Annotated in this window: 107 protein-coding genes, 7 tRNA genes and 1 pseudogene (2 of these 115 running past the window's edge); 86 read left to right on the top strand and 29 right to left on the bottom strand. The window is 72.3% G+C overall.

Going from position 1 to position 114284, the window contains the following annotated elements:
* The 3 genes from pheT to ACFZP7_RS07490 form a co-directional block, all read left to right on the top strand.
* Positions 1–123 carry the 3' portion of a phenylalanine--tRNA ligase subunit beta gene (gene pheT, locus ACFZP7_RS07500; protein ID WP_019325180.1) on the top strand. Its footprint begins 2391 nt before the window's first position, so only the last 123 of its 2514 coding nucleotides appear in the window; its start codon lies off the left edge, out of view; its stop codon occupies positions 121–123.
* Positions 124–504: 381 nt separating this feature from the next.
* The gene (locus ACFZP7_RS07495) at positions 505–1845 is read left to right on the top strand and encodes a hypothetical protein (protein WP_019325179.1); all 1341 of its coding nucleotides are present in this window, start codon (positions 505–507) and stop codon (positions 1843–1845) included.
* A 117-nt stretch (positions 1846–1962) separates the two neighbouring features.
* Positions 1963–2502: an NUDIX domain-containing protein gene (locus ACFZP7_RS07490; protein WP_030973306.1), complete on the top strand. Its 540-nt coding sequence runs from the start codon at positions 1963–1965 to the stop codon at positions 2500–2502.
* Here the strand turns inward: ACFZP7_RS07490 and ACFZP7_RS07485 are convergent.
* Both ACFZP7_RS07485 and ACFZP7_RS07480 read right to left on the bottom strand, forming a co-directional pair.
* A complete protein-coding gene (locus ACFZP7_RS07485; protein ID WP_019325177.1) occupies positions 2499–2756 on the bottom strand; it encodes a hypothetical protein in 258 nt (85 codons plus the stop codon). The genes ACFZP7_RS07490 and ACFZP7_RS07485 overlap by 4 nt on opposite strands.
* 199 nt (positions 2757–2955) lie before the next feature.
* Positions 2956–3828, bottom strand: coding sequence for a 3-hydroxybutyryl-CoA dehydrogenase (locus ACFZP7_RS07480; protein WP_029393181.1), 873 nt, complete (start codon positions 3826–3828; stop codon positions 2956–2958).
* A gap of 177 nt (positions 3829–4005) precedes the next feature.
* On the opposite strand from ACFZP7_RS07480, the gene ACFZP7_RS07475 reads away from it, so the two are divergent.
* On the top strand, positions 4006–5289 hold the full coding sequence (locus ACFZP7_RS07475; RefSeq protein WP_385634109.1) for a glycoside hydrolase family 10 protein: 1284 nt from the start codon (positions 4006–4008) through the stop codon (positions 5287–5289).
* Between the two features lie 9 nt (positions 5290–5298).
* On the opposite strand, the gene ACFZP7_RS07470 is transcribed toward ACFZP7_RS07475, so the two are convergent.
* Positions 5299–5493, bottom strand: coding sequence for a DUF1918 domain-containing protein (locus tag ACFZP7_RS07470; RefSeq protein ID WP_385634108.1), 195 nt, complete (start codon positions 5491–5493; stop codon positions 5299–5301).
* A gap of 41 nt (positions 5494–5534) precedes the next feature.
* Positions 5535–6461, bottom strand: a complete 927-nt coding sequence (locus ACFZP7_RS07465; RefSeq protein WP_216880977.1) for a DMT family transporter — start codon at positions 6459–6461, stop codon at positions 5535–5537.
* Here ACFZP7_RS07465 and ACFZP7_RS07460 point away from each other — a divergent pair.
* The 3 genes and pseudogenes from ACFZP7_RS07460 to ACFZP7_RS07450 form a co-directional block, all read left to right on the top strand.
* A complete protein-coding gene (locus tag ACFZP7_RS07460) occupies positions 6460–7905 on the top strand; it encodes a PLP-dependent aminotransferase family protein (RefSeq protein WP_385634107.1) in 1446 nt (481 codons plus the stop codon). The two genes, ACFZP7_RS07465 and ACFZP7_RS07460, sit on opposite strands and share 2 nt — an antisense overlap.
* 44 nt (positions 7906–7949) lie before the next feature.
* Positions 7950–8390, top strand: coding sequence for a GNAT family N-acetyltransferase (locus ACFZP7_RS07455; protein WP_019325171.1), 441 nt, complete (start codon positions 7950–7952; stop codon positions 8388–8390).
* A gap of 10 nt (positions 8391–8400) precedes the next feature.
* Positions 8401–8865, top strand: a pseudogene (locus tag ACFZP7_RS07450) (histidine phosphatase family protein); the annotation flags it as partial.
* 15 nt (positions 8866–8880) lie between these two features.
* Here the strand turns inward: ACFZP7_RS07450 and ACFZP7_RS07445 are convergent.
* A complete protein-coding gene (locus ACFZP7_RS07445) occupies positions 8881–9327 on the bottom strand; it encodes a DUF6314 family protein (protein ID WP_031016586.1) in 447 nt (148 codons plus the stop codon).
* Between the two features lie 136 nt (positions 9328–9463).
* Here ACFZP7_RS07445 and ACFZP7_RS07440 point away from each other — a divergent pair, with 136 nt between their 5' ends.
* The 6 genes from ACFZP7_RS07440 (at position 9464) to ACFZP7_RS07415 (ending at position 16969) form a co-directional block, all read left to right on the top strand.
* Positions 9464–11950 (top strand): alpha-L-arabinofuranosidase C-terminal domain-containing protein, encoded by a 2487-nt coding sequence (locus ACFZP7_RS07440; RefSeq protein WP_385634106.1) that lies wholly within the window; start codon positions 9464–9466, stop codon positions 11948–11950.
* 149 nt (positions 11951–12099) lie between these two features.
* Entirely contained in the window at positions 12100–13128 is a 1029-nt protein-coding gene (gene argC, locus ACFZP7_RS07435; RefSeq protein WP_385634105.1) for an N-acetyl-gamma-glutamyl-phosphate reductase, read from the top strand.
* On the top strand, positions 13125–14276 hold the full coding sequence (gene argJ, locus ACFZP7_RS07430) for a bifunctional glutamate N-acetyltransferase/amino-acid acetyltransferase ArgJ (protein WP_385634104.1): 1152 nt from the start codon (positions 13125–13127) through the stop codon (positions 14274–14276). Before argC ends, argJ begins: the two co-directional genes overlap by 4 nt.
* The gene (gene argB, locus ACFZP7_RS07425; protein WP_019325165.1) at positions 14273–15181 is read left to right on the top strand and encodes an acetylglutamate kinase; all 909 of its coding nucleotides are present in this window, start codon (positions 14273–14275) and stop codon (positions 15179–15181) included. The genes argJ and argB overlap by 4 nt, the downstream gene beginning before the upstream one ends.
* A 32-nt stretch (positions 15182–15213) precedes the next feature.
* The gene (locus tag ACFZP7_RS07420; protein ID WP_109203284.1) at positions 15214–16422 is read left to right on the top strand and encodes an acetylornithine transaminase; all 1209 of its coding nucleotides are present in this window, start codon (positions 15214–15216) and stop codon (positions 16420–16422) included.
* Between the two features lie 7 nt (positions 16423–16429).
* Positions 16430–16969 carry an arginine repressor gene (locus tag ACFZP7_RS07415; RefSeq protein ID WP_019325163.1) on the top strand — a complete coding sequence of 180 codons (540 nt, stop codon included), beginning with the start codon at positions 16430–16432 and terminating at the stop codon, positions 16967–16969.
* Between the two features lie 255 nt (positions 16970–17224).
* On the opposite strand, the gene ACFZP7_RS07410 is transcribed toward ACFZP7_RS07415, so the two are convergent.
* The 5 genes from ACFZP7_RS07410 to ACFZP7_RS07390 all read right to left on the bottom strand — a co-directional run bounded on the left by ACFZP7_RS07410 (position 17225) and on the right by ACFZP7_RS07390 (position 21311).
* Positions 17225–17962 (bottom strand): FAD:protein FMN transferase, encoded by a 738-nt coding sequence (locus tag ACFZP7_RS07410; protein ID WP_385638371.1) that lies wholly within the window; start codon positions 17960–17962, stop codon positions 17225–17227.
* Between the two features lie 55 nt (positions 17963–18017).
* A complete protein-coding gene (locus ACFZP7_RS07405) occupies positions 18018–18476 on the bottom strand; it encodes an FMN-binding protein (RefSeq protein ID WP_046251109.1) in 459 nt (152 codons plus the stop codon).
* Between the two features lie 27 nt (positions 18477–18503).
* Positions 18504–19886: a ferric reductase-like transmembrane domain-containing protein gene (locus ACFZP7_RS07400; RefSeq protein WP_385634103.1), complete on the bottom strand. Its 1383-nt coding sequence runs from the start codon at positions 19884–19886 to the stop codon at positions 18504–18506.
* A 123-nt stretch (positions 19887–20009) separates the two neighbouring features.
* Positions 20010–20720, bottom strand: a complete 711-nt coding sequence (locus tag ACFZP7_RS07395; RefSeq protein WP_385634102.1) for a L,D-transpeptidase — start codon at positions 20718–20720, stop codon at positions 20010–20012.
* 3 nt (positions 20721–20723) lie between these two features.
* Positions 20724–21311 (bottom strand): pyridoxamine 5'-phosphate oxidase family protein, encoded by a 588-nt coding sequence (locus ACFZP7_RS07390; RefSeq protein ID WP_385634101.1) that lies wholly within the window; start codon positions 21309–21311, stop codon positions 20724–20726.
* A 217-nt stretch (positions 21312–21528) separates the two neighbouring features.
* On the opposite strand from ACFZP7_RS07390, the gene argH reads away from it, so the two are divergent.
* The 4 genes from argH (at position 21529) to ACFZP7_RS07370 (ending at position 26284) form a co-directional block, all read left to right on the top strand.
* A complete protein-coding gene (gene argH / locus ACFZP7_RS07385; protein WP_385634100.1) occupies positions 21529–22956 on the top strand; it encodes an argininosuccinate lyase in 1428 nt (475 codons plus the stop codon).
* A 100-nt stretch (positions 22957–23056) separates the two neighbouring features.
* Entirely contained in the window at positions 23057–24028 is a 972-nt protein-coding gene (locus tag ACFZP7_RS07380) for an aldo/keto reductase (RefSeq protein WP_307948563.1), read from the top strand.
* Positions 24029–24202: 174 nt separating this feature from the next.
* A complete protein-coding gene (locus ACFZP7_RS07375; RefSeq protein ID WP_019325155.1) occupies positions 24203–24748 on the top strand; it encodes a TetR/AcrR family transcriptional regulator in 546 nt (181 codons plus the stop codon).
* 3 nt (positions 24749–24751) lie between these two features.
* The gene (locus ACFZP7_RS07370) at positions 24752–26284 is read left to right on the top strand and encodes an MFS transporter (protein ID WP_019325154.1); all 1533 of its coding nucleotides are present in this window, start codon (positions 24752–24754) and stop codon (positions 26282–26284) included.
* A gap of 163 nt (positions 26285–26447) precedes the next feature.
* Here ACFZP7_RS07370 and ACFZP7_RS07365 read toward each other — a convergent pair whose 3' ends face one another.
* Positions 26448–27119: a 1-acyl-sn-glycerol-3-phosphate acyltransferase gene (locus ACFZP7_RS07365; protein ID WP_019325153.1), complete on the bottom strand. Its 672-nt coding sequence runs from the start codon at positions 27117–27119 to the stop codon at positions 26448–26450.
* Positions 27120–27475: 356 nt separating this feature from the next.
* On the opposite strand from ACFZP7_RS07365, the gene ACFZP7_RS07360 reads away from it, so the two are divergent.
* The 3 genes from ACFZP7_RS07360 to ACFZP7_RS07350 all read left to right on the top strand — a co-directional run bounded on the left by ACFZP7_RS07360 (position 27476) and on the right by ACFZP7_RS07350 (position 29790).
* Positions 27476–28651, top strand: a complete 1176-nt coding sequence (locus tag ACFZP7_RS07360) for a glycerophosphodiester phosphodiesterase (RefSeq protein WP_385634099.1) — start codon at positions 27476–27478, stop codon at positions 28649–28651.
* Between the two features lie 89 nt (positions 28652–28740).
* Positions 28741–29235, top strand: a complete 495-nt coding sequence (locus ACFZP7_RS07355; protein WP_270890484.1) for a sigma-70 family RNA polymerase sigma factor — start codon at positions 28741–28743, stop codon at positions 29233–29235.
* A 57-nt stretch (positions 29236–29292) separates the two neighbouring features.
* Complete coding sequence (locus ACFZP7_RS07350; RefSeq protein WP_019325150.1) at positions 29293–29790, top strand: GNAT family N-acetyltransferase; 498 nt, start codon at positions 29293–29295, stop codon at positions 29788–29790.
* 11 nt (positions 29791–29801) lie between these two features.
* Here ACFZP7_RS07350 and ACFZP7_RS07345 read toward each other — a convergent pair whose 3' ends face one another.
* Complete coding sequence (locus tag ACFZP7_RS07345) at positions 29802–30218, bottom strand: hypothetical protein (RefSeq protein WP_019325149.1); 417 nt, start codon at positions 30216–30218, stop codon at positions 29802–29804.
* 1 nt (position 30219) lies between these two features.
* Positions 30220–30579, bottom strand: a complete 360-nt coding sequence (locus ACFZP7_RS07340) for a hypothetical protein (RefSeq protein WP_019325148.1) — start codon at positions 30577–30579, stop codon at positions 30220–30222.
* Positions 30580–31189: 610 nt separating this feature from the next.
* Between ACFZP7_RS07340 and ACFZP7_RS07335 the strand changes: the two genes are divergently transcribed.
* The 8 genes from ACFZP7_RS07335 to ACFZP7_RS07300 all read left to right on the top strand — a co-directional run bounded on the left by ACFZP7_RS07335 (position 31190) and on the right by ACFZP7_RS07300 (position 42788).
* On the top strand, positions 31190–32242 hold the full coding sequence (locus tag ACFZP7_RS07335) for a methionine ABC transporter ATP-binding protein (RefSeq protein ID WP_019325147.1): 1053 nt from the start codon (positions 31190–31192) through the stop codon (positions 32240–32242).
* Complete coding sequence (locus ACFZP7_RS07330) at positions 32239–32976, top strand: methionine ABC transporter permease (RefSeq protein WP_030973262.1); 738 nt, start codon at positions 32239–32241, stop codon at positions 32974–32976. The genes ACFZP7_RS07335 and ACFZP7_RS07330 overlap by 4 nt, the downstream gene beginning before the upstream one ends.
* A 76-nt stretch (positions 32977–33052) precedes the next feature.
* The gene (locus ACFZP7_RS07325) at positions 33053–33880 is read left to right on the top strand and encodes a MetQ/NlpA family ABC transporter substrate-binding protein (RefSeq protein ID WP_385634098.1); all 828 of its coding nucleotides are present in this window, start codon (positions 33053–33055) and stop codon (positions 33878–33880) included.
* A gap of 126 nt (positions 33881–34006) precedes the next feature.
* On the top strand, positions 34007–34645 hold the full coding sequence (locus ACFZP7_RS07320) for a GNAT family N-acetyltransferase (RefSeq protein WP_385634097.1): 639 nt from the start codon (positions 34007–34009) through the stop codon (positions 34643–34645).
* 116 nt (positions 34646–34761) lie between these two features.
* Positions 34762–35982, top strand: coding sequence for a precorrin-6y C5,15-methyltransferase (decarboxylating) subunit CbiE (cbiE, locus tag ACFZP7_RS07315; RefSeq protein ID WP_031016559.1), 1221 nt, complete (start codon positions 34762–34764; stop codon positions 35980–35982).
* A 347-nt stretch (positions 35983–36329) separates the two neighbouring features.
* On the top strand, positions 36330–40517 hold the full coding sequence (cobT, locus tag ACFZP7_RS07310; RefSeq protein ID WP_385634096.1) for a nicotinate-nucleotide--dimethylbenzimidazole phosphoribosyltransferase: 4188 nt from the start codon (positions 36330–36332) through the stop codon (positions 40515–40517).
* Between the two features lie 218 nt (positions 40518–40735).
* The gene (gene cobA, locus ACFZP7_RS07305; protein ID WP_385634095.1) at positions 40736–41968 is read left to right on the top strand and encodes a uroporphyrinogen-III C-methyltransferase; all 1233 of its coding nucleotides are present in this window, start codon (positions 40736–40738) and stop codon (positions 41966–41968) included.
* Between the two features lies 1 nt (position 41969).
* On the top strand, positions 41970–42788 hold the full coding sequence (locus ACFZP7_RS07300) for a TrmH family RNA methyltransferase (protein ID WP_385634094.1): 819 nt from the start codon (positions 41970–41972) through the stop codon (positions 42786–42788).
* 450 nt (positions 42789–43238) lie between these two features.
* On the opposite strand, the gene ACFZP7_RS07295 is transcribed toward ACFZP7_RS07300, so the two are convergent.
* Positions 43239–44690 carry a protein kinase domain-containing protein gene (locus ACFZP7_RS07295; RefSeq protein ID WP_385638368.1) on the bottom strand — a complete coding sequence of 484 codons (1452 nt, stop codon included), beginning with the start codon at positions 44688–44690 and terminating at the stop codon, positions 43239–43241.
* A gap of 589 nt (positions 44691–45279) precedes the next feature.
* Between ACFZP7_RS07295 and ACFZP7_RS07290 the strand changes: the two genes are divergently transcribed.
* The 3 genes from ACFZP7_RS07290 (at position 45280) to ACFZP7_RS07280 (ending at position 47031) form a co-directional block, all read left to right on the top strand.
* Positions 45280–45462: a hypothetical protein gene (locus ACFZP7_RS07290; protein ID WP_019325138.1), complete on the top strand. Its 183-nt coding sequence runs from the start codon at positions 45280–45282 to the stop codon at positions 45460–45462.
* A gap of 238 nt (positions 45463–45700) precedes the next feature.
* Positions 45701–46645: a phosphotransferase family protein gene (locus tag ACFZP7_RS07285; protein ID WP_385634093.1), complete on the top strand. Its 945-nt coding sequence runs from the start codon at positions 45701–45703 to the stop codon at positions 46643–46645.
* Positions 46646–46746: 101 nt separating this feature from the next.
* Positions 46747–47031, top strand: coding sequence for a zf-TFIIB domain-containing protein (locus ACFZP7_RS07280; RefSeq protein WP_078494819.1), 285 nt, complete (start codon positions 46747–46749; stop codon positions 47029–47031).
* Positions 47032–47094: 63 nt separating this feature from the next.
* On the opposite strand, the gene ACFZP7_RS07275 is transcribed toward ACFZP7_RS07280, so the two are convergent.
* The 5 genes from ACFZP7_RS07275 to ACFZP7_RS07255 form a co-directional block, all read right to left on the bottom strand.
* Positions 47095–47166 (bottom strand) — tRNA-Val (locus ACFZP7_RS07275).
* 25 nt (positions 47167–47191) lie between these two features.
* Positions 47192–47263: transfer RNA gene (locus tag ACFZP7_RS07270), tRNA-Val, on the bottom strand.
* A 36-nt stretch (positions 47264–47299) separates the two neighbouring features.
* A tRNA-Val gene (locus tag ACFZP7_RS07265) sits at positions 47300–47371 on the bottom strand.
* Between the two features lies 1 nt (position 47372).
* Positions 47373–47446: transfer RNA gene (locus ACFZP7_RS07260), tRNA-Cys, on the bottom strand.
* A gap of 38 nt (positions 47447–47484) precedes the next feature.
* Positions 47485–47557: transfer RNA gene (locus tag ACFZP7_RS07255), tRNA-Gly, on the bottom strand.
* Between the two features lie 177 nt (positions 47558–47734).
* Between ACFZP7_RS07255 and ACFZP7_RS07250 the strand changes: the two genes are divergently transcribed.
* The 3 genes from ACFZP7_RS07250 to ACFZP7_RS07240 all read left to right on the top strand — a co-directional run bounded on the left by ACFZP7_RS07250 (position 47735) and on the right by ACFZP7_RS07240 (position 50496).
* Complete coding sequence (locus tag ACFZP7_RS07250) at positions 47735–48781, top strand: chorismate-binding protein (protein ID WP_019325135.1); 1047 nt, start codon at positions 47735–47737, stop codon at positions 48779–48781.
* The gene (locus tag ACFZP7_RS07245) at positions 48778–49599 is read left to right on the top strand and encodes an aminotransferase class IV (RefSeq protein WP_019325134.1); all 822 of its coding nucleotides are present in this window, start codon (positions 48778–48780) and stop codon (positions 49597–49599) included. The genes ACFZP7_RS07250 and ACFZP7_RS07245 overlap by 4 nt, the downstream gene beginning before the upstream one ends.
* 72 nt (positions 49600–49671) lie before the next feature.
* Positions 49672–50496, top strand: a complete 825-nt coding sequence (locus tag ACFZP7_RS07240; RefSeq protein WP_385634092.1) for a GNAT family N-acetyltransferase — start codon at positions 49672–49674, stop codon at positions 50494–50496.
* Positions 50497–50574: 78 nt separating this feature from the next.
* Here ACFZP7_RS07240 and ACFZP7_RS07235 read toward each other — a convergent pair whose 3' ends face one another.
* Positions 50575–51099, bottom strand: a complete 525-nt coding sequence (locus tag ACFZP7_RS07235; RefSeq protein WP_086877791.1) for a DsbA family protein — start codon at positions 51097–51099, stop codon at positions 50575–50577.
* 173 nt (positions 51100–51272) lie between these two features.
* On the opposite strand from ACFZP7_RS07235, the gene ACFZP7_RS07230 reads away from it, so the two are divergent.
* Complete coding sequence (locus tag ACFZP7_RS07230) at positions 51273–51752, top strand: hypothetical protein (RefSeq protein ID WP_019325131.1); 480 nt, start codon at positions 51273–51275, stop codon at positions 51750–51752.
* Between the two features lie 175 nt (positions 51753–51927).
* Entirely contained in the window at positions 51928–52107 is a 180-nt protein-coding gene (locus ACFZP7_RS07225) for a hypothetical protein (RefSeq protein WP_019325130.1), read from the top strand.
* Positions 52108–52186: 79 nt separating this feature from the next.
* Here ACFZP7_RS07225 and ACFZP7_RS07220 read toward each other — a convergent pair whose 3' ends face one another.
* Both ACFZP7_RS07220 and ACFZP7_RS07215 read right to left on the bottom strand, forming a co-directional pair.
* Entirely contained in the window at positions 52187–52747 is a 561-nt protein-coding gene (locus tag ACFZP7_RS07220) for a CGNR zinc finger domain-containing protein (RefSeq protein ID WP_019325129.1), read from the bottom strand.
* A gap of 348 nt (positions 52748–53095) precedes the next feature.
* Entirely contained in the window at positions 53096–53509 is a 414-nt protein-coding gene (locus ACFZP7_RS07215) for an SsgA family sporulation/cell division regulator (protein WP_004002642.1), read from the bottom strand.
* Positions 53510–53700: 191 nt separating this feature from the next.
* Between ACFZP7_RS07215 and ACFZP7_RS07210 the strand changes: the two genes are divergently transcribed.
* From ACFZP7_RS07210 to ACFZP7_RS07170, 9 genes are all read left to right on the top strand, one after another.
* Positions 53701–54156 (top strand): TIGR02611 family protein, encoded by a 456-nt coding sequence (locus tag ACFZP7_RS07210; protein WP_019325128.1) that lies wholly within the window; start codon positions 53701–53703, stop codon positions 54154–54156.
* Positions 54157–54234: 78 nt separating this feature from the next.
* Positions 54235–54306: transfer RNA gene (locus ACFZP7_RS07205), tRNA-Val, on the top strand.
* A gap of 354 nt (positions 54307–54660) precedes the next feature.
* Complete coding sequence (locus ACFZP7_RS07200) at positions 54661–55950, top strand: ABC transporter substrate-binding protein (RefSeq protein WP_030973238.1); 1290 nt, start codon at positions 54661–54663, stop codon at positions 55948–55950.
* A complete protein-coding gene (locus ACFZP7_RS07195; RefSeq protein WP_019325125.1) occupies positions 55950–56951 on the top strand; it encodes a carbohydrate ABC transporter permease in 1002 nt (333 codons plus the stop codon). The genes ACFZP7_RS07200 and ACFZP7_RS07195 overlap by 1 nt, the downstream gene beginning before the upstream one ends.
* Positions 56948–57838 (top strand): carbohydrate ABC transporter permease, encoded by an 891-nt coding sequence (locus ACFZP7_RS07190; RefSeq protein WP_030973234.1) that lies wholly within the window; start codon positions 56948–56950, stop codon positions 57836–57838. The genes ACFZP7_RS07195 and ACFZP7_RS07190 overlap by 4 nt, the downstream gene beginning before the upstream one ends.
* 12 nt (positions 57839–57850) lie before the next feature.
* Positions 57851–58462: a hypothetical protein gene (locus tag ACFZP7_RS07185; protein WP_385634091.1), complete on the top strand. Its 612-nt coding sequence runs from the start codon at positions 57851–57853 to the stop codon at positions 58460–58462.
* A 113-nt stretch (positions 58463–58575) separates the two neighbouring features.
* Complete coding sequence (locus ACFZP7_RS07180; RefSeq protein ID WP_385634090.1) at positions 58576–61311, top strand: Tat pathway signal sequence domain protein; 2736 nt, start codon at positions 58576–58578, stop codon at positions 61309–61311.
* Between the two features lie 39 nt (positions 61312–61350).
* Entirely contained in the window at positions 61351–61809 is a 459-nt protein-coding gene (locus ACFZP7_RS07175) for an SRPBCC family protein (protein ID WP_019325121.1), read from the top strand.
* Between the two features lie 39 nt (positions 61810–61848).
* Positions 61849–61920, top strand: a tRNA-Val gene (locus tag ACFZP7_RS07170).
* A gap of 141 nt (positions 61921–62061) precedes the next feature.
* Here ACFZP7_RS07170 and ACFZP7_RS07165 read toward each other — a convergent pair.
* Complete coding sequence (locus ACFZP7_RS07165; RefSeq protein ID WP_019325120.1) at positions 62062–62787, bottom strand: 3'-5' exonuclease; 726 nt, start codon at positions 62785–62787, stop codon at positions 62062–62064.
* Positions 62788–62957: 170 nt separating this feature from the next.
* Here ACFZP7_RS07165 and ACFZP7_RS07160 point away from each other — a divergent pair, with 170 nt between their 5' ends.
* The 4 genes from ACFZP7_RS07160 to ACFZP7_RS07145 all read left to right on the top strand — a co-directional run bounded on the left by ACFZP7_RS07160 (position 62958) and on the right by ACFZP7_RS07145 (position 67550).
* On the top strand, positions 62958–63581 hold the full coding sequence (locus tag ACFZP7_RS07160; protein WP_030973227.1) for a DUF4365 domain-containing protein: 624 nt from the start codon (positions 62958–62960) through the stop codon (positions 63579–63581).
* Positions 63578–64852, top strand: a complete 1275-nt coding sequence (locus tag ACFZP7_RS07155) for a hypothetical protein (RefSeq protein ID WP_030973225.1) — start codon at positions 63578–63580, stop codon at positions 64850–64852. The genes ACFZP7_RS07160 and ACFZP7_RS07155 overlap by 4 nt, the downstream gene beginning before the upstream one ends.
* Positions 64853–64944: 92 nt before the next feature.
* Positions 64945–66924: a threonine--tRNA ligase gene (gene thrS / locus ACFZP7_RS07150; RefSeq protein ID WP_127443000.1), complete on the top strand. Its 1980-nt coding sequence runs from the start codon at positions 64945–64947 to the stop codon at positions 66922–66924.
* Between the two features lie 77 nt (positions 66925–67001).
* Positions 67002–67550 (top strand): HIT domain-containing protein, encoded by a 549-nt coding sequence (locus tag ACFZP7_RS07145; protein ID WP_029393167.1) that lies wholly within the window; start codon positions 67002–67004, stop codon positions 67548–67550.
* Positions 67551–67692: 142 nt separating this feature from the next.
* Here the strand turns inward: ACFZP7_RS07145 and ACFZP7_RS07140 are convergent, their stop codons facing one another.
* Positions 67693–69354 (bottom strand): hypothetical protein, encoded by a 1662-nt coding sequence (locus ACFZP7_RS07140; RefSeq protein WP_019325115.1) that lies wholly within the window; start codon positions 69352–69354, stop codon positions 67693–67695.
* A gap of 251 nt (positions 69355–69605) precedes the next feature.
* A complete protein-coding gene (locus ACFZP7_RS07135; RefSeq protein ID WP_385634089.1) occupies positions 69606–71804 on the bottom strand; it encodes an elongation factor G-like protein EF-G2 in 2199 nt (732 codons plus the stop codon).
* Between the two features lie 206 nt (positions 71805–72010).
* On the opposite strand from ACFZP7_RS07135, the gene pgsA reads away from it, so the two are divergent.
* The 15 genes from pgsA to relA all read left to right on the top strand — a co-directional run bounded on the left by pgsA (position 72011) and on the right by relA (position 87301).
* Positions 72011–72736 carry a phosphatidylinositol phosphate synthase gene (pgsA, locus tag ACFZP7_RS07130; protein WP_019325113.1) on the top strand — a complete coding sequence of 242 codons (726 nt, stop codon included), beginning with the start codon at positions 72011–72013 and terminating at the stop codon, positions 72734–72736.
* Positions 72733–73662, top strand: a complete 930-nt coding sequence (locus ACFZP7_RS07125) for a phosphatidylinositol mannoside acyltransferase (protein ID WP_192342274.1) — start codon at positions 72733–72735, stop codon at positions 73660–73662. The genes pgsA and ACFZP7_RS07125 overlap by 4 nt, the downstream gene beginning before the upstream one ends.
* The gene (locus tag ACFZP7_RS07120; RefSeq protein ID WP_031016533.1) at positions 73659–74822 is read left to right on the top strand and encodes a glycosyltransferase family 4 protein; all 1164 of its coding nucleotides are present in this window, start codon (positions 73659–73661) and stop codon (positions 74820–74822) included. Before ACFZP7_RS07125 ends, ACFZP7_RS07120 begins: the two co-directional genes overlap by 4 nt.
* Before the next feature lie 64 nt (positions 74823–74886).
* On the top strand, positions 74887–75429 hold the full coding sequence (locus ACFZP7_RS07115) for a membrane protein (RefSeq protein ID WP_031016531.1): 543 nt from the start codon (positions 74887–74889) through the stop codon (positions 75427–75429).
* A gap of 159 nt (positions 75430–75588) precedes the next feature.
* Positions 75589–76500: a pyridoxal 5'-phosphate synthase lyase subunit PdxS gene (gene pdxS, locus ACFZP7_RS07110; RefSeq protein ID WP_019325109.1), complete on the top strand. Its 912-nt coding sequence runs from the start codon at positions 75589–75591 to the stop codon at positions 76498–76500.
* Positions 76501–76512: 12 nt separating this feature from the next.
* Positions 76513–77121, top strand: a complete 609-nt coding sequence (gene pdxT, locus ACFZP7_RS07105; RefSeq protein ID WP_019325108.1) for a pyridoxal 5'-phosphate synthase glutaminase subunit PdxT — start codon at positions 76513–76515, stop codon at positions 77119–77121.
* Between the two features lie 47 nt (positions 77122–77168).
* A complete protein-coding gene (locus ACFZP7_RS07100) occupies positions 77169–77921 on the top strand; it encodes a YebC/PmpR family DNA-binding transcriptional regulator (RefSeq protein WP_019325107.1) in 753 nt (250 codons plus the stop codon).
* A gap of 104 nt (positions 77922–78025) precedes the next feature.
* Positions 78026–78583 (top strand): crossover junction endodeoxyribonuclease RuvC, encoded by a 558-nt coding sequence (gene ruvC, locus ACFZP7_RS07095; protein WP_029393164.1) that lies wholly within the window; start codon positions 78026–78028, stop codon positions 78581–78583.
* Positions 78580–79185, top strand: coding sequence for a Holliday junction branch migration protein RuvA (ruvA, locus tag ACFZP7_RS07090; RefSeq protein WP_031016528.1), 606 nt, complete (start codon positions 78580–78582; stop codon positions 79183–79185). Before ruvC ends, ruvA begins: the two co-directional genes overlap by 4 nt.
* Positions 79186–79206: 21 nt before the next feature.
* A complete protein-coding gene (gene ruvB / locus ACFZP7_RS07085; RefSeq protein ID WP_019325104.1) occupies positions 79207–80280 on the top strand; it encodes a Holliday junction branch migration DNA helicase RuvB in 1074 nt (357 codons plus the stop codon).
* Between the two features lie 176 nt (positions 80281–80456).
* Positions 80457–80969, top strand: a complete 513-nt coding sequence (gene yajC / locus ACFZP7_RS07080; protein ID WP_019325103.1) for a preprotein translocase subunit YajC — start codon at positions 80457–80459, stop codon at positions 80967–80969.
* Between the two features lie 133 nt (positions 80970–81102).
* Entirely contained in the window at positions 81103–82908 is a 1806-nt protein-coding gene (gene secD, locus ACFZP7_RS07075) for a protein translocase subunit SecD (protein WP_162602071.1), read from the top strand.
* A 1-nt stretch (position 82909) separates the two neighbouring features.
* Positions 82910–84040, top strand: coding sequence for a protein translocase subunit SecF (gene secF, locus ACFZP7_RS07070; protein WP_019325101.1), 1131 nt, complete (start codon positions 82910–82912; stop codon positions 84038–84040).
* The gene (locus ACFZP7_RS07065; RefSeq protein ID WP_030973201.1) at positions 84037–84585 is read left to right on the top strand and encodes an adenine phosphoribosyltransferase; all 549 of its coding nucleotides are present in this window, start codon (positions 84037–84039) and stop codon (positions 84583–84585) included. The genes secF and ACFZP7_RS07065 overlap by 4 nt, the downstream gene beginning before the upstream one ends.
* 172 nt (positions 84586–84757) lie before the next feature.
* The gene (relA, locus tag ACFZP7_RS07060; RefSeq protein ID WP_030973200.1) at positions 84758–87301 is read left to right on the top strand and encodes a GTP pyrophosphokinase; all 2544 of its coding nucleotides are present in this window, start codon (positions 84758–84760) and stop codon (positions 87299–87301) included.
* Between the two features lie 66 nt (positions 87302–87367).
* Here the strand turns inward: relA and ACFZP7_RS07055 are convergent, their stop codons facing one another.
* Together ACFZP7_RS07055 and ACFZP7_RS07050 are read right to left on the bottom strand one after the other, a co-directional pair.
* Positions 87368–88597, bottom strand: coding sequence for a DUF349 domain-containing protein (locus tag ACFZP7_RS07055; protein ID WP_019325096.1), 1230 nt, complete (start codon positions 88595–88597; stop codon positions 87368–87370).
* A gap of 135 nt (positions 88598–88732) precedes the next feature.
* Positions 88733–89557: a peptidylprolyl isomerase gene (locus ACFZP7_RS07050; RefSeq protein WP_385634088.1), complete on the bottom strand. Its 825-nt coding sequence runs from the start codon at positions 89555–89557 to the stop codon at positions 88733–88735.
* A gap of 183 nt (positions 89558–89740) precedes the next feature.
* On the opposite strand from ACFZP7_RS07050, the gene ACFZP7_RS07045 reads away from it, so the two are divergent.
* The 5 genes from ACFZP7_RS07045 (at position 89741) to rpsD (ending at position 94897) form a co-directional block, all read left to right on the top strand.
* Positions 89741–90448: an MBL fold metallo-hydrolase gene (locus ACFZP7_RS07045; protein WP_029393163.1), complete on the top strand. Its 708-nt coding sequence runs from the start codon at positions 89741–89743 to the stop codon at positions 90446–90448.
* A gap of 13 nt (positions 90449–90461) precedes the next feature.
* The gene (hisS, locus tag ACFZP7_RS07040; RefSeq protein WP_019325093.1) at positions 90462–91724 is read left to right on the top strand and encodes a histidine--tRNA ligase; all 1263 of its coding nucleotides are present in this window, start codon (positions 90462–90464) and stop codon (positions 91722–91724) included.
* 194 nt (positions 91725–91918) lie between these two features.
* A complete protein-coding gene (locus ACFZP7_RS07035; protein WP_062138359.1) occupies positions 91919–92581 on the top strand; it encodes a vitamin K epoxide reductase family protein in 663 nt (220 codons plus the stop codon).
* A gap of 56 nt (positions 92582–92637) precedes the next feature.
* Positions 92638–93993 carry a replication-associated recombination protein A gene (locus ACFZP7_RS07030; protein ID WP_030973192.1) on the top strand — a complete coding sequence of 452 codons (1356 nt, stop codon included), beginning with the start codon at positions 92638–92640 and terminating at the stop codon, positions 93991–93993.
* Positions 93994–94282: 289 nt separating this feature from the next.
* Positions 94283–94897: a 30S ribosomal protein S4 gene (rpsD, locus tag ACFZP7_RS07025; RefSeq protein WP_030973190.1), complete on the top strand. Its 615-nt coding sequence runs from the start codon at positions 94283–94285 to the stop codon at positions 94895–94897.
* A gap of 31 nt (positions 94898–94928) precedes the next feature.
* On the opposite strand, the gene ACFZP7_RS07020 is transcribed toward rpsD, so the two are convergent.
* Positions 94929–97112: an ATP-binding protein gene (locus ACFZP7_RS07020; RefSeq protein ID WP_385634087.1), complete on the bottom strand. Its 2184-nt coding sequence runs from the start codon at positions 97110–97112 to the stop codon at positions 94929–94931.
* A gap of 172 nt (positions 97113–97284) precedes the next feature.
* Between ACFZP7_RS07020 and ACFZP7_RS07015 the strand changes: the two genes are divergently transcribed.
* From ACFZP7_RS07015 to nusB, 13 genes are all read left to right on the top strand, one after another.
* Positions 97285–97728 carry a DUF948 domain-containing protein gene (locus tag ACFZP7_RS07015; RefSeq protein WP_019325088.1) on the top strand — a complete coding sequence of 148 codons (444 nt, stop codon included), beginning with the start codon at positions 97285–97287 and terminating at the stop codon, positions 97726–97728.
* Positions 97729–97735: 7 nt separating this feature from the next.
* Positions 97736–98092: a hypothetical protein gene (locus ACFZP7_RS07010; RefSeq protein ID WP_019325087.1), complete on the top strand. Its 357-nt coding sequence runs from the start codon at positions 97736–97738 to the stop codon at positions 98090–98092.
* A complete protein-coding gene (alaS, locus tag ACFZP7_RS07005) occupies positions 98092–100764 on the top strand; it encodes an alanine--tRNA ligase (RefSeq protein ID WP_385634086.1) in 2673 nt (890 codons plus the stop codon). The genes ACFZP7_RS07010 and alaS overlap by 1 nt, the downstream gene beginning before the upstream one ends.
* Positions 100761–101255, top strand: a complete 495-nt coding sequence (gene ruvX / locus ACFZP7_RS07000; RefSeq protein ID WP_385634085.1) for a Holliday junction resolvase RuvX — start codon at positions 100761–100763, stop codon at positions 101253–101255. Before alaS ends, ruvX begins: the two co-directional genes overlap by 4 nt.
* 127 nt (positions 101256–101382) lie before the next feature.
* Entirely contained in the window at positions 101383–103065 is a 1683-nt protein-coding gene (mltG, locus tag ACFZP7_RS06995) for an endolytic transglycosylase MltG (protein ID WP_046248062.1), read from the top strand.
* Complete coding sequence (locus tag ACFZP7_RS06990; protein ID WP_030973184.1) at positions 103046–103882, top strand: shikimate dehydrogenase; 837 nt, start codon at positions 103046–103048, stop codon at positions 103880–103882. The genes mltG and ACFZP7_RS06990 overlap by 20 nt, the downstream gene beginning before the upstream one ends.
* A 212-nt stretch (positions 103883–104094) precedes the next feature.
* Positions 104095–105279: a chorismate synthase gene (gene aroC, locus ACFZP7_RS06985; RefSeq protein WP_030973182.1), complete on the top strand. Its 1185-nt coding sequence runs from the start codon at positions 104095–104097 to the stop codon at positions 105277–105279.
* Positions 105276–105836, top strand: coding sequence for a shikimate kinase (locus tag ACFZP7_RS06980; RefSeq protein ID WP_030973180.1), 561 nt, complete (start codon positions 105276–105278; stop codon positions 105834–105836). Before aroC ends, ACFZP7_RS06980 begins: the two co-directional genes overlap by 4 nt.
* Positions 105833–106921, top strand: coding sequence for a 3-dehydroquinate synthase (aroB, locus tag ACFZP7_RS06975; protein ID WP_019325080.1), 1089 nt, complete (start codon positions 105833–105835; stop codon positions 106919–106921). The genes ACFZP7_RS06980 and aroB overlap by 4 nt, the downstream gene beginning before the upstream one ends.
* Positions 106922–107088: 167 nt before the next feature.
* Complete coding sequence (locus tag ACFZP7_RS06970) at positions 107089–108015, top strand: Pro-rich N-terminal domain-containing protein (protein WP_385634084.1); 927 nt, start codon at positions 107089–107091, stop codon at positions 108013–108015.
* A 164-nt stretch (positions 108016–108179) separates the two neighbouring features.
* Positions 108180–109286 carry an aminopeptidase P family protein gene (locus tag ACFZP7_RS06965; protein ID WP_019325078.1) on the top strand — a complete coding sequence of 369 codons (1107 nt, stop codon included), beginning with the start codon at positions 108180–108182 and terminating at the stop codon, positions 109284–109286.
* Between the two features lie 68 nt (positions 109287–109354).
* Positions 109355–109921, top strand: coding sequence for an elongation factor P (gene efp, locus ACFZP7_RS06960; RefSeq protein WP_019325077.1), 567 nt, complete (start codon positions 109355–109357; stop codon positions 109919–109921).
* A 2-nt stretch (positions 109922–109923) separates the two neighbouring features.
* On the top strand, positions 109924–110352 hold the full coding sequence (gene nusB / locus ACFZP7_RS06955) for a transcription antitermination factor NusB (protein ID WP_019325076.1): 429 nt from the start codon (positions 109924–109926) through the stop codon (positions 110350–110352).
* 110 nt (positions 110353–110462) lie between these two features.
* Here nusB and bldD read toward each other — a convergent pair whose 3' ends face one another.
* The gene (gene bldD / locus ACFZP7_RS06950; protein ID WP_019325075.1) at positions 110463–110966 is read right to left on the bottom strand and encodes a transcriptional regulator BldD; all 504 of its coding nucleotides are present in this window, start codon (positions 110964–110966) and stop codon (positions 110463–110465) included.
* Positions 110967–111263: 297 nt separating this feature from the next.
* Between bldD and pyrR the strand changes: the two genes are divergently transcribed.
* The 4 genes from pyrR to ACFZP7_RS06930 form a co-directional block, all read left to right on the top strand.
* On the top strand, positions 111264–111857 hold the full coding sequence (gene pyrR, locus ACFZP7_RS06945) for a bifunctional pyr operon transcriptional regulator/uracil phosphoribosyltransferase PyrR (protein ID WP_019325074.1): 594 nt from the start codon (positions 111264–111266) through the stop codon (positions 111855–111857).
* Positions 111858–111972: 115 nt separating this feature from the next.
* On the top strand, positions 111973–112953 hold the full coding sequence (locus tag ACFZP7_RS06940; protein ID WP_385634083.1) for an aspartate carbamoyltransferase catalytic subunit: 981 nt from the start codon (positions 111973–111975) through the stop codon (positions 112951–112953).
* A 4-nt stretch (positions 112954–112957) separates the two neighbouring features.
* Positions 112958–114244, top strand: a complete 1287-nt coding sequence (locus ACFZP7_RS06935; RefSeq protein ID WP_046248874.1) for a dihydroorotase — start codon at positions 112958–112960, stop codon at positions 114242–114244.
* Positions 114241–114284, top strand: partial view of a hypothetical protein gene (locus ACFZP7_RS06930; RefSeq protein WP_031016507.1) — the beginning only. 532 nt of this gene lie beyond the right edge of the window; 44 of the gene's 576 nt are visible here — the first part of the coding sequence; it begins with the start codon at positions 114241–114243; its stop codon lies off the right edge, out of view. Before ACFZP7_RS06935 ends, ACFZP7_RS06930 begins: the two co-directional genes overlap by 4 nt.

The following is a 114284-nucleotide window of genomic DNA, read 5'->3' as shown; positions in this document are numbered from 1 at the left end:
CTCGCGTACGCGCTGCGCTTCCGCGCGGGCGACCGGACGCTGACGGTCGACGAGGCGTCGGCGGCGCGGGACGCGGCGGTCGCCCTCGCGGGCGAGCGGGTCGGAGCGGTGCTGCGTAGTTAGGGGTTCGCGTTCGCCCGAGGGGCGGGGGGCTTCTGCCGATCGGCGACTGCGGGTGGTCGGTGGCCGGTCGCGCAGTTCCCCGCGCCCCTTGTCGGCGTCAGGGTGACGTCCCTCCAGGGGCGCGAGCAACCACGACCGGCAAAGCCGTCCGCCCCGCCACGGAGTGTCGGGCAGGCAGCCGGGCGGACGGCGTGAGAACGGGCCGCCGCACTGTACGAGGGGGAGCCGGCGGCCCGGCCGGCCTCTTTCGAGGCCCTTCAGTCAACCGGTCCGGAACTCTGCGCGACAGCGCGCACACGTTGCGGATGCGCGTACTCCGTTCACACCCCGTGTGAAGGCCGACGCACTACGCTGTCGGCACCCGAGTCACCGGGGGCACCCATGCAGCCCAACACCCTGCTCGACGCGATCCTCGACGAGGCCGGGATCTCGCACGCGGGACTGGCCGCGCACGTCAACCAGGCGGGCCGGGCCCGCGGGCTGGCACTGAGATACGAACACACCGCCGTCGCGCGGTGGTTGAGGGGGCAGCGCCCGCGGGGCCAGGTGCCCGACCTGATCTGCGAGGTGCTGGCGGCCCGGCTGCACCGGCCGGTCACCCTCGACGACATCGGCCTCGGTGTGCCCGGCGAACCGGCCGCTGTGCACACCGGCTCGCTGTCCGGGTTCGTGGAGCGGGCGACCGCGCTGTGGCGCTCCGACCAGCAGCAGCGCCCGCACATCCTGGGCGCCCCGGCCCTCACCGGGACGCCCGCCGTGATGCCGGTGTGGGAGTGGGAGAACCCGCCCGAGGACGTCGACGTCTCGCGCGGCGGCCGGCACCCGGTCACGCCCGCCGACCTGGAGATGCTGCGCTGCGCCCGCGCCCACTACGAGCAGATGTACCGCAAGGCCGGCGGCATGGCGACCCGCGCCCGCATCGTCGGATTCCTCAACGCCGAGGCGGCGCCGCTGCTGCGCGGCAGCTACACCGACGCCACCGGCCGCCAGCTCCACCGGGCCACCGGCGGTCTCGTCGCGGTCGCCGGCATCTGCGCGTACGACTCCGACGCGCACGGACTGGCCCAGCGCTACTTCCACCAGGCCCTGCGGCTCGCGAAGGCGAGCGGGGACCGGGGTCTGGGCGCCTACGTGATCGCGCTGCTGGTCAACCAGGCGCTGTTCATGCGGGAGCACCGGCAGGCCGTCGCCTTCGCCGAGGCCGCCCTGCGCACCGCCGGCCGGCACATCACGCCCGCGCTCGCCTCCGACCTGTACGCGATGCAGGCGAAGGCGTACGCCCACCTCGGCGACGGCACGAGCGCCCTGTCCTGCATCCGGCGGGCCGAGCAGGCCGCCGAACGCATCCGCCGGGGGTACGAGCCCGACGAGACCGGCTATGTGCAGCCCGGCCTGGTCAACGTCCAGGTGGCGGAGGCGCTGCTGAGTCTCGGTCAGCTGACGGCGGCGGCCGAGCACGCGGCGGCCGCGGTCGACAACCCGGCGCACGACCGCGGCCGGGTGCACCGGCTGGCGATGCTCAGCACCATCGAACTGCGCCAGGGCAACGCCGACAAGGCGGTGGCCACCGCGGTGCAGATGGCCGAGCAGGCCCGGGGCATGGAGTCGCAGCGCCTGCGTGACAGACTGCGCGCGGTGCGCGAGCACCTGGTGCGCAGCGGCTGCGCGGGCACGACCGAGGCCGCCGCACTCATCGACGGGGCGCTGCGCGTCCCCCTCTGACGCTCCGCTGCCGGGGCCCGCCGCGCCACCGCCGCGGCCCGCGCCGTCACCGTGCGCCTGCTGCCGGGCCGCTCCTGCTGCGATATTGCCACCTACTCCAGGAAAGGTGGCAGAACCGTGCAGTGGACGAAACAAAACGAAAAGACTGTGTACTCAAATCGCTGGTTCAGCGTCAACCTGGCCGATGTCGGGCTACCGGACGGCCGACACCTCGACCACTTCCTCATACGCATGCGGCCCGTGGCCGTGGCCACGGTCGTCAACGAGGCCGACGAGGTCCTGCTGCTGTGGCGGCACCGCTTCATCACCGACAGCTGGGGCTGGGAACTGGCGGCCGGCGTCGTCGAGGACGGCGAGGACGTCGCGGCGGCCGCGGCCAGGGAACTGGAGGAGGAGACCGGCTGGCGGCCGGGACCGCTGCGCCACCTCATGAGCGTGGAGCCGTCCAACGGGCTCACCGACGCCCGGCACCACATCTACTGGGCCGACGACGGCACCTACGTCGGACACCCCGTGGACGACTTCGAGTCGGACCGCCGGGAGTGGATTCCGCTGAAGGTCGTGCCCGACCTGGTCGCCCGAGGGGAGGTCCCGGCCGCCAACATGGCGGCCGCGTTACTCCTGCTGCACCACCTCAGGACCCAGGACCGGGGCTAGTGTCCGAGGGCCTGCCACACGGCCACGGCCAGCGCGCCCAGTGCCGTGAGGACCGCGACCGAGGGCAGTGGCCAGCGGGCGTGTTCCAGGGCGGTCAGCCGGGTGCTCAGGTCCTCCAGCTCCTTGGCGCCCTCCTCGGTGCGGTGCGCGAGCAGGGCCAGTCCGCCCTCCACGCGGGCGTGGGCCACATCGAGCCGGCGCCGTAACTCTGCGAGTTCTCCCAGATGGGCGGAACGCTCGGGATCGGCGGTCACGAAACCGCTCCTTTCCGTTGTCGTCTCACGTCCCTTGCATGTGCATGGTGAGTCAACCCGCCTGGTGGGCGCATGGGGAGAGTGTGCGATAGGCATATGCGAGCCCGGCATTCACACGCCGTGCGAACGCCGCGGGCCCGGCACCCCGAAAGGTGCCGGGCCCGCAGGACGGTCACTGTGCGTGTCGACCGCGGCCGGGTCAGCCGTAGGTGTAGAAGCCCGACCCGGTCTTGCGGCCCAGCCGGCCCGCGTCGACCATGCGCTGGAGCAGCGGGGGAGCGGCGTACAGCGGCTCCTTGTACTCCTCGTACATCGAGTAGGCGACCGAGGCGACCGTGTCCAGGCCGATCAGGTCGGACAGCTTCAGCGGGCCCATCGGGTGGGCGCAGCCCATCTCCATGCCGTTGTCGATGTCCTCGCGGCTGGCGATGCCCGACTCGAACATCCGGATCGCCGAGAGGAGGTAGGGGATCAGCAGCGCGTTGACCACGAAGCCGGAACGGTCCTGGGCGCGGATGGAGTGCTTGCCCAGCACCTTCTCGGTGAACAGCTGCGCGCGGCTGAGCGTGCCCTCGGAGGTGGTGAGCGCCGGGATCAGCTCGACCAGCTGCTGCACCGGGGCCGGGTTGAAGAAGTGGATGCCGATGACGTGGTCGGGCCGCGAGGTGGCGACGGCCAGCTTCACCAGCGGGATCGAGGAGGTGTTGGAGGCCAGGATGGCGTCCGGCCGGGTCACGACCTGGTCCAGCACCTGGAAGATCTCCGTCTTGACCTGCTCGTTCTCGACGACGGCCTCGATCACCAGATCACGGTCGGCGAACTCGCCGAGGTCGGTGGTGAAGCTCAGGCGCGCCTGCGTCGCGTCCCGCTCCTCCTCGGTGATCTTCCCGCGCTCGGCGGCCTTGTCGAGCGAGTTGTACAGCCGGGTCCGGCCGATCTCCAGGGCTTCGCCGGTGGTCTCGGCGACCATCACCTCCAGACCGGAGCGGGCGCACACCTCGGCGATGCCCGCTCCCATCTGACCGCAGCCCACCACGCCGACGCGTGCGATATCTCCAGAGATGCCGGTCACATCGTCCCTTTCGCTGACTTCACGGCTGTGGCAGCAGGCACGCGGGGTCCCCGGTGTCTGCTCCGATCGAGCACGTTACCCCCGAATGGTCACGGATCAGTCTCCCGGGTCGGGCATGCTGAGGCCCCGTACACGATCCGTGACCGCGCGGATCCACAGCGTTCAGGAGGTTCCCCCATGGGCGGTGTCTCGCGTCGCGCCTTCGCGGTGGCGGCGTTGTCGGCGTTCACGACGGCGCCCCGGGCGTCGGCGGCGCCGGGCCCCTCGGCCGCGCCCGCTCCGCCGGCCGCCCCGGCCCCCGCCGCCGGGCCCCGCGCGGGCGGTGCCGCCACCGCCGGGATGCGCGGCATGTGGCTGGCCACCGTGACGGGCCGCGACTGGCCCAGCCGCGCGGGGCTGCGCGCCGCGGAGCAGCGCGCCGAACTGATCGGACACCTCGACACGGCGGTCCGGCACGGCCTCAACACGGTGATCTTCCAGGTGCGGCCCACCGCCGACGCGCTGTGGCCCTCGCCCCACGAGCCGTGGTCGGAGTACCTGACCGGCAGCCAGGGGCGGGACCCCGGCTGGGACCCGCTGGGCACGGCCGTCGAAGAGGCGCACGCCCGCGGCCTGGAGCTGCACGCCTGGTTCAACCCGTACCGCGTCGCCACGCACGACGTCCCCAGCCGCCTGGTGCCGTCCCACCCCGCGCGCCGGCACCCCGAGTGGGTGGTGCCGTACGGCGGGAAGCTCTACTACGACCCGGGGCTGCCCGAGGTCCGGGCCTTCGTGCAGGACGCGATGATGGACGCGGTGGAGAAGTACGCGGTGGACGGCGTCCACTTCGACGACTACTTCTACCCCTATCCGGTGGCGGGCCGGAGCTTCGACGACGCCGGGACGTACGGCACGTACGGCGGCGGCTTCGCGGCCAAGGCCGCCTGGCGGCGGAACAACATCGACCTGCTGGTGCGCGAGACCGCGGAGCGGGTCAAGAAGATCCGCCCGGCCGCCCGCTTCGGCATCAGCCCCTTCGGGGTCTGGCGCAACGCGGCCACCGACGCCGAGGGCTCGGACACGAAGGCCGGCGTGCAGACCTACGACGACCTGCACGCGGACACCCGCAAGTGGGTGCGCGAGGGCTGGATCGACTACATCGTCCCGCAGCTCTACTGGAACATCGGCCTGCCCGCCGCCGACTACGCCAAGCTCCTGCCCTGGTGGGCGGAGGTGGCCGAGGGGAGCCGGACCGAGCTGTACGTCGGCGAGGCCCTGTACAAGGCCGGTGACCCGGCGCAGGGCGACGCCTGGCAGGACCCGGCGGAACTGTCCCGGCACCTCACGCTCGCCCGGGAGCACCCCGAGGTGCGCGGGCACGTCTACTTCTCGGCGAAGGACGTGGCCGAGGACCGGATCGGCGCGATGGCACGCGTGAGCGCCGACCACTACGCGCGGCCGGCCCGCGCCTCGCGCCGCTGAGCGCTCCGGCTACAGCTGGATCTCCCTGTGCCGGATCTCCGAGTCGGGGCCGGGCGAGCACACCGCCTCGTGCCCGTCCTCGAACCGGACCCGGTACGGGGGAGCGCCCTCCTTGCCCATGACTTCGAGGATCTCCGCGACCTTGTCGTGCTCACCGACGACCCGGCCGTGCTGGATCAACTGGTCGCCCTTGGTTGCGCGCATCTGTGAGGCCTCCTCACGCGTGTGCCGCACATGTCCGCCGCTCACCCCCGGGCCCGCTGGGTGACCGCGATGCACACCAGTACCGCCGCGGCCGTCAGCGGAGCGGCCACCGTCAGGTGCTCGCCCAGGAGAAGTACCGACCACACCAGTGTGAGCAGCGGCTGGGCCAGCTGCAACTGGCTCGCCTTCGGGATGCCGATCGCCGCCATGCCCCGGTACCAGACCACCAGCCCGAGGAACTGCGAGCCCACCGCCACCCACAGCAGCCCGGCCACCCCGTGCGCCGTCAGGCGCACCGGCTCGAACGACAGGGCCACGGCCGCCATCGGCACCGTCACCGGCAGGCACAGCACCAGCGCCCAGCCGATGACCTGCCAGCCCGGCATCACCCGGGCCAGCCGACCGCCCTCGGTGTAACCGGCCGCGCACACCAGCAGCGCCCCGAAGAGATAGGCGTCGGCGGAGGTCAGTGCGCCGCCGCTCTGCTGCACCGTGAACGCGATGACGGCGGCCGCGCCCGCCAGTGCCGCCGCCCAGAAGGTGCGCGACGGGCGGGTGCCGATGCGCAGGGCGGACAGCAGCGCGGTGGTCAGCGGGAGCAGCCCGACCACGACGGCGGCGTGCGCGGTGGTCGAGGTCTGCAGGGCGAGCGTGGTCAGCAGCGGGAAGCCGAGGACGACGCCCGCGCCCACCACCGCCAGCCCGAACCGGTGGCGCCGCTCGGGGACCGGCACCCGCAGGGCCAGCAGACAGCCCCCGGCGATCACCGCGGCGAGGATGGAGCGCACGGCGATCAGGGACCAGGGGCCGAAACCCTCGAGCCCCCAGGCCGTCGCGGGAAAGGTGAGGGAGAAGGCGACGACGCCCAGGGCCGCCTGGAGGGTGCCGAGGGAGCGGGCGCCGGACGCGGTGTCCGGACCGTCCACTGCTATCGCCGTAGGGCGGGTAGCGCTACTCTGTGCTCTCATGCAAGAGCGTAGCAGTGTCGCTGACCTGGCGAACCAGCTGAGGAGTGAGCTCGACCGCTACTCTCCTGGCGGAAAGCTCCCGTCCAGCCGCGCCCTCGTCGACCGCTTCCGGGTGAGCCCGGTGACCGTCTCCCGTGCCCTGGCGCAACTGGCCGCCGAGGGACTGGTGGTCACCCGGCCCGGCGCCGGCGCCTTCCGGGCCCGGCCCCGCCCCTCCGCGAGGTCCGGCGGCGACACGTCCTGGCAGGAGGTCGCGCTCAGCGCCGACGGCGCCGCCGACCTCGTGCCGCGCTCGGTGGACGCCTCCGGGGTGCTGGTCTCGCTGGCCGCTCCGCCGCCCGGCGTCATCGAGTTCAACGGCGGCTATCTGCACCCCTCGCTGCAGCCGGAACGCGCGATGGCGGCGGCCCTGTCCCGGGCCGGGCGCCGGCCCGGCGCCTGGGGCCGTCCGCCGATGGAAGGGCTGCCGGAACTGCGGGAGTGGTTCGCCCGCGGCATCGGCGGCGCCATCACGGCGGCGGAGGTGCTGATCACCTCGGGCGGCCAGTCCGCGCTGACCACCGCCCTGCGCGCGCTCGCCCCGCCCGGCACGCCCGTCCTCGTCGAGTCCCCGACGTACCCCGGGATGCTGGCCATCGCCCGGGCGGCCGGTCTGCGCCCGGTGCCGGTCCCGGTGGACGCGGACGGCGTGCGGCCCGCCCTGCTCGCCGACGCCTTCCGGGCGACCGGCGCCCGCGTCTTCGTCTGCCAGCCCCTGTTCCAGAATCCGACCGGCGCCGTGCTCGCGCCCGAGCGGCGCGGCGAGGTGCTGCGCATCGCCCGGGCGGCCGGCGCCTTCGTCGTCGAGGACGACTTCGTACGGCGCCTGGTGCACGAGGACGCGGGGCCGCTGCCCGCCCCGCTCGCCGCCGACGACCCGGACGGCGTCGTCGTGCACGTCGGCTCGCTCACCAAGGCCACCTCGCCCAGCTTCCGGGTGAGCGCCCTGGCCGCCCGCGGGCCGGTGCTGGAGCGGCTGCGGGCCATCCAGGTCGTCGACACCTTCTTCGTGCCCCGGCCCCTCCAGGAGGCGGCCCTGGAACTGGTGGGTTCGCCCGCCTGGCCGCGCCATCTGCGTGCCGTCTCGGCGGAGCTGAGGGCCCGCCGGGACGCCATGACGTCCGCCCTGCGCCTGCACCTCCCCGAGATCTCCCTGCCCCGCATCCCCTCCGGCGGCTACCACCTGTGGCCCCGGCTGCCCGAGGGCACGGACGAGACCGCCCTGACCGCGGCGGCCCTGCGCGCGGGCGTCGCGGTCACCCCGGGCCGCCCGTACTTCAGCGCCGAGCCGCCGGCTCCCCACCTGCGGCTGAGCTTCGCGGCGGTGGCGGGAACCGGGGAGATCGCGGAGGGGGTACGCCGCCTGCGCACGGCCTGCGCGGAAGCAGGGGGACGGCGCCGGTGAACCCGCCCTCGACGCGGCCGCACCGCCCCTGCGACCATCCCCGCATGACCGCCACACCGAGCCTGCCCGAGGGCTACGAGATCTCCACCGACCCGCAGCGGATCGACGCCCGACGCGTGCACCACTGGCTCTCCACCGATGCCTACTGGGCACTCGGACGCTCCCGGGAGAAGCAGGACCGGGCGATCGAGGGCTCGCTCAACTTCGGCGTGCACGACGCGCTGTCGGGGGAGCAGGTGGCGTACGCCAGGGTGATCACCGACCGGGCCACCTTCGCCTGGCTGTGCGATGTGTACGTCGACACCTCGGTGCGCGGCAAGGGCATCGGCACGGCGCTGGTCGCGGCGGTGCGCGAGCACCTGAGGGCGTACGGGCTGCGGCGGATCCTGCTGGCCACCCACGACGCGCACGGGGTCTACGAGAAGCTCGGCTTCACGGCACTGGACCGGCCGGACCAGTGGATGGCGCACACGTTCGACCGGTGAACCCGGGCACGAGGTGACGCGCGCCGCGGACGACCTGCTGCCGCTCGCCGCGGCCGAGTCGCGCTACTGCTCGCCCACGCCCCGCGGCCGGACCACCGGCGACGCCATCGGCGTCGCGCCGCCGGCCCAACTCGCGCTCAGGGAGTGCGACATGGGCCGCCGGTGCGGGCTGACCCTCGGTGAGGCCATGGCCCGCGAGCCGGCCGCCGTGGACGCCCGGCTCGCCGATCCGCGCACGGCACCGCACGGCGGGGAGTCGCTGCCGGCCTTCGTCGTCCGGGTCGGCGGCCGGCTCGACACCCGCCCCGGCGGGGACGGCGACCGCAGCGTCGCCGTGGCCGAGCCGTCCGTGATCCGGGCCGCGCCGGTCCACGTCCTGAAGGCGCCGCCGTCGACGCACTGGAACCTCGACGTCCGTCCCTTGTCGACCACGACCGTCACCGGCCGCGCGGGCCGCTGGAACCTCCGCTTCTAGGGGGCGCCGGCCTGATCACGCCCCCTCCCGGGAGTAGTCCGTGATCAACAGCAGGTCCTTCGCGGGGCCGCCCACCCGCCACACGGTCCGCCAGTGGTCCGCGTCCCGGACGGTGAACTCGCCGCGGTACAGGTCGGCCGCGCAGGGATGGTCGGCCACATGGCGTCCCGACGCCAGGTCCAGGGAGTGGAAGGGCCGGCCGTCGGCGAAGCGCACGTCGGCGGTGCCGGGCCCGGCCCCCGGTTCGTAGCGCAGCGTCCGCTCGGCGGGGCGGGTCACACCCTGCCAGGTGAAGGCCCCGGCCTCCCGGCTCAGCAGCCCGCCGCCCGTGAGGGCCTCGAACGCCGTCGCTCCCTCGAAGCGGCCCTCCGCGCCGCTCGCCAGGTCCCGCACCGTCCGCTCGGTGCGCCACCGGCCCGCGAGATACGCCAGCACGTCCGGCACCGGCCACAACTCGCCCATTTCCACCCGCTTTCCGCCTCCGGCCCCCGGGTTGCCGCGCGACCCATTGACGCGCCCCCACCCCCTCCCTATCTTGCCGTTCGAAGTGCTGACCAATGTCCGATATTTCGAACGACGTGAGAGCCGCGGAGTATCCATGTCATCCCTGTCACGCACCACCCGCTGGAGACTCGGTCTGGGCGCGACCGCCCTCCTGACGGCGTCCGCCCTGCTGCCGTCCCCGGCGCACGCGGAGGCCGCCGCCGACTACACGATCACCGTCGACCCGTCCGCCCGGGGCGCCGCGATCGGCGACACGATGTACGGCGTCTTCTACGAGGACATCAACCGGGCCGCCGACGGCGGTCTGTACGCCGAGCTGGTGCAGAACCGGTCCTTCGAGTACTCGACCGCCGACCACGCCTCGTACACGCCGCTCACCTCCTGGACCGCGGACGGCGCCGCCGAGGTGCGCGACGACGCCGGCCGGCTCAACGAGCTCAACCGCAACTACCTCTGGCTAGGCGCCGGTTCCTCCGTCACCAACGCCGGCTACAACACCGGCGTCCACGTGGAGAAGGGCAAGAAGTACGACTTCTCCGTGTGGGCCCGCGCCGAGCGCGGCACCACCCTCACCGTCACGCTCAAGGACGCGGCGGGTCCGCTCGCGAAGGTGCGCGAGGTCGCCGCCGAGGGCGCGTGGCGCAAGTACACCGCCACCTTCACCGCCACCCGCACCAGCAACCGAGGCCGCCTCGCCGTCGCCACCACCGCGCCGGCCGCCCTCGACATGGTGTCCCTCTTCCCCCGCGACACCTACAAGGGGCAGTCCAACGGCCTGCGCAAGGACCTCGCCGAGAAGATCGAGGCCCTCAGCCCCGGCTTCCTGCGCTTCCCCGGCGGCTGCCTGGTCAACACCGGCTCCATGGAGGACTACAGCGAGGCGAGCGGCTGGCAGCGCGAGCGCAGCTACCAGTGGAAGGACACCATCGGCCCCGTCGAGGAGCGCGCCACCAACGCCAACTTCTGGGGCTACAACCAGAGCTACGGCCTCGGCTACTACGAGTACTTCCGCTTCGCCGAGGACATCGGCGCCATGCCGCTGCCCGTCGTCCCCGCCCTGGTCACCGGCTGCGGCCAGAACAAGGTCACCGACGACGACGCGCTGCTGAAGCGGCACATCCAGGACACCCTGGACCTCATCGAGTTCGCCAACGGCCCGCGCACCAGCGAGTGGGGCGCCAAGCGCGCCGAGATGGGCCACCCCAAGCCCTTCGGCCTCACCCACATCGGCGTCGGCAACGAGGAGAACCTGCCCCGGGAGTTCATGGCCCGCTTCAAGGAGTTCCGCGCCGCCATCGAGGCCGAGTACCCGGACATCACCGTCGTCTCCAACTCCGGCCCGGACGACTCCGGAGCCACCTTCGACACCGCCTGGCAGCTCAACCGCGAGGCCGGCGTCGACATGGTCGACGAGCACTACTACAACAGCCCGCAGTGGTTCCTGCAGAACAACGACCGCTACGACTCCTACGACAGGAACGGCCCGAAGGTCTTCCTGGGCGAGTACGCCTCCCAGGGCAACGCCTGGAAGAACGCCCTCTCCGAGGCGGCCTTCATGACCGGCCTGGAGCGCAACGCCGACGTCGTCCAGCTGGCCTCCTACGCCCCGCTGCTCGCCAACGAGGACTACGTGCAGTGGAGCCCGGACATGATCTGGTTCAACAACCACGCGTCCTGGGGCTCGGCCAACTACGAGGTCCAGAAGCTCTTCATGAACAACACCGGCGACCGGGTCGTCCCGTCCACGGCGACCGGCACCCCGGCCGTCAGCGGCCCCATCACCGGCGCGGTCGGCCTGTCGACGTGGGCGACCAGCGCGGCCTACGACGACGTGCGGGTGACGTCGGCGGACGGTGAGATCCTGCTGTCCGACGACTTCTCCGGCGACGCCTCGCGGTGGACCCACACCGGCACCGGGGCCTGGAGCGTCCAGGACGGCGCGTACGTCCAGACCGACACCGCCGCCGAGAACACCATGGTCACGGCGGGCGACCCGTCCTGGAAGGACTACGACCTGCATGTCGAGGCCACCAAGAAGTCCGGCAAGGAGGGCTTCCTGGTCGCCTTCGGCGTCAAGGACACCGGCAACTACTACTGGTGGAACCTGGGCGGCTGGAACAACACCCAGTCCGCGGTCGAACAGGCTTCGGAGGGCGGCAAGTCGACGCTCCTGACGAAGGCGGGCTCGATCGAGACGGGCCGCGCCTACGACATCGACATCAAGGTGCGGGGCCGCCAAGTCACCCTCTACCTCGACGGCGAGGAGTGGGGAAGCTTCACCGACGACAAGCCGGCCGAGCCGTTCCGTCAGATCGTCACCGAGGACGAGCGCACCGGCGAGCTGATCGTCAAGGTCGTCAACGCCCAGGACACGCCGGCCCGCACCGCCGTCGACCTCGGCGGCGCGAAGGTGGCCTCCAAGGCCCGCGTCACCACGCTCGCCGCCGACCAGGACGCGGTCAACACGGAGACGGACACCCCGGTCACCCCGGTGCGGTCCACCTTCTCGGGAGTGGCCGGCGAGTTCACGTACACCTTCCCGGCGAACTCGGTGACCTTCCTGCGGATCAGGCAGCGGTAGCCGACCGGGCGGGCCGGGGGTGGCCGCACCCGTAGGCGCGGTCGCCCCGGGCCCGAACCCCGGCGTACTCCGGCGGGTCGTCCCCCTCACCCGGATTGCATAAACGTGCAGCGAAACGTATAGTCATGCCATCGAGGATGGAGGATGTCATGGCGGTACGTGCGGCGGTGGCCGGAGCGAGTGGGTACGCGGGCGGTGAGCTGCTGCGTCTGCTGCTCGCGCACCCCGGCGTCGAGATCGGTGCCCTGACCGGCAACTCCAACGCGGGACAGAAGCTCGGCGCGCTGCAGCCGCACCTGCTGCCGCTGGCCGACCGGGTGCTGGAGCCGACCACGCCCGAGGTGCTCGACGGGCACGACGTCGTGTTCCTCGCGCTGCCGCACGGGCAGTCCGCCGCCGTCGCCGAGCGGCTCGGCCCGGACGTGCTGGTCGTGGACATGGGCGCCGACTTCCGGCTGAAGGACGCCGGTGACTGGGAGCGGTTCTACGGCTCCCCGCACGCCGGCACCTGGCCCTACGGACTCCCCGAACTGCCGGGTGCCCGCGCCGCGCTGGAGGGGTCCAAGCGCGTCGCGGTGCCCGGTTGCTACCCGACCGCCGTCTCCCTGGCGCTCTTCCCGGCGTACGCCGCCGCGCTCGCCGAGCCCGAGGCCGTGATCGTCGCCGCCTCCGGCACCTCCGGCGCGGGCAAGGCGGCCAAGCCGCACCTGCTGGGCAGCGAGGTCATGGGCTCCATGTCGCCGTACGGCGTCGGGGGCCTGCACCGGCACACCCCCGAGATGATGCAGAACCTCGGCGCGGTGGCGGGGGAGCCGGTCAGCGTCTCCTTCACGCCGACCCTCGCGCCGATGCCCCGCGGCATCCTCGCCACCTGCACTGCCAAGGCGAAGCCCGGCGTCACCGCCGAGGCCGTCCGCGCCGCCTACGAGAAGGCCTTCGCCGACGAGCCCTTCGTGCACCTGCTGCCCGAGGGACAGTGGCCCGCGACCGCGTCCGTCTACGGTTCCAATGCCGTTCAGGTGCAGGTCGCGTACGACGCCGCCGCCGGTCGCATCATCGCGATCAGCGCCATCGACAACCTGGCCAAGGGCACCGCGGGCGGTGCCGTCCAGAGCATGAACCTCGCCCTCGGTCTCGACGAGACCACCGGACTGACGACGATCGGAGTCGCGCCGTGAGTGTGACGGCAGCAAAGGGATTCACGGCGGCGGGCATCGCCGCCGGGATCAAGGACAGCGGGAACCCCGACCTGGCCCTCGTGGTCAACAACGGCCCCCGACGCGCCGCCGCCGGTGTCTTCACCTCCAACCGCGTCAAGGCCGCGCCGGTCCTCTGGTCCGAGCAGGTGCTCAAGAGCGGGCAGCTGTCCGCGGTCGTCCTCAACTCCGGTGGCGCCAACGCCTGCACCGGACCCAAGGGCTTCCAGGACACCCACGCGACCGCCGAGAAGGCCGCCGAGGTGCTGGGGACGGGCGCGGGCGAGGTCGCGGTCTGCTCGACGGGGCTGATCGGCGTCCTGCTGCCGATGGACAAGCTGCTGCCGGGGATCGAGACCGCCGCCGCCCAGCTCTCCGAGCACGGCGGCGAGAAGGCCGCCATCGCCATCAAGACCACCGACACCGTGCACAAGACGTCCGTCGTCACGAAGGACGGCTGGACCGTCGGCGGCATGGCCAAGGGCGCCGGCATGCTCGCGCCGGGCCTCGCCACCATGCTCGTCGTCCTGACCACCGACGCCGACCTCGAGGCCGAGGTGCTCGACCGCGCCCTGCGGGACGCCACCCGGGTCACCTTCGACCGCGTCGACTCCGACGGCTGCATGTCCACCAACGACACCGTGCTGCTGCTCGCCTCCGGCGCCGCCGACGTCACCCCGGAGTACGCCGACTTCGCCGAGGCCGTCCGCACCGTCTGCGACGACCTCGGACAGCAGCTCATCCGGGACGCCGAGGGCGCCAGCAAGGACATCAAGGTCGAGGTCGTGAACGCCGCGACCGAGGACGACGCCGTCCAGGTGGGCCGCACCATCGCCCGCAACAACCTGCTCAAGTGCGCCATCCACGGCGAGGACCCCAACTGGGGCCGCGTCCTGTCCGCGATCGGCACCACCGACGCCGCCTTCGAGCCCGACCGCCTCAACGTCGCCATCAACGGCGTCTGGGTCTGCAAGAACGGCGGCGTCGGCGAGGACCGCGAGCTGGTCGACATGCGCTACCGCGAGGTCCACATCGTCGCCGACCTCGCCGCCGGCGACGCCACGGCCACGATCTGGACCAACGACCTCACCGCCGACTACGTCCACGAGAACAGCGCGTACTCGTCATGAGCAACGGACCCACGCGGAAGCACACCGCGCTCCCCAAGGCCCAGATCCTCATCGAGGCGCTGCCCTGGCTGACCCGGCACCACGGCAAGACCGTCGTCATCAAGTTCGGCGGCAACGCCATGATCGACGAGGACCTGAAGGCCGCCTTCGCCCAGGACGTGGTCTTCCTGCGCCACGCCGGCCTCAAGCCCGTCGTCGTGCACGGCGGCGGCCCGCAGATCAGCGCCGCCCTGGACAAGGCCGGCATCGTCAGCGAGTTCAAGGCCGGCCTTCGGGTCACCACCGAGGACGCCATGGACGTCGTACGGATGGTGCTGGCCGGGCAGGTGCAGCGCGAGCTGGTCGGGCTGCTCAACCAGCACGGACCGCTCGCCGTCGGCCTCACCGGCGAGGACGCGCACACCATCACCGCCACCAAGCACCGGCCCGAGATCGACGGGGAGTCCGTCGACATCGGCCGGGTCGGCGAGATCACCGAGATCGACACCGGCGCCATCGAGGCGCTGCTGGCCGACGGCCGCATCCCGGTCGTCTCCTCGATCGCCCGTTCCCAGGACGACGGACATGTCTACAACGTCAATGCTGATACGGCGGCTGCGGCACTCGCTGCGGCGCTCGGCGCCGAGACTCTCATGGTCCTCACCGACGTCGAGGGCCTGTACGAGGACTGGCCGAACTCCGACGAGGTGATCAGCCGCCTCACCGCCACCCAGCTGGAGAAGCTGCTGCCCGAGCTGTCCAGCGGCATGGTGCCGAAGATGGAGGGCTGCCTGCACGCCGTACGCAACGGCGTCACCACGGCCCGCGTCATCGACGGCCGGGTCCAGCACTCGATCCTGCTGGAGATCTTCACCGACGAGGGCATCGGCACGATGGTCGTGCCGGACGGACAGGGGGAGTCGTGAGCAACGCCGGGGGACCGGACACAGGGGGAGCCGTGAGCAACGAGGAACTGACCGGGCGCTGGCAGGGCGCGCTCATGAACAACTACGGCACGCCGCGGCTGCCGCTGGTGCGGGGCGAGGGCTCCCGGCTGTGGGACGCCGACGGCAAGGAGTACCTGGACTTCGTCGGCGGCATCGCGGTCAACGCGCTCGGCCACGCCCACCCGGCCGTGGTCGAGGCGGTGAGCCGGCAGATCGCCTCCCTCGGTCACGTCTCCAACCTCTTCATCGCCGAGCCGCCCGTCGCGCTCGCCGAACGGCTGCTCCAGCGCTTCGGCCGCGACGGCAAGGTCTTCTTCTGCAACTCCGGCGCCGAGGCCAACGAGGGCGCCTTCAAGATCGGCCGGCTGACCGGGCGGCCGCACATGGTCGCCACCGACGGCGGCTTCCACGGCCGGACCATGGGCGCCCTCGCCCTCACCGGCCAGCCCGGCAAGCAGGCGCCCTTCCTGCCGCTGCCCGGTGACGTCACGCACGTCCCGTACGGCGACCCGCAGGCCCTCGCCGCCGCGGTCACCGAGGAGACGGCCCTGGTGATCATCGAGCCGATCCAGGGCGAGAACGGCGTCGTCGTCCCGCCTCCCGGCTATCTGAAGGCGGCCCGCGCCATCACCGCCGCCACCGGCGCGCTGCTGGTCCTGGACGAGGTGCAGACCGGCGTCGGCCGGACCGGGCACTGGTTCGAGTACCAGGCCCACGAGGGCGTCCTGCCGGACGTCGTCACCCTCGCCAAGGGCCTCGGCGGCGGGCTGCCGCTCGGCGCCACGGTCGCCTTCGGCCGTGCCGCCGAACTCCTCCAGCCGGGGCAGCACGGCACGACCTTCGGCGGCAACCCCGTCGCCTGCGCCGCCGGCCTCGCCGTCCTCGACACCCTCGCGGACGAGGGCCTGCTGGACAACGTCAAGCGGCAGGGCGAGAAGATCCGCGGCGGCGTCGAGGCGCTGGGCCACCCGCTCGTCGCCCACGTCCGGGGCGCCGGACTCCTCCTGGGTATCGTGCTCACCGAGCCGCTCGCACCCCAGGTGCAGCAGGCGGCTCAGGACGCCGGAATCCTGGTGAACGCGCCCGCACCCGATGTCGTACGGCTGATGCCGCCGCTGAACCTCGGCGACGACGTGGTGGACGCGTTCCTCGGGGCGCTGCCCGGCATCCTTGACCAGGCCGCCGACGCGGCCCACGGGGACGGACGATCCGGAGAATGAGACGACGATGAGCCAGGCGCAGGAGCACGAGCAGACCGGTGGGCCTGCCGTACCGCAGACCCGCACCGCACGCCACCGCCGGATCGTGGACATCCTCAACCGGCAGGCGGTGCGCTCGCAGAGCCAGCTCGCGAAGCTGCTCGCCGACGACGGACTGTCCGTCACGCAGGCGACGCTCTCCCGCGACCTGGACGAGCTGAACGCGGTCAAGATCCGCAACAACGACGGCGACCTCATCTACGCGGTGCCCAGCGAGGGCGGTTTCCGCACCCCGCGGGCGCCGCTCGGGGAGTCGGCGAAGGAGGAGCGGATGCGGCGGCTCTCCGCGGAACTGCTCATCTCCGCGGAGGCCTCGGCCAACCTCGTGGTCCTGCGCACCCCGCCGGGCGCGGCGCAGTTCCTCGCCTCGGCGATCGACCAGGCGGAGCTGCACGACATCCTGGGGACGATCGCGGGTGACGACACTCTGCTGCTGATCAGCAGGGAGCCGACGGGCGGGCAGGCGCTGGCGGACCATCTGCTGCGGCTGGCTCAGAACGGGCACTGAGCGCCGCGCGGCTCGTGCCGGTAGGGGCGCTCGGGTGCTCGGGGGTGCTTGAGGCCGTGTGGCGTGCGGGTCGGGGGTGATCGAGGCCGTGGCGGCGTGCGGGTCGGGGGTGGCCGGTCGCGCGGTTCCCCGCGCCCCTGTCGCGCCCCGAGCGGCGGGCGGTCGTGCCTCCCCCCCCGTGCCTGAACGGCCAGGGAGGCACGGGGCGCGGCGGCACCCCGCCGGCGCGGGTGAGGTGAGCGATACGCAGGTGCCTCAGCCCAGACGGGCGGCCAGCCCTCCGGTCCACCGCACCTCGTCCCCCGCCGTCACCAACAGCGCCTCCACCCCGTCCAGCGACTCCAGCCACCGCAACCCCTCCCGCGCCCCCATCGCGAACGCCGCCGTCGCCCAGCAGTCCGCCCACGTCAGGCGAGGCGCCACCACCGTCACCGACAGCAGGTCGGTCACCGCGGAGCGCCCCGTGCGGGGATCGACGATGTGCGCGCCCCGCTCCGTCGAGCCGGACGTCGCCACCGCCAACTCGTCGGTCCCGGCCGCCGACACGACGGCGGCCAGCCCGCCCGGCCGCAGCGGATCGGACACACCCACCCGCCACGGCCGCCCCGCTCCCGGCGCCCCCAGCATCTGCACGTCCCCGCCGCCGTTGACGCTCACCCCGCTCGCCCCGGCCGCCGCGATGTGCCGGGCGGCGCGCTCGACGGCCCAGCCCTTGACGATCCCCGTCGGGTCCAGCCGGCCCCGGAACGAGGTGCTGAACCACCCGTCGCTCGCCCGCTCCGCCTGGGCGCCCAGCTCCAGCACGTCGGCGACCTCGGGCGCGCACCGCGCGAGAGTCGTCTCGCCGCGCGCCAGCCGGGAGACCTCGCTGTCCTCCCGGTAGGTGCTGAACACCTCGTCGACCCGGCGCAGTTCCGCCGCGGCCTCCTCCAGCGCGGCCCGTACGGCCGCCGGTTCCCCGCCGCGGACGTCGAAGGAGAAGACGGTCCCCATCGTCTCCTCCACCCGGCGCACCGCGGCGGGAGTCTGTGCGGACCCGGCCACCGGGTCAGCCACCGGCCTTGTCCAGCGCGGACTGCAGGGACTGCTTGTACCCGGCGCTGGTGTAGGTGGCGCCGGAGACGGCGTCGATGTCGGCGCCGCCGGCGGTCACGGCGGCCTGGTTCAGCTTCGGCACGGCGTCCGCGGTGACCTGGGTGCTCCGTCCGCCCTCAGGCGCCTGGACGGCCTCCGCGCCCGTGATCCTCCCGCCGCTCACGGTGAGCCGGACCTGCACGGGCCCGTACTGGGTGTCGACGGCGTCACCGGTGAAGGTACCGGCGCCCGCGCCGGCACCCTCACCCCGCCCGCCCTGGGGCGACTGCGCGGCCACCGGCGGGGCCGCGCCGCCGGCCGCGGAGGCGGCGCCCGGGTCGGACGCCGGTTTCAACGACAGCAGCAGCACGATCCCGGACACGGTCGCGGCGCCGGCGAGCACGGCACGCCGAACGGGGTGGCTCTTCCTCATCTGACCTGGACTCCCGATGTCCGTCGCTCACATCTCGAACGACTCGTGGTGGATACGGCGGGCGGGGACTCCCGCGCCGCGCAGTGCCTCGTAGACCGACTGGGCGAAACCGGGCGGCCCGCACAGGAAGACGTCGTGGCGGTCGATGTCCGGGATCTTGCGGCTCAGCGTCTGGGCGGAGATGTCCGGACGCTCCCCGTCCGGGCTGTTGACCGCGTACATCAGCCGGGCCCCGCGCTCGTCGGCGATCCTCGCCAGCTCGCCCCACAGGGCCAGGTCCTGGGTGCTGTTGGCCCGGTAGAGCAGGGTGATGTCCCCGGAGGCGCCGGGCAGCGTCTCGAACAGCGCCCGCATCGGTGTGATGCCGACCCCGCCCGCCACCAGCAGCACCTTGCCGCGGCTGCGGCGCCGGGCGGTCAGGGCACCGTACGGGCCCTCCGCCCACACCCGGGTGCCGGGCTCCAGCTCGCGCAGCCGCGCGCTGTGGTCGCCGATCGCCTTGACGGTGATCCGCAGCATGTCCGGGCGGGGTGCCGCCGACAGCGAGTACGGGTGCGAGCTGAAGCGCATGCCGGGGGCCCGGAACCGCCAGCGGAAGAACTGCCCGGCCTCCGCGCCCATCCGGTGCAGCCGGCGTCCGCCGATCAGCACCGACACGATCCCGGGCGCCTCCTCGATCACCGCCTCCACCCGCATGCGGTGCCGCAGATTGAGGCGGAGCGGGGTCAGGACGCGGTACCAGAGCACGAGCGCGGTCACCGTGCCGTACAGGGCGTACCAGACGGTCCCGGCGACCGGTTCGACGGCGAAGTCGTTGCCGCTGGTGAGCTGGTGCCAGAAGGTCAGGAAGACCGCCACGTAGGTGAGCAGGTGGACGTGGTACCAGGCGTCGTACGGGATGCGGCGGCGGACCGGGCCGGCCGACAGCAGCCCGATCAGGAGCAGGAGCCCGGTGCCCAGGGCGGCCTTGCCCAGGTCGGGCAGTTGGTTCACCGAGTCGACCGTCTGCCCCACGATGTCGCCCAGGCCCTTGCCGGCCTGGGCGGCGTAACCCCACATGATCAGGAAGATGTGGGCGAGGACCAGGCAGAGGACGTAGCGGCCGGACATGGCGTGCCAGCGGGCGACCCGGTCGGAGCCCACCCGCCGCTCCAGCGCGGGCACCCGGGCCATCTGGAGCACCACCAGCGCCATCAGGTACCCGGCGAGCAGGCCGGTGATCCGGCCCGCGTTGAGGATCATGCCGGTCCGGTCGGAGATGGCGGGCGTGTTGCGCCACCACAGCCACAACACGCCCGCCGCGCCCGCCCACACGGCGAGCAGCAGGGGGACGGCGGGGGAGCGGCGTGGACGGATGCGCCGCATCGTCTGACGACGGGCGGCACGGCCGCCGGCGAGCGTGGTGGTCACGGTTCCTCCGTGGGACTCGGCCCTTGGCCCACAGATACGCGCCGTCTCCCCGGAGCGTTCAGCGCCTGCCCGCGGCGGGGGAGTCGCCCTCGTGCGGCTTGCCGCCGGTGGGCGCGCCGTCGTTCAGTAGCGCGTGATCGCCGTGGCCCCGCCCGAGGTGCCGATCGCGAGGTGCGGGCGGGCCTCCGGTTCGGCCCACCGCAGGATCCGCCGCATCGCCTCCGCCGGCACCGACACGCAGCCGGCCGTCGCGCCCCGCCCGTCGACGTGCAGGAAGATGCCCGCGCCCCGGCCGCGCACCGGGCGGTGGTAGTTGAAGCCGACGACCAGGGCGTGGGCGTACTGCGCCGAGTAGGTGATCAGGTGCTCGGCCTCGGTGGCGCGGCAGTCGGCGGGGCGCGGCTCGGTCCAGCGGTTGTAGGAGCGCGAGGCGTTGTCCTGGCACCACCAGGACTCCTCGCGGACCGGGCGGTAGCGGTACCGCGTCCCGCGCGGCGCGGGGGCGATGCCGAAGGCGTACGGCAGGTCGTACAGGCCGGTAGGGGTGGTGAGGGTGCCCTGCTCGCGGGTCGTCCCGTCGGCCAGCCCGCCCGCGCCGAAGCGGGCGGGTGCGGAGCCGGCCTCGACCCACCGGCCGCCGCCGACGCGGTCCCACCAGGTCACCCGGCCCTCGGTCGAGCCGGCGGCGGGCGCGACCGCCGTGATCAGCTGGGTGCCGCCGCCGGTGTCCGCCATGCGGGCCGGCAATGGCCGCGGACCGGGCCCGTTCGCGGGCGCGGCACCGAGCGCGAGGAGGGAAGCGGACAGGAGGACGGCGACGACACCGGGGCGCATGGCTCAGACGCTAGACGGGGGCAGCGGCAACGGCAGCCCGGGGAGGCCGTCCATGCTGGTCGCGATGTGCTCCTTCTTGGTGAAGTAGGCGTTGAGCGAGGCGTCGTCCTCGCGGGCGAAGCGCTTGGCGTGCAGATCCCGGTCCGACTCGTACGCCATGAAGGGGACGCCGTAGCCGCAGGTGTCGCGGATCAGCTCGGCGGTCACCACGATGACGGCGCGCAGGCCGTGCGCGCCGGGGTCGATGTCCGGGAAACGGGTGAGCAGTGCGGGGAAGCGCGGGTCGTCGCGGAAGACCGGCTCGCCGCGGCCGTGCACCCGGACGATGTTCGGCGGCCCCTGGAAGGCGCACCACATCAGCGTGATCCGTCCGTTCTCGCGCAGGTGGGCGATGGTCTCGGCGTTGGACCCGGCGAAGTCCAGGTAGGCGACGGTGAGTTCGTCGAGCACGGCGAAGCTGCCGGTGAGGCCCTTGGGGGAGAGGTTGACGGTGCCGTCGCCCGCCAAGGGGGCGGTGGCGGTGAAGAAGACGGGCTGCGCCTCGATGAACGTGCGGAGTCTGCCGTCTATGCGTTCATAAGTCTTTCCCATGTCTGACGAGTATGGGTGACCGCAGTGCGCCTGTCCGACAGTCGTACGGACGGGTCTCACCATGCGGGCGACGCCCTCACCATGGGGGGCGACGACCGCGTCCGACGTGATCGGGGCCTCGAATTGACGAATCATGCAGACCTCTGCATACTCATGCATGCCACCGGAGGTAGACCGTGAAGGCGGTGGCGCACCGACGGCCTGAGGAGCGACCCAAGTGAGCAGCAACAGCGGTGACGTCCGGCTCTGGGGCGGCCGTTTCGCCGACGGTCCCGCCGAGGCGCTGGCGAAGCTGTCCGCGTCCGTCCACTTCGACTGGCGGCTCGCCCCCTACGACATCGCCGGCTCCCGCGCCCACGCGCGCGTGCTGCACGGGGCGGGCTTGCTCACCGAGGACGAGCTGACCCGGATGATCGCCGGGCTCGACCGGCTGGAGTCCGACGTCGCCGACGGCTCCTTCACCGGCACCATCGCCGACGAGGACGTCCACACCGCCCTGGAGCGGGGGCTGCTGGAACGCCTCGGACCCGACCTCGGCGGCAAGCTGCGCGCCGGCCGCTCCCGCAACGACCAGGTGGCCACCCTCTTCCGGATGTACCTGCGGGACCACGCCCGGATCGTCGGCGGCCTGATCGCCGACCTCCAGGACGCGCTGATCGGCCTGGCCGAGGCCCACCCGGACGTGGCGATGCCCGGCCGCACCCACCTCCAGCACGCCCAGCCGGTGCTCTTCGCCCACCACGTCCTCGCCCATGTCCAGGCGCTCGGGCGGGACGCGGAGCGGCTGCGCCAGTGGGACGAGCGCACGGCCGTGTCGCCGTACGGCTCGGGGGCGCTCGCGGGCAGCAGCCTCGGCCTGGACCCGGAGGCGGTCGCCCGCGACCTGGGCTTCGAGCGCGGCAGCGCCGGCAACTCCATCGACGGCACGGCCTCCCGCGACTTCGTCGCCGAGTTCGCCTTCATCACCGCGATGATCGGTGTCAACGTCTCCCGGATCGCCGAGGAGATCATCATCTGGAACACGAAGGAGTTCTCCTTCGTCACGCTGCACGACGCCTTCTCCACCGGCTCGTCGATCATGCCGCAGAAGAAGAACCCGGACATCGCCGAGCTGGCCCGCGGCAAGTCCGGCCGCCTCATCGGCAACCTCACCGGCCTGATGGCCACCCTCAAGGCCCTCCCGCTCGCGTACAACCGCGACCTCCAGGAGGACAAGGAGCCGGTCTTCGACTCCATCGACCAGCTGGAGATCCTGCTCCCCGCCTTCACCGGCATGATGGCCACCCTCACCGTGCACCGCGAGCGCATGGAGGAGCTGGCCCCGGCCGGGTTCTCGCTCGCCACGGACATCGCCGAGTGGCTGGTGCGGCAGGGCGTGCCGTTCCGTGTCGCGCACGAGGTGGCCGGCGAGTGCGTGAAGGTCGCCGAGGCCGAGGGCAAGGAGCTGGACGAGCTGACCGACGAGCAGTTCGCCAAGATCTCCCCCCACCTCACCCCGGAGGTCCGCAGCGTCCTCGACGTCCCCGGCGCCCTCGCCTCCCGCAGCGGGCGCGGCGGCACGGCGCCCGGCGCGGTCGCCGTGCAGCTCGCCGAGGTGAAGGCGGACGTGGCGGCCCAGCACGCCTGGGCGGACGCCAAGAAGTAGCCGCCAGGGGTGGCGGAGGGGACACGGCAGCCGGTGTGCCCGAGGGGCATCGCGGATACGTTGGTCAGCAGCTTCAGCACTCGACCGAACGGAGCCCGCGATGCCCTTCGCCCGCCTGGCCGCGGCGACCACCCCCACCTGTCACATCGGCCTGGGTCTCGCCGCCGTCGGCCGCCCCGGCTACATCAACCTCGGCCGTGACCGGGACCTCGGAGCGGACCGCACCGTCGAGGCGCTGCGCGAGCGCACCCACGACCTCCTCGACGCCGCCTACGCGCAGGGTGTCCGCTACTTCGACGCGGCCCGCTCCTACGGCCGCTCGGAGGAGTTCCTGGCCGACTGGCTCCGGGACCGCCCCGACGTCGACGACGTCGTCGTCGGCAGCAAATGGGGCTACACCTACACGGCCGACTGGTCCACCGACGCCGAGCGGCACGAGGTCAAGGACCACGGCGTCGCCACCTACGAGCGGCAGCGCGCCGAGAGCGACGCGTTGCTCGGCGAGCGGCTCGACCTGTACCAGATCCACTCGCTGACCCCCGACAGCCCGGCCCTCACCGACAAGGACCTGCACGCGAAGCTGGCGGAGGCCGCCGCGCGCGGTGTCACCGTCGGCTTCTCCACCAGCGGCCCCGCCCAGGCCGACGCCATCCGCGCCGCGCTCGCCGTGACCGTCGACGGCGAGCCCCTCTTCCGCACCGTCCAGTCGACGTACAACGTCCTGGAGACCTCCGCCGGGCCCGCGCTGGCCGAGGCGCACGAGGCCGGCCTCACGGTGATCGTCAAGGAGGGCATGGCCAACGGCCGCCTCGCCGAGCCGCACGCCCCCGAGCCGCTGAGGGCCGTCGCGGAGGAGACGACCCTGGGCTGCGACGCGGTCGCCCTCGCGCTGATCCTGCGGCAGCCCTGGGCCGGCGTCGTCCTCTCCGGCGCGGCGACCGTCAACCAGCTCGGTTCCAACCTGCACGCCGCCGTGGTCGACCTGGACGACGACCAGGTGGCACGCCTGGGCGCGCTGGTGGAGGACCCGCACGCGTACTGGGAGCGGCGCGGGCGGCTGCCCTGGCACTGATGCGGCGCCGGCGGCTGCCCTGGCACTGATCGGCGCTTGGCGGCTGCCCCGGCACTGATGCTGCGCGGGCGGCTGCCCCGGCACCGGCTCCCCGGAGACGTGACCGACCGTGAGAGGTGAGTCACGCATGCCCTGCGTGAGACAAAGATGTCTCATATGGGTTATCGTTGTTGCATGGCCGTCGATCGTGAACAGGTACTGCGCAGCGCCGCGGCCCTGCTGACCCGGAAATCCACCGCGACCATGGACGAGGTCGCCAGGGCCGCCGGGATCAGCCGGGCCACGCTGCACCGGCACTTCGCCGGACGCGACGCCCTCGTCCGGGCGCTCGAAGAACTGGGCATCGCCGAGTGCGAGGCCGCCCTGGAGGCGGCCCGCCCGGACGACGGGCCGGCGGCCGGCGCGGTGCGCCGGCTGGTCCGCGCGATCGAGCCCTCCGCCGCCCTGCTGGCCTTCCTCTACACGGAGAACCAGCTGTTCGAGGGCGAGGAGCAGAACGCGGGCTGGGCCCGCATCGACGCCCGGCTCACCGACCTGTTCCGCCGGGGACAGGAGAGCGGCGAGTTCCGCATCGACCTCACCCCGGCCTGGCTCACCGAGGCCCTGTACGGCCTGCTGGGCGCCGGTGCCTGGGCCGTGGCCGAGGGCCGGGTCGCACGCAACGACTTCAACCACATGATCGTCGAGCTGCTGCTCGGCGGCGCACTTCGGAGAGAGTGAACCATGACCCGCACCCTGCAGTCGGCGCAGACGACCGAGGCGGTGAAGCGCCCCGGCCGCTGGCTGGCGCTGTCCGTCCTCGTGCTGGCCGTACTGCTGGTGGCCGTCGACGCGACCGTGCTCGGTCTCGCGACCCCCTACATCAGTGAGGACCTCGCCCCCTCCGGCACCCAGCTGCTCTGGATCGGCGACGTCTACTCCTTCGTCATCGCCGGACTGCTCGTCTCCATGGGCAGCCTCGGCGACCGGATCGGCCGCAAGCGGATCCTGCTCATCGGCGCCACGGCGTTCGGCGCGATCTCCGTCCTCAACGCCTACGCGCACACCCCCGAGCTGATGATCGTCGCCCGGGCCCTGCTAGGCGTCGCCGGCGCCACCCTGATGCCCGCCACCCTGGCGCTGATCCGCAACCTCTTCCACGACCCGCGCGAGCGCAGCCTCGCCGTCGGCATCTGGGGCGCCGCGGCCTCGGCGGGCGCGGCGGTCGGCCCGGTCGTCGGCGGCTTCCTGCTGGAGCACTTCTGGTGGGGCTCGGTCTTCCTCATCAACCTGCCCGTGATGGCCGTGCTGGTCCTCGTCGGCATCAAGCTGCTGCCTGAGTCGCGCAATCCGAACCCCGGTCCGTGGGACCTGCGCAGCGTCGTCCTCTCCCTGGTGGGCATGGTCGGTGTCGTGTACGCCGTCAAGGAGACCGCGGCGCACGGCTTCGCCTGGCTCACGCTCGGCGTGGGCCTGCTGGGCGCCGCCGCGCTCTACGGCTTCGTCCGCCGGCAGCTGACCATGCCGGCCCCGCTGCTCGACATGCGGCTGTTCCGCAGTCGCGGCTTCAGCGGCGCGGTTCTCGCCGACCTGCTGACCATCCTGGGCCTGTCCGGGCTGGTGTTCTTCCTCTCCCAGTACCTGCAACTGGTGCAGGGCAGGCGCCCGTTCGAGGCGGGCCTGGCCGAACTGCCCGCCGCGGTCGGCGCGGTGGTGGCCGGCCTGATCGCCGGCCGTGCCGCCCGACGCTTCTCGGTCCGCGCGGTCGTCTCCGGCGGACTGGCCGCCGTCGGCCTGGCGCTGGCCGCGCTGACCGTCATCGGCCAGCACACCGGATATCCGCTGCTCGGTGCCGCCCTGCTGGTCGTCGGCGTCGGCGCGGGACTCTCCTTCACCGTCACCGCCGACGTGATCCTCTCCAGCGTGCCCAAGGAGCAGGCGGGCGCCGCCTCCGCGGTCTCCGAGACGGCCTACGAACTCGGTGCCGCACTGGGCATCGCCGTGCTCGGCTCCATCGTGACCGGCGTCTACCGGGACTTCACCGGCCCGGCCGGTACCCCGGCCGCCGCCCACGAGTCACTGGGCGGCGCGGTGGAGGTCGCCGCCCACCTGCCGGGCCCGACGGCCGGGGCGCTGCTGGACGCCGCCCGTCAGGCGTTCGTCGACGGCCTGACCCTCGCGGCGGGCGTCGGCGCGGCGGTGCTGCTGGCCGCCGCCGGAGCCGCCTGGTTCCTGCTGCGGGGCCAGCGCCTGGAGGACGGGGTGGAACACCCGTAGCCACCGGGCGGCCCGAGGGCCGCACAGACCGGTGGAGGGACACACAACGAAACCGCGGGACACACACCGACCGCGGGACACACACCGACGGCGGGCCGCTCACCGGCGGCCCGCCGTCCGTGTCCGTGCGACCGGCGGCCTCGCGCCGCCGCGTTCCCCGGCCCTACGCCGCCTTCGCCTTGCTCGCGTACATGTCGACGTACTCCTGCCCGGACAGCCGCATGACCTCGGTCATCACCGAGTCGGTCACGGCCCGCAGGACGTAGCGGTCGCGGTCCATGCCCTCGTAGCGGGAGAACTCCATCGCCTCGCCGAAGCGGACCGTGACCTTGCCCGGCCGGGGCAGACCCGCGCCGCCCGGCTGGAGCTTGTCGGTACCGATCATGGCGAAGGGGACGACGGGCGCGCCGGTCATCAGCGTGAGCCGGGCGATGCCGGTGCGGCCGCGGTAGAGACGGCCGTCGGGGGAGCGGGTGCCCTCCGGGTAGATGCCGAAGATCCTGCCCTCCTCCAGCACCCGCCGGCCGGTCATCAGGGCCGCGACCCCGCCCCGGCCGCCGTCCCGGTCGACCGGGATCATGCCGACGCCGGTGAAGAACCACGCCATCAGCCTGCCCTTGAGGCCCTTGCCGGTGACGTACTCGTCCTTGCCGATGAAGACGACCTGCCGGTCGCAGACCAGCGGGAGGATCATCGAGTCGATGAAGGTGAGGTGGTTCCCGGCGAGGATCACCGGACCGTCGCCCGGAATGTTCTCCACGCCCTCCACCCGTGGGCGGAACATCAGGCGCATGATCGGTCCGAGCACTGCCTTGATGAGCGCGAAGCGGGACAACGGGTCCTCCGGTGTCGGGGATGCGGTATGAGTCTGTGCAGGTGAGGACATTACTCGCGGCGCGGGGGGTGGCGCACGTCGGGTCACCCGGATATCACGCCGTGTTGACATGCGTTCACCTGCGGTGCGGAGCCGTCGCGCGGACGCGGGGGCGGCCCGGCGGGACTCGCGGTACCGACCGCGTACCCCGGCCGGCCGCTCCGAAGCCGACGGCGCGTCACACGTCCCGCCCCACCGGTCACTCCACGCCCGTACGACATCCCGACGCACCTCCGTGTTCCCGCGGCGGTCTCCCACTCGTCATGTACGCGCCCCTACGATCGGCCCGCACCGACGGTCAACGACAGGAGGCCCTGATGGGAACGCAGGAGTCGGACGAGCAGACGGGCGGCACCGGACGGCGGGCGCTCCTCGGGGCGGCGGTGCTCGGCGCCGGCGGAGCCGTACTCGGTCTGTCCGGCACGGCGAGAGCCGCCGACGCCCGGCACGGCGGCGGACGCGGCGGGGGCGTGAAGGGCCTGCCCGTCCCGACGGTCATCGGCCACCGCGGGGCCAGCGGCTACCGCCCCGAGCACACCTTCGGCGCCTACGAACTCGCCCTCGACATGGGGGCCGACATCGTCGAGGCCGGTGACCTGGTCCCGACCAAGGACGGACACCTCGTCTGCCGGCACGAGCCGGAGATCGGCGGCACCACGGACGTCGCCGACCACCCCGAGTTCGCCGACCGCAAGCGCACCAAGCTGCTCGACGGGGTCTCCACCACCGGTTGGTTCACCGAGGACTTCACCCTGGCCGAGCTCAAGACGCTCCGCGCCACCGAGCGCATCCCGGCCAACCGCCCGCACAACACCCTCTACGACGGCCGCTGGGAGATCCCCACCTTCGAAGAGGTGCTGCGCTGGCAGAACGAGCAGACCCGCGAGCGCGGCAAGCAGGTCTGGATCTACCCCGAACTCAAGCACCCCACCTACTTCCGCAAGCTGGGCCTCGCGACGGAGGAGCGCCTGGCGCGGCTGCTGCGCAAGTACGGCAAGGACCGGAAGAACTCGCCCGTCATCATCCAGTCCTTCGAGCCCACCAGCATCCAGCGCATGAGCAGGCTCGTCGGCAACCCGCTGGCCGTCCTGCTCTCCGGCGCCAAGAGCCGTCCCTGGGACTTCGTGGAGAGCGGCGACCCGCGCACCACCGCCGACCTCGTCACGCCCGCGGGCCTGAAGGAGATCGCCTCCTACGCCCAGGGGATCGGCCCGACCCTGGACCTGATCATCCCGAAGGACTCCGCCGGGCGGCTCACCGAGCCGACCACGCTGGTCCGCGACGCGCACCGCGCGGGCCTGATCCTGCACCCGTACACGATGCGCAACGAGAACCCCTTCCTGCCCGCGGACTTCCGCAAGGGCGGCGACCCCGACGCCTACGGCGACGTGTTCGGCGCCTTCCGCGCCTACTTCGCCACCGGCATCGACGGCGTCTTCACCGACCACCCCGACACCGGCGTGCTGGCCCGCGAGGACTTCCTCGCCGGCTGACGCGTCAACAGCCGGGCGCACGAGCCCGGATGGGGTGACCTGAGGCCGCCCGGGCAACCCACCGCCCGGGCGGTCGCGTCGACCCGCATGTGACACCCGACCTGGTCGCCACCCTGCGCCCCCTGCTCGCCGCCGAGGCCTCGGCCGAGGCACACGCGTCCGGAGCCGAGCCCGGCGACCTGGAACAGGCCGTCTGGCTGCGGCTCCTCGAACGGCTGGCGACCGAGGGGCCGCCCCGCGACCCGTACGGCTGGCTGCGCGCCGCCGTGCGCGCCGAGGCGCGCCGCGCCCGTCGCACCCGCCGCGCCGAGCGGCCGTACGCCACCGAACCCGCCGACGCCGCCGAGCGCGAACCGGAACAGCTCGTCCTCGCCGCGGCCCGCCGCCGCGCCCTGCGCACCGCCGTGCGCCGGCTGCCCGGCCGCTGTCCCCGGCTGATCGAGGCCCTGCTGTCCCCGGACGACCTCACATACCGGGAGATCGCGGGGGAGTTGGGTATCTCACAGGGCAGTCTCGGCCCGGAACGTTCCCGATGTCTGGGATGTCTGCGTCGATTGCTGACGCCGGAGGTTGCGGTGCGCTGAGGACGGGGATAGGAGTGGGGGACCACAGCGGATCAGGTGAGCGGGAGGCATGCACACATGGGCATGAGCGTGACCATCTCGGCGGCGACCGAGCAGGATGCCGAGCAGATCTTCCGACTGCAGTACCTCTGCTTCCAGAGCGAGGCGGCGCTGTACGGCAACTACCGCATCGACCCGCTCGTCCAGACCCTGGACTCCGTGCGCGAGGAGGTCGCCGGCGACTGCGTCTACGTCGCGCGGCTCGGCGACGAGGTCGTCGGCACGGTACGCGGGCGGGTGACCGAGGACGGGGCCGCGTCCATCGGCAAGCTCTGCGTCCACCCCCGCCTCCAGGGACACGGCATCGGCGCCCGGCTGCTGCGGGCCGCGGAGGCGGCGCTCGCCGGGGAGCGCGGCGCCAAGCGCTTCCGCCTGCACACCGGTCACCGCAGCGAGAGCAACCTGCGGCTGTACCGGCGGGTCGGCTACGAGACGGTGGGGACGGCGCAGGGCGCGGACGGGGTCCCCATGATCGTCCTGGAGAAGGCGGCCGGGGCGTACGCGACCACCGCCTGAGCGGCGGACGGCTACGCGGTGCGGGCCCGGCGCAGCCAGTACAGGGCGGACAGCGGCAGCAGCACCGGGATGAAGAGATAGCCCATCCCGAAGTCCGACCACACGGTCGCGTCGGGGAAGGCCGACGGCTCCGCCAGGGTCCAGGTGCCGACGGCGAGGACGCCCACCAGCTCGGCGGCGCAGCACACCAGCGCCGCCTTGCGGGCCGTCTCGCCGCCGCGCACCAGGGTGTAGGTGATGAAGCCGTAGACGACGCCCGCGAGGGCGGAGAGCGTGTAGGCGAGCGGTGCCCGGTCGAACTCGGTCGCGATCTGGTACGCGGACCGCGACACCGCGCCGACGACCATCACCCCGTACAGCCACACCAGCAGGATGCCCGGGCCGCTGATCAGCCGCTCGCGGGCCGGCCGCTCATCCGTCGCCGCCATCTCAGCCTCCCCAGATGTCGAACAGCCGCACTTCGAGGACGGCGAGGACGACGCCGCCGGCGGCGACCGTCACCGATCCCCAGCGGGTGCGCTCGGCCAGCGACATGAAGCCCGCCGCCGGGACGCAGGCGAAGGCGCCCAGCAGATAGGCCACGAAGATCGTGGTGCCCTGCTCCGGCTCCTCGCCCCGCGCCAGCAGCACGATCCCCGCGATCAGCTGGATCAGCGCCAGCACCGAGACCACGGCCATGCCGATGAAGTGCCAGTCCTTCGTCGGCTGGTCACGGTAGGCCGCCCAGCCGCACCAGGCGGCGAGCAGCAGCGCGGCGACCCCGGTCACCAGCGTCAGGACGTCAAGCATGGCAGCGACCTTATTACGCACCGAAAGCCCCGCCGCCCCCGGCCCCGCCCGACGCCGCCGGGGCCGGGGGCGTCGTGGTGTTGGCCACAACCCGGCGGGACACCCGGCCGGGACCCGGCCCGGGGACAGCGGCGCGGCGCCCTTGTCGCCACTGGTCACCGCGGCGCCCGCCGGGACCCGCGCCCCGCGCGGACGCGGCGCGGGCGTCCGGTCACCGCCCACGGTTGTCCAGCATCCGGACAGCCGTCTCCGGCCGGGACGATACGTCTGCTTTACTGATCGCATGAGCACGACGAGCGACCGCACCCCTGCGACCGAGGCGACGATGACGCCCGGTGCTCGTTGTATGTGTCGAATGTGCGCCTTCTAGAGGGCCCCCGCACCACCTGAGCCTCGCGCCCCGAAGCGAGCGCCCGCTCCGGTCCGCCCCCGCGCTCCGCGCCCGCGGCCGAGCCACGCCCCGCACACGTTCTCCCCGGTCCCACCGCCACCGCGCGTCGCCACCGCGAGAACCGTGCCGCGTTCCGAAGGTCCCGGAACCCCGAAGAACAACGCCCCCGTGCCCGGCGCACACCAGCGCGCCGCGCACTCGACAGTGACGGAAACCCACGTGATCACCACATCGGGCCTCACCAAGGTCTACCGCTCCCGCGGCCGCGAGGTCACCGCCCTGGACGGCGTCGACCTGCACGTCCGCGAGGGCGAGGTGTACGGCGTCATCGGCCAGTCCGGCGCCGGCAAGTCCTCGCTCATCCGCTGCGTCAACCTCCTGGAACGTCCCACCGCCGGCACGGTCACCGTCGCCGGCCAGGACCTCACGGCGCTGGCCGGCCGCGGCCCCCGCGCCGGCAAGGAACTGCGTCAGGCGCGCAGCCGCATCGGCATGGTCTTCCAGCACTTCAACCTGCTCTCCTCGCGCACCGTTCAGGACAACGTCGAACTGCCGCTGGAGATCCTCGGCACGACCGGGAAGGAACGTTCCCGCAAGGCGCTCGAACTGCTCGACCTGGTCGGACTCGCGGACAAGGCCAAGTCCTACCCCGCCCAGCTCTCCGGCGGCCAGAAGCAGCGCGTCGGCATCGCCCGCGCCCTGGCCGGCGACCCCAAGGTCCTGCTCTCCGACGAGGCCACCAGCGCCCTCGACCCGGAGACCACCCGCTCCATCCTCCAGCTGCTGCGCGACCTCAACCGGCAGCTCGGCCTGACCGTCCTGCTCATCACCCACGAGATGGACGTCGTCAAGAGCATCTGCGACTCCGCGGCGCTCATGGACAAGGGGCGCATCGTCGAGTCCGGCACCGTCAGCGACCTGCTGGCGACGCCCGGCTCCGAACTGGCCGCCGCCCTCTTCCCGGTCGGCGGTGACCCGTCCGGCGAGGACCGCACCGTCCTCGACGTCACCTTCCACGGCGAGGCCGCCACCCAGCCGGTCATCTCCCAGCTGTCGCGCACCTACAACATCGACATATCGATCCTGGGCGCCGCCATCGACACCGTCGGCGGACTCCAGGTCGGTCGCATGCGCATCGAACTGCCCGGCCGCTACGAGGACAACGTCGTGCCCGTCGGCTTCCTGCGCGAGCAGGGTCTCCAGATCGACGTGGTGAACGTCGAGACGACGAACGAAGGCCGGCCGGTGCTGGTGAAGGAAGGTGCCAAGTGACCTGGTCCGAGATGCAGCCCCTGCTGGAGCAGGCCTGTCGGGAGACCCTGATCATGGTCGGCTGGTCCACCCTGATCGCCGTGGTCGGCGGACTCCCGCTCGGCATCCTGCTGGTCCTCACCGACAAGGGCGGCCTGCTGCAGAACACCGTGGTGAACAAGGTCATCGGCCAGATCGTGAACATCGGCCGCTCGCTGCCGTTCATCATCCTCATGGTCGCGCTGATGAACTTCACCCGCTGGGTCACCGGCACCACCATCGGCAGCGAGGCCGCGATCGTGCCGCTCGCCATCGGCGGCATCCCCTTCTTCGCGCGCCTGGTCGAGACGGCGGTCCGCGAGGTCGACGGCGGACTCGTCGAGGCCGTGCAGGCCATGGGCGGCAACACCTGGACCGTGGTCCGCAAGGTCCTGGTCCCCGAGGCGCTGCCGTCGCTGATCGCGTCCACCACGACCACGGTCATCGCCCTCATCGGCTACTCCGCCATGGCCGGCACCGTCGGCGGCGGCGGCCTCGGCGACCTCGCCGTCCGCTACGGCTACAACCGCTTCGAGTCCGGCCTGATGTGGGTGACCGTCGCGATCCTCGCCGTCGCCATCTCGCTCATCCAGTTCGCCGGCGACGCCGCCGCCCGCGCCCTGCACCGCCGCGGCGGACGCTCCGGCGTCGCGCCCCGGCTGCGGCTGCTCAAGGCCGAGGAGCCCGCCGCGGCCGACGTGAGCAAGGTCGCGTAGCGCGCCCACGGCTCCCCTCAAGACTCCCCGCCGAACCCCAGGCGGGGCCGCACCACCTGAAGGAAAGGCACTTTTCGTGCGTAACACCGCCAAGATCACCACCGCTGTCCTCGCCACCGGAGCCCTCACCCTCGGGCTGTCCGCCTGCGGCTCGGACAAGGACGCCGCCTCCGACACCTCCGGCCCGCTGGTCGTCGCCGCCAGCCCCGTCCCGCACGCCGAGATCCTCACCTACGTCAAGGACCACCTGGCGCAGAAGGCGGGCCTCGACCTGGAGGTCAAGGAGGTCACCGACTACGTCACGCCGAACACCTCCACGGAGGACGGCTCGGTGGACGCCAACTTCTTCCAGACCACCCCGTACCTCGACGACTTCAACATGAAGCGCGGCACCCACATCGTGTCCGTCGTCGACGTGCACCTGGAGCCCCTCGGCCTGTACTCCCACAAGGTCGACAAGGCCGCGGACCTGAAGAGCGGTGCGACCGTCGCCGTCCCCAACGACACCGTCAACGAGGGCCGCGCCCTCCAGCTGCTGGCCGCCAACGGGCTCATCAAGCTCAAGGACGGCGTCGGCACCACGGCGACCCCGGCGGACATCACCGAGAACCCGAAGAAGCTCAAGTTCAAGGAGCTGGAGGCGGCCACCACGCCGCGCTCCCTGGACGACGTGGACGCGGCGGTGGTCAACGGCAACTACGCCATCGAGGCCGACCTCAAGCCCGCGAAGGACGCCCTCGTCCTGGAGTCCGCCAAGGACAACCCGAACAACAACCTCCTCGCCGTCAAGGAGGGGAACGAGGACGACCCGCGGGTGAAGAAGCTCGCGAAGCTGCTCACCTCGCCCGAGGTCAAGAAGTTCATCGAGGACACGTACGACGGCGCCGTGCTGCCCTCGTTCTGACCCCCTCCACCCGCGCACGGGGTCCGCTCAGCCGGAGTGGACCCCGTGGTGTGGTTGAGTGCTTACATGCTGCATGCTGGGCAGTTCGAGCAGGCCCTGACGGTTACACAGGTTACGGAGCGGCGCATGACGAGCACCTTCCCCAACATCTCCATCAGCACGGAGCGGTTGGTGCTGCGCCCCCTCGACGAGGACGACGCCCCCGCCCTGGCCGCCATGATGAACGACGAGCAGGTCGCCGCCTGGACCCACGTCCCGCAGCCCTTCACCGAGCAGGCCGCCCGCACCTGGATCGGCGAGTACGCCCCCGCCGAGCGCACGGCGGGCCGGGGACTCGACCTGGCCGTCACCGAGTTCCTCACCCAGCGGCTGGTCGGCGTCATCCAGCTCACCAAGACCAACTGGCATGTGCGCTCCACCGAACTCTCGTACATCGTCGCCCCCTGGGCGCGCGGCGAGGGCTACGCGTCGGAGGCGGCGCTCGCCACCGCCCAGTGGCTCTTCGGCGACCAGAAGCTCGAACGCATCGAACTGCGCACCGCCGCCGACAACACCGCCTCCCAGCAGGTCGCCCAGAAGATCGGCTGCATCAGCGAGGGCGTCCTGCGCAACGCCTGCATAGCCCGCGTCCGCACCGAGGAGAACGGGTGGACGGACGTGCGCACCGACTTCATCGTGTGGAGCCTGCTGCCGGAAGACCTCGAGGGCGCCGCCGGACCGCTGACCGGCGAGGCCGGTTTCAGCACCTTCACCGACTGGAACTGATCCATGGGGCCGGCGGTGCCGTCGCCCCGCCCCGGGGCCGCACCGGGTACCCTCACGAGGCGCGCCCGCGAACGCTTCCGCGACACGACCTGCAAGACCCCTGGAGACTGACGACGATGGCCGACCGGGTCACGGTGATCGGCTGGGACGGTTCGCCGCTGACCGCCGCGGCACGCTCCGCACTGGGTGCGGCCACCCTCGTGGCCGGCGCCGCCCACCACCTCGCGCTCCCCGAGGTGCCGCCCGCCGCCGAACGCGTCCGTCTCGGCAGTGTGGCCCTCGCCGCCCGCCGCATCGCCGCCCACCGGGGCACCGCGGTCGTCCTCGCCGACGGCGACCCCGGCTTCTTCGGCGTCGTACGCACCCTGCGGGCCCCCGAGTTCGGCCTGGAGGTCGAGGTCGTCCCGGCCGTCTCCTCCGTCGCCGCCGCCTTCGCCCGCGCCGGCATGCCCTGGGACGACGCCCATGTGGTCGTCGCCCACCCCCGCACCCTGCGGCGCGCGGTGAACGTATGCCGAGCCCACACCAAGGTCGCCGTCCTCACCTCACCCGGTGCCGGTCCCGCCGAACTCGGCCTGCTCATGGAGGGCATCCACCGCACCTTCGTCATCTGCGAGGAACTCGGCACCTCGCGCGAACAGGTCACCGTCGTCACCTCCGAGAAGGCCGCCGACCACAGTTGGCGCGACCCGAACGTCGTCATCGTCGTCGGCGGGAGCACCGGGCCGGGCGCCCCGGGCGACGCCGCCGGCTGGATCGCCGGCCGCGACCCCGCCGCCGGACCGCGCGGCTGGTCGCTGCCCGCCGAGGCGTACGGCGGTGACCTCGGCGAGGGCGAGACCGAACTGCTGCGCACGGCCCAACTCGCCCGGCTCGGACCCCGTCCCGGCGACCTCGTGTGGGACATCGGCTGCGGCAGCGGCGCCTTCGCGACCGAGGCCGCCCGGGGCGGCGCCGCCGTCATCGCCGTGGACCGGGCCCCCGACGCCTGCGCCCGTACCGAGGCCACGGCGCGTCACTTCGGCGTCCAGCTCCAGATCGTCCACGGCACCGCCCCGCACGTCCTGGAGAACCTCCCCGAGCCCGACGTCGTCCGGGTCGGCGGCGGGGGAGCGGCCGTGGTCTCCGCCGTCGCCGACCGCCGTCCGCAGCGCATCGTCGCGCACGCCGCGACCCGCGACGCGGCCGAACTCGTGGGCAGGGACCTGACGGAGCACGGCTACCGGGTCGAGTGCGCCCTGCTGCAGTCCGTGGGACTCGACACCAAGGCATGGACGGAGACGGAGCGGAGCGTTGCGTTCCTGCTCAGCGGGGTCCTTCCGGACCGCGCCCCGTGATCGGGTTGTCATACTGCGCGGGGTAGGCTGGCGGATTGTTGTACCGCGCCAGGACACGCGGCCATTCGTCGGTCGATGTCCGTAAAAACCCGCCTGTTGTGGGCCCGGTTGTGGTACGGCAGAACCGGAGGACGCGCAACGTGGCGCAGTCCACAGCGGGCCGTCGCGGATCAAGCTGTCGTGACGGGGGAACGACCGCGACAATGCCACTCAATGGCTTTGTCGTCATTTCCGGCGGGTCGTTCGTGCCGCTGGGCACGCACGCTCGTTCTCACTGTGGGGCGGTCGGTGCGCCGTCCCGGGTGAGCTGGTCGTAGAAGCACTAACCGATGGGCGAGGGGTTACGCATGACCGACACCGGCCAGATCCCGGGCGAGGGGCTGCCGGAGAACGCAGGCATGGTGGAGCAGCCGGGCGTCCCCGCACCCGGCGCGTACACCTACCTCTCCGAGACCACCGCCGAGGACGAGGACCTGTTGCTGCTGCCGGGAGCGCAGAGCGCCTGGGGCAACGAGGTCGCGCCGCCCGCGCCGGAGCCGGTCGTGGAGACCGTGCACCAGCCGGGCCCGCACGAGTTGTCCGGCCGCGACAGCGGTTCGGTCGACCTCGGCGGCGTCCGTCTGCCCGAGCCGTCGCCGGAGCCCGTGTCGGCCCCGGCCCCGCCGCGCAGGCCCCTGCACCTCGGTCCGCCGATCCCCGACACCTCCGCGAGCCCGGTCCGCTCCCTCGCCGACCGCGGGCCCGCCGAGGCGCCGGTGCGCCAGGCCGGCCCGCCGACCACCGGTCCCGAGTACCTCGACGTTCCGCAGGCGGCGGCGATGCCTCCGCAGGGCGCGGCGCCCTGGGGCGCGCAGACGGCCGCGGCCCCGGGTGCCGGGGGAGTGCATGCGGAAACGGTTGTTCCGGCAGCCGACCGGACGCCGGAGCCGGTGGGTGCCGCACAGGCCCTCGTGACGCGCGTGGCGACGGAGGCCGTCGCGGCGACGGCCGGGGAGGGCGGTGAGGCCGCCCCTTCGGCTGCGGAGGGCACGGCCCCGGCGGGGGCCGAGGAGGCTCCCACCGAGCCCGTGGCCGAGCCGGCCCAGGCCGTGACGGAAACCCCCGGGCAGCCGGGGCCGGACGCCGCCCCGGCGACCGATGCCGCCGAGGCGGGCGTACCCCAGGCCGTACCGACGACCGGGCCGGTGGAACCGGCCGGGGACCCGGGGCCCGAGCAGGCCGCCGGGCCGGCTGAGGCGCCGGCGTCCGCACAGGCGGGCGAAGCGGCGCAGCCCGATGCCGCGCAGCCCGATGTCGCGCAGGCGGTCGAACCGGCGCAGGTTCCCGGTTCCGCGCAGGTCGTGGAGCCGGCCCAAGCCGCGGAGCCCGGCGCGACGGTGGAGCCGGCCGAAGCCCCGGAACCCGTCGGGACGGTGGAGCCGGCGGCAGAGGGCCTGGCAGACGGGGCGGCCGAGGCACAGGGGCCCGAGCAGGCGGTCGAACCGGCGCAGGTTCCGGAGGCCGCGCCGGTCGTGGAGCCGGCCGCAGCCCCGGGGGCCGTGGAGGCGGTCGAGCCCGTCGAGGCCCCGGGCCCGGCCGAGTCCGCCGAGCCGGTCCAGGGCACCGATGCGCCTCAGGCCACCGAGTCCGTCCAGACCACCGAGTCCGTCCAAGGCACCGATGCGCCTCAGGCCGCCGAGTCCGTGCAGGGCGCTGAGTCGCCGTCCGAGGTTCCCGGTCCCCAGGAAGTCCCGGCTGCCGGGGCACCGGTGACCGGGGACGCCCCAGCGGTCGCCGCCACCGCGACCGACCGGACGCCCGCCGAAACCGCGACCGAGCCCGAGGGACACGAGCCGTCCCCGGAGACCGTGTTCGCCACCGAACAGCCCGTCGCGGCACCGGAGGCGGTCGCGGAGCCGGAGGTCACCGCACAGCCCGTGCAGGCAGCAGCGGAGGAAGACCCGCACCCGGAGACGCAGCCCGTCCCCCAGCAGGCCGCACCGCAGGCCGACGCACCGCAGGACGCCGCCGCGCACCGGCCGGACGACGGGACGGTCGCCGACGCACAGCCGGACGACCGGACTGCCGGGGAGGGCCGGCCGCTTGCGGACGCTCAGCCCGCCCCGGACGGCCAGCTCACCCCGGACGGCCCGGCCGCCCAGGGCGACCAGCCGACGCCCGTCCCGGACGGCCGGCCCCTCCCGGACGGTGAGCCGGTCGCTGACGGACAGTCCGGCGAGCCCGGCCCCTCCGCCCAGCCCGGCCCGGAGGAGCAGACGCCCGTGCCGGACACCCAGCCCACCCCGGTCGCCCCGCAGCCCGCTCAGGGGCCCCAGTCCCTCGGCGGCAGCGACGTGTCGCGGCAGGCGGACGCTCCGCACGGTGCGCCCGAACCGGCGGCGGCCGACGCGACGCCGACGGACGGCGTCCAGCCGGCGCCGCACCCGGCCCCGGCCGCCGGGCACCACCCCGACCAGGCCGTGGGCCTCTTCGTACCGGTGGACGGTGGCCAGGTCCCGACGGCCCCGCACCTCGCGCCGACGCCCCCCGAGGCGCTCGCCGTACCGCCGGGGACGTGGGACACACCGGCGACGCAGCCGGCTCGGCCCGCCGCGGACGCCCCGGCCGCCCAGGCCACCCCCGAGGCCCCCGCGTCCGGCTCCCCGGTCCCGGCCCCGCGCGAGGCGGACACCGGAACCGGTCCCGAAACCGACCCCGAAGTCGCCCAGAACGCCGACGACCTGGACACCCGGGCCGCCACCGACCAGGAAGACCCGCACGACGTGAGCACGGCCGCCGAGGCGGAAGCACGACAGTCCACCGGCCCGGCGGCACCCGCCTACGCAGACGCCGAGCGCGAGGCCGTACTGAAGGTCATGCGCGAACGCCGCGACATCCGCAACGGCTTCCGCAGCGACCCCATCCCGCACGAGGTGCTGCTGCGCGTCCTGGAGGCCGCGCACACCGCGCCCTCCGTCGGCCACTCGCAGCCCTGGGACTTCGTCGTCATCCGCTCCGCCGACACCCGGCGGGCCATGCACGAACTGGCGATGCGTCAGCGCGACGCGTACGCCAAGTCGCTGCCCAAGGGCCGGGCCAAGCAGTTCAAGGAACTGAAGATCGAGGCCATCCTCGACACCCCGGTCAACATCGTCGTCACCGCCGACCCGACCCGCGGCGGGCGCCACACCCTGGGCCGGCACACCCAGCCGCAGATGGCGCCGTACTCCTCCGCGCTCGCCGTCGAGAACCTGTGGCTCGCCGCCCGCGCCGAGGGCCTCGGCGTCGGCTGGGTCAGCTTCTTCGACGAGCGGGAGATGGTCCGCGCCCTCGGCCTGCCCGAGCACCTGGACGTCGTCGCCTACCTGTGCGTCGGATACGTCGACGAGTTCCCGGACGAGCCCGAGCTGATGCAGGCGGGCTGGTCCAAGCGCCGCCCGCTGTCCTGGGTCGTCCACGAGGAGACCTACGGCCGTCGCGCCCTGCCCGGCGAGGCACCGCACGACCTGCTCGCCGAGACCGTCGCGCAGATCCGCCCGCTGGACGCCAAGGCGCTCGGCGAGGCGTGGGAGCGGCAGAAGCGCATGACCAAGCCGGCCGGCGCGCTCGGCATGCTGGAGATCATCTCCGCCCAGCTGTCCGGACTGTCCCGGCAGTGCCCGCCGCCGATCCCGGAGCCCGCCGCCGTCGCGGTCTTCGCCGGCGACCACGGCGTGCACGCCCAGGGCGTCACCCCCTGGCCGCAGGAGGTCACCGCCCAGATGGTGGCCAACTTCCTGGGCGGGGGAGCGGTCTGCAACGCCTTCGCCAGCCAGGTCGGCGCCGAGGTCTGCGTCGTGGACGTGGGCGTCGCCACCGACCTGCCCGCGACGCCCGGTCTGCTGCCCCGCAAGATCCGCGCGGGCACGTCCGACATGACCGCCGGCCCCGCGATGACCCGCGAGGAGGCCAAGCAGGCCATCGAGGTCGGCATCGAGACCGCCCGCGATCTGGTGGCGGCCGGCAACAAGGCACTGCTCACCGGCGAGATGGGCATCGCGAACACCACCGCGTCCGCCGCGCTCATCTCCGTCTTCACCGGCGCCGACCCGGCCGAGGTCACGGGCCGCGGCACCGGCATCAACGACGAGACCCTGGCCCGCAAGACCGAGGTCGTGCGCCGCGCGATCGAGGTCCACCAGCCCGACCCGGCCGACCCCATCGGCGTCCTCGCCGCGGTCGGCGGCTTCGAGCACGCCGCCATGGTCGGCCTGCTGCTCGGCGGCGCCTCCCTGCGCACGCCGGTCATCCTCGACGGCGTCAGCGCGGGCGCCGCCGCCCTGGTGGCCCGCGCGATCGCCCCCGAGGTGCTGGCGGCCTGCATCGCGGGTCACCGCAGCGCCGAGCCCGGTCACGTCGCCGCGCTCAACAAGCTGGGCCTGCGACCCCTGGTCGACCTCGACCTCCGCCTCGGCGAGGGCACGGGCGCCCTGCTCGCACTGCCCATGGTGCAGAGCACGGCGAGGGCGATGCACGAGGTGGCGACCTTCGACTCGGCGGGCGTGACGGAGAAGTAGCCACGACGGGGAAGGGCGGGCGCGACCGGCGAACCGGCCGCGCCCGCCCCGCCGCACCGACTGCCCCCCCGGCCGCACCGACGGCCTTCCCCCCGCCCGCGCCGATCCGACCTCGTGCCCCTTGCGCACGTCTCCTAGAATCCACGTATCCCCACGTCAGGGCCGCTCCACTGCCGCAGCGCCGCCCTCCGCACCGCCAGGACGAGGAGCGCTCCCTCATGGCCGAACACCCCGCCTACCCCGTAGGCCTCCGCCTGACCGGCCGCCGCGTGGTCGTCCTCGGTGGCGGGCAGGTGGCCCAGCGCCGCCTCCCGGCGCTCATCGCGGCGGGCGCGGACGTCCGCCTCGTGTCCCCCGACGCCACCCCGTCCGTCGAGGCGATGGCCGACGCGGGCGAGATCACCTGGGAGCGGCGCCCGTACGCGGAAGGCGACCTCGCGGACGCCTGGTACGCCCTGATCGCCACCAGCGACAGCGAGGCCAACACCGCGGCCTCCGCCGAGGCGGAACGGCACCGCGTGTGGTGCGTGCGCTCCGACGACGCCGACCAGGCCACGGCCTGGACCCCGGCGACCGGCCACAGCGAGGGCGTCACCGTCGCCGTGCTCACCACCGACGCGCGCCACCGCGACCCCCGCCACACCGCCGCCATCCGCGACGCGGTGGTCGAGGGTCTGCGCGACGGCACTCTCGTCGCACCACACCGGCGCACCCGCACTCCCGGCGTCGCCCTGGTCGGCGGCGGTCCCGGCGACCCCGACCTGATCACCGTCCGCGGGCGCCGCCTGCTCGCCGAGGCCGACGTCGTCATCGCCGACCGGCTCGGCCCGCGGGACCTGCTCGCCGAACTGCCCCCGCACGTCGAGGTCATCGACGCCGCGAAGATCCCGTACGGGCGTTTCATGGCCCAGGAGGCCATCAACAACGCGCTGATCGAGCACGCCAAGCAGGGCAAGACGGTCGTACGGCTCAAGGGCGGCGACCCCTTCGTCTTCGGCCGGGGCATGGAGGAGGCGCAGGCGCTCGCCGAGGCGGGCATCCCGTGCACCGTCGTCCCCGGCATCTCCAGCTCCATCTCGGTCCCCGGCGCGGCCGGCATCCCCGTCACCCACCGGGGCGTCGCCCACGAGTTCACCGTGGTCAGCGGCCACGTGGCCCCCGACGACGAGCGCTCCCTGGTCGACTGGCCGTCCCTCGCCAAGCTCACCGGCACACTCGTGATCCTCATGGGCGTCGACAAGATCGGCAGGATCGCCGAGACCCTCGTCGCGCACGGCAGGTCCCCCGAGACCCCGGTCGCCCTGGTTCAGGAGGGCACCACGGCCGCCCAGCGCCGCGTGGACGCCACCCTCGCCACGGTTGCCGAGACGGTCGTCGCCCGGGAGGTCAGGCCGCCCGCCGTCATCGTCGTCGGCGAGGTCGTCGGCGTCGGCCCGCACGGGACGGCCTGACATGGGCGAGCTGATCACGATCGACACCCCCGACGACCCGCGCCTGCACGACTACACCGGCCTGACCGACGTCGAGCTGCGCCGCCGCCGCGAACCCGCCGAGGGCCTGTTCATCGCCGAGGGCGAGAAGGTCATCCGGCGGGCCGGCGACGCGGGCTACGCGATGCGCTCGATGCTGCTCTCCGCCAAGTGGGTCGACACCATGCGCGACGTCATCGACGAGGCCCCGGCCCCGGTGTACGTCGTCGAACCGGAGCTGGCCGAACGGGTCACCGGCTACCACGTGCACCGCGGCGCGCTCGCGTCGATGCGGCGCAAGCCCCTGCACTCGGCGGCGGACCTGCTGCGGGCCGCCCGGCGGGTCGTCGTCATGGAGTCCGTCAACGACCACACCAACATCGGCGCGATCTTCCGTTCCGCCGCCGCCCTCGGCATCGACGCGGTCCTGCTCTCCCCGGACTGCGCGGACCCCCTGTACCGGCGCAGCGTCAAGGTCTCGATGGGCGCGGTCTTCTCCGTGCTGTACGCCCGCCTCGACACCTGGCCGGCCGGGCTGGCCACGGTCGGCGAGGCGGGCTTCACGCTCCTCGCCCTCACGCCCGACGAGCGGGCCGAACCCCTCGACGAGGTCGCCCCGCACCGCATGGACCGGGTGGCCCTGATGCTGGGCGCCGAGGGCGACGGCCTGTCCCGGCGCGCCCTGGCGGCGGCCGACCGATGGGTCCGCATCCCGATGTCCCACGGCGTCGACTCCCTGAACGTGGGCGCGGCGGCAGCGGTGGCGTTCTACGCGGTGACGGCGGGCCGCCCCACGGAGTAGCGGACCCGCCACCGAGCGGCGGACCGGCCACGGACCAGCGGACCGGCCACCGTGTAGGGACCCGCCACCGAGCGGCGGACCGGCCACGGACCAGCGGACCGGCCACCGTGTAGGGACCCGCCACCGAGCGGCGGACCGGCCTCCGAGCAGCGGACCCGCCACGGAACAACGGACCGGCCACCGAACGACGGTTCGCCCCACCGAGCGACGGTTCGCCCCACGGAGTATCGGACCGCCCACCGGCCGCTGCGCCCACCGGGGGCAGCCGGCCGTTCCCGGCACCGGGAGCCGTCCCGGACGAGGACGTCGAAGAACCGGTCCCGTCGACCGGGCACTGCCACGTCGGAGCCGAGCACCCGGCACCGCCGCGACCAGTCCCGCGCCGACCCCGCGCCGGCTGTGCCCGGCAGGCCCGCGGTCGCGCCCTGTGGGCGCCGGACGTCCGGACCGCTAGACCCCGGAGACCGGGCCCGGCCCGGCCATGTCACCCCGGACGTCCACCCGCTCCTGCTGCGCCCGCAGCCCATCCCGCTCGTCACCGAGTCCCCGCGACGGTCCCTGGCAGCCCTGTGCGGCGGCGATGCCCAGAGCCACCAGCAGCGTCACGACCACGAACACGAACAGGCGCTGCCGCAGCAGCCGCGGATTGGCGGGGCGCCGCCACCCGGTCCCCGTGGTCCTCGGAGCCGTACGGCCCGCCCCGCTGCGGGGAGCGGACCGGCCGCCGCTGTCGTGGCGGGAGGCGTTGCGTCCGGTGTTGCCGCGGGACGCGGGCGTGGGCCGCGAACCTCCCCGCGCCGCCCCGCCCCCGCGTGACGTGCTGCCGCCCCGCGCGGCCCCGCCCCGTGACGAGGTGCCCCCGCGCGAGGGCGTGCCGCCGCGCGACGGATCCGCACCCCGGGACGGCGCGGGCCCGCGGGACCCCGACGTGCTCCGCGGAGCGGGTGTGCCCTGCGCACCCGGCCTGCCCTGCGGACGCCGCTGCGCCCGCTCCGGGTAGGTGTCCGCGAGCCGCCCCGTCGGCATGTCCGCCTCCGCGCCGCGCGGTGCCGGCGGCCGTACGTCGGCCAGCCCCTGCGCCTCCCGCGCGGCGATCTCCTTCAGCCGCAGCGACAGCTGCAGCGTGCTGGGACGCTCCTCGGGATCCTTGGCCAGACAGGCCCGCACCAACGGCGCGAGGGCGTCCGGGACACCGTGCAGCTGGGCCTCCTCGTGCACCACGCGGTACAGCATCACCTCGGAACTGCCGTGCCCGAAGGGCGAGTCGCCCATCGACGCGTACGCAAGGGTGGCGCCGAGCGAGAAGACGTCGGTGGCCGGGGTGACGGCCGCCCCGCGCACCTGCTCCGGAGCGAGGAACCCGGGGGAGCCGACCGCGGTGCCGACGTGGGTGAGCGTGGAGGCGCCCGTGGCCCAGGCGATGCCGAAATCGATGATCCGCGGTCCCTTCGGGGACAGCAGGATGTTGGACGGCTTCAGGTCCCGGTGCACCACCCCGGCCTCGTGCACCGCGACCAGGCCCTCGGACAGGGCGGCGCCCACCGCGGCGACGTCGGCCGCGCCGAGCGGACCGCCGTCGACGACCTTGTCGTGCAGGGAGGGGCCGGGCACGTACTGCGTCGCGAACCAGGGGCGGTCGGCCTCCAGGTCCGCGGCGACCAGCCGCGCGGTGCAGCCGCCCCGGATGCGCCGGGCCGCCGAGACCTCGCGGGCGAACCGCGAACGGAACTCCTGGTCCTCGGCCAGGTCCGGCCGGATGACCTTCAGCGCGACCCGCTGCCCCTTCTTGTCGGAGCCCAGGTAGACCACGCCCATTCCACCCGCGCCGAGCCGCCTGTGAAGCCTGAACGAGCCGACGACGCGCGGGTCCTCGCGCCTCAGGCGCATCATCGCCATGTTCATCCCCGCTGCCCGGTCCCTGTGACGTGCCACAGCTTACGTTTCGACGGCCGCCCGCGCGCAGAGGCCGCGCCCTCTCGGGGCGAGGGATTGTCAGTGCCCGGTGCGAGAGTTGAGGGGCGGTCAGGGGAGGCGAGGCCCGGCCGGCTCCGGGTGGCGCGCGGTCCCAAGAGCCCGTCGGCGCCCGGGGTTTGGACCGGCGGCGGGCGGCGGGCCGAGGGCGGCGGCGGATGCCGTGGGGGTGTCACGGGCCGGCGGTCCACGGGGGCGCGGGGGCGTGCGCCGGGGGGAGGCGGGCGTGCGCCGGGAGGTGACGGGAGTGAGCGATGTCACCGGACAGTGCGGAGAAACCGGGTCATGATGGACAGCCCCTCCGGGAAGACCCCGAGGTCGGGGACCCGGTCTCCACCCAGGGGAGTACGCCCCGGGCCGGCGCTCATCCTCCGGGAGGCCCGGCAATCGGTACGAGGGCATGACGCCCGGTGGTCCCCGGACGCCTAGATTTGAGGTCAAGCGGCGGGTGCAGCACTCGTCCCCCGAGGTCAGACGCCCGCCGCTGCCAAAGACAACGGAAACGGTCAGGAGAGGGACCATGGCCCAGACGGTTCTGCGGACGCTGGTCCGCACGCGCGACAGCCGCCGTCAGACCCGCCGTCACCCCTTGGTGGCGACGATCATGGCCCTGCCCCTGGCGGTCCTGCTCCTCCTCGTCTTCGACGGGTGGGAGACAGTGGCCACACAGGCGTCGTCCGTGGGTGTGATGCTGGGGCGCTGAGCGGCGACCCCAGGCCCGGAAGAGCGGTCCGGGCGGGGACATCCACCCATGAAACCCCGTGGGGACGGGGGTGCGGCGGACGGCAAAATGCCGGCGCAGCTGGGGAGCTGCGCCGGCATTGCTCTTTCCGCCGCCGGGAGCACCCGCCCCCGGGCCGGCCCCCCTCGGCCCGCGCTCCCTCGCGGGCGAGCCCCCTCGGCCGGACTCCGGCGACAGCGCACCTGCGTACCCTCACCCCGTGACCACGGACGCCCTCCTCCCCGCCCTGACGGCCCGCGTCAGGCAGACGGCCCACGCCCGCACCGCGGCCTGCCCCTGTGGCGCGGCTGCCGAGGGCGACGCCACCCTCGCCGACCGCCCCGACGGCACCGTCGTCCGGCACGCCGGCACCGTCGCCAAGGCCCACGCGGCGGACGCCGACTCCGCCGCGCTGGCCCTCCGCGTCGGCGTCGCCGCCGGACTCCCCGGCATCCTGCTCCCCCCGCTCCACCCGGCGCCCGTCGCCCTGCACGACCGGCTCGTCACCTACTGGCCCTACGGCGCCCCCGTGGACCCCGGGGACCCGGACGCCGCACCGTGGGAGGCCGCGGCCACCCTCCTCGCCCGCCTCCACCGGGCCCCCGCCCCCACCGCCGTGCCGCCCATGCGCGGACCCGAGAAGGCCGCCCGCGCCGTCGCCCTGCTCCGGACCACCGCCCCGCACCATCCCGCCACCGCCGCCGTCCTGGACGCCTGGGCCGCCCTCCCCGCATGGGCCCGGGGCGAGGCACCCCTGCCGGACGCGGCCACCCTCTGCCACGGTGACTTCCACCTGGGCCAGCTCGTGCGCCACCCCTCGCCCGCCGGACCCTGGCTGCTGATAGACGTGGACGACCTGGGGACCGGCGCCCCGGCCTGGGACCTGGCCCGCCCCGCCGCCTGGTACGCGTGCGGACTGCTCCCGCCCGGGGAGTGGGACCGCTTCCTGTCCGCCTACCGCGCGGCCGGCGGCCCCGCCGTGCCGGCGTGCGAAGACCCCTGGCCCTCGCTGGACGTCCCGGCCCGTGCCCTGACCGCGCAGACCGCCGCCAGGGCCGTCACCAAGGCCGTCGCGGCGGGCCGGGACCTGGACGAGGTGGAGCGGTCACTGGTCGACGCCTGCTCCCGGATGGCCGCCGTCCGCCCCTCCACCCCGGGCGGTTGAGCAGGATTTCCGCGCCGTAGGGTGCAACCGACCCGTGGCCGGACAGAGTCTGTCCTGGAGATACGCGAAGCAGTACCGACCGGCGAGGAGTTGAGCCGACGATGCAGTGCCCCAAGTGCCGTGCACCGATGCACACCTACAACCGCAACGGCGTCCAGATCGAGCAGTGCAGCGGCTGCCGGGGAATCTTCCTCGACTACGGCGAACTGGAGTCGCTGACCCGCCTGGAGGCCCAGTGGTCCCAGCCCGCCCCGCCGCCTCCGCCCGCCGCCCCGCAGGCGTACCCGGCCGCTCCGGCGCCCGCCTGGGGCGCCCCGCACGGCGGCCACGGCCACCACGGCCACCACCGCCACAAGAGCTTCGGCCACATGCTCTTCTCCAGCTGATCGCGCGGACCGAGCCACGACGAAGCCCCCGGCCGTGGAGACGGCCGGGGGCTTCGGGCGGTGTGGACGATACTGGGATTGAACCAGTGACCTCTTCCGTGTCAGGGAAGCGCTCTCCCGCTGAGCTAATCGTCCTGGGAGCACCAGGTGCGGTACTGCGTGCGCGATACTGGGATTGAACCAGTGACCTCTTCCGTGTCAGGGAAGCGCTCTCCCGCTGAGCTAATCGCGCGGGGATCCGTACGGATCGGTGATCCTTGCGGACCAGTGGACGATACTGGGATTGAACCAGTGACCTCTTCCGTGTCAGGGAAGCGCTCTCCCGCTGAGCTAATCGTCCTTGGAGGTGGAGACGGGATTTGAACCCGTGTAGACGGCTTTGCAGGCCGTTGCCTCGCCTCTCGGCCACTCCACCAGGAGTGCAGGGGACCCGGGAGGCCCCCTCTTCCTGCGAGCGGACGACGAGGCTCGAACTCGCGACCTCAACCTTGGCAAGGTTGCGCTCTACCAACTGAGCTACGTCCGCCTGTCGATTCGGTCCGCTTCCGCGTCCCGGCGACGTGTTGAACTCTAGCGGATTCCGGTGCCAGTACAAAAACGCGTTTGTGCAGTGTGCTGCGCCGCCCCCGCTCGCGGGCCTGGTCAGGGCACCCGGAAGGACACGTTCGGGTCACCTCGGGGCCACCGTCCTAGACTCGGACACGTGCTCGACCTCCCTCCCCTCGCCCGCTTCGGCGACCGTCTCGCCACCGGTCTCCTCGACGTCACGAGCGACCCCGCCGCCCTGGATTCCGAGGGCTTCTGGGCCGTCTGCGCGGACTTCGAGGGCCGTCTGACCTGCGCACGCTTCGGCGACGTACGGCAGCGACCGGTTCCGGCGCCCGCGCCGGGGCGCTGGCGCGGGCCGGCGGTCGACGCGTGGACGTCCTCCCTCGACCGCGCCGCGTACACGGCCGCCGTACGCCGCATCCGCGAGCACATCGCGGCCGGCGAGGTCTACCAGGCCAACCTCTGCCGGGTCCTCTCGGCGCCCGTCCACCCCGGCGCCGACGTGGACGCCCTCACCGCGCTGCTGGCCCGCGGCAACCCGGCGCCGTACGCCGGGACGCTCCGGCTGCCGGGACACGGCGTCGAGATCGCCACCGCCTCGCCCGAGCTGTTCCTGCGCCGGGACGGCCGGACCGTAGAGTCCGGACCGATCAAGGGGACCGGGCGGACCGAGGCCGACCTCCTGGAGAAGGACTACGCCGAGAACGTGATGATCGTGGACCTCGTCCGCAACGACGTCGGGCGGGTCTGCGCCACGGGCAGCGTGACGGTGCCCGACCTGTGCGCCGTGGAGAAGCACCCGGGCCTGGTCCATCTCGTGTCGACCGTCAGGGGCGAGCTGCGCCCGGACGCCGGCTGGCCGGAACTGCTCGCGGCGGCCTTCCCGCCCGGGTCCGTCACCGGCGCCCCCAAGTCCAGCGCGCTGCGGATCATCGACGCCCTGGAGACCGCGCCCCGGGGCCCCTACTGCGGCGGCATCGGCTGGGTCGACGCCGACCGGGGCACCGCGGAGCTGGCCGTCGGCATCCGCACCTTCTGGCTCGACCGGGCCGAGGGGCTGCTGCGCTTCGGGACCGGCGCCGGCATCACCTGGGGGTCCGACCCGGAGGGGGAGTGGCGGGAGACCGAACTGAAGGCGGCGCGGCTGCTCGCGGTAGCGTCGGGGACGTACGAGGTGAGTGGAGAGGGAATACAGGCGTGAAGATCTGGCTCGACGGCGGGCTCCAGGACATCGAGTCCGCCCGCGTCTCCGTCCTCGACCACGGGCTGACCGTGGGCGACGGCATCTTCGAGACCGTGAAGGCGGTGGACGGCAGGCCGTTCGCCCTGACCCGGCACCTCGACCGGCTGACCCGCTCGGCCCGCGGCCTCGGCCTGCCCGACCCCGACCTCGACGAGGTCCGCCGCGCCTGCGCCGCCGTCCTGGAGGCCAACCCCATGCCGCTGGGCAGGCTGCGCATCACCTACACCGGCGGCCACGGCCCCCTCGGCTCGGACCGCGGCGAGCACGGCACGACCCTCGTCGTCGCCCTCGGCGAGACCGGCCGGCGCCCCGACTCCACGGCCGTGATCACGGTGCCGTGGACCCGCAACGAGCGCGGCGCCCTCACCGGACTGAAGACCACGTCCTACGCCGAGAACGTCGTCGCCCTGGCCCGCGCCCGCGAACGGGGCGCCAGCGAGGCGCTGTTCGCCAACACGGTGGGGCAGCTGTGCGAGGGCACCGGATCGAACGTCTTCGTCGTCCTCGACGGCGAGATCCACACCCCGCCGGTCGCCTCCGGCTGCCTCGCCGGAATCACCCGCGCCCTGGCCGTCGAGTGGACCGGCGCCCGGGAGACCGACCTGCCGCTGGACGTCCTCGGACGGGCCGACGAGGTCTTCCTCACCTCGACCCTGCGCGACGTGCAGGCCGTGCACCGCGTCGACGACCGTGAACTGCCCGGCGCTCCGGGGCCGGTGACCGCCAAGGCCATGCGGATCTTCGAGGAGCGCTCCGGGGACGATCTGGACCCCTAGCTCCGTCCGGGTCCGGGCCGGACCCGGAAAATCAGGCTGACTCGAGCCCCGTCGCCGGGTAGAACACCCGTGATGACCACCACCCTGCGGCCGACCGAGCCGCTTCAGCGAGCCGCCGACGGGACGCGTTCGCGCCACTACCAGGTGTGCGTGAACAGCCGGCCCGTCGGCGCGATACACCTCGGCACCTCGCGGGCCTTCGGCGACGCGGTGGCCGTGATCCACCGGCTGCGGATCGACGAGCCCGACCGCAGGCGCGGCCGGGGCACGGTCGCGGCCCTCGCCGCGGAGGAGGTCGCGCGGGGCTGGGGCTGCCGGCAGATCCAGGTGAGCCTGGCCGCCGACGCCGAGGCCGGCCGACGGCTCGCGGACGCGCTCGGTTACGTCCTGCGCAACCGCGCCATGACCAAACCGCTCGGCGACACCGCGCCCGCCCTGCCCGCCGGCAGCCGCGCGCGGGCGATGACGGCGGACGAGTTCGCCGCCTGGCAGGCATACGAGACGGAGCACTACGCCCGTACCTGGATCGAGCGCGGCGTCCCCGAGGACGCGGCGTACGCCAAGGCGCGCAGTGACCACGAGCAGCTGCTGCCGCACGGGCAGGACAGCGAGAACATGCTGATCAGCGTGCTGGAGCACGAAGCGGAGCGGGTCGGCGTGCTGTGGCTGGGGCTGCAGGAGGACCGTGCCTTCGTCTTCGACGTCGAGGTCGACGCGGCGCACCGGGGCCGGGGACACGGCCGCACGCTCATGCTGCTGGCCGAGGCCCAGGCCGTCGCCGCCGGCCGGCGCCTGATCGGCCTGAACGTCTTCGCGGGCAACACCGCCGCCGAACACCTCTACGAGTCGCTCGGCTACGCGACCACGCGCGGCTACTACAGCAAGCCGCTGCCGTAGGCGCACGGCGCGAGCGAGACGCCGGCCGGCTTCCGGGGGACGGCGCCGCCGGGCCGTCCCCGCACCGGCGCGGAACCGTCAGTCCCCGGCCTCGGCCAGCAGCCGGTCCGCGATCCGCTCGACGCGCTCGCGCAGCCCCTCCTGGCTCTTGCCGCCGTCGAGCCGCTCCCCGCCGATCACGTACGTGGGGGTGCCGGTGACGCCGATCGCCTTGCCCTCGGCCTGGTCGGCGTCGACGATCAGGATGTGCCGGCCGTCGATCAGGGCCGTGTCGAACTCCTCCGCGTCCAGTCCCAGTTCCCGGGCCACCTCGACCAGGAAGGCCTCTCCCTTCCGGTCCAGCTCCGCGACCCGGGCCAGCACGGCCTCGGCGTACGGCCAGCCCTGCCCCTGGGCCACGGCCTCCTCGGCGGCCTGCGCGGCGGCGAAGGAGTGCTTGTGCTTCTCCAGCGGGAAGTGGCGCAGCCGCAGCTCGAGACGGTCGCCGTAGCGGGCGCGCAGGGCGCGCAGGTCGTCCAGGGCCGTGTGGCAGTCCGGGCACTGGAGCTCGCACCAGACGTCGAGGACGGGCACGGCGGAACGGGCGGGGGAGGAGTCGCTCATGGTCCCATTCTCCCAGCCCGGAAAGCGGCGTCCCGACCACCTCGTACGGCGGCCGTCGGCCCGCGGCCACCGGCACCTGCGGAGGAGCCGACCCCTAGATCTCCCTGATCTCGTGGCCGCGGCATGGCCCGAGAGTGTCCCGACGGTGCAGGATGGAAGGGACGAAGTCACTCATGCCCGACCGACCCGCCCTGGAGGACCGGATGATTGCCGAGACCGTCTGCTCCGCGGTGTCCGCGGCCGGCCTGGGCATCGCGGCGGTCACCGCGTACCGCAGGCGCTTCCTCACCGCGGTCCGCATCGCCGCCTACGCGCTGATCCCGGTCGGCCTGGTGATGACCGGTGTCGTCGAGTGGCTGGCGGACACGGCGTTCAGCCCCGTGGCCTGGGCCGGTTTCGGGGTGCTCGGCGTGTCCTGGGTGCTGTTCATGACGACACGGGCCGTGGAGCGCAGGCGGGGCGGCACCCGCAAGGAGCGCAAGGAGGCCAGGGCGGCGGCTCGCCGCGACGCCGTGGCGCCGGCGGCCTCGGAGCCCTCGCTGGGTCCCGGCTCCGGTGCGGCGGCCCGGCCCGCGCCCCGTCCGGCCAAGAAGTCCGGCGGCGACGACGACTTCAGCGACATCGAGGCCATCCTCAAGAAGCACGGCATATGACCCCGTGCGCCGGTTCCGGCGGGGAAGGCTGAAACGACACAGCGGTCCGAGGCCGTCAGCGGGCGCTCCGTAATGATCAAGATCCGAACGGACCTTGCGGAATTCAACGAACTCCCGGTCGTCGTTGGCGTGTTGATCGCGTACGTCCCGGCCGCTGGGTCATCATCACGGCGAGATGCCGGACACCACTCAGCTGGATCCCCAGCTGGACACGAGACAGAGCGAAACCACGCGGACGCACAGCGAACCGCGAGGCTGCCTCTTCGCCCTTTCCCAGCCACCGCTCATGATCTTCCTTGCGGTGATCGGGTGTCTGCTGCTCATGGCCGCGTTGCACGATCTGCTGCTGCTCTGAGCCGTACCCGCGCTCCCCGGCGTCACCCGCCGGGGGCCGCGTCGCCCCCTCCGTCTCTTCCGGCGGGCCGCGGCGTACGTCAGCCCGCCGCCTCCTTGCGCCGCGCCCGGTAGGCCGCCACGTGCAAGCGGTTTCCGCAGGTGCGGCTGTCGCAGTAGCGCCGCGAGCGGTTGCGCGAGAGGTCGACGAAGGCGCGCCGGCAGTCGGGGGCCTCGCACCGCCGCAGCCGCTCCTGCTCACCGGCGACCACGAAGAAGGCGAGCGCCATGCCGCAGTCCGCGGCGAGGTGGTCGGCGACCGAGGCGCCGGGGGCGAAGTAGTGGATGTGCCAGTCGTAGCCGTCGTGGTCGGTGAGCCGCGGTGTGGTGCCGGCGGCGGCGACCAGATCATTGATCAGACCCGCAGCGGCACGCGCGTCGGGGGCCGCGAAGACGGCCGCGAACCGGCCGCGGATCTTGCGCACGGCCGAGAGGTCGAGTTCCGAGAGCACGCCGACGTCGCTGATCTCGTGCGTTCCGACGAAATCCTGGAGGGCCGAGACGTCCGGCAGTCCGTCCGGAGCCGCCTCGTCCTCCGGCACGGTGTTCACCAGATCCACCACGGTGTCGAGGGCGCACCGGGTGTCGTGGGTGATCAGCACATCTCGCTCCCTGGCCTGGGGTCGGGCGGGCGCCCGCCGATGCTGGCCGATGGTAGTGGCTTCCACGACGGGCGGACCGGCTCCGATGCCGCTCCTCGCCGCCGGATGCCCGTAGAACGACGGTCGCCGGCCCTCCGTTCCCGGCGCCGCTATGCGCCCAGCGGGGCTGCTGCCCACCCACCGTCACCGCGCACTCACGTCACCGCACACCCACCGTCACCGCACACGCACCGGCGCCGCCCCCGCGGTCTCCCGCGGCGACGACGCCGGTGTGTGCCGTGATGCGGTTGTCCGGGCCCGTGCCGTCACCCCGAGTCGACGGCGACGGGCGGCTTCGCGGAGATCGCCCTAGCTTTCCGCCAGGATGTGCGAGAGCTCCTGATCGAGATCGAAGTGCCGGTGTTCCGTGCCGGGCGGCACGGCGGCGTCTGTGCGCTTCAGGAAGGACTCCAGAGCCCGCGCCGGGGCCTCGAGCAGCGCCTCGCCCTCCGGGGAGCTGAGGGCGATGCACACGACGCCCTGGCCGTGACTGCGGGACGGCCAGACACGGACGTCGCCGGTCCCGGTGGGGCGGTGGAGACCTTCGGCGAGGAGGTCGCGGGCGAACACCCACTCGACGGTCTCCTCGGCTCCGGTGTGGAAGGTGGCGTGCACGGCGTAGGGGTCGGCCGTGTCGTACCGCAGGCCTGCGGGGACAGGCAGGGAGGACTCGCTCGACACAACGAGGCGCAGGTGCAGCTCGCAGCTGACCGTGGTGTTCATAAGCGCCAGGGCCTTTCGCTCAGTGTGCGCTCGGGGATTCGCACGTCGGCGAAATCGACATGCCACCTACGGTGCCGTTGTAAACCCCTCTGCGTGTTTTGCGTGTGTTTAGGTAACCCTTCCGGCCGAGTGGTCGTTCGGGTCCTGCGCCCATTCCGGTGACAGCTTTCGCTCCGGTAGTGTTTGGCCGTATGAACACGGGGAGTAACAAGCCCGGCGAGGCGGCCGTGGCGGAAGACCGTACGGGGACGGACGACGAGGCGGCGCCCGCGCAGGCGCTCGGATCGCGTGCACCGGAATTCATCAAGGCGCGCCGCGCCCTGCACCTGAGCTGGCAGGTCGGCGTCTTCATCGTCGGCCTGGCGGTCGTCGCGGCCGGCGCCGCCATGCTCGTCCTGCCCGGACCGGGGTGGGTCGTGATCTTCGGCGGCATGGCGATCTGGGCGACCGAGTTCGTCTGGGCCCAGCTCGTCCTGCGCTGGACCAAGCGCAAGGTCACCGAGGCGGCCCAGCGAGCCCTCGACCCGAAGGTGCGGCGGCGGAACATCATCCTGACCTCGGTCGGTCTGGTGATCGTGGCCGCGGTGGCCGGGGTCTATCTGTGGAAGTTCGGACTCCAGCTGCCCTGGAAGATCGAGGACCAGTGATCCGCCGCGGGGGCCGGTGACCCGGCCCCCGCTGGTCACGGGCACCCCCTGACATGGGGTAATGTTCTTCCTGCGTCCGGGCGATTAGCTCAGTGGGAGAGCGCTTCGTTCACACCGAAGAGGTCACTGGTTCGAACCCAGTATCGCCCACCGGATCATCAGGCGGCCCGGCTCACGATCGTGAGCCGGGCCGCCTTCGTGTGCGGTGCGTCCGGACTCCCGGGCGTTCCGCTTCCGCCCGCCTTCACCCAACCGTGACCTTCGGTGCCGCGGGTGCGGGCGGCTTCCGTCACGTTCGACCCGTCGGTCACACCGCTCCGACCTGGGGATTCCTCGCGGCGTGCGGCCGATGCGCCGGGAAGGGCCGCTCCCGCCGCCGCGAGCCGCCGCCCGTCATTTCCTGTCCGAATCATTGACGCGCCCGTGGGCCCTCCGTACCTTGTGGCAGCAAGCGCTTACTTGAAACGATTCATGGGGCGGACGCAACGTCGCGGGGAGGCTCATATGCAGCAGGGCAGGAATGTGGAGAGGCGGACGATCCTCAAAGCGGCGGGGGCCTCGCTGGCCGTCGCGGGGCTGGGGGCGACCGCCACCGCCTGCGGCGGCGGCAGTGGTTCCGGGGACGGAACGGTGACGATTCGTTACTCCTGGTGGGGTGCCGAAGACCGGGCGGAACGCATCAACAAGACCATCGCGCTCTTCGAGAAGAAGTACCCGAAGATCAAGGTCAAGACCGACTTCCAGCCGTACACCGACTTCTGGAAGAAGTTCAACACGCAGGCTTCCGGAGGGAATCCGCCGGACGTCTTCCAGAACGCCATCGGATTTCTCCGGAAATACGACGCCAAGAATGTCCTGCTCGACCTGAGCGAACAGGTGAAGGCGGGCAATCTCTCGATGGACGGATTCCGGGCGGGCCTGGAGAAGTTCGGCGAGATCGACGGCAAACTCCTCGGCGTGCCGGTGGGTTCGAACTCCATGGCGCTCGTCATCGACAAGCCGGTCTACACCCGGGCCGGCGTCAAGCCCGAACAGGGCTGGACCTGGGACGACTTCGACGAGGCGATGACGAGGATCCGCGACCGGACGGGCCGCGCCGGTGACAGCGGCATGTACGGCGTCATGTACCTCTACGACCTGTATCTGCGGCAGAACGGCAAGGCGTTCTTCACCGAGGACGGACTCGGTTTCTCCGAGGCCGATCTGACCGCGTGGTGGACGAAGGCGGAGAAGGGCGTGAAGTCCGGCCTGTTCGCCGACCCGAAGAAGGTCGCCCAGATCAAGCCCAAGTCGGCGCTCTCCGCGGAGCTGGCCGGCAGCGAGTTCACCTGGGACAACTTCACCGTCCGCTACACCTCCGAGGGCAAGAGCGAGTACGGGCTCGCGCCGATCCCCAGCACGGACGGCAAGCGGACCGGCCAGTACCTCGGTTCGCTGATGCTCAGCGGCTACAAGCGCACCGAGCACCCGAAGGAAGTCGCCCAGTTCATCGACTTCATGGTCCACGACCCCGAGGTCGCCAAGATCATGGGCTACGACCGGGGCGTCCCCACGACCCAGGTCCAGTACGACGCGTACCGGCCCACGGACCCGGTCAACAAGGCGATCGCCGCGTACGAGCAGTCGCTCGTCGACGCGGGGGTCCTGGAGACCATCACGCCGCACCCGAACGGCGCCGACATCTGCGAGGCCGCCTTCCTGCGCATCGCCGAGGAGATGGCGCTCGGCGAGCGGTCCGTCCAGGACGCCGTCAAGCAGTTCTTCACCGAGTCGAAGACGGCTCTCGCCGGCTGATGGGAAGCGCCGTGACACACGCCCCCGCGAGGGAGGACCTGGACAAGGACTCCGAGCCGCGGCACGGTCCGGTGAAGTCCCGGCGCCCCGCCGATCTGAAGCGGCGGGGCCGCCGGGAGAACCTGGCCGGCTACCTCTTCATGTCCCCCTGGATCGCCGGGTTCCTGCTGCTGACCGCGGGACCGATGGTCGCCTCGCTCTACTTCGCGTTCACCGACTACAACCTGTTCGACGCGCCCCGGTGGATCGGCCTGGACAACTTCTCCGAGATGTTCGGCGATCCGCGCTGGCGCCACTCGGTCCAGGTCACCCTCTGGTACGTCGTCGTGGGCACGCCGATCAAGCTGCTCGCCGCGCTCGGTGTGGCCCTGCTGCTGGCGCAGAAACGGCGCGGGCAGGCCTTCTACCGGGCCGCCTTCTACGCCCCGTCGCTGATCGGCGCGAGCGTGTCGGTGGCCATCGTGTGGAAGGCGATCTTCTCGGACGACGCGGTCGTCGACCGTACGCAGCGGCTGTTCGGGATCGACGTCGGCGGCTGGACCGGTGACCCGGACCTGATCATCTACAGCCTGGTGGCGCTGACCGTCTGGCAGTTCGGCGCCCCGATGGTCATCTTCCTGGCCGGCCTCAAGCAGGTGCCGCGCGAGCTGTACGAGGCGGCCGACGTGGACGGGGCGAGCAAGCTGCGGCAGTTCTGGAACATCACGCTGCCGATGATCTCCCCGGTCCTCTTCTTCAACGTCCTGCTGGAGACCATCCACTCCTTCCAGATCTTCAGCTCCGCCTACATCGTCGGCGGCGGCGCCGGAGGCAACTCCTGCGGTCCGGCCGACGGAACCATGGTCTACACCTGTTATCTGTACGTGCAGGGCTTCGAGAACAGCCGCATGGGCCTGGCCTCGGCCATGGCGTGGATGCTGCTGGTCGGCGTCGCCCTGGTCACCGCGGTGCTGTTCTGGTCGCAGAAGCGCTGGGTGCACTACGAGGAGGGCGGCCGATGAGCGCGCAGGCCACCGACGTCACGCCGGCCCCGTCCGCGAAGGGGGCCCTGCGGCGCAGACTGCCGGGCTCGCTCGCCTGGCACCTGGGGTCCCTGGCGATCCTCGCGGTGATCCTCTACCCGGTGATCTGGGTCATCGGCGGCTCCTTCAAGGAGAGCGGGGACATCGTCGGCAGCCTGGACCTGTTCCCGGCCGACCCGATCATCTCGAACTACACCGGCCTCGCCGACGGCATCGCCGACATCTCCATCTCCACCTTCTTCGTCAACTCACTCGTCCTCGCGGTGGGTTCGGTGATCGGGATCGTGGCGTCCTGCTCGCTGACGGCGTACGCCTTCGCCAAGATCCGGTTCGCCGGCCGCAACCTGCTCTTCACGCTGATGATCGGCACCCTGCTGCTGCCGTACCACGTGCTGCTGATCCCGCAGTACGTGCTCTTCCGCAACATGGACATGATCAACACGTACACCCCGCTGCTGCTGGGCAAGTACCTGGCCACGGAGGCGTTCTTCGTCTTCCTGATGGTGCAGTTCATGCGGAACCTGCCCAAGGAACTGGACGAGGCGGCGCGCCTGGACGGCTGCGGGCACTTCCGTATCTACTGGTCGATCGTGCTGCCGCTGTGCCGCCCGGCCCTGATCACCAGCGCGATCTTCACCTTCATCAACGCGTGGAACGACTTCATGGGCCCGCTGATCTACCTCAACGAGCCCAGCAAGTACACCGTCTCCCTCGGCCTGAAGATGTTCGTGGACCAGGAAGGGCTGGCCAACTACGGCGGCATGATCGCCATGTCGCTCGTGGCCCTGCTGCCCGTCCTCGCCTTCTTCCTGGCCTTCCAGCGCTATCTGATCGACGGCATGGCGACGTCCGGCCTGAAGGGCTGAGGTGAACCGATCGTGACCCAGGTGCGTGCGAAGGCCCGTACGGAGCGGGCGGGGGAGCGGGGCGAGTCGCGGTTCGCCGAGGGGTTCGCCCTGTTCGCCGAGTGCCTGCTCACCGGCGTGTGGATCGCGGTGGCCTCGCTGCCGCTGGTCACCTACCCGGCCGCGTTCGCGGCGGGGGCCCGGCACCTCGGGCGCCGGCTCGCCCACGAGCGGGGCGGTTGGCGGGAGTTCGCCGCGGACTTCGGGTCGGCGGTGCGCCGCGGATGGCTGGTCGGGGTCGCCGGATGGGCCGCCCTGGCCCTGGTCTGGGTGGACGTGCGGGCGGTGCGCGAGGGGCTGCCGGGCGGCCCGTTCGTGGGCGCCGTGGGTGTGCTCGCCCTGATCGGCGCCGCCGTCGCCGGGCTCCGCGCGGCGGCGGCCTGGCGGCCCGGCGCCTCCTGGCGGTCGCTGCTCGCGCAGGCCGGCCGCCGCACCGTGCTCGACCCGGCCGGCTCCTTCCTGATCGTCGGCGGGCTGGCCGTCGTCGTCTGTTCCGCCTGGTTCAGCGCGCCGCTGGCGGTCCCCGTCCTGGGCGCCGTGGCGGCTGCCGCGGTCGCCGTGGAGGAACGCTACCGGCGCCGCTGACCCCCCGCAGCGTCCCCATCAAGGCCGGCGCCCCGGCGCCGCGCCTCTCTCTGTCATGCCCTTGACACCTTGACACCTTGACCGCCCTTGCCCCCGCACGGAAAGGAAAGGCCATGTCCCCCATCCCCCGCAGGTCCCTCCTCAAGGCGGCCGCCGTCGCCGGAGCCGCCGCCCAGTTCAGCTGGGCCCTCGGCGCCAAGAACGCGCAGGCCGCCCCCGCCGCCGCGGCGGCCGACGACAGCCCCGTCACCCTCACCTGGCTGGAGGACGGCGGCCTGGGCGCCGCCCCCGGCTCCACCGTCGGCGTCCCCTGGCCCAAGGGCACCTACCGGGAGGACCAGACCTTCGCCGTCACCGACGCCGACGGCAAGGCCGTACCGACCCAGTCCTGGCCCCTCGCCTACTGGCCGGACGGCTCCCTGAAGTGGACGGCGCACGCGGTCGGCTCCGGCCACGGCAAGCTCACCCTCACCGCCGGCAGCCCCGCCGCCCCCGCCCGGAAGGTCACCGTCGACCGGCGCGGCGGCACCATCGACATATCGACCGGCGTCATCACCGCCAGGATCGGCACGTCCGGATCGACCCTGATCAAGTCGGTCACCAGAGGCTCCACCGAGATCGCCAGGAACGGCCGCCTCGTCCTGCTGCGCCAGCCCGAGATCGAGGACGGCGACCAGGGCACGGTGAAGTACGAGCGCTTCGACGGCGCCGTCGACGAGGTGAAGGTCGAACAGGAGGGCCCGGTCCGCGCCGTCGTCCGGATCGACGGCAAGCACCGCAAGGGCGACCGCGGCTGGCTGCCCTTCTCCATCCGTCTGTACTTCTACGCGGGCGCCGACTCCTTCCGCATGGTGCACACCATCACCTTCGACGGGAAGCAGGAGCCCGGGAAGGCGAGCGGCGACTTCGTCCGGGGCCTCGGCGTCCGCTTCACCGTCCCGATGCGCGACGAGTCCTACGACCGCCACGTCCGCATCGGCGGCGAGGGCACCGGCCTGCTGCGCGAGGCCGTCAAGGGCATCACCGGACTGCGCCGCGACCCGGGCGCCGCCGTGCAGGCGGCCCAGTTCGCCGGGGAGAAACTGCCCGACCCGTCCACCTGGGACCAGCGCGTCACCACCCGCCTGCAGTACATCCCCGAGTGGGGCGACTACACCCTCTCCCAGCTCTCCGCCGACGGCTTCACCCTGCGCAAGCGCACCAAGAAGGGCCACGGCTGGATCGGCGCCGGCGGCGGACGACGCGCCTCCGGCTTCGGCTACGTCGGGGGCGTGAGCGGCGGCCTCTCGTTCGGCCTGCGCGACTTCTGGGAGAAGTACCCCGCCCAGCTCGACATCCGCGACGCGCAGACCGACGAGGCCGAGGTCACCCTCTGGCTCTGGTCGCCCGAGGCCCAGCCCATGGACCTGCGCTTCTACCACGACGGCATGGGCCAGGACACCTTCCCCGAGCAGATCGAGGGCCTCAACATCACCTACGAGGACTACGAGCCCGGCTTCGGCACCCCCTACGGCATCGCCCGCACCTCCGAGCTGCTCTTCTGGGCCAACGCCGCGACCCCGAGCGCCGAGACACTCGCCGAACAGGTCGAGGCGGTCCGCGTCCTGCCGCAGCTGGCGGCACCGCCGGCCCAGCTCATCAAGGCCGGAGTCTTCGGCCCCGGCCTCTACTCCGAGCCGGACCGCTCCACACCCGCCAAGGCGAAGATCGAGGACCACCTCGACTTCCTCTTCACCTACTACAAGGACCAGGTGGAGCAGCGCCGCTGGTACGGCTTCTGGGACTACGGCGACATCATGCACACCTACGACACCGCCCGGCACCAGTGGCGCTACGACATCGGCGGCTACGCCTGGGACAACTCCGAACTCTCCCCGGACCTCTGGCTCTGGTACGCCTACCTGCGCTCCGGCCGCGCCGACATCTTCCGCTTCGCCGAGGCCATGACCCGCCACACCGGCGAGGTCGACGTCTACCACCTGGGCGCATGGGCCGGCCTCGGCACCCGCCACGGCGTCCAGCACTACGCGGACAGCGCCAAGCAGCAGCGCATCGCCAACACCACCTACCGGCGCTTCTACTACTTCCTCACCGCCGACGAACGCGTCGGCGACCTCATGCACGCCAACGTCGACTCCGACGAGACCTTCCTCGCCCTCGACCCGCTCCGCAAGATCCGCACCGAGCCCTACACCCCCGACCGCAACGCCCTGTCGATCGGCTTCGGCACCGACTGGAGCGGCCTGGTCTCGGCGTGGCTGACCGAGTGGGAACGCAAGGGCCCCAAGTGGGAGAAGGCCAAGGCCCGCGTCCTGTCCACCATGGAGACCATCGCCGCCCAGCCCAACGGCTTCGTCCAGGGCAGCGGCCTGTACGACCTGGACACCGGCCGGTTCGCGATCGCCGACACCCCCAAGGTCGAGGTCTCCCACCTGTCGGCCGTCTTCGGCCTCAACGAACTGTGCGCCGAACTGATCGACCTGGTCGACATGCCGGAGTTCAACGAGGCGTACTACGACTACTGCCGCTACTTCAACGCCTCCAAGACCGAACAGGCGGCCCGCTACGGCAGCAACTTCGGCAGCCTCATCCTCTTCCAGGGCCACTCGCGCCTCGACGCCTACGCCGCCGTGCGGACCGGGGACGCCCAGCTCGCCGCCCGTGCCTGGCAGAAGTTCTACAACTCCGACGGCTACAAGGAATCGGCGCCCTGGAAGACGGAGAAGGTGAGCGGCCCGACCGCCCTGGTGCCCGGCAGCGAGGCGACCTGGGTCTCCACCAACGACACCGCCCTCTACGGCCTCGCCGCCATCGAGAACCTGGCACTTCTGGGGGACCGGATGCCGTAGTCGGCGCCTGACGGGCGCGGGCGGGGGCACACTCACCGGGTGGACCGGAACCATTACCGATTCCTCAGCCTGTGGACCCTGCCCGCGCCCGCCCCGGCGGTCTACCGGGAGCTGGAACGGCTCGAGGACTACCCCCGCTGGTGGCCCCAGACCCGCGAGGTCACCCGGCTCGACGACACCACCGCGGTCCTCCGGGTCCGCTCACTGCTCCCGTACGACCTGACCACGACCCTGCGCGAGGGCAGGCGCGACCCGGCGGCGGGGGTCCTGGAGGTGACGATGAGCGGCGACCTGGAGGGCTGGGCCCGCTGGACGGTCACCGAGCGGGGCTCCGGCACGCTCGCCCGCTACGACCAGGAGGTCGTCGTGCGCAAGCCGCTGCTGCGGCGTCTCGCGGTGCCGGGACGGCCGTTGTTCCGGGCCAACCACCGGCTGATGATGCGGGCGGGACGGCGCGGGCTGGCCGCCCACCTGGACGGCGGTCGGCAAGCGGTTTGAAGGAAGCCCGCCGGTCCCTGTATTGTTCAGTGCGTTCCCGGGCGATTAGCTCAGTGGGAGAGCGCTTCGTTCACACCGAAGAGGTCACTGGTTCGAACCCAGTATCGCCCACGCTCGCGAGAGCGACGTGTGTCCGCAGACAACGCGGACCGCGTCGCTCTCTTTGTGTCGTGCGCGGCTTCGCCGCGCGAAGTGGGGGCTCCGCCACCCACACCCCGGCCCCCGGAGTCACCGTGGGCCGGACATGTGAGGTCACGCCGCCGCCGGCAGGTCCGGTCGCAGGGGCCAGGCCGGGTCGACCGCCTCCTCCGTCCCGTTGAGCGCGAACCACGCCTGCAGTCCCCGCGCCTGCCCCGCGTGCCACACCGCCTGCAGCGTGTGCAGCTCGGCCGCGGACAGACGCTCCAGCCGCGACGGGAAGCGGCGCCCCACCGCCCGTACGACCTCCAGCGCGGCCTGGGCGTCGGCCGCCGCGTCGTGCGCGCCGGTCAGCTCGACGCCGTAGTGCGCGCACAGGTCGGTGAGGGTGCGGCGGCCCTTGCGGTACCGGTCCAGGTGCTTGTCCAGCACCCGCGGGTCCAGCACGTGCAGCGACGTCCGCTCCAGCCAGCGGCCCAGCGACGAGGCGCGGTGCCGGCGCAACTCCCGGTCCAGCAGCGTCAGGTCGAACGGCGCGTTCATCACCACCAGCGGGCGCCCGGCGCGGGCCTGCTCGCCCAGCGCCTCGGCTATCTCCCACATCACCGGCGCCGGCCACCGGCCGTGCCGCTGCAGATGCTCCTCGGTCAGTCCGTGCACCGCCGTCGCCGCCTCGGGCACCGGCACACCCGGGTTCACCAGCCACCTGGTGACCCGGGGCCTGAGCCCGGGGGCGTCCTGGACGACGAGTGCCGCCGACACGATCCGGTCGGTCTCGACGTCCACACCCGTCGTCTCCGTGTCGAAGGCCGCCAGCGGCCCCTCGAACCAGCACGTCATAGGGCACTCAACTCCTCGCTCGCGCACGGCAGCTGACGCGCCGTCCTCTGTCCGGTTCGGTGATACCCGGGCTGTTTGCGCCGTACGCCGGAAGGACACAACAGGAGTGAGGGTCTGTGCAGTTCACAGGCCCGCAGCGGGGATTCACCAGTTCTGGAAGGCTGTTGGCCATGGCCATAGCGCAGCCCGAACGGGGCGGGCTGCTGCCCGAGCGCACCGCGCCCTCCCGGGGCTCTCTCGCCGTCACCGCCTGCATGGAGACCCTGCAGGTCGGCTACCTCCACGCGGTCGCCGCGGCGGCGGGCTGCTCGCTCTCCCAGCCCTTCCCGGACAACGGCATCGACTGGCACGTCAGCCACAGCGCCCCCGGGCACACCGTCGACGACGAGGTCACCATCAAGGTCCAGCTCAAGGCGACCTACCAGCTGGCGCCGAACCCGCCCGCCCGTCGCCCACCGCCGCCCTCGACGGAGAGGGGCGCGCCCCCGCCCCGCCACACGGGCCGGTTCTTCTCCTTCACGCTCGACAACGACCACCTGGCGAAGCTGGCCCGCACGCCGGTCTCCGTCCACAAGATCCTGGTCGTGATGATCGTCCCCCGGTCCCAGGACCAGTGGCTGCGCGCCGGTCACGACCGGCTCGACCTCAGGCACTGCTGCTACTGGACCAATCTCGCCGGACACCCGATCACCGGCCGGCGGCGCACCACCGTGCGGATACCGACCGCGCGGATCTTCGACGACCGGGCGCTGTGCGAGATCATGACGCGGGTCGGGACGGGAGGGAAACCATGACGCACCGGCCGACCGGAGAGCCCCTGCGCGCCGTGCGCCCCCACCCGGCCGACGACGCGGCCCGGTGCGACGGCCGGCCGCCCGAGTCCGGCACCGTCGACCCGGCGGTGCTGACCGCCCTGCTCCAGCGGCACGGCTGGCGGCGGCGCGGCGGCGCCCCGGGCCGGTACGGCCGCTGGACCCCGCCGGGACCCGGCGCCGGGTCCACCAGTCTGCTGGTGCCCGTCAGCCGCGCCTTCCCCGACAGCGACGACCTCCTCGCCGAGGCACTGCTCGCCCTCTCCCGCAGCGGCACCCCCGCCGCCCGCGAGATCCTGGTCTCCCTCGCCGTGCCCAGCGACGAGATCCGCTGGGGGCGCGACGTCCCGGCCGCCGGCCCCGATGAGGCCGTGTCCTGGCCCGCGGAGGAGCAACTGCGTTCCGCAGCCCGGCGGATGCTGCTCGCCGGGGCGCTCGCCACACAGGCGCGTGCGGGCTACTACGGGGCCCGGCACCGGCGCTCCGCCGCCGAGGCCCTCCGGGACGTCCTGGTCGCTCCCGCCCCCGGCGGGCGCCGGCTCACGGCGTTCGTCCCCGTGAGCACCGGCCGTCCCCTCGCCGTACGCCTCCACCACGCCCTGTACGCCGCCCGTGAGGCCGTCGACTACCGGCGGGCCACCGGGGGCATGGAGGCCTTCGACGCGGCCGTGGCGGCCGGCGTCAGCCACGAACTCGCCGACGCGCTCGTCGCCCTGGTCCGCGGCACCCAGGGTGCCCGCGTCGGGATCGACTGGGCGCCGGCCGCCGGAGTGCCCGAGGGCTGCGCCGCGCTCGGCGAGTCCGTCGAGTTCTCGCCCGGCGACCTGCCCGCCCTGCGCGAGGCCGCCGCCCGCTACCTGCGCGCCGAGCCCTCGGTGCCGGTGCGGCTCACCGGCACCGTCGTCCGCATGCGCCGGCCCGGGCCGCGCGGCGCGGGCACCGTACGGCTGCGGGTGCTGGCCGGGGCGGAGGTGCCGCACGTGCGGATCACCCTGGACGAGGAGGGCTACCGGATCGCCGGTCACGCCCACCTCCTCGGGCTGCCGGTGCGGGTGCTGGGCCGTCTGGAGAGCCGGGGCGGTTTCCGGCGGCTCACCGGGGCCTGCGAGATCGCCCCCGTGCCGGTCGACGACGCGGAACGGGACCGGCTGCTGAAGGCGGTGCAGGAGCACGTGGAGGTGGCCGCCTTCTTCGAGGAGACCTGCGGCGGGGAGGGCGAGGACGGGGAGGACGGCGGCGACCGCGGGGACTGATTTCGCGGTGGGCGGGCCCCGGTCGGTACGATCGCCCCCATGCGTGCGCTCCGGTATGGCGCCGCAGCCCCACCTTCAGTCAGGAGAGACCGGTGTCAGACGTCCGTGTGATCATCCAACGCGATTCGGAGCAGGAAGAACGCGTGGTGACGACGGGCACTACGGCCGCCGAGCTCTTCGCCGGCCAGCGCTCGATCATCGCGGCGCGGGTGGCCGGTGAGCTCAAGGACCTCGCCTACGAGGTCAAGGACGGCGAGACCGTCGAGGGCGTCGAGATCTCCTCCGAGGACGGCCTGGCCATCCTGCGCCACTCCACCGCGCACGTCATGGCGCAGGCCGTGCAGGAGCTCTTCCCCGAGGCCAAGCTGGGTATCGGCCCGCCCATCAAGGACGGCTTCTACTACGACTTCGACGTCGAGAAGCCCTTCCACCCCGATGACCTCAAGGCCATCGAGAAGAAGATGCAGGAGATCCAGAAGCGCGGCCAGCGCTTCTCCCGCCGCGTCGTCACCGACGAGGCCGCCCGCGACGAGCTGGCCGGTGAGCCGTACAAGCTGGAGTTGATCGGCCTCAAGGGTGCCGCCGGGCAGGCTGCCGACGGTGCCGACGCCGAGGTCGGCGCCGGTGAGCTGACCATCTACGACAACCTCGACGCCAAGACCGGCGAGCTGTGCTGGAAGGACCTCTGCCGAGGCCCCCACCTGCCGACCACCCGCGTCATCCCCGCGTTCAAGCTGATGCGGTCGGCCGCCGCCTACTGGCGCGGCAGCGAGAAGAACCCGCAGCTCCAGCGCATCTACGGCACCGCCTGGCCGTCCAAGGACGAGCTGAAGGCGCACCTGGACTTCCTCGCCGAGGCCGAGAAGCGCGACCACCGCAAGCTCGGCGCCGAGCTCGACCTGTTCTCCTTCCCCGACGAGCTGGGCCCCGGCCTCGCGGTCTTCCACCCCAAGGGCGGCGTGATCCGCAAGGTCATGGAGGACTACTCGCGTCGCCGGCACGAGGTCTCCGGCTACGAGTTCGTGAACACTCCGCACATCTCGAAGGAGCACCTCTTCGAGATCTCCGGGCACCTGCCGCACTACGCGGAGGGCATGTTCCCGCCCATCCAGTTCGACGAGCAGAACTACCGCCTCAAGGCGATGAACTGCCCGATGCACAACCTGATCTTCAAGTCGCGGGGCCGCTCCTACCGTGAGCTGCCGCTGCGCCTGTTCGAGTTCGGGACGGTGTACCGGTACGAGAAGTCGGGCGTCGTGCACGGGCTGACCCGCTCGCGCGGCTTCACCCAGGACGACTCGCACATCTACTGCACCAAGGAGCAGATGCCCGAGGAGCTGGACACGCTCCTGACCTTCGTGCTCGACCTGCTGCGCGACTACGGCCTGACCGAGTTCGAGCTGGAGCTGTCCACCCGCGACGACTCCGACAAGTTCATCGGCTCGGACGAGGACTGGGAGGAGGCCACGGAGGCGCTCCGCCTGGCCGCCGAGAAGCAGAACCTGCCCCTGGTCCCGGACCCGGGCGGCGCCGCGTACTACGGCCCGAAGATCTCCGTGCAGGCCAAGGACGCCATCGGCCGGTCCTGGCAGATGTCGACCATCCAGGTCGACTTCAACCAGCCCAAGCGGTTCGGGCTGGAGTACACCGCGGCGGACGGCTCGCACCAGCAGCCGGTCATGATCCACCGGGCGCTGTTCGGCTCCATCGAGCGCTTCTTCGGTGTGCTGCTGGAGCACTACGCGGGTGCCTTCCCGGCGTGGCTCGCGCCCGTCCAGGCGCTCGGCATCCCGATCGGCGACGCGCACGTGCCGTACCTGCGGGAGTTCGCCGAGAAGGCCAGGGCGGCCGGTCTGCGCGTCGAGGTGGACTCCTCCTCCGACCGCATGCAGAAGAAGATCCGCAACGCCCAGAAGCAGAAGGTGCCCTTCATGGTCATCGCGGGCGACGAGGACATGGCGAACGGCGCCGTCTCCTTCCGCTACCGCGACGGCTCCCAGGAGAACGGCATCCCCGTCGACGAGGCCATCGCCAAGATCGCGAAGGTCGTCGAGGAGCGCGCGCAGGTCTGACCGGCCACCGCGGAAGGCCCCCGGGAGTTCCCGGGGGCCTTTCCCTGTCGTACCGCGCGACGCCATATGCTGCACGCATGACGAGTGAGCCGGAGCAGCAGATCGGAGTGGGGACGCAGGACGCGTTCCAGCGCCTGTGGACGCCCCACCGGATGGCCTACATCCAGGGCGAGAACAAGCCGAGCGGCCCCGGCGCCGACGACGGCTGCCCCTTCTGCTCGATCCCGGCGAAGTCCGACGAGGACGGGCTGGTCGTCCGGCGCGGCGAGCACGTGTACGCGGTGCTCAACCTGTACCCGTACAACGGCGGCCACCTGATGACCGTGCCGTACCGCCATGTCGCCGACTACACCGAGCTGACCGGCGTGGAGACCGCGGAGCTGGCCGAGCTGACCAAGCAGGCGATGACGGCGCTGCGCACCGCCTCCGGCGCCCACGGCTTCAACATCGGCATGAACCAGGGCTCGGTGGCCGGCGCGGGCATCGCCGCCCACCTCCACCAGCACATCGTGCCCCGCTGGGGCGGCGACACCAACTTCATGCCGGTCGTCGGCCACACCAAGGTGCTGCCCCAGCTGCTGGGGGACACCCGCAAGATGCTCGCGGAGGCGTGGCCGACGGCCTGACGACGGCCCCGGCCCGCGTGCGCGGGCGAGACCGTCCGGTCCGGGCCCGCGTTCGCGGGGCGAGACCGTCCGGTCCGCGGCGGGGCCCGGGGGCGAGCCCCCGGCGGCGGTCACGCCGACCTCCCGCGCGACCGCCGGAGGTCTACGCGTTGTACAGGTCGGCCTTCCCGGGCGTCGGGTCCTGAACAGCCGTGCTCAGGAACGCCGACCTCGTCCCGAACTTCTCCGTGTCCACGCCGTTCTCCTCCAGCACCCGGATCGCCGCCGAGTGCACCACCCGCAGCACCGGCGCCGCCGCCCGCAGCGCGTCGTCGGCCATGAAGCGGTGCCGCCACGGCTGATCCGCCCACGCGTGCCGCAGACCGAACGGCTCGGGCAGCGCGATCGTGCCGCCCAGCCAGTTCAGCAGCGGGGGATACCAGGTGAGCGGCGCGCGGACGGCGAGCCGCACCACCTCGTTGGCGGTGACCAGCGGGAGCATCACCTTGCGGGTCTCCCACGGCTTGAACGACTTGGCGACCTCCTTGGACGGCGCCTCCGGCTTGGTGGTGAACAGCGAGTTCACCGGACCCAGGGCGTGACCGGTGACCTCGATGCGCAGCGTCTCGTGGAGCACGGTCACCGTGATCAGCATGGTGATGACCAGCTGACCGTCCCACAGCGTCCACTGGACGCCCAGATAGTGCCGGTCACCGGCGCCGAACTGCTGCTTGTTGCAGATGTCCTGTATCGCGTGCGACTTGACCTGGTACGCCTCGACGTCCGTGCCCTCCGGACGGGACACCGCCTTGGCGTTCTCCCCGATCGGGGTGACGATCCAGTGCCGTATGGAGGGCTTGGTGAAGCCGCCCGTGTTCAGCGGGCCCCGCTCCAGCATGCGCAACTGGTCGTGGACGGCCTTCACCACGTCCCAGCTGCGGAAGGGATGGATCTCCCGGGTGGGGTCGGCGGGCACCAGATTCTCGGCGAGCTGCCAGCTGCCCCAGCGGGTGCCCATCCCGAGTATGCCCTTGGGGCCGGCGTAGAAGACGGAGTTGGACTGCTGCTCGGCGCCGAGCTTGGCCAGGGACTGGCGCAGTTGCTCGGCCGCGGTCTCGCCCGGATTGCTGGGCACCGCCTCCGGGACCTTGGCGCCCACGCCGCTGCCCGACAGCAGGCCGTCCCAGCGCTCCCGCAGGTCCTTCGCGGTGCTCTCGCAGATCCGCTTGGCCCAGAACCACCCGACGACCGGCATCAGGACCGCCGCCCGCGCGTACCAGGCCCAGAAGCCCGAGAAGGGCATCTTGACGAGGAACAGCACGGCCAGCGCGGCGATCGCCACCAGCACGGCGGTGCCCAGCGCCCCGGCCTGCTTGTTCTCCGCCTTGGCGACGGTGGTGCGGATCTGGAAGCCGAGCAGCCACACCAGCGTGCCCGGCAGGAACAGCAGCCCGCACACCACACTGATCATGGTCAGCTTGTTGTCGCGGGCCTTGCGGATGCCGTTGGCCGCGAGGCAGTGCTCGACGACGACCTGCGGCTCGGCGCCGAAGGACTGGATGAGGGGCTTGCGGCCGCTGCCGAGCATCCGGTCGGCCACCGCGCGGGAGAACGCCTCACCGAGGTTGGGCCGGAAGATCGTGGCCCAGGAGCGGCCCGGGTTGACCGTCGTCTGGTGCCACTCGTTGTCGGCCTTCTTGATCTCCTCCACCGGATTGTCCCGGTAGGCGGCCGAGGCCAGCGCGAACGTGGCCGTCTGCCCGCCGTCGTCCGTACGCGGCACCTGCGGTCCGAAGAAGTCCGCGTAACCGCCGTCAACGGTCATTCCCGCCCCCGATCGCCACCACTGTCGCTCCTGCGGCCTTCCCGACTTCCCTGCCCCGCACACCTGTTGATCAGGTCATCAGCGTATCCGCAGCCGCCGACGGGCGTCACCGGACGGGCAAAGGCGCCCCCGCACGCGCGGGTCGGCGCACGGGCGCGCCCTCGTGCGCCGGGGGGAGCGTGCCCGGTGCGGGGCCCGGCACGGGAGCCGGCGCCAGGCTCCCGCCCCGGCTCCCGCCGTTGCCCGCGGCACTACGAGGCGGCGCGCAGCTCCTCCCGCAGGCGCTCCGCGACCTGCTGCGGCATCGGTTCGTGCCGTGCGTAGCGGCGGTCGAAACGCGCGGTGCCGTGCGAGAGGGAGCGCAGGTCCACCGCGTACCGTTCGATCTCCATCTCCGGCACCTCGGCCCGGATCAGGGTCCGTCCGCCGCTGGTCTGCTCGGTGCCGAGCACCTTGCCGCGCCGCCCCGACAGGTCGCTCATCACGGTGCCCACGTAGTCGTCGCCGACCAGGACGCTCACCTCGGCGACCGGCTCCAGCAGGTGGATCTTCGCCTCGGCGGCCGCCTCCCGCAGCGCCAGCGCGCCCGCCGTCTGGAACGCGGCGTCGGAGGAGTCCACCGAGTGCGCCTTGCCGTCCAGCAGCGTCACCCGCACGTCGATCAGCGGATGCCCGGCGGCGACGCCCTTGGCGGCCTGCGCGCGCACGCCCTTCTCGACGGAGGGGATGAACTGCCGGGGCACGGCGCCGCCGACCACCTTGTCCACGAACTCGATGCCCGAGCCGCCTGGCAGCGGCTCCACCTCGATCTCGCAGATGGCGTACTGCCCGTGCCCGCCGGACTGCTTGACGTGCCGCCCCCGCCCGGCCGCCTTGCCGCCGAACGTCTCCCGCAGCGACACCCGGTGGGGCACGACGTCGACCTGGACGCCGTAGCGGCTGCGCAGTCGCTCCAGGGCCACGTCGGCGTGGGCCTCGCCCAGGCACCACAGGACCACCTGGTGGGTGTCCTGGTTCTGTTCCAGGCGCATCGTCGGGTCCTCGGCGACCAGTCGCGCCAGGCCCTGGGAGAGCTTGTCCTCGTCGGGTTTGCTGTGCGCCTGGATGGCGAGCGGCAGCAGCGGGTCGGGCATGTCCCACGGGGCCATCAGCAGCGGGTCGTCCTTGGCCGAGATGGTGTCCCCGGTCTCCGCGCGGCTCAGCTTGGCCACGCACGCCAGGTCGCCCGCGATCACGTGCGAGACCGGCCGCTGCTGCTTGCCGAACGGCGTCGACAGGGCGCCGATCCGCTCGTCGACGTCGTGGTCCTCGTGGCCCCGGTCGGCCAGTCCGTGCCCGGAGACGTGCACCGTCTGGTCGGCGCTCAGGGTGCCGGAGAACACGCGGATCAGCGAGATCCGCCCCACGTACGGGTCGGAGGACGTCTTGACGACCTCCGCGACCAGCGACTCGTCCGGGTCGCACATCCGCAGCTCGCGCGGCGCGCCGTCGGGCGTGGTGACCCGGGGCGCCGCGCGCTCCAGGGGCGTGGGGAAGCCCCGGGTGATCAGCTCCAGCAGCTCGACCGTGCCGAGCCCCTGCCGGGCCCCCTCGGCGGCGGGGGCGGCGGCCAGGACGGGGAAGAACACCCCGCGCGCCACGGCCCGTTCCAGGTCCTCGACGAGTGTCTTGACGTCGACCTGCTCGCCGCCGAGATAGCGCTCCATGAGGGTCTCGTCCTCGCTCTCCGAGATGATCCCCTCGATCAGCAGGGAGCGCGCCTCGTCGAGCCGCGGCAGCTGGTCCTCGCCCGGTTCGGACTCCACGCGCTCGCCCGAGGCGTAGTCGAACAGCTTCCGTGACAGCAGCCCCACCAGCCCCGTCACGGGCGCGTGTCCGTCGGGCGCCTGCGGGCCGTGCAACGGCAGGTACAGCGGCAGCACGGCGTCGGGATCGTCCCCGCCGAAGGCGTCCGCGCAGATCCGCGTCATCTCCTCGAAGTCCGCGCGGGCGGCCTCCAGGTGCGTGACCACGAGGGCGCGGGGCATCCCGACGGCGGCGCACTCCTCCCACAGCATCCGGGTCGAGCCGTCCACCCCGTCGGCGGCGGAGACGACGAAGAGGGCCGCGTCCGCCGCGCGCAGACCGGCCCTCAGCTCGCCGACGAAGTCGGCGTACCCGGGGGTGTCCAGGAGGTTGACCTTGATGCCGTCCCATTCGACCGGCACCAGGGAGAGCTGTACGGAGCGCTGCTGCCGGTGCTCCATCTCGTCGTAGTCCGAGACGCAGCCGCCGTCCTCGACGCGGCCCGCCCGGTTCAGTGCCCCCGCCGTCAGCGCGAGGGCTTCCACCAACGTGGTCTTGCCCGCTCCGGAGTGGCCGACCAGCACCACATTCCGTACGGACGTGGGACGGTCGGCCGCCGATGCCCTTCCGGCGGCTCCGGGGTGGGTGTGTGCCTTGTCGCCCATGTCCTTGCCTCCCGTGCACGGTGAGGTCGTGTGGGCGCGGACACGCGGGACCGCGTGCACTGGCGGCTCCGGCGACGCCCGCGGTCCTTCGAGCTTTCCACTCCCGTCACGCCCCGTCCATACGAACGACCCGATCCCGCCGTCCGCCCGCCGCCCACCAGCGGGTCCGGGTGCCCGTCCGTCGCACGGGCGCGTGCGTGACTACGATGGGCCAGCCGGTGGCCAGCAGGGGCCGCGCGGCCACACCGACCGTCGGGAAGGCCATGCTGAACAAGTACGCGCGTGCATTTTTTACGCGTGTCCTCACACCGTTCGCCGCGTTTCTCATCCGCCGGGGCGTCAGCCCGGACACGGTCACGCTGATCGGCACCGCGGGTGTGGTCGCGGGGGCGCTGGTCTTCTACCCCATGGGCGAGTTCTTCTGGGGCACGGTCGTGATCACGCTCTTCGTCTTCTCCGACCTGGTCGACGGCAACATGGCGCGCCAGCTCGGCCGCTCCAGCCGCTGGGGGGCCTTCCTGGACTCCACGCTGGACCGGGTCGCCGACGGCGCGATCTTCGGCGGCTTCGCCCTCTGGTACGCGGGAGCCGGTGACGACGACGTCCTGTGCGCCGTGTCGATCTTCTGCCTGGCCAGCGGCCAGGTGGTGTCGTACACCAAGGCGCGCGGCGAGTCGATCGGCCTGCCGGTCGCGGTCAACGGCCTGGTCGAGCGGGCCGAGCGCCTGGTCGTCTCGCTGGTCGCCGCCGGGTTCGCGGGCCTGCACAAGTTCGGTGTGCCCGGCATCCAGTACCTGCTGCCCGTCGCCCTGTGGATCGTCGCCGTCGGCAGCCTGGTCACGCTGGTCCAGCGCGTCGTCACGGTCCGCCGCGAGGCCGCCGAGGCCGACGCCGCCGCGCAGGACAGCCAGGGCACCGAGGCGGCGAAGTGAGCGCTCGGGACCGGCTGGCCGACGCCCTGTACGGCGCCGGCTGGAGCACCGTCAAGAAGCTGCCCGAGCCGGTCGCCGTGCGCCTCGGCCGCACCATCGCGGACGCCGCCTGGAAGCAGCGCGGCACGGGTGTGCGGCGGCTGGAGAGCAATTACGCGCGCGTGGTGCCGGAGGCGGGCCCCGAGCGCCTGGCCGCGCTCTCCCGCGCGGGCATGCGGTCCTACCTGCGCTACTGGATGGAGTCCTTCCGCCTCCCGGCGTGGAGCACCGAGCGGATCGCGGCGGGCTTCGTCCCCAAGGACCTGCACCACCTCACCGAGGGCATGGACGCGGGCAGGGGCGTGATCCTCGCCCTCCCGCACCTGGCCAACTGGGACCTCGCCGGCGCCTGGGTCACCACCAAGCTCGGCATCCCCTTCACGACGGTCGCCGAGCGCCTCAAGCCGGAGACCCTGTACGACCGCTTCGTCGCCTACCGCGAGGGACTCGGCATGGAGGTCCTGCCGCACAGCGGCGGCACCGCCTTCGGCACGCTGGCCCGGCGGCTGCGCGACGGCGGCCTGGTCTGCCTGGTCGCCGACCGCGACCTGTCCGCCTCCGGCGTGGAGGTCGACTTCTTCGGCGAGACGGCCCGCATGCCGGCCGGCCCCGCCCTGCTCGCCCAGCAGACCGGCGCCCGGCTGCTGCCCGTGACGCTCTGGTACGACGACTCGCCCGTGATGCGGGGCCGGGTGCATCCGCCGGTCGAGATTCCCGAGTCAGGTACCCGGGCCGAGAAGACGTCTGTCATGACACAGGCGCTGGCCGACGCCTTCGCCACGGGAATCGCCGAGCACCCGGAGGACTGGCACATGCTGCAGCGCTTGTGGCTCAAGGATCTCGACCCGGCCAAGGCGCCCGGGGCGCGGGAGCGGGGCGACCGGTGAGGATCGGCATCGTCTGCCCGTACTCCTGGGACGTGCCGGGCGGCGTCCAGTTCCACATCCGGGACCTCGCCGAGTACTTCATCCGCCTCGGCCACGAGGTGTCCGTCCTCGCCCCGGCCGACGACGACACCCCGCTGCCCCCGTACGTCGTCTCGGCCGGCCGCGCGGTGCCGGTGCCGTACAACGGGTCGGTCGCCCGCCTCAACTTCGGCTTCCTGTCGGCGGCCCGGGTGCGGCGCTGGCTGCACGACGGCGCCTTCGACGTCATCCACATCCACGAACCGACCTCGCCCTCGCTCGGCCTGCTCACCTGCTGGGCGGCGCAGGGCCCGATCGTGGCCACCTTCCACACGTCCAACCCGCGCTCCCGCGCGATGATCGCCGCGTACTCGATCCTCCAGGCGGCGCTGGAGAAGATCAGCGCCCGGATCGCGGTGAGCGAGTACGCCCGCCGCACCCTCGTCGAGCACCTCGGCGGGGACGCCGTCGTCATCCCCAACGGCGTGGACGTCGGCTTCTTCGCCGACGCCGAGCCGAGGCCCGAGTGGCAGGGGGACACCATCGGCTTCGTCGGGCGCATCGACGAGCCCCGCAAGGGGCTGCCGGTGCTGATGCGGGCCCTGCCGAAGATCCTCGCCGCCCGCCCGCGGGCCCGGCTGCTGGTCGCCGGTCGCGGCGACGAGAAGGAGGCGGTGGCGTCCCTGCCCGCCGAGCTGCGCTCCCGCGTGGAGTTCCTCGGCATGGTCAGCGACGAGGACAAGGCCCGCCTGCTGCGCAGCGTCGACCTCTACGTCGCCCCCAACACCGGCGGTGAGAGCTTCGGCATCATCCTCGTCGAGGCCATGTCGGCGGGCGCCCCCGTACTCGCCTCCGACCTGGACGCCTTCGCCCAGGTCCTCGACCAGGGGGCGGCCGGCGAACTGTTCCCCAACGAGGACGCCGACGCGCTCGCCGACGCCGCCGTACGGCTCCTGGGGGACGCGGAGCGCCGGGAGGCGCTGAGGGAGCGGGGCAGCGCCCATGTACGGCGCTTCGACTGGTCCACCGTCGGCGCGGACATCCTCTCCGTCTACGAGACGGTGACGGCGGGCGCGGCGGCCGTGGCGACGGACGACCGGGCGACGGGGCTGCGGGCCCGCTTCGGGCTGGCGAGGGACTGAGCGCGGGGGCTCCGGCGGGGCTCGGGACACCCGGCCCGGCCGCGGTTGACTAGGGTTGCGGCCCGTGACCGCAACTCTCATCTGGATCCTGGTCGTCCTCGTCGCCGTCGGCCTGTACCTGAGCTGGACGGCGGGCCGGCTGGACCGCCTGCACGCCCGGATCGACGCCGCCCGCGCCGCCCTGGACGCGCAACTGCTGCGCCGGGCCTCGGTGGCCCAGGAACTGGCCACCTCCGGTGTCCTCGACCCGGCCGCCTCCATCGTCCTGTACGAGGCCGCGCACGCCGCCCGGCAGGCGGAGGAGGAGCAGCGCGAGGTCGCCGAGAGCGAGCTGAGCCAGGCCCTGAGGGCGGTGTTCGCCGAGCCGCAGCAGGTGGACGCCCTGCGCGAGGCGCCCGGGGGAGAGGAGGCGGCCAACGAACTGGCCGAGGCCGTGCGGCGCGTCCCGATGGCCCGGCGCTTCCACAACGACGCCGTGGGAGCGGCCCGCCGACTGCGCGAGCACCGCAAGGTCCGCTGGTTCCGCCTCGCCGGACACGCCCCGTTCCCGCTCGCCTTCGAGATGGACGACGAGTCGCCGGCCGCCCTGGTCGAGCGGGCCGCGTAGCCGGGGGGCGTCGCCCCGGGGCGGGGGCGTTGCGGGGTGGCGCGGTGCGTTCCGAAGGCGAAAACGATCCACCGCCTTCCCATTGGCCCTTGCTGTGGCCTGGTCGCCTCGCGTTTCCTCGTTGCTGCAGAGACTCCCTTCCCCCTCAGCGAGGTACCCGTGTCCAGCACGCTCTCCGAAAACCAGGCCCCCGAGACCGGCACCGCCCGCGTGAAGCGCGGCATGGCCGAGCAGCTCAAGGGCGGCGTGATCATGGACGTCGTCACGCCCGAGCAGGCGAAGATCGCCGAGGACGCGGGCGCCGTCGCCGTCATGGCCCTGGAGCGCGTCCCCGCCGACATCCGCAAGGACGGCGGCGTGGCCCGCATGTCCGACCCGGACATGATCGAGGGCATCATCGAGGCGGTCTCCATCCCCGTGATGGCCAAGTCCCGCATCGGCCACTTCGTCGAGGCCCAGGTCCTGCAGTCCCTCGGCGTCGACTACATCGACGAGTCCGAGGTCCTCACCCCGGCCGACGAGGTCAACCACTCCGACAAGTGGGCCTTCACCACCCCCTTCGTCTGCGGCGCCACCAACCTCGGCGAGGCCCTGCGCCGCATCGCCGAGGGCGCCGCGATGATCCGCTCCAAGGGCGAGGCCGGCACCGGCAACGTCGTCGAGGCCGTCCGCCACCTGCGTCAGATCAAGAACGAGATCGCCCGGCTGCGCGGATACGACAACAACGAGCTGTACGCCGCCGCCAAGGAGCTGCGCGCCCCGTACGAGCTGGTCAAGGAGGTCTCCGAGCTGGGCAAGCTGCCGGTGGTCCTCTTCTCCGCCGGCGGTGTCGCCACCCCGGCCGACGCCGCCCTGATGCGCCAGCTCGGCGCCGAGGGCGTCTTCGTCGGCTCCGGCATCTTCAAGTCCGGCGACCCGGCCAAGCGCGCCGCCGCCATCGTGAAGGCGACCACCTTCTACGACGACCCGAAGATCGTCGCGGACGCCTCCCGCAACCTCGGCGAGGCCATGGTCGGCATCAACTGCGACACCCTGCCCGAGACCGAGCGCTACGCCAACCGCGGCTGGTAAGGCACCGATCCCATGAGTGACACCCCCGTCATCGGCGTCCTGGCCCTCCAGGGCGACGTGCGGGAGCACCTCGTCGCCCTGGCCGCGGCCGACGCCGTGGCCAGGCCGGTGAGGCGCCCCGAAGAACTCGCCGAGGTCGACGGCCTGGTCGTGCCCGGCGGCGAGTCCACCACCATCTCCAAGCTGGCCGTCCTCTTCGGAGTGATGGAACCCCTCCGCGCGCGCGTGCGGGACGGCATGCCGGTCTACGGCACCTGCGCCGGCATGATCATGCTGGCCGACAAGATCCTCGACCCGCGCTCCGGGCAGGAGACGGTCGGCGGCATCGACATGATCGTGCGCCGCAACGCCTTCGGACGGCAGAACGAGTCCTTCGAGGCGGCCGTCGACGTCGAGGGCGTCGGGGGCGGACCCGTCGAGGGCGTGTTCATCCGCGCCCCCTGGGTGGAGTCCGTGGGCGCCTCGGTCGAGGTCCTCGCCGAGCACGACGGCCACATCGTCGCCGTCCGCCAGGGCAACGCGCTGGCCACGTCGTTCCACCCGGAGCTGACCGGCGACCACCGTGTGCACCGCCTCTTCGCCGACATGGTGCGCGCGAACGGGGCCGCGGAGTCCTTGTAGGATTCCTGCGTTCGTACAAAGACGGGTTACGCGAAGGAGACAGGCAGATGTCCGGCCACTCTAAATGGGCCACGACGAAGCACAAGAAGGCCGTCATCGATGCCAAGCGCGGCAAGCTCTTCGCGAAGCTGATCAAGAACATCGAAGTCGCGGCCCGCATGGGCGGTGCCGACGTCGACGGCAACCCGACGCTGTACGACGCCATCCAGAAGGCGAAGAAGCAGTCGGTCCCGAACAAGAACATCGACTCCGCGGTCAAGCGCGGCGCCGGCCTCGAAGCCGGTGGCGCCGACTACGAGACGATCATGTACGAGGGTTACGGTCCGAACGGCGTCGCGGTGCTCATCGAGTGCCTCACCGACAACCGCAACCGCGCCGCCTCCGACGTCCGCGTCGCCATGACCCGCAACGGCGGCTCCATGGCCGACCCCGGTTCGGTGTCGTACCTGTTCAACCGCAAGGGCGTCGTGATCGTGCCCAAGGGCGAGCTGTCCGAGGACGACGTCCTCGCCGCCGTCCTGGACGCGGGCGCCGAGGAGGTCAACGACCTCGGTGAGACCTTCGAGGTGCTCAGCGAGGCCACCGACCTGGTCGCCGTCCGCACCGCGCTCCAGGACGCCGGCATCGACTACGAGTCCGCCGACGCCAACTTCGTCCCGACCATGCAGGTCGAGCTGGACGAGGAGGGCGCCCGGAAGATCTTCAAGCTGATCGACGCCCTCGAGGACAGCGACGACGTGCAGAACGTCTTCGCCAACTTTGACGTGAGCGACGAGATCATGGAGAAGGTGGACGCGTAACGCGCGCACTGGCTCGGCGGGCCGACGGGACACACCCCGTCGGCCCGCCGCTTTGTCAGTGCCACCCGATAGCCTGCACAAACAGGTGATCGATGGGAGGGGCAGTGCGCGTACTGGGGGTGGACCCAGGACTGACCCGCTGCGGCGTCGGGGTCGTCGAGGGCGTCGCGGGCAGACCGCTCACCATGGTCGGTGTCGGCGTCGTCCGCACCCCGGCCGACGCCGACCTCGGGCACCGCCTCGTCGCCGTGGAGCAGGGCATCGAGCAGTGGCTCGACGAGCACCGGCCGGAGTTCGTCGCCGTGGAGCGCGTCTTCAGCCAGCACAACGTCCGCACGGTCATGGGCACCGCCCAGGCCAGTGCCGTCGCGATCCTGTGCGCTTCCCGCCGGGGCATCCCCGTCGCCCTGCACACGCCGAGCGAGGTCAAGGCCGCCGTCACCGGCAGCGGCCGCGCGGACAAGGCCCAGGTCGGCGCCATGGTCACCCGTCTGCTGCGGCTCGCCGCGCCCCCCAAGCCGGCCGACGCCGCCGACGCCCTCGCCCTCGCCATCTGCCACATCTGGCGCGCCCCCGCGCAGAACCGGCTCCAGCAGGCCGTGGCCCTGCACGCGTCCCGTGCTCCCCGCACCCCGCACGTCCCGAAAGGCCGTACGACATGATCGCCTTCGTCAGCGGCACCGTCGCCGCCCTCGCCCCCGACGCCGCGGTGGTCGAGGTCGGCGGCGTCGGCATGGCCGTCCAGTGCACGCCGAACACGCTCTCCGCGCTCCGCCTGGGCAAGCCCGCCAAGCTCGCCACCTCCCTCGTCGTGCGCGAGGACTCGCTCACGCTGTACGGCTTCGCCGACGACGACGAGCGCCAGGTCTTCGAGCTGCTCCAGACCGCGAGCGGCGTGGGACCCCGCCTGGCGCAGGCGATGCTCGCCGTGCACAGCCCGGACGCGCTGCGCCGGGCCGTGTCGACCGGTGACGAGAAGGCGCTGACCGCCGTCCCCGGCATCGGCAAGAAGGGCGCCCAGAAGCTGCTGCTGGAGCTGAAGGACCGCCTCGGCGAACCGGTCGGCGCCCCCGCCGTCGGCGCCCCGGTCACCACCGGCTGGCGCGACCAGCTGCACGCCGCCCTGATCGGCCTCGGGTACGCGACCCGCGAGGCCGACGAGGCCGTCACCGCCGTGACGCCCCAGGCCGAGGCGGCCGAGGGCACACCCCAGGTGGGACAGCTGCTGAAGGCGGCCCTGCAGACGCTCAACCGCGCCCGATAGCCGGCTAGGAGACCTGACACAGTGAACTGGGACGACGACACGACCGGCACCGACGCCTCCGAGCGGCTGGTGGGCCCGGCCGCCGACGGCGAGGACCAGGCCGTAGAAGCCGCCCTGCGCCCCAAGGACCTCGGCGAGTTCATCGGCCAGGAGAAGGTCCGCGAACAGCTCGACCTCGTGCTGCGCGCCGCCCGTGCGCGCGGGGCGACCGCCGACCACGTCCTGCTCTCGGGCGCCCCGGGCCTTGGCAAGACCACGTTGTCCATGATCATCGCGGCCGAGATGGGCGCCCCCATCCGCATCACCTCCGGCCCCGCCATCCAGCACGCCGGCGATCTCGCGGCGATCCTCTCCTCCCTCCAGGAGGGAGAGGTCCTCTTCCTCGACGAGATCCACCGCATGTCGCGGCCCGCCGAGGAGATGCTCTACATGGCGATGGAGGACTTCCGCGTCGACGTCATCGTCGGCAAGGGACCCGGCGCCACCGCCATCCCCCTGGAGCTGCCCCCGTTCACCCTGGTCGGCGCCACCACACGCGCGGGTCTGCTGCCGCCCCCGCTGCGCGACCGCTTCGGCTTCACCGCGCACATGGAGTTCTACGGCCCGAAGGAACTCGAGCGCGTCGTCCACCGCTCCGCCGGCCTGCTCGACGTCGACATCGACCCGGCCGGCGCCGCCGAGATCGCCGGCCGCTCCCGCGGCACCCCCCGCATCGCCAACCGCCTGCTGCGCCGGGTCCGCGACTACGCCCAGGTCAAGGCCGACGGCCTGATCACCCAGGAGATCGCCGCCGCCGCCCTCGCGGTCTACGAGGTCGACGCCCGGGGCCTGGACCGGCTGGACCGGGCCGTGCTGGAGGCGCTGCTCAAGCTGTTCGGCGGCGGCCCGGTCGGCCTGTCCACGCTCGCCGTCGCCGTGGGGGAGGAGCGTGAGACAGTGGAAGAGGTCGCCGAACCGTTCCTCGTAAGGGAGGGCCTGCTGGCCCGCACCCCGCGCGGACGGGTGGCGACCCCGGCGGCCTGGGCGCACCTGGGCCTCACCCCGCCGCGGGCGCAGGGTTCCGGAAACGGACAACAGGACTTGTTCGGGACGTGACGGCACCGTCACGAAGAGGACATTCGCCGGAGCAGGAACCCCGGTGCCATGCTGAGCGTTGTTCCATGCGCGCGGACTCGCTTAGACTCCGCCGATGCCGCCCTTGTCGGCGGCGTACACACCCCCAACCATCAGGCCGCTCACCAATTGCGGTCGTGTGAAGGAAGTACCGACCCGTGAGTCTCGTGACCCTCCTCCCGTTCATCGTGCTCATCGGGGCCATGTTCCTGATGACCCGGTCGGCGAAGAAGAAGCAGCAGCAGGCCGTCGACATGCGGAACCAGATGCAGCCCGGTTCCGGCGTCCGCACCATCGGGGGCATGTACGCCACGGTCAAGGAGGTCAACGACGACACGGTCCTCCTCGACGCCGGCCCGGGTGTGGAGCTGCTCTTCGCCAAGAACTCCATCGGTGCCGTCCTCTCCGACGACGAGTACAACCGCATCGTCCACGGCATCGAGCACGACCTGAAGTCCGACGCCGACATCGTCCCGGACGATGCCTCCTCCCTCACCGGGACCGACGCCTCCGCCGACGACGCTGCCGCCTCCGGCGACAAGTCCGTCGACCTCGGCAAGAAGGACGCCGACGACGCGCCGGCCGACGCGCCGGTGGCCGACGCCGCGCCCGCCGAGGCCAAGACGGACGAGCAGGCGAAGAAGTCCGACGGCGGTTCCGAGGCGAAGTAAGCCGTGCCCCGGGGTGCGCGGACCGTTCCCGCGCACCCCGTGCTGTGCGCGGCTCGCACGGATCCCGACACCATGTGATGGCCGCCGGTGACGCCTACCCGGCGCGACGCGGCCCGAGAGGGAGTACGCAAAGGTGGTAGCACCTAAAAAGGGAAAGAATGCGAGCGCTCAGAGTAAGCCCGGGCGCTCGCTGGCCCTGATTCTGATCGCCATCGTGGCGCTCACCGGAGGCATGTTCGCCTCCGGACACACGACTCCGCGTCTCGGTATCGACCTCGCCGGCGGCACGAGCATCACGCTCCGTGCGGTTCCGGAGGAGGGCCAGGAGTCCGCGATCAACAAGACCAACATGGACACCGCGGTCGAGATCATGGAACGCCGTGTCAATGGTCTTGGTGTTTCCGAAGCCGAGGTCCAGACCCAGGGCGACCGGAACATCATCGTCAACATCCCCAAGGGGACGAACTCCAAGGAAGCCCGGGAGCAGGTCGGCACCACCGCCAAGCTCTACTTCCGCCCGGTCGTGGCGACCGAGCTGTCCGGCGCCGGAGCGACCGGCAGCCCCTCGCCGAGCGCCACCGGCAACGCCTCCGGCGAGCCGACGGACAAGGCCACGGACGGCGCCGCCGACCAGGACAAGGCCACCGACGGCGAGAAGGCGAGCGGTTCCCCGTCCGGCTCCGCCTCGGCGAGCGCCACCACCCAGGGCCGCGCCGCGAGCGACGCCCTGAAGGCCGACCCCAGCCCCTCCGGCTCCGGCAAGGCGTCCGACGGCGCCTCCCCGTCCCCGAGCGCCAGCGCCTCCGGCGACGACGCGACCGCCGCGCTGCAGCAGCAGTACGCGGCCCTGGACTGCACCGACGAGGCGGCCCGCGCCAAGGCGGGCGACGGCTCCAAGCAGGACGAGTCGATGGTCGCCTGCGGCCAGAACTCGCAGGGCCAGTGGCAGAAGTACATCCTCGGCCCCGCGGCGGTCGACGGCACGGACGTCGACGAGGCCGAGGCCGTCTACAACACGCAGACCGCCGCCGGCTGGACCGTGACCATGAAGTTCACGGACGAGGGCGGCAAGAAGTTCGCCGACATCACCGGCAAGCTCGCCCAGAACCAGTCTCCGCAGAACCAGTTCGCCATCGTCCTGGACAACGAGGTCGTCTCCGACCCGTACGTCAGCCAGGCACTCACCGGCGGCAGCGCGGAGATCTCCGGCAACTTCGACCAGGAAGAGGCCCAGGCCCTCGCCAACATGCTCTCCTACGGTGCTCTGCCGCTGACCTTCAAGGAGGACAGCGTCACCACCGTCACCGCCGCGCTCGGCGGTGAGCAGCTCAAGGCCGGCCTGATCGCCGGTGCGATCGGCCTCGCCCTGGTCGTCATCTACCTGCTCGTGTACTACCGGGGTCTGTCGTTCATCGCCGTCGCCTCGCTGCTGGTCTCCGCGGGTCTGACGTACGTGATCATGTCGCTGCTCGGCCCGACCATCGGCTTCGCGCTGAACCTGCCGGCCGTGTGCGGCGCCATCGTCGCGATCGGCATCACGGCGGACTCGTTCATCGTCTACTTCGAACGCGTCCGCGACGAGATCCGGGAGGGCCGCTCGCTGCGCCCCGCCGTCGAGCGGGCCTGGCCGCGCGCCCGGCGCACCATCCTGGTCTCCGACTTCGTGTCCTTCCTCGCCGCCGCGGTGCTCTTCGTCGTCACCGTCGGCAAGGTGCAGGGCTTCGCGTTCACGCTCGGTCTGACCACGCTGCTCGACGTCGTGGTGGTGTTCTTCTTCACCAAGCCGCTGCTGACCCTGATGGCCCGGCGCAAGTTCTTCTCCAGCGGCCACAAGTGGTCCGGCCTCGACCCGAAGAGCCTGGGCGCCAAGCCGCCGCTGCGCCGCACCCGCCGTCCCGCGCGCCCCGTCGCCGGCCCCGTCGACCCGAAGGAGGCGTGAGATGGGAAAGCTCGGCACCCTCGGCGCCCGGTTGCACCACGGCGAGGTCGGCTACGACTTCGTCAAGAACCGCAAGCTCTGGTACGGCATCTCGATCCTCATCACCATCACGGCCATCGTCGGCCTGGCGGTGCGCGGCCTGCACATGGGCATCGAGTTCCAGGGCGGCGCGGTCTTCACCACCCCGAAGAACATGAGCGCCTCGGTCTCCCAGGCCGAGACGTACGCGGAAGAGGCCTCCGGCCACGACGCGATCGTCCAGAAGCTCGGTGACGGCAGCCTGCGCATCCAGATCTCGGGCACCGACACCGCGGCCTCGGACCAGATCAAGGAAGACCTCTCCAAGGACCTCGACGTCCCGGCGGAGAAGATCAACGCCGACCTCGTGGGCCCCAGCTGGGGTGACCAGATCGCCAACAAGGCGTGGCAGGGGCTCGGGATCTTCATGGTCCTGGTGGTGATCTACCTGGCGATCGCGTTCGAGTGGCGCATGGCGCTCGCCGCGTTCGTCGCCCTGGTCCACGACATCACCATCACGGTCGGCATCTACGCCCTCGTGGGCTTCGAGGTCACCCCGGGCACGGTGATCGGTCTGCTCACCATCCTCGGTTACTCGCTGTACGACACGGTCGTCGTCTTCGACAGCCTCAAGGAACAGACCAGAGACATCACCAAACAGACCCGCTGGACCTACGCCGAGATCGCCAACAGGTCGATCAACAGCACCCTGGTCCGCTCCATCAACACCACGGTGGTCGCGCTGCTGCCGGTGGGCGGCCTGCTGTTCATCGGCGGCGGTGTCCTCGGGGCGGGCATGCTCAACGACATCTCCCTGTCGCTGTTCGTCGGCCTCGCGGCCGGTGCCTACTCGTCGATCTTCATCGCCACGCCGCTCGTCGCCGACCTCAAGGAGGCCGAGCCGCAGATGAAGGCCCTCAAGAAGCGCGTCCTCGCCAAGCGCGCCCAGGCCGCCGCCAAGGGCGAGCCGGTGGAGTCCGAGACCGGCGACGAGCAGTACGCCGACGACGAGGCGGACGAGCCCGACGACACGGCAGCCGCCGTCGTCGGCCCCCGCAACCAGCCCGCGTCCCGCACCCGGGGCCGCGGCCGACCCTCGGGGAAGCGCCGATGACCGAGACGACCGACATCACGGAGCTGCTGCTCAGCCGCATCCGCGACGTGGCCGACTACCCGGAGCCCGGCGTGATGTTCAAGGACATCACCCCGCTCCTGGCGGACCCCGAGGCCTTCGCCGTGCTCACCGACGCGCTCGCCGAGGTGGCCCGGGCGACCGGCGCCACCAAGGTCGTCGGTCTGGAGGCCCGCGGCTTCATCCTGGGCGCCCCCGTCGCCCTGCGGGCCGGCCTGGGCTTCATCCCCGTGCGCAAGGCCGGCAAGCTCCCCGGAGCCACCCTGAGCCAGGCGTACGACCTGGAGTACGGCTCCGCCGAGATCGAGGTGCACGCCGAGGACCTGACCGCGGGCGACCGCGTCCTGGTCGTCGACGACGTCCTCGCCACCGGCGGCACCGCCGAGGCGTCCCTGGAGCTGATCCGGCGCGCCGGTGCCGAGGTGGCCGGCCTGGCCGTCCTGATGGAGCTGGGCTTCCTCGGCGGCCGGGCGCGCCTGGAGCCGGCTCTCGCCGGGGCGCCGCTGAAGGCGCTGCTCACGGTCTGAGCACACGCACCGCACACCTGGGGCGGGCCCGGAGGAATCCGGCGCCCGCCCCAGGCGTTCCACGGGTTGACGGCCCTCACATCGGCCTGAAGGCGGTCCTCGGGGGCAGGATCGCTACCATGGGGACTCCGGAGCCTGACCGGGGGACCCGGATCGCGCACGAGGAGTCCTCTTGCCAGACGAGGCCCAGCCACTGACCGCCGCAAAGCCCGAGTCCGCCTCGGCGCCCGCGGCGAAGCCCGCGCCGAGCACGCCCCAGGCGAAGAACGACACCCGCGGGCCGATCCAGCACGCCCCGGCCGCGCCCGTCGACAAGCCGGCCGAGCAGCAGCCGCGTCCCAAGCCGATGCCGCCCGAGCGCGAGCGCAACGCGCCCGTGGTCCGCACCCCCGCCGGGCAGCCCGCCCGCTCCGGCTCCTCCAACCGCGTCCGCGCCCGCCTCGCCCGCCTCGGCGTCCAGCGCGCCAACCCGTACAACCCGGTCCTGGAGCCCCTGCTGCGGATAGTGCGCAGCAACGACCCCAAGATCGAGACGGCGACGCTGCGCCAGATCGAGCGCGCCTACCAGGTCGCCGAACGCTGGCACCGCGGCCAGAAGCGCAAGAGCGGCGACCCGTACATCACGCACCCGCTCGCCGTCACCACCATCCTCGCCGAGCTGGGCATGGACCCGGCCACCCTCATGGCCGGCCTGCTGCACGACACGGTCGAGGACACCGAGTACGGCCTGGAGGACCTGCGCCGCGACTTCGGCGACGTGGTCACCCTGCTCGTCGACGGCGTCACCAAGCTCGACAAGGTCAAGTTCGGCGAGGCCGCGCAGGCCGAGACCGTGCGCAAGATGGTCGTCGCCATGGCCAAGGACCCCCGCGTCCTGGTCATCAAGCTCGCCGACCGCCTGCACAACATGCGCACCATGCGCTACCTCAAGCGCGAGAAGCAGGAGAAGAAGGCGCGCGAGACCCTGGAGATCTACGCGCCGCTCGCCCACCGCCTGGGCATGAACACCATCAAGTGGGAGCTGGAGGACCTCGCCTTCGCGATCCTCTACCCCAAGATGTACGACGAGATCGTCCGCCTGGTCGCCGAGCGCGCCCCCAAGCGCGACGAGTACCTGGCGATCGTCACCGACGAGGTCCAGCAGGACCTGCGCGCGGCCCGCATCAAGGCGACCGTCACCGGACGCCCCAAGCACTACTACAGCGTCTACCAGAAGATGATCGTCCGCGGCCGGGACTTCGCGGAGATCTACGACCTGGTGGGCATCCGCGTCCTGGTGGACACCGTCCGCGACTGCTACGCGGCGCTCGGCACGGTCCACGCCCGCTGGAACCCGGTTCCGGGGCGGTTCAAGGACTACATCGCGATGCCCAAGTTCAACATGTACCAGTCGCTGCACACGACGGTCATCGGGCCCAACGGCAAGCCGGTCGAGCTGCAGATCCGCACCTTCGACATGCACCGCCGCGCGGAGTACGGCATCGCCGCGCACTGGAAGTACAAGCAGGAGGCCGTCGCCGGCGCCTCCAAGGTCCGCTCCGACGCGCCCAAGTCGTCCGGCAAGGGCAAGGACGACCACCTCAACGACATGGCGTGGCTGCGCCAGCTGCTGGACTGGCAGAAGGAGACCGAGGACCCCGGCGAGTTCCTGGAGTCCCTGCGCTTCGACCTCTCCCGCAACGAGGTCTTCGTCTTCACGCCCAAGGGCGACGTCATAGCGCTCCCGGCCGGGGCCACCCCCGTGGACTTCGCCTACGCGGTCCACACCGAGGTCGGCCACCGGACCATAGGGGCACGGGTCAACGGCCGTCTGGTCCCGCTGGAGTCCACCCTCGACAACGGCGATCTGGTGGAGGTCTTCACCTCCAAGGCGGCCGGGGCGGGCCCCTCCCGCGACTGGCTGGGCTTCGTCAAGTCACCGCGCGCCCGCAACAAGATCCGTGCCTGGTTCTCCAAGGAGCGCCGCGACGAGGCCATCGAGCAGGGCAAGGACGCCATCGTCCGCGCCATGCGCAAGCAGAACCTGCCGATCCAGCGCATCCTGACCGGCGACTCCCTGGTCACCCTGGCGCACGAGATGCGCTACTCCGACATCTCCGCGCTGTACGCGGCGATCGGCGAGGGCCACGTCTCCGCGCAGAACATCGTGCAGAAGCTGGTCCAGGCGCTCGGCGGCGAGGAGGCGGCCACCGAGGAGATCGACGAGTCGGTCCCGCCGGCTCGCGGTCGCGGTCGCAAGCGCCGCACCAGCGCCGACCCGGGTGTCGTCGTCAAGGGCGTCGAGGACGTGTGGGTCAAGCTGGCCCGCTGCTGCACGCCCGTCCCGGGCGACCCGATCATCGGCTTCGTCACCCGCGGCAGCGGCGTCTCCGTCCACCGCAGCGACTGCGTGAACGTGGACTCGCTCTCCCGGGAGCCCGAGCGCATCCTCGAGGTCGAGTGGGCGCCCACCCAGTCCTCGGTCTTCCTGGTCGCCATCCAGGTCGAGGCCCTGGACCGCTCCCGGCTCCTGTCGGACGTCACCCGGGTGCTGTCCGACCAGCACGTCAACATCCTCTCCGCGGCCGTCCAGACCTCCCGCGACCGCGTCGCCACCTCCCGCTTCACCTTCGAGATGGGCGACCCCAAGCACCTGGGCCACGTCCTGAAGGCCGTACGGGGTGTGGAGGGCGTCTACGACGTGTACCGGGTCACATCGGCGCGCAGGCCGTCGTAGGCCGCGACGGACACGGCAGAGGGGCTTCCGTACGCGTCGTACGGAAGCCCCTCGCTCGTGAGCCCGTCAGCCGCCGAACTCGTGCAGCCCCTTCAGCGCCTGGTCCAGCAGCGCCTGCCGGCCCTCCAGCTCACGCTCCAGCTTGTCGGCCTTCGCGTTGTTGCCCTGGGCGCGGGCCTGCTCGATCTGGCCCTTCAGCTTGTCGACGGCCGCCTGGAGCTGGCCGGTCAGGCCCTCGGCACGCGCGCGTGCCTCCGGGTTCGTCCGGCGCCACTCGGCCTCCTCGGCCTCCTGCAGCGCCCGCTCCACCGCGTGCATCCGGCCCTCGACCTTGGGCCGGGCGTCGCGCGGCACGTGGCCGATGGCCTCCCAGCGCTCGTTCACCGAGCGGAACGCGGCCCGGGCCGCCTTCAGGTCGGTGACCGGCAGGAGCTTCTCGGCCTCCTCGGCCAGCTCCTCCTTGAGCTTGAGGTTCTCCGCCTGCTCGGCGTCGCGCTCGGCGAAGACCGAGCTGCGGGCGGCGAAGAACACGTCCTGGGCGCCGCGGAAGCGGTTCCACAGGTCGTCCTCGTGCTCCCGCTGCGCGCGGCCCGCCGCCTTCCACTCGGACATCAGGTCGCGGTAGCGGGCGGCCGTCGGCCCCCAGTCCGTCGAGTTCGACAGGGCCTCGGCCTCGGCGACCAGCCGTTCCTTGGTCCGGCGGGCCTCCTCGCGCTGGGCGTCCAGCTGGGCGAAGTGCTGCTTGCGCCGCTTGGAGAACGCCGACCGGGCGTGCGAGAAGCGGTGCCACAGCTCGTCGTCGGACTTGCGGTCCAGCCGCGGCAGACCCTTCCAGGTGTCCACCAGGGACCGCAGCCGCTCACCGGCCGAACGCCACTGGTCGGACCGGGCCAGCTCCTCGGCCTCGGCGACCAGCGCCTCCTTGGCGGAGCGCGCCTCGTCGGACTGCTTGGCCCGCTGGGCCTTGCGCTCCTCGCGGCGCTTCTCCACCAGCGAGACGAGCTTGTCCAGCCGGGCCCGCAGCGCGTCCAGGTCGCCCACCGCGTGGTGAGCGTCGACCTGCTCCCGCAGGTGGTCGATGGCCGTCTGGGCGTCCTTCGCCGACAGGTCGGTGGTCTTCACGCGCTTCTCGAGGAGGCCGATCTCCACAACCAGGCCTTCGTACTTGCGCTCGAAATAGGCCAGCGCCTCCTCGGGGGAGCCCGCCTGCCAGGAACCGACGACCTGCTCGCCGTCGGCCGTACGCACGTACACGGTCCCCGTCTCGTCGACGCGGCCCCACGGGTCGCTGCTCACAGCGCCTCCTCCACATGATGCCTGCGGAGGGCTTCGCTACCCCCGGGCATCGTCCACAGTTTCGTCACGGCCAACATAGGCGACCGGCGGGGGGCCTGTCCGCATCCCGCGCGACCGAACTTTCGCTGATGAGGGTCAGGATTTCGCGACGGTGGCCTTGTCGATCACGACCGTCGCGTTGGGCGCCCCGTCGCCCGCGCCGGTGCTCTCGCCCGCGGCGGCGATCTTCTTCAGCACCGTCATGCCCTCGTCCGAGATGGTGCCGAACGGCGTGTAGCTGGGCGGCAGCGGACTGTTCTGGTACACGAGGAAGAACTGGCTGCCGCCGGAGTTCGGCTGGCCGGTGTTGGCCATCGCCACCGTGCCCGCCGGGTACATGTTGTCCTTGAGGCTCTTGTCCTTCAGGTTCTCGTCCGGGATGTTGTAGCCCGGGCCGCCGTTGCCCTGGCCCGTCGGGTCGCCGCACTGCAGCACGAAGATCCCGTTGGTGGTCAGCCGGTGGCACTTGGTGTGGTCGAAGAAGCCCTTGCCCGCCAGGAAGTCGAACGAGTTGACGGTGTGCGGAGCCGCCTCGGCCTTCAGCGCGATGTCGATGTCGCCGCAGGTCGTCTCCAGCTTCATCGTGTACTTCGCCGACTTGTCGACGGTCATCGCAGGTTCCTTCTCCCAGGTCTGCGTCTTGACCTTGCCGTCGGCCGGCTTGTCGCACGGGTCCGGGGCCTTGCTCGGCGCCGACGCGCTCGGGGTGACCTCCGCGCCCGCGTTCGTCTTGCTGTCGTCGTCCTTCAGGACCACGCCGGTCGTGTACAGCGCGACGCTGCCGATCAGAATCACGCCGAGCACCGACGCGATCGCGGCGTTGCGCATGCGCGCCTTGCGCCGCGCGGACGTGCGCCGCTGCTGCTGCCGCAAGAACTTCTCCCGGGCGAGCTGACGCCGCCGCTGCTCCTGGCTGACCACCGGGTTCTCTCCTCAAGCGTCTTCGTGTGCCGACCGGTACGCGTGGGTGCGATGAGCCGACCGTGGGCGTGTAGCCCCGTACCGTATATGGGTTCGCTGAGGAAACGGCACCGCCGGTAGGCTCTGACCATGGGCGCGACCCGTTCGCAAGCCCACCCGTACCGACACAAACGAAGGACGATCGTGCTCATTGCCGGGTTCCCCGCCGGAGCCTGGGGGACGAACTGTTATCTCGTCGCCCCGGCCGCCGGTGAGGAGTGCGTGATCATCGACCCGGGCCACCAGGCGGCCCCCGGCGTCGAGGAAGCGATCCAGAAGCATCGGCTCAAGCCCGTCGCCGTCGTCCTCACCCACGGTCACATCGACCACGTGGCCTCCGTCGTCCCGGTGTGCGGCGCGCACGACGTGCCCGCCTGGATCCACCCCGAGGACCGCTACATGATGAGCGACCCCGAGAAGGGGATCGGCCGCAGCATCGGCATGCCGCTCATGGGCGAGCTGACCGTGGGGGAGCCGGACGACGTCAGGACCCTGACCGACGGCGCGAAGCTGGACCTGGCGGGCATGGAGCTGACCGTCGCGCACGCACCGGGCCATACCAAGGGGTCGGTGACCTTCGGCCTGCCCGAGGCGGCGGACATCCCGCCGATCCTCTTCTCGGGCGACCTGCTGTTCGCCGGCTCCATCGGGCGCACCGACATGCCGGGCGGCTCCATGGACGACATGCTCGAGTCCCTGGCCCGCGTGGTGCTGCCGCTCGACGACCCGACCGTGGTGCTGTCCGGCCACGGCCCCCAGACCACCATCGGCCAGGAGCGCGCCACCAACCCGTATCTGCGGCAGGTGGCCTCCGGCCAGGGAGCCCCCGGGGCTCCCCGACGAGGAATGTGACGAGAGACCTTCCGTGAGCACCTTCAAGGCCCCCAAGGGCACGTACGACCTGCTGCCGCCCGACTCCGCCAAGTTCCTGGCGGTCCGCGAGGCCATCGCCGCCCCGCTGCGCAACTCCGGCTACGGCTACATCGAGACGCCCGGTTTCGAGAACGTCGAGCTGTTCGCGCGCGGCGTCGGCGAGTCGACCGACATCGTCACCAAGGAGATGTACGTCTTCGAGACCAAGGGCGGCGACCGCCTCGCCCTGCGCCCGGAGACCACCGCCCCCGTGCTGCGCGCCGTCCTGGAGGCCAACCTGCACAAGGCGGGCAACCTGCCGGTCAAGGTCTGGTACTCCGGCTCGCAGTACCGCTACGAGCGCCCCCAGAAGGGCCGATACCGTCACTTTTCCCAGGTCGGCGCCGAGGCCATCGGTGCCGAGGACCCGGCACTCGACGCCGAACTGATCATCCTCGCCGACCAGTCGTACCGCGCGCTCGGCCTGCGGGACTTCCGCATCCTGCTCAACTCCCTGGGCGACAAGGAGTGCCGCCCCGTCTACCGCGCCGCGCTCCAGGACTTCCTGCGCGGTCTGGACCTGGACGAGGAGACGCTGCGCCGCGCGGAGATCAACCCGCTGCGCGTCCTGGACGACAAGCGTCCGGAGGTCCAGAAGCAGCTCACCGACGCCCCGCTGCTGCGCGACTACCTGTGCGACGCCTGCAAGGCGTACCACGAGGAGGTCCGCGAGCTGATCACGGCGGCCGGCGTGGTCTTCGAGGACGACCCGAAGCTGGTGCGCGGCCTGGACTACTACACCCGCACCACCTTCGAGTTCGTCCACGACGGCCTCGGCTCCCAGTCCGCGGTCGGCGGCGGCGGACGCTACGACGGCCTGTCCGAGATGATCGGCGGTCCCGCGCTGCCCTCCGTCGGCTGGGCCCTCGGCGTCGACCGCACGGTCCTCGCCCTGGAGGCGGAGGGCATCGAACTGGACATCCCCTCCACCACCTCCGTCTTCGCCGTCCCGCTCGGCGAGGAGGCCCGCCGGGTGCTGTTCGCCAAGGTCACCGAGTTGCGCAAGAACGGCGTCGCCGCCGACTTCTCCTACGGCGGCAAGGGCCTGAAGGCCGCGATGAAGGCCGCCAACCGCTCCGGCGCCCGCTACGCCCTGGTCCTCGGGGAGCGCGACCTCGCCGAGGGCGTCGTCCAGCTCAAGGACATGGAGTCCGGCGAGCAGACGGCGATCGGGGTCAACGAGATCGTCGCGGAGCTGGAGTCGCGGCTCGGCTAGCACGGCGACACCCCCCAGGGGCACGCGCATTCGCTCGTACGTGCCCCTGGGGAACGGGTGGTGGTCGGAACGCACCGCTCAGGAGTGAGCGCCGATCCGTTCATAGGTTCATCGAACGGTGGTCATACAGGTCCGTGCGGCACAATGGCCCCTGCCAGAAGCAGGACCGGCCCTCCAGTGACGGAATCGGCGTGATGAGCAAGACGACAGTGAAGGACGTCTCCACCGTGGCAGAGTCCGCGCCGGACCCCAGCACCCGCACCCCGCGCGCCGAGGGCGGCAGCCGCGCCCTCGCGCTGCTGCTGGTGATCACGGGCGCGGCCGGTCTGCTCGCCGCCTGGGTCATCACGATCGACAAGCAGAAGATCCTCGAGGCCAAGATCGCCGGCACCACGTTCACGCCCGGCTGCAGCCTCAACCCGGTCGTCTCCTGCGGCAACATCATGGAGAGCGACCAGGCGTCCGTCTTCGGCTTCCCCAACCCGATGCTCGGTCTCGTCGCCTACGGCATGGTCGTCTGCGTCGGCATGAGCCTGCTGGGCCGCGCCCGCTTCCCGCGCTGGTACTGGCTCACCTTCAACGCCGGCACCCTCTTCGGCGTGGGCTTCTGCACCTGGCTGCAGTTCCAGTCCCTGTACCGGATCAACTCGCTGTGCCTGTGGTGCTGCCTGGCCTGGGTCGCGACCATCATCATGTTCTGGTACGTGACGTCCTTCAACGTCCGCAAGGGCTTCCTGCCCGCGCCGGGCTGGCTCAAGAGCTTCTTCGGCGAGTTCACCTGGGTCCTGCCGGTGCTGCACATCGGCATCATCGGCATGATGATCCTGACCCGCTGGTGGGACTTCTGGATCAGCTGACGGGCCGGGCCCACCGGGCCGTCCCGTTGTCAGTGCGTTGATTTAGGGTTCAGAGCGTGGAGCCCGACCTGTTCACCGCCGCAGCCGAAGAACGCCAGGAGAAGGACCCGACCGGCAGCCCCCTCGCCGTCCGGATGCGTCCGCGCACCCTCGACGAGGTCGTCGGCCAGCAGCACCTGCTCAAGCCCGGATCGCCCCTGCGCCGACTGGTCGGCGAGGGAGGCTCCGGCCCCGCCGGACCCTCCTCGGTCATCCTCTGGGGGCCGCCCGGCACCGGCAAGACCACCCTGGCGTACGTCGTCTCCAAGGCCACCAACAAGCGCTTCGTGGAGCTGTCGGCGATCACCGCGGGCGTCAAGGAGGTCCGCGCGGTCATCGACGGCGCCCGCCGCGCGGTCGGCGGGTACGGCAAGGAGACCGTCCTCTTCCTCGACGAGATCCACCGCTTCAGCAAGGCCCAGCAGGACTCCCTCCTCCCGGCGGTCGAGAACCGCTGGGTCACCCTGATCGCCGCCACCACGGAGAACCCGTACTTCTCGGTGATCTCCCCGCTGCTCTCCCGCTCCCTCCTCCTCACCCTCGAACCTCTCACCGACGACGACGTCCGGGGCCTGCTCCGCCGGGCGCTCACCGACGAGCGGGGCCTCAAGGAGGCCGTCACGCTCCCCGAGGACACCGAGGACCACCTGCTGCGCATCGCCGGCGGCGACGCCCGCCGCGCGCTGACCGCGCTGGAGGCCGCCGCCGGGGCCGCCCTCGACAAGGGCGAGGCCGAGGTCACCCTGGCGACGCTGGAGGCGACCGTCGACCGGGCCGCGGTGAAGTACGACCGCGACGGCGACCAGCACTACGACGTGGCCAGCGCCCTGATCAAGTCCATCCGCGGCTCCGACGTGGACGCGGCCCTGCACTACCTGGCCCGGATGATCGAGGCCGGCGAGGACCCGCGCTTCATCGCCCGCCGCCTGATGATCTCCGCCAGCGAGGACATCGGCCTCGCCGACCCGAACGCCCTGCCGATCGCGGTCGCCGCCGCCCAGGCCGTCGCCATGATCGGCTTCCCCGAGGCCGCCCTCACCCTCAGCCACGCCACCATCGCCCTGGCGCTGGCCCCCAAGTCCAACGCGGCGACGACGGCCATCGGCGCCGCCCTGGACGACGTGCGCAAGGGACACGCGGGGCCGGTCCCCGCGCACCTGCGCGACAGCCACTACAAGGGCGCCGGGAAGCTCGGACACGGGCAGGGGTACGTGTACCCGCACGACCTGCCGGAGGGCATCGCCGCCCAGCAGTACGCCCCGGACGAGCTGAAGGACCGCACCTACTACACCCCGACCCGGCACGGAGCCGAGGCCAGGTACGCGGACGCCGTGGAGTGGACCCGCGGGCACCTCGGTCGCAAGCGGTCCTGAGCAGCCTGTAGAATCGCTCGGAGTGCCGAGTCCCGTGCAGTCAGAACGGGACAACCGGCCGGAACCCTTCGGGGTTCCAGGAGCGTCGCGCACCGTCGATGGTGTCGCGGGCAGCCCGCCACCACCCGGAGTCCCGGGAGAGGTCGGTGGGCCACTCGCGTGCTGCACGTATGTGCCCAGACCAGGGGAGCGGCTGCCCGGCGGGTCCCACGCGGACCAGGCGGGTTTCCCCGGCTGCGGATTGCGACCTCCCTCAACCCTGACAAGCCGTATCTAGGAAAGAGACACAGTGGCGAACCAGTCCCGCCCCAAGGTCAAGAAGTCGCGTGCCCTCGGCATCGCGCTGACGCCGAAGGCCGTCAAGTACTTCGAGGCCCGCCCCTACCCGCCGGGTGAGCACGGCCGCGGCCGCAAGCAGAACTCGGACTACAAGGTCCGTCTGCTCGAGAAGCAGCGTCTGCGCGCGCAGTACGACCTCAGCGAGCGCCAGCTCGTCCGCGCCTACGAGCGTGCCTCCAAGACCAACATGAAGACCGGCGAGGCCCTGGTCATCGAGCTCGAGCGCCGTCTCGACGCGCTGGTCCTGCGTTCGGGCATCGCCCGCACGATCTACCAGGCCCGCCAGATGGTCGTCCACGGCCACATCCAGGTCAACGGCCAGAAGGTCGACAAGCCGTCCTTCCGCGTCCGTCCGGACGACGTCGTGCAGGTGCGCGAGCGCTCCAAGGAGAAGACGCTCTTCACGATCGCCCGTGAGGGTGGCTTCGCCCCCGAGGGCGAGACCCCGCGCTACCTCCAGGTGAACCTCAAGGCCCTGGCGTTCCGCCTGGACCGCGAGCCGAACCGCAAGGAGATCCCGGTGATCTGCGACGAGCAGCTCGTCGTCGAGTACTACGCCCGCTGATCCCAGCCCGGCGCAGTACCTCCGCGGTACCTCAGCCCGCCGTCTCCCCGCCCTTCCGGGTGGGCGAGGCGGCGGGCTTCGCCGTGCGCGCCCCCGCCCCGGTCCCGGCGCCGCGCGGCGCCGGCAGCGGGACCGGCGGCCCGGGCCGGCGCAGCGCCCGCGTCACCACCTCCCGGCGGCCCAGCCCCGCCCCGTGCCGGACGCACTCCTCGTAGCGCTCGTCGCCCAGCTGCTCCCGCGCGGCCGCCTCGCACAGCTCGTGCGGCGCGTTGTAGTGCGCCGAGCCGAACAGCGGCAGCCCCACCGACGGCCACATCCGGGCCGCCCCGCCCTGCAGCACCGCCGCCTCCGCCGCGTCGCCCTCCGCCACGGTGACCAGGGCCAGCAGCTCCACCGCCAGCACCGATCCCAGCTGGTCCCGGAAGCGGTGCGCACCGCGCAGGCAGTCGGCCAGCAGCTCCCGGGCCCGCACCGGCTCGCCGTCGTACCAGGCCGCGTACGCCAGCACGTACAGGGCATAGCCACGGGCCCAGCGCTCCCCGTGGTCCTCGCACACCCGGCGCACGTCCTCGCACAGGCGCACCGCGTCCGGCAGGTCGCCCTGGAACGCCCGGGCCATCGCCAGCTCCACCTGGCCCATCAGCACGTTGCTGTTCAGCTCGCCGATCTCCCGGTAGCGGTGCAGCGCCGAGCGCAGCAGCGTCTCCGCGCGCGGCATGTCGTCCGTGACCAGCGCCAGACAGCCGGTGCGGTGCTCCGCGTACGCCACCGCCGTCGGATTGGACGACCGCTCGGCCTCCCGGCGGCACTCCTGGAGCGCCGCCAGCGCGTGCGCCGTGTCGCCCTGCAGCACCGCCACGTAGCCGAGCACCCACAGCGCCTTCAGCCGGGACTGCTCGCCCGCCGTCCCCTCCGCGTCCAGCCGCACCGCCTGCTCCAGCCACCGCCGCCCCTCCGACAGCCGGCCGCAGCCGACCCAGTGGAACCACAGGGCGCCCGCCAGGTACTGCCCCAGGTGCGCCTCGTCCGGTTCGGTCAGGGAGTGCTCCAGGGCCCCGCGCAGATTCGGCAGCTCGGCGTCCACCCGCGCGGCGACCTCCCGCTGGCGCGGGGAGAACCACTCCAGCTCGCACCAGGTCGCCAGGCCCACGTACCAGTCCCGGTGCCGGCGCCGCACCCGGCTCGCGTCGCCCGTGGCCTCCAGCCAGTCGCCGCCGTAGGCCCGCACCGTGTCGAGCATGCGGTAGCGGACCCCGGCCGGTGTCTCCTCGCGGGTCAGCACGGACTGGGCGAGCAGCGCGGACAGCACGTCCAGCACCTCGTCGGCGGGCAGTCCGTCGCCACTGCACACGTACTCGGCCGCCTCCAGGTCGAACGAGCCCGTGAACACCGACAGCCGCGCCCACAGCAGCCGCTCCGCGGGCGTGCACAGCTCGTGGCTCCAGCCGATCGCCGTGCGCAGCGTCCGGTGCCGGGGGAGCGCGGTGCGGTCCCCGCCGGTCAGGATGCGGAAGCGGTCGTCCAGGCGCTGCAGCATCTGCCGCGGCGACAGCGCGCCGAGACGGCCCGCCGCCAGCTCGATCGCCAGCGGAATCCCGTCCAGGCGAAGGCACAGCTCGCGCACCTCCTCCCGGTCCTCGCCCAGGGCGTCGTAGCCGTACCCGGCACCCGCGAGCCGCTGCCCGGCCCGGACCGCCAGCAGCTCCACCGCCTCCTCCGGGCGCAGCGGCGCCAGCGGGACCACCCGCTCCCCGGGCACGTCGAGCGGCCTGCGGCCCACCGCCAGCACCCGCAGCCCCGGGGCGCGGCCCAGCAGTTCGGCCGTGAGCGACGCGCACGCCTCCACCACGTGCTCGACGCCGTCCAGGACGAGCAGCAGTTCCCGCTCGGCGAGATGCGCGAGCAGCGTCTCGCGCGGCAGCCGGGTGGTGTGGTCGACCAGGCCCAGCGCCTCCACCACGGCGTAGTCGACGAACTCCTCGTCGCGCACCGGTGCCAGCTCGACGCGCCACACCCCGTGGCGGGGCGAGCGCCGCGCGGCCGCCCGGGCCGCCAGGCGTGACTTGCCGACCCCGCCCGTCCCCGTCACGGTCACCAGCCGGCCGGTGTCCAGCGCCCGGGCCAGCTCCGCGAGTTCCGGGGCTCTCCCGACGAAGGCGTCCAGTTCCAGGGGGAGGTTGCCGTGCGGGATGCCGTCGCGCCGAAGGTCTCGCATGGAACACGGAGCGTACTGAAGCGTTCTCCCTCCGTACAATCACTCCGCCCGGCTCCGGCGTTCTGACCCGGACGCGGGCGGTAATGCGGTACGGAGCCCCGCGCCCGGCGCGATAGGCTCGGTGCACGACTTTTTGATGTTCGGGTACGTCTTTCAGGGAGCGGGTGCGACAGTGTCCGGTGGCGAGGTGGCCGGAATCCTGGTGGCCGTCTTCTGGGCGATCCTGGTCTCCTTCCTCGCCGTGGCACTGGCGAGGCTGGCCCAGACGCTCAGGGCGACCACCAAGCTGGTGGCGGACGTGACCGACCAGGCCGTCCCGCTGCTGGCCGACGCCTCGTCGGCGGTGCGTTCCGCGCAGACCCAGATCGACCGCGTCGACGCCATCGCCTCCGACGTCCAGGAGGTCACGTCCAACGCCTCCGCGCTGTCCACCACGGTGGCCTCCACCTTCGGCGGCCCCTTGGTCAAGGTCGCCGCGTTCGGGTACGGCGTGCGCCGGGCACTCGGCGGCCGCAAGGAGGACGTGCCCGCGGGCCCGGCCAAGCAGCCGCGGCGCACCGTGATCGTCGGCCGTACGATCCCGGCCGCGCGGCGGACGAAGCGGAAGAAGGACTGATCCAGCGATGTTCCGCCGTACGTTCTGGTTCGGCACCGGTGTCGCCGCCGGTGTGTGGGCCACCACCAAGGTCAACCGGAAGCTCAAGCAGCTGACCCCCGACAGTCTCGCCGCGGCAGCGGCGAACAAGGCGCTGGACGCGGGGACCCGGCTCAAGGACCGCGCGGTGGGCTTCGCCCTCGACGTCCGAGAGAACATGGCCCAGCGGGAGGCCGAACTGGACGACGCGCTCGGGCTCAACGCCCCCGTCGACCGTGAACTGCCCGCACTGCGGCACCACGCCGCCATCGAGAACCGCAACGACCCGAAGTCCGTCGTCGACGTGCAGACGACGTACTCGCACAACCGGAATGAGGACCACTGATGGAGTCGGCCGAGATTCGTCGCCGCTGGTTGAGCTTCTTCGAGGAGCGCGGTCACACCGTCGTCCCTTCGGCGTCGCTCATCGCGGACGACCCGACTCTGCTCCTCGTCCCGGCCGGCATGGTGCCCTTCAAGCCCTACTTCCTGGGTGAGGTCAAGCCGCCCTTCGACCGCGCCACCAGCGTGCAGAAGTGCGTGCGCACGCCGGACATCGAAGAGGTCGGCAAGACCACCCGCCACGGCACCTTCTTCCAGATGTGCGGCAACTTCTCCTTCGGCGACTACTTCAAGGAAGGCGCCATCAAGCTCGCCTGGGAGCTGCTCACCAGCGCCCAGGACGAGGGCGGTTACGGCCTCGACCCCGAGCGCCTGTGGATCACCGTCTACCAGGACGACGACGAGGCCGAGCGCATCTGGCACGACGTCGTGGGCGTCCCCTCCGAGCGCATCCAGCGCCTCGGCAAGAAGGACAACTACTGGTCCATGGGCGTCCCCGGCCCCTGCGGCCCCTGCTCCGAGATCAACTACGACCGCGGCCCGGAGTTCGGCGCCGAGGGCGGCCCCGCCGTCAACGACGAGCGGTACGTGGAGATCTGGAACCTCGTCTTCATGCAGTACGAGCGGGGCGAGGGCATCGGCAAGGAGGACTTCGAGATCCTCGGGGAGCTGCCGAGCAAGAACATCGACACCGGCCTCGGCCTGGAACGCCTCGCCATGATTCTGCAGGGCGTGCAGAACATGTACGAGATCGACACCTCCATGGCCGTCATCAAGAAGGCCACCGAGCTGACCGGCGTGGCCTACGGCGACGCCCAGGCCTCGGACGTCTCCCTGCGCGTGGTCACCGACCACATGCGCACCTCCGTGATGCTGATCGGCGACGGCGTCACCCCCGGCAACGAGGGCCGCGGCTACGTGCTGCGCCGCATCATGCGCCGCGCCATCCGCAACATGCGCCTGCTCGGTGCCACCGGTCCGGTCGTCAAGGACCTGATCGACGTCGTGATCGGCATGATGGGGCAGCAGTACCCCGAGCTGATCACCGACCGCGAGCGGATCGAGAAGGTGGCCCTCGCCGAGGAGAACGCCTTCCTCAAGACGCTGAAGGCCGGCACCAACATCCTCGACACCGCCGTCAGCGACACCAAGGCCGCCGGCGGCAGCGTCCTCTCCGGTGACAAGGCGTTCCTGCTCCACGACACCTGGGGCTTCCCGATCGACCTCACCCTGGAGATGGCCGCCGAGCAGGGCCTGTCCGTGGACGAGGACGGCTTCCGGCGCCTGATGAAGGAGCAGCGGGAGCGGGCCAAGGCCGACGCCCAGGCCAAGAAGACCGGCCACGCCGGTGCCGGTGCCTACCGGGAGATCGCCGACCAGTCCGGTGCCACCGACTTCGTCGGCTACACGGACACCGAGAGCGAGTCCACGATCGTCGGCATCCTCGTCAACGGCGCCTCGTCCCCGGCCGCCACCGAGGGCGACGAGGTGGAGATCGTCCTCGACCGCACCCCGTTCTACGCCGAGGGCGGCGGCCAGATCGGCGACACCGGCCGGATCAGGTCCGACTCCGGCGCCGTCATCGAGGTCCGCGACTGCCAGAAGCCGGTCCCGGGCGTCTACGTCCACAAGGGCGTCGTCCAGGTCGGCGAGATCACCGTCGGCGCCAAGGCCCACGCCGCCATCGACGACCGGCGCCGCAAGGCCATCGCCCGCGCCCACTCGGCCACCCACCTCACCCACCAGGCGCTGCGCGACGCCCTCGGCCCGACGGCCGCCCAGGCCGGTTCCGAGAACCAGCCCGGCCGCTTCCGCTTCGACTTCGGTTCGCCGTCCGCCGTGCCGACGGCCGTGATGACCGACGTCGAGCAGAAGATCAACGAGGTGCTCGCCCGCGACCTGGACGTGCGTGCCGACGTCATGGGCATCGACGAGGCCAAGAAGCAGGGCGCCATCGCCGAGTTCGGCGAGAAGTACGGCGAGCGCGTGCGCGTCGTGACCATCGGCGACTTCTCCAAGGAGCTGTGCGGCGGCACCCACGTGCACAACACCGCCCAGCTCGGCCTGGTGAAGCTGCTCGGCGAGTCCTCCATCGGCTCGGGCGTCCGTCGCATCGAGGCCCTGGTCGGCGTGGACGCCTACAACTTCCTCGCCCGTGAGCACACGGTCGTCGCCCAGCTCCAGGAGCTGATCAAGGGCCGCCCGGAGGAGCTTCCGGAGAAGGTCTCCGCCATGCTCGGCAAGTTGAAGGACGCCGAGAAGGAGATCGAGAGGTTCCGCGCCGAGAAGGTGCTCCAGGCCGCCGCCGGCCTCGCCGAGTCCGCCAAGGACGTGCGCGGCGTCGCCGTCGTCACCGGCCGGGTCCCGGACGGCACCACCGCCGACGACCTGCGCAAGCTGGTCCTCGACGTGCGCGGCCGCATCCAGGGCGGCCGGGCCGCCGTGGTCGCCCTGTTCACCACGGTCAACGGCAAGCCCCTCACCGTCATCGCCACCAACGACGCCGCCCGCGACCGCGGCCTCAAGGCCGGTGACCTGGTGCGCACCGCCGCCAAGACCCTCGGCGGCGGCGGTGGCGGCAAGCCGGACGTCGCCCAGGGCGGTGGCCAGAACCCGGCCGCCATCGGCGAGGCCGTCGACGCCGTCGAGCGCCTCGTGGCGGACACCGCCAAGTGAGCGCGGACCAGCAGGACACTCCGGCGCTCCGCCGGGGCCGCCGTCTCGCGATCGACGTCGGGGACGCCCGTATCGGGGTCGCCTCGTGCGACCCCGACGGGATCCTCGCCACTCCGGTGGAGACGGTCCCCGGCCGGGACGTTCCGGCCGCGCACCGGCGTCTGCGGCAGCTCGTCGAGGAGTACGAACCGATCGAGGTCGTCGTCGGCCTCCCTCGCTCCCTCAAGGGGGGCGAGGGCCCGGCGGCGGTCAAGGTCCGCGGGTTCGCGCAGGAGCTGGCGAGGGGCATCGCGCCCGTGCCGGTGCGTCTCGTCGACGAGCGGATGACGACCGTGACCGCCAGTCAGGGACTGCGCGCCTCCGGAGTGAAGTCCAAGAAGGGCCGGTCCGTCATCGACCAGGCCGCGGCGGTGATCATCCTTCAGCAGGCGCTGGAATCCGAACGGGTGTCAGGCAAGCCACCCGGCGAGGGCGTCGAAGTGGTCATCTGATCGCGATACGGTAACGTTCCGCGCGATGCGGAGGCATTCGAACAGCCCCCGCACAGCAAGAGGCGGAACGGGAGCCGGCCCCCCATGACAGGCCGCGCGTTCCCCGCCTCGCGGCTCTAGGGGATCGATGACTGAGTATGGCCGGGGCCAAGGCTCCGAACCGTGGCATCCGGAGGACCCGTTGTACGGGGACGGCGGATGGGGAGGGCAGCAGACCCACACGGGTCAGCAGCCCCCCTACGGCGGCCAGCCGCAGCAGTATCCGGAGCAGCCGCAGTCCCCGCAGCAGTACGGCGACTGGGGCAACGGCGGGCAGCCCGCGTACGGTCAGCAGCCGCAGTACGACCAGTACGGTCAGCAGCACCCCGAGCCGCAGTACGACCAGTACGGCCGGCCGCAGTACGACCAGCAGGGCTACGACAACGGAGGCTGGGACTCCGGCGCGCACCCGCAGGCGCAGTACCCGGCCGACCCGACGGACCCCTACGGCCAGCAGGCCCCCGCGTACGGCGGCGAGCAGCCGGACTACTACGGCACCCCCCAGGCGTACCCGCCGCCGGAGCCGCCGACCCGCCGGCGCGCCGAGCCCGAGCCGCAGCACACCGACTGGGACCCCGGCCCCGACGAGGGCGAGCACGCCTTCTTCGCGGGCGGGGACGCCGAGGAGGACGAGGAGCCCGCCGACGGCGGCCGCGGCGAACGCAGGGCCCGGGGCGGCGGGAAACCCAAGAAGCGCCGCAACGGATGCGCCTGCCTGGTGGTCTGCCTGGTGCTCGGCGGCGGCGTCGCGGGCGTCGGCTACTTCGGCTACCAGTTCTACCAGGAACGTTTCGGCGCGGCCCCCGACTACGCGGGCGACGGCAACGGCGAGCAGGTCACCGTCACCATCCCCAAGGGCGCCGGCGGCTCCACGATCGGCCAGGAACTCAAACGCCAGGGCGTGGTGAAGAGCGTCGACGCCTTCATCGCCGCCCAGCAGAGCAACCCCCAGGGCAAGAGCATCCAGGACGGCGTGTACACGCTGCAGAAGGAGATGTCGGCCGAGAGCGCCGTCGAACTCCTGCTGAACCCCAAGAGCCGCAGCAACCTGATCGTCGCCGAGGGCAGGCGCAACGTCGACGTCTACAAGCTGATCGACAAGCAGCTCGGCGTGGACGAGGGCACCACGGCCAAGGTCGCCGAGAGCGAGTGGAAGAGCCTCGGCCTGCCCGAATGGGCGATGAACCACAAGAACGTGAAGGACCCGCTGGAAGGGTTCCTCTACCCGTCCAGCTACTCGGCGGCCAAGGGCCAGAAGCCCGAGGACGTGCTGAAACAGATGGTGGCACGGGCCAACGAGCAGTACGAGAAGATCGGGCTCGAGCAGAAGGCGGAGGGCCTCGGCCTCGACGGGCCCTGGCAGCTGCTCACCGTGGCGAGCCTCGTGCAGGCGGAGGGCAAGACCCACGAGGACTTCCGCAAGATGTCCGAGGTCATCTACAACCGGCTCAAGCCCACCAACACGGAGACCAACCAGGAGCTCCAGTTCGACTCGACCTTCAACTATCTGAAGGGCCAGAGCGAGATCCGCATCAGCGAGTCCGAGATCAACAGCAACCCGGACCCGTACAACACCTACACCAACAAGGGTCTGCCGCCCGGACCCATCGGCAACCCCGGCGAAGAGGCGCTGCAGGCGGCGCTCTCCCCGACGAGCGACGGCTGGATGTACTTCGTGGCCACCGACGGCGTGAGCAAGACCGAGTTCGCCAAGACACACGACGAGTTCCTGAAGCTGAAGGATAAGTTCGATGCCGTCTCCGGCAACTGACCGTCGCAGGGCCGCCGTTCTCGGCTCTCCGATCGCGCACTCGCTCTCCCCGGTGCTGCACCGCGCCGCCTATGCCGAGCTGGGCCTGGAGGGCTGGTCGTACGACCGCTTCGAGGTGGACGAGGAGGCGCTGCCGGGCTTCTTCGACCGGCTCGGCCCCGAGTGGGCGGGGCTGTCGCTGACCATGCCGCTGAAGCGGGCGGTCATCCCGCTGCTCGACACGATCAGCGAGACCGCCGCCTCCGTGGACGCGGTGAACACCGTGGTCCTCACCGAGGACGGCCGCAGGACCGGCGACAACACCGACATCCCCGGCATGGTCGCCGCCCTGCGCGAGCACGGCATCGAGAAGGCCGAGACCGCCGCGATCCTCGGCGCCGGCGCCACCGCCTCCTCCGCGCTGGCCGCCCTGACCCGGATCTGCACCGGCGAGATCACCGTCTACGTCCGCAGCGAGGCGCGCGCCGCCGAGATGCGGGGCTGGGCCGAGCGCCTGGAGGCCGACGTGCGCATCGCCGACTGGGCGGACGCCGAGGAGGCGCTGCGCGCCCCGCTGGTCGTGGCCACCACCCCGGCCGGCACCACCGACGCCCTCGCCGGCGCCGTCCCGGAGATGCCCGCGACCCTCTTCGACGTGCTCTACGACCCGTGGCCCACCACGCTCGCCGCCCGCTGGTCCGCGTACGGCGGCGCCGTCGTCAGCGGCCTCGACCTGCTGCTGCACCAGGCGGTGCTGCAGGTGGAGCAGATGACCGGCCGGTCGCCCGCCCCGCTGGCGGCGATGCGGGCCGCGGGGGAGCGGGCGCTCGCCGGCTGAACCGCCGCACCGCGCTCCGGGCCCGCTCACTCCCTGCCCCGTCCACCTGTCCGTCCATCTGTCCGTCCAGCGGACCGATTCCGGTCCGCCCCCGCGGACGTGGGAGGATCGGAGGTGGCGGGCCGGGGCCGCGCACCCGGTCGGGCCGTTGCCGTACGCGGTCAGGACGCGTACGCAAGGCATAACCGGGGCGCGAGCACTGAGGAGCACCGTTGAGCAGGTTGCGCTGGCTGACCGCGGGGGAGTCCCACGGTCCCGCACTCGTCGCGACGCTGGAGGGTCTGCCCGCCGGCGTGCCGATCACCACGGACATGGTGGCGGACCATCTGGCGAGGCGGCGGCTCGGCTATGGCCGCGGTGCGCGGATGAAGTTCGAGCGTGACGAGGTCACCTTCCTCGGCGGCGTCCGGCACGGGCTCACCCTCGGTTCTCCGGTCGCGATCATGGTGGGCAACACCGAGTGGCCCAAGTGGGAGCAGGTCATGGCGGCCGACCCGGTCGACCCGGAGATCCTGGAGGGGCTGGCCCGCAACGCGCCGCTGACCCGGCCGCGCCCCGGTCACGCGGACCTCGCCGGCATGCAGAAGTACGGCTTCGACGAGGCCCGGCCGATCCTGGAGCGGGCCTCCGCGCGCGAGACGGCGGCCCGGGTGGCGCTGGGCGCGGTGGCGCGGTCCTACCTGAAGGAGACGACCGGCGTCGAGATCGTCAGCCATGTGGTCGAACTGGCCTCGGCGAAGGCCCCCCAGGGCGTGTACCCGACACCGGCCGACGTGGAGAAGCTGGACGCCGACCCCGTGCGCTGCCTGGACGCCGACGCCTCGAAGGCGATGGTCGCCGAGATCGACCAGGCCCACAAGGACGGCGACACCCTCGGCGGCGTCGTCGAGATCCTCGCCTACGGCGTGCCGGTGGGCCTCGGCTCGCACGTCCACTGGGACCGCAAGCTCGACGCGCGGCTCGCGGGCGCCCTCATGGGCATCCAGGCGATCAAGGGCGTCGAGATCGGCGACGGCTTCGAGCTGGCCCGCGTGCCCGGTTCCCAGGCCCACGACGAGATCGTGAACACGCCCGAGGGCATCCGCCGGGTCTCCGGCCGCTCCGGCGGCACCGAGGGCGGCCTCACCACCGGTGAGCTGCTGCGGGTGCGTGCCGCGATGAAGCCGATCGCCACCGTGCCGCGCGCCCTGAAGACGGTGGACGTGACCACCGGTGAGGCCACGCAGGCCCACCACCAGCGCTCCGACGTGTCCGCCGTGCCCGCCGCCGGCATCGTCGCCGAGGCGATGGTCGCCCTGGTCCTGGCGGACGCGGTGGCGGAGAAGTTCGGCGGCGACAGCGTGCCCGAGACCCGCCGCAACGTGCGGACCTACCTCGAGAACCTGGCGATCCGATGAGTGCGCCGCTGATCGTGCTGGTCGGCCCGATGGGGGTCGGCAAGTCCACGGTGGGGCAGCTGCTGGCCGAGCGACTGGGCACCGGCTACCGGGACACGGACGCGGACATCGTCGCCGCCCAGGGGCGGACCATCGCGGAGATCTTCGTCGACGACGGTGAGTCCGCGTTCCGCGCCCTGGAGAAGGAGGCCGTGCGCACCGCGCTCGCCGAGCACGAGGGGGTCCTCGCCCTCGGGGGCGGCGCGATCCTGGACGCCGACACCCGCGGTCTGCTCGCCGGGCAGCAGGTCGTCTACCTCTCCATGGACGTCGAGGAGGCCGTCAGACGCACCGGCCTGAACACGGCGCGCCCGCTGCTCGCGGTCAACCCGCGCAAGCAGTGGCGCGAGCTGATGGAGGCCCGTCGGCACCTCTACGAGGAGGTCGCCACGGTCGTCGTGGCCACGGACGGCCGTACGCCCGAAGAGGTCACCCGAGCCGCCCTGGACGCACTGGAATCGAAGTCTGTTTCCCCGGGGGACGCCCCCGGGACCCCCGGCCGAAGGACGCTGCGGTGAACGATGTGACAAGGATCAGGATCGGCGGCACCGCGGGGTCCGAGCCCTACGAGGTCCTGGTGGGCCGTCAGCTCCTGGGCGAGCTGGGCGGCCTGATCGGCACCCGGGCCAAGCGGGTCGCGGTCATCCACCCCGAGGCCCTCGCCGAGACCGGTGACGCCCTGCGCGCCGACCTCGCCGAGCAGGGCTACGAGGCGATCGCCATCCAGGTGCCCAACGCGGAGGAGGCCAAGACCGCCGAGGTCGCCGCCTACTGCTGGAAGGCGCTCGGCCAGTCCGGCTTCACCCGCACCGACGTCATCGTCGGCGTCGGCGGCGGCGCCAGCACCGACCTGGCCGGCTTCGTGGCCGCGACCTGGCTGCGCGGCGTGCGCTGGATCGCCGTCCCCACCACGGTGCTGGCCATGGTGGACGCGGCCGTCGGCGGCAAGACCGGCATCAACACCGCCGAGGGCAAGAACCTCGTCGGCTCCTTCCACCCGCCCGCCGGCGTCCTGTGCGACCTGGCCGCGCTGGACTCCCTCCCGGTCAACGACTACGTCTCGGGCCTCGCCGAGGTCATCAAGGCCGGCTTCATCGCCGACCCGGTGATCCTGGACCTGATCGAGTCCGACCCGCAGGCCGCGCGCACCCCGGCCGGACCGCACACCGCCGAGCTGATCGTGCGCTCCATCAAGGTCAAGGCGGAGGTCGTCTCCTCCGACCTGAAGGAGGCGGGCCTCAGGGAGATCCTCAACTACGGCCACACCCTCGGCCACGCCATCGAGAAGAACGAGCGCTACAAGTGGCGCCACGGCGCCGCCGTCTCGGTCGGCATGCACTTCGCCGCCGAGCTGGGCCGCCTCGCGGGCCGCCTGGACGACGCCACCGCCGACCGGCACCGCACCATCCTCGAAGCGGTCGGCCTGCCGCTGCACTACCGCTACGACCAGTGGCCCAAGCTCCTCGAGAACATGAAGGTCGACAAGAAGTCCCGCGGCGACCTGCTGCGCTTCATCGTCCTCGACGGCCTCGCCAAGCCCACCGTGCTGGAGGGCCCCGACCCGGCCGTCCTCCTCGCCGCCTACGGCGAGGTGGGCGAGTAGTACCCCGGCGCACCATCCGTCCGATTCGCCCTGCGCGACGGGCACTTCGGACCGCCCCCGGCCGTTCACCAAACGGCGGCCGGGGGCGGTACCGTTCGGTAGCAGCGGGCGGGGCACCCCCTCCCGCCGTCAGCGCCCATCGCCTGTACGAGACGGAGTGGCACCGGATGCAGCACGCAGTGGGTTCTCCGCTGCCGCCGCCCCCTCAGCCGGGGCACGGACCGGCCGTCGGCTGGTCCCCGGCCGCACACCACCCGGGCCCGCACCAGGGCTCCGCCCCGGTACCGCCGCGACCGGCGCCCGGACACCCCCCGCAGGCGCCGCGCCCTGCGGCACCCCCGCAGGCGCAGGCCCCGCACCAGGCCCCGGGCCCCCAGCGGGCGGCCCCGGCACCCGCGCCGGGCCCCGGACACCCCCGGCAGGCCGCTCCCGTACCGCCCGCGCCGGACACCACCGGCCATGTGGCGCTGCCGCCCGGGGCGCCCGTGGCGATGCCCAGCGTGCCCCCCGCCGCGGCCACCGCGCCCGACCCCGCCACGACCACCCTCGCGGTGCTGCTCATCGGACCGGCGGGCGCGGGCAAGACCAGCGTCGCCAAGTACTGGGCGGACCACCGGAGGGTCCCCACCGCCCACATCAGCCTCGACGACGTCCGCGAATGGGTCCGCTCCGGCTTCGCCGACCCGCAGACCGGGTGGAACGAGAACAGCGAGGCCCAGTACCGCCTCGCCCGCCGCACCTGCGGCTTCTCCGCCCGCAACTTCCTCGCCAACGGCATCTCCTGCATCCTCGACGACGCCGTCTTCCCGGACCGCCCCGTCGTCGGCCTCGGCGGCTGGAAGCGGCACGTCGGCCCCGGCCTGCTCCCGGTCGTCCTCCTGCCCGGCCTGGACATCGTCCTGGAGCGCAACGCGCAACGGTCGGGCAACCGCCGCCTGACCGACGAGGAGGTCGCCCGCATCCACGGCCGCATGGCCGGCTGGTACGGCTCCGGGCTCCCGATCATCGACAACTCCCAGCTGGACGTACCGGAGACGGCGAGGGTCCTGGACGAGGTCCTGTCCCGCTCGATAGCGAGCCCGCCGGCCTGGTGAACGCGGGGGAGCGGGCCGGCCCCCGGGGCGGGGGACCGCGCGTCCGGTCCCCACCCGCCGGCGGACGCCGCGCGAGCAGCCGCCCGCACCCCGGTTGGCGCACCCGGCAGCTCACTCGGCCCTCTCGAGCGGCGCCCCCCGAGGGAAGCTCATACGCTCGGTTCATGTCACAGGTGTACGCGGCCCGCCGAACCCGCCTACGAGAACGCTGCAACGCGGGCGGCAGCGCGGCGGCGCTCGTCTCCCGCCCCGCCAACGTGCGCTATCTCGCCGGTGCCGCCCCGCGCGGCGCCGTGCTCCTCCTGGGCAAGACCGAGGATCTGCTGATCTGCTCCACCCCGCCCGACGACCGGCCGGCCGACGGACGGCCCGACGACGCGCTGCCGGTGCGCACGCTGCCCGGCCCCGGCGGCGACGCCGCCGTCGCGGCCGCCGGTCTCGCCGCGGCCCAGGGCGCCGAGTCCCTCGCCACCGAGGACCACCACCTCACCGTCGTCCGGCACCGCGCCATGCGCTCGGTCGCCCCGCGGCTGCGTCTGTCCGACCTCGGCCAGGCGGTCGAACAGCTCCGGGTCGTCAAGGACGAAGAGGAGATCTCCTGCCTGCGCATCGGCGCCGAGATCGCCGACCAGGCCCTGGGCGAGCTGCTGGAATCCATCCTGGTGGGGCGCACCGAGCGGCACCTCGCCCTGGAACTGGAACGCCGCCTGGTGGACCACGGCGCCGACGGCCCGGCCTTCCCGACCTCCGTCGGCACCGGTCCGAACTCGGGGCGCCGCGGCCACCGGCCCACCGACCGGCGGGTGGAGGAAGGGGACTTCCTCTCCGTGTGCCTGGGCGCGACCTACCGCGGCTACCGCTGCGAGATCGGCCGGACCTTCGTCATCGGGACCTCGCCGGCCGACTGGCAGATCGAGCTGTACGACCTCGTCTTCGCCGCCCAGCGGGCCGGCCGGGAGGCCCTCGTACCCGGCGCGGCCTGCCGGGACGTGGACCGGGCCGCCCGCCAGGCACTGGATTCGGCCGGGTACGCTGAGCACCTTCCGGGCCTCACCGGACACGGAGTCGGACTCGAAATCGACGAGGACCCGCAGTTGGCCCCCGCGGCCATGGGTAAACTGGACGCTTGTGTGCCGGTCACCGTCGAACCGGGGGTCCACCTCCCGGGCCGGGGCGGGGTCCGGATCGATGACACGCTCGTCGTGCGCCCCGAGGCGGACGGCGGACCCGAGCTACTCACCATCACGACCAAGGAGCTGCTCGCGCTCTAGCCTTCGCGCTGTGCGCATGCCTGCACCGGGGTCGTCCACGTCAGTCCAGTCCAGGAGATTCCGCAACCGTGGCTTCCACGAACGACCTCAAGAACGGCATGGTGCTCAAGCTCGAAGGCGGCCAGCTCTGGTCCGTCGTCGAGTTCCAGCACGTCAAGCCCGGCAAGGGCCCGGCCTTCGTGCGCACCAAGCTCAAGAACGTGCTTTCCGGCAAGGTCGTCGACAAGACCTTCAACGCCGGCGTCAAGGTCGAGACGGCCACTGTCGACAAGCGTGACATGCAGTTCTCGTACATGGACGGCGACTACTTCGTCTTCATGGACATGGAGACCTACGACCAGCTGCACATCGACCGCAAGGTCGTCGGCGACGCCGCCAACTTCCTGATCGAGGGCTTCGAGGCCACCGTCGCGCAGCACGAGGGCGAGGTGCTCTTCGTCGAGCTGCCCGCCGCCGTCGAGCTGACCATCCAGGAGACCGAGCCGGGCGTCCAGGGCGACCGCTCCACCGGCGGCACCAAGCCCGCCATCCTGGAGACCGGTCACCAGATCAACGTCCCGCTCTTCATCACCACCGGTGAGAAGATCAAGGTCGACACCCGCACGAGCGACTACCTCGGCCGGGTGAACAGCTAACCGTGGCTGCCCGCAACACGGCCCGCAAGCGCGCCTTCCAGATCCTCTTCGAGGGCGATCAGCGCGGCGCCGACGTCCTGACGGTCCTCGCCGACTGGGTCCGGCACTCCCGGTCCGACACCCGGCAGCCGCCGGTGAGCGAGTACACGATGGAGCTGGTCGAGGGCTACGCCGAGCGTGCCGAGCGCGTCGACGAGCTGATCGCCCAGTACTCGGTCGGCTGGACGCTCGACCGGATGCCGGTCGTCGACCGCAACATCCTGCGCCTGGGCGCGTACGAGCTGATCTGGGTCGACGAGACCCCGGACGCCGTCGTCCTGGACGAGATGGTGCAGCTGGCGAAGGAGTTCTCCACGGACGAGTCGCCCGCGTTCGTCAACGGCCTGCTCGGCCGGCTGAAGGAGCTCAAGCCTTCGCTGCGTCGCGACTAGCTCCGCCGGTGCCGGCGCTGAGCCCCACGACGTGACAAAACCGCCGGGGTGGCGGGAACCGCATGGTTCCCGCCACCCCGGCGGCACGTTTCTGCTGAGGCTGCCGAGGCTCAGATGTCCTCGTGGGACGCCACCGCGCGGCGCGCGTCCGCGTCCAGGACGCCCCAGCTGATCAGCTGCTCGGTCAGGACCGAGGGCGACTGGTCGTAGATGACCGCGAGCGTGCGCAGGTCGTCCTGGCGGATCGAGAGCACCTTGCCGTTGTAGTCACCGCGCTGCGACTGGATCGTCGCCGCGTAGCGCTGGAGGGGGCCCGCCTTCTCGGCTGGCACCGTGGCCAGCCGCTCCAGGTCCAGGACCAGCTTCGGCGGCGGCTCGGCGGCACCGCCCGGGGTGGTGCCCGGAAGCAGCTCCTGCACGGGGACGCCGTAGAAGTCCGCCAGCTCGGCGAGGCGCTGCACGGTCACGGCGCGGTCGCCGCGCTCGTACGAACCGACCACCACGGCCTTCCAGCGGCCCTGGGACTTCTCCTCGACACCGTGGAGGGAAAGGCCCTGCTGGGTGCGGATGGCCCGGAGCTTGGCCCCGAGCTGTTTGGCGTATTCGCTGGACATATGGCTCCCGGACAAGGTGTCGACGCGATCCGCACAGTCGCGTACCGCGCGGCTGGTAACTCACTGTGAGGTTACGCAGCGTTACTCTCCTGCGTCAAGCCGAATGGTCCGCACCGACTCTTCCGTGGTATTCGCATTTCGTTGCTCCGAACGGGTGGCGCCGAGGTGGCAGAGGGGTGACGCGGGAGCGACCGGGGGGTCGACGAGACGGTTCTGTGAGCCTGATACCGTGGGTGACGCACATCCCGACGTCCTTTAAGGTCCGTCCCGTGAGGCGGAGAAGGAGGTCCGTTTCGTATGGACAAGCAGCAGGACGCGCCCGCGGGCGCGCACTCCGATGCGCGGCCCGTTCTCGAGGGTCCCGACATCGCCCGGGTCCTGACCCGCATCGCCCACGAGATCGTCGAACGCGCCAAGGGCGCCGACGACGTGGTGCTCCTCGGCATCCCGACCCGCGGCGTCTTCCTCGCCCGGCGGCTCGCCGACAAGCTGGAGCAGATCACCGAGCGCAAGGTCCCGGTCGGCTCGCTCGACATCACCATGTACCGCGACGACCTGCGCATGCACCCGCCGCGCGCCCTCGCCCGCACCGAGATCCCCGGTGACGGCATCGACGGCCGGCTGGTCGTCCTCGTCGACGACGTGCTCTTCTCCGGCCGCACCATCCGCGCCGCCCTCGACGCGCTGAACGACATCGGCCGCCCCCGCGCGGTGCAGCTCGCCGTCCTCGTCGACCGCGGCCACCGCGAACTGCCCATCCGCGCCGACTACGTCGGCAAGAACCTCCCGACGTCGCTGCGGGAGACGGTCAAGGTCCAGCTCGCCGAGGAGGACGGTCGCGACACCGTGCTGCTCGGTGCCAAGCCGGACGCCCCGGGCGCCCACCCGTAGCACCCGCGCGTACGCGCCCAGCCGTGCCGTACGCCCGCTCGGTGTGCCCGCACGCACGCTCGGCCGCCCGAATTATCCCGCTCTTCCGCATGAATCGCCCTACGGAGCCTGACAGATGCAGCGTCATCTCATCTCGGCCGCCGACCTCACCCGCGACGACGCCGTCCTGATCCTCGACACCGCCGAGGAGATGGCCCGGGTCGCCGACCGGCCGATCAAGAAACTGCCGACCCTGCGCGGCCGCACCGTCGTCAACCTCTTCTTCGAGGACTCGACGCGGACCCGGATCTCCTTCGAAGCCGCCGAGAAGCGCCTGTCCGCGGACGTCATCAACTTCACCGCCAAGGGCTCCAGCGTCTCCAAGGGCGAGTCCCTCAAGGACACCGCCCAGACCCTGGAGGCCATGGGCGTCGACGCCGTCGTCATCCGGCACGGCGCCTCCGGCGCCCCCTACCGCCTGGCCACCTCCGGCTGGATCGACGCCCACGTCATCAACGCCGGCGACGGCACCCACCAGCACCCCACCCAGGCCCTGCTGGACGCCTTCACCATGCGCCGCCGGCTGGTCGGCCCCGACACCGGCCTCGGCAAGGACCTCGACGGCCGCCGCGTCACCCTGGTCGGCGACATCCTGCACAGCCGCGTCGCCCGCTCCAACGTCGACCTGCTGCACACCCTCGGCGCCGAGGTCACCCTGGTCGCCCCGCCGACCCTGCTGCCGGTCGGCGTCGAGACCTGGCCCTGCGAGGTCTCCTACGACCTCGACTCCACCCTGACCAAGTCCGACGCGGTGATGCTGCTGCGCGTGCAGCGCGAGCGCATGAACGCCGCGTTCTTCCCGACCGAGCGCGAGTACTCCCGCCGCTACGGCCTCGACGGCGACCGCATGGCGAAGATGCCCGACCACGCCATCGTGATGCACCCCGGCCCCATGGTCCGCGGCATGGAGATCACCGCCGAGGTCGCCGACTCCGACCGCTGCACCGTCGTCGAGCAGGTCACCAACGGCGTCTCCGTCCGGATGGCCGTCCTCTACCTGCTGCTCGGCGGAGCCGAGCCCGCCGTCACCCACGCCCGTCCCACCGAGGAGAAGTAAGAACATGAGCAAGATCCTGATCCGCGGTGCGAAGGTGCTCGGCGGCGAGCCGCAGGACGTGCTGATCGACGGCGCCACCATCGCCGAGGTCGGCACCGGGCTGAGCGCCGAGGGCGCCGAGGTCGTCGAGGCCGCCGGCCAGGTGCTGCTGCCCGGCCTGGTCGACCTCCACACCCACCTGCGCGAGCCCGGCCGCGAGGACTCCGAGACCGTGCTGACCGGCACCCGCGCGGCGGCGAGCGGCGGCTACACCAACGTCTTCGCCATGGCCAACACCTTCCCGGTCGCCGACACCGCCGGCGTCGTCGAGCAGGTCTGGCGGCTCGGCAAGGAGTCCGGCTACTGCGACGTGCAGCCCATCGGCGCCGTCACCGTCGGCCTGGAGGGCGCCAAGCTCGCCGAGCTGGGCGCGATGCACGAGTCCGCGGCCGGCGTCACCGTCTTCTCCGACGACGGCAAGTGCGTCCACGACGCCGTGATCATGCGCCGCGCCCTGGAGTACGTGAAGGCATTCGGCGGCGTCGTCGCCCAGCACGCCCAGGAACCCCGGCTCACCGAGGGCGCCCAGATGAACGAGGGCGTCGTCTCCGCCGAGCTGGGCCTCGGCGGCTGGCCCGCCGTCGCCGAGGAGTCGATCATCGCGCGGGACGTGCTGCTCGCCGAGCACGTCGGCTCCCGCGTCCACATCTGCCACCTGTCCACGGCGGGCAGCGTCGAGATCGTCCGCTGGGCCAAGTCCCGCGGCATCGACGTCACCGCCGAGGTCACCCCGCACCACCTGCTCCTCACCGACGAGCTGGTCCGGTCGTACGACCCGGTCTACAAGGTCAACCCGCCGCTGCGCACCGAGCGCGACGTGCTGGCCCTGCGCGAGGCGCTCGCCGACGGGACGATCGACATCGTCGCCACCGACCACGCCCCGCACCCGCACGAGGACAAGGACTGCGAGTGGGCCGCCGCCGCCATGGGCATGGTGGGCCTGGAGACCGCGCTGTCGGTGGTCCAGGAGACCATGGTGGACACGGGCCTGCTGGACTGGGCCGGCGTCGCCGACCGGATGTCCTTCAAGCCCGCGCAGATCGGACAGGCCACCGGACACGGCCGTCCCGTCTCGGCTGGTGAGCCCGCCAACCTCACTCTCGTCGACACGGCATACCGTGGCCGGGTGGACCCCGCGGGCTTCGCCTCGCGCAGCCGCAACACCCCCTACGAGGGGCGTGAGCTGCCGGGCCGTGTGACGCACACGTGGCTGCGGGGCAAGGCCACGCTCGTCGACGGGAAGCTCACGTGACCTCTGTAGCACCGGTAATCCTGCTGGCCGCCGAGAAGGA

This window comes from Streptomyces sp. SudanB5_2050, from assembly GCF_964272335.1.
Lineage (GTDB): Bacteria > Actinomycetota > Actinomycetes > Streptomycetales > Streptomycetaceae > Streptomyces > Streptomyces rochei.
The sequence above is the reverse complement of the archived record's forward strand: the minus strand, read 5'-3'. Positions and strand labels throughout refer to the sequence as shown.

Coding starts and splice junctions, on each gene's coding strand:
- ACFZP7_RS07345 (WP_019325149.1), bottom strand. CDS start 30,218: ATGGCGGCGACGGATGAGCGGCCGGCCCGCGAGCGGCTGATCAGCGGC.
- ACFZP7_RS07280 (WP_078494819.1), top strand. CDS start 46,747: ATGCAGTGCCCCAAGTGCCGTGCACCGATGCACACCTACAACCGCAAC.
- ACFZP7_RS07440 (WP_385634106.1), top strand. CDS start 9,464: ATGTCATCCCTGTCACGCACCACCCGCTGGAGACTCGGTCTGGGCGCG.
- ACFZP7_RS07145 (WP_029393167.1), top strand. CDS start 67,002: ATGACGAGTGAGCCGGAGCAGCAGATCGGAGTGGGGACGCAGGACGCG.
- ACFZP7_RS07065 (WP_030973201.1), top strand. CDS start 84,037: ATGACCGAGACGACCGACATCACGGAGCTGCTGCTCAGCCGCATCCGC.
- pyrR (WP_019325074.1), top strand. CDS start 111,264: ATGGACAAGCAGCAGGACGCGCCCGCGGGCGCGCACTCCGATGCGCGG.
- cbiE (WP_031016559.1), top strand. CDS start 34,762: ATGGCCGACCGGGTCACGGTGATCGGCTGGGACGGTTCGCCGCTGACC.
- ACFZP7_RS07200 (WP_030973238.1), top strand. CDS start 54,661: ATGCAGCAGGGCAGGAATGTGGAGAGGCGGACGATCCTCAAAGCGGCG.
- ACFZP7_RS07135 (WP_385634089.1), bottom strand. CDS start 71,804: ATGGGCGACAAGGCACACACCCACCCCGGAGCCGCCGGAAGGGCATCG.
- cobA (WP_385634095.1), top strand. CDS start 40,736: ATGGCCGAACACCCCGCCTACCCCGTAGGCCTCCGCCTGACCGGCCGC.
- ACFZP7_RS07165 (WP_019325120.1), bottom strand. CDS start 62,787: ATGACGTGCTGGTTCGAGGGGCCGCTGGCGGCCTTCGACACGGAGACG.
- alaS (WP_385634086.1), top strand. CDS start 98,092: ATGGAGTCGGCCGAGATTCGTCGCCGCTGGTTGAGCTTCTTCGAGGAG.
- ACFZP7_RS07195 (WP_019325125.1), top strand. CDS start 55,950: ATGGGAAGCGCCGTGACACACGCCCCCGCGAGGGAGGACCTGGACAAG.
- ACFZP7_RS07100 (WP_019325107.1), top strand. CDS start 77,169: ATGTCCGGCCACTCTAAATGGGCCACGACGAAGCACAAGAAGGCCGTC.
- ACFZP7_RS07380 (WP_307948563.1), top strand. CDS start 23,057: ATGCCCTTCGCCCGCCTGGCCGCGGCGACCACCCCCACCTGTCACATC.
- ACFZP7_RS07215 (WP_004002642.1), bottom strand. CDS start 53,509: ATGAACACCACGGTCAGCTGCGAGCTGCACCTGCGCCTCGTTGTGTCG.
- ACFZP7_RS07350 (WP_019325150.1), top strand. CDS start 29,293: ATGGGCATGAGCGTGACCATCTCGGCGGCGACCGAGCAGGATGCCGAG.
- ACFZP7_RS07295 (WP_385638368.1), bottom strand. CDS start 44,690: ATGAACATGGCGATGATGCGCCTGAGGCGCGAGGACCCGCGCGTCGTC.
- ACFZP7_RS06970 (WP_385634084.1), top strand. CDS start 107,089: ATGCAGCACGCAGTGGGTTCTCCGCTGCCGCCGCCCCCTCAGCCGGGG.
- ACFZP7_RS06980 (WP_030973180.1), top strand. CDS start 105,276: ATGAGTGCGCCGCTGATCGTGCTGGTCGGCCCGATGGGGGTCGGCAAG.
- ACFZP7_RS07475 (WP_385634109.1), top strand. CDS start 4,006: ATGGGCGGTGTCTCGCGTCGCGCCTTCGCGGTGGCGGCGTTGTCGGCG.
- ACFZP7_RS06965 (WP_019325078.1), top strand. CDS start 108,180: ATGTCACAGGTGTACGCGGCCCGCCGAACCCGCCTACGAGAACGCTGC.
- ACFZP7_RS07455 (WP_019325171.1), top strand. CDS start 7,950: ATGACCGCCACACCGAGCCTGCCCGAGGGCTACGAGATCTCCACCGAC.
- ACFZP7_RS07495 (WP_019325179.1), top strand. CDS start 505: ATGCAGCCCAACACCCTGCTCGACGCGATCCTCGACGAGGCCGGGATC.
- ACFZP7_RS07180 (WP_385634090.1), top strand. CDS start 58,576: ATGTCCCCCATCCCCCGCAGGTCCCTCCTCAAGGCGGCCGCCGTCGCC.
- ACFZP7_RS07140 (WP_019325115.1), bottom strand. CDS start 69,354: ATGACCGTTGACGGCGGTTACGCGGACTTCTTCGGACCGCAGGTGCCG.
- pgsA (WP_019325113.1), top strand. CDS start 72,011: ATGGGCCAGCCGGTGGCCAGCAGGGGCCGCGCGGCCACACCGACCGTC.
- ACFZP7_RS07155 (WP_030973225.1), top strand. CDS start 63,578: ATGACGCACCGGCCGACCGGAGAGCCCCTGCGCGCCGTGCGCCCCCAC.
- ACFZP7_RS07415 (WP_019325163.1), top strand. CDS start 16,430: ATGAGCCAGGCGCAGGAGCACGAGCAGACCGGTGGGCCTGCCGTACCG.
- ACFZP7_RS07360 (WP_385634099.1), top strand. CDS start 27,476: ATGGGAACGCAGGAGTCGGACGAGCAGACGGGCGGCACCGGACGGCGG.
- ACFZP7_RS07320 (WP_385634097.1), top strand. CDS start 34,007: ATGACGAGCACCTTCCCCAACATCTCCATCAGCACGGAGCGGTTGGTG.
- mltG (WP_046248062.1), top strand. CDS start 101,383: ATGACTGAGTATGGCCGGGGCCAAGGCTCCGAACCGTGGCATCCGGAG.
- ACFZP7_RS07410 (WP_385638371.1), bottom strand. CDS start 17,962: ATGGGGACCGTCTTCTCCTTCGACGTCCGCGGCGGGGAACCGGCGGCC.
- ACFZP7_RS07460 (WP_385634107.1), top strand. CDS start 6,460: ATGCAAGAGCGTAGCAGTGTCGCTGACCTGGCGAACCAGCTGAGGAGT.
- ACFZP7_RS07470 (WP_385634108.1), bottom strand. CDS start 5,493: ATGCGCGCAACCAAGGGCGACCAGTTGATCCAGCACGGCCGGGTCGTC.
- ACFZP7_RS07405 (WP_046251109.1), bottom strand. CDS start 18,476: ATGAGGAAGAGCCACCCCGTTCGGCGTGCCGTGCTCGCCGGCGCCGCG.
- ACFZP7_RS06990 (WP_030973184.1), top strand. CDS start 103,046: ATGCCGTCTCCGGCAACTGACCGTCGCAGGGCCGCCGTTCTCGGCTCT.
- ACFZP7_RS07390 (WP_385634101.1), bottom strand. CDS start 21,311: ATGGGAAAGACTTATGAACGCATAGACGGCAGACTCCGCACGTTCATC.
- ACFZP7_RS07445 (WP_031016586.1), bottom strand. CDS start 9,327: ATGGGCGAGTTGTGGCCGGTGCCGGACGTGCTGGCGTATCTCGCGGGC.
- ACFZP7_RS07210 (WP_019325128.1), top strand. CDS start 53,701: ATGAACACGGGGAGTAACAAGCCCGGCGAGGCGGCCGTGGCGGAAGAC.
- ACFZP7_RS07290 (WP_019325138.1), top strand. CDS start 45,280: ATGGCCCAGACGGTTCTGCGGACGCTGGTCCGCACGCGCGACAGCCGC.
- ACFZP7_RS06935 (WP_046248874.1), top strand. CDS start 112,958: ATGAGCAAGATCCTGATCCGCGGTGCGAAGGTGCTCGGCGGCGAGCCG.
- ACFZP7_RS07240 (WP_385634092.1), top strand. CDS start 49,672: ATGACCACCACCCTGCGGCCGACCGAGCCGCTTCAGCGAGCCGCCGAC.
- ACFZP7_RS07230 (WP_019325131.1), top strand. CDS start 51,273: ATGCCCGACCGACCCGCCCTGGAGGACCGGATGATTGCCGAGACCGTC.
- ACFZP7_RS07235 (WP_086877791.1), bottom strand. CDS start 51,099: ATGAGCGACTCCTCCCCCGCCCGTTCCGCCGTGCCCGTCCTCGACGTC.
- secF (WP_019325101.1), top strand. CDS start 82,910: ATGGGAAAGCTCGGCACCCTCGGCGCCCGGTTGCACCACGGCGAGGTC.
- ACFZP7_RS07225 (WP_019325130.1), top strand. CDS start 51,928: ATGCCGGACACCACTCAGCTGGATCCCCAGCTGGACACGAGACAGAGC.
- ACFZP7_RS06940 (WP_385634083.1), top strand. CDS start 111,973: ATGCAGCGTCATCTCATCTCGGCCGCCGACCTCACCCGCGACGACGCC.
- ACFZP7_RS07300 (WP_385634094.1), top strand. CDS start 41,970: ATGGGCGAGCTGATCACGATCGACACCCCCGACGACCCGCGCCTGCAC.
- argB (WP_019325165.1), top strand. CDS start 14,273: ATGAGCAACGGACCCACGCGGAAGCACACCGCGCTCCCCAAGGCCCAG.
- bldD (WP_019325075.1), bottom strand. CDS start 110,966: ATGTCCAGCGAATACGCCAAACAGCTCGGGGCCAAGCTCCGGGCCATC.
- cobT (WP_385634096.1), top strand. CDS start 36,330: ATGACCGACACCGGCCAGATCCCGGGCGAGGGGCTGCCGGAGAACGCA.
- ACFZP7_RS07020 (WP_385634087.1), bottom strand. CDS start 97,112: ATGCGAGACCTTCGGCGCGACGGCATCCCGCACGGCAACCTCCCCCTG.
- ACFZP7_RS07035 (WP_062138359.1), top strand. CDS start 91,919: ATGAGCAAGACGACAGTGAAGGACGTCTCCACCGTGGCAGAGTCCGCG.
- ACFZP7_RS07370 (WP_019325154.1), top strand. CDS start 24,752: ATGACCCGCACCCTGCAGTCGGCGCAGACGACCGAGGCGGTGAAGCGC.
- ACFZP7_RS07340 (WP_019325148.1), bottom strand. CDS start 30,579: ATGCTTGACGTCCTGACGCTGGTGACCGGGGTCGCCGCGCTGCTGCTC.
- ACFZP7_RS07465 (WP_216880977.1), bottom strand. CDS start 6,461: ATGAGAGCACAGAGTAGCGCTACCCGCCCTACGGCGATAGCAGTGGAC.
- argC (WP_385634105.1), top strand. CDS start 12,100: ATGGCGGTACGTGCGGCGGTGGCCGGAGCGAGTGGGTACGCGGGCGGT.
- ACFZP7_RS07375 (WP_019325155.1), top strand. CDS start 24,203: ATGGCCGTCGATCGTGAACAGGTACTGCGCAGCGCCGCGGCCCTGCTG.
- pdxT (WP_019325108.1), top strand. CDS start 76,513: ATGAGTGACACCCCCGTCATCGGCGTCCTGGCCCTCCAGGGCGACGTG.
- ACFZP7_RS07010 (WP_019325087.1), top strand. CDS start 97,736: ATGTTCCGCCGTACGTTCTGGTTCGGCACCGGTGTCGCCGCCGGTGTG.
- ACFZP7_RS07395 (WP_385634102.1), bottom strand. CDS start 20,720: ATGCGCCCCGGTGTCGTCGCCGTCCTCCTGTCCGCTTCCCTCCTCGCG.
- ACFZP7_RS07190 (WP_030973234.1), top strand. CDS start 56,948: ATGAGCGCGCAGGCCACCGACGTCACGCCGGCCCCGTCCGCGAAGGGG.
- ACFZP7_RS07160 (WP_030973227.1), top strand. CDS start 62,958: ATGGCCATAGCGCAGCCCGAACGGGGCGGGCTGCTGCCCGAGCGCACC.
- ruvA (WP_031016528.1), top strand. CDS start 78,580: ATGATCGCCTTCGTCAGCGGCACCGTCGCCGCCCTCGCCCCCGACGCC.